Raw genomic sequence first — 112,513 nt, 5'->3', positions numbered from 1 at the left:
TGGGAAGGCCAGGCCGTTCTTCGTGGCCAGCGGCAGCTTCAGTTCAGTGATCTTGCGCAGCATGGGGAACGCCGGGTCGCCGCTGGTGAAGAAGGGGTCGGCGTCCCAGACCTTTTCCCAGGCGGGCATCACCAGGCCGGGCGCCTCCTTCGCCACCCCGAGCAGTGCGGGCGCGCTGACCAGGTACTGCGCCAGGAGCTTGGCGAGCGCCGGGTTCTTGGCGCCCTTGAAGACGACGAAGCCCTGCGACTGGCCGAGGAGCAGCGGATTGTCGGTCGCCGGGCCGATGCAGTCGGAGAAGACGTGGGTGTTCGCGTGTACCGGGTTCTTCTTGGTCCTGGAGTCCGCGTACACGCTGAACTGGTTGCGGGTGTAGCCGAGGATCCCGGCGAGCCAGTTCTCGTTGTTGCTGGTGTCGGTCCAACTGGCGATCCCCGGCGGCAACATCGGCTTGTACTTGGGATTGGTGTAGATGTCGCCGAGGAAGGTCACCGCCTGCACCGTCTCCGGGGTGTTGAAGGTGACCTTCCGGCCGTCGTTGGAGGCGATCGACCCGCCGTAGGCGTTGATCAGCGCCTCGATCATGCCGTTGCCGTCACCGGACCGGTTCACCGTCATGCCCCAGCCGAACCGGCGCTTGGTCGGATCGGAGATCTCCAGGCACAGGTCCCGCAGCTCTTCCCAGCTGTAGATGTCCTTGGGGGAGATGCCCTTGTCCTGCATCCAGTCCTTGCGCAGGAACGACCCGATCCCGATGAAGTGGTACGGGATGGCGAACCACTTGCCGTCGAAGACGCAGAAGTTCTTGGCCTCGGCGCAGGGTTCGCCGAACTTGGCGGTCAGCGCCTGGACGACGTCCGTCACGTCCTCCAGGTCGCCCAGCGCCTGGAACTGCGCGACGAACCGCGAGTCGGTCATGAACGCCAGGTCACGGGCCACCCCGCCCTTGACCTCGGCGTCGATCTTGGCCACCACGTCACCGGCATCGGCCTGGACCAGGCTGTTCTCGATCTTCGTCCCGGTGGTGTCGGCGAACTTCTTGATCGAGCTGTCCAGGGCTTCGTTCGCCGCTGTCGAATACAGCTTCTGCGACAGCATGCCCATCGAGGAGCCCTTCATCGCCGCCGCGGCGTCGATCAGCTCCTGCGGAACCTCCGGCTGCACCTTGCTGGGCGATTCGGAACTGCCCCCACACGCGGCCAGGCCGGCCGCGCCGAGCACCCCCACCCCCATCCCCAGAAAGCCGCGCCGGGACCACACCGGGTTGTCCTTCATGGACATTCGCCTCCTCTGTTTCCGCACACCAGCGCACGCCAAAGGCGTGCCTGTGCTCCAGGTGTCCCTATGACGGCGACCACGGACGCGTCGCCCGCATCGATCAGTGCGCTCGCGTACCCGTTGTTGCGGTTGGTGGGGTTGGCGCGGCAGCGACGGGCCTGCGCTTGCCGCCGCTCACCGGGTAGCGCGACGAGGTTGAGGCGATCGGCGACCGGGCCGACAAAGCGGCACTGACGTTGCAGTTCGGTCGGGCCACGCGACCACCACCGTTCGAGATTTCGAACTGAGTTCGAGATACCGTATCGAGTGGTCGCGACGCTAGAGCAGCGCTGCGAGAGATGTCAATGTTTCGATGTGGTTTCGAGCCGAAAACGGGAGGCGCGCTATCGGGGCTGGGCCCGGTAGCCCATGCGGGCGGACAGCGCCGCCGCGCCCTCGCGAATCAGCCCGGTCCACTCCACGTGCGCCTCGGGCGTCCAGCGGATGATCGGCGCGGACAGGCTCATCGCGGCGATTGTGGCGCCGGAATGGTCCCGGATCGCCGCGGCGACACAACGCATGGCGCTGTCAGACTCGCCGACGTCCACCGCGACACTCTCCACCCGGACCCGCTCGAGATGCTCGCGAAGACGGTCCGGGTCGGTGATGCTGTCCGGCGTCATGCCCGGCAGCTCGCCCTTCGTCAGGACGGCGTCCAGGCCCGCCTCATCGAGGCTCGACAGCAGCACCTTGCCGACCGCCGTGCAGTGCGCCGGCAGCCGCCGGCCCACCCCGGAGACCATCCGGACGGGGTGCGTGCTGTCGAACTTCACGAGATAGATGACATCCGCGCCGTCAAGCACCGCCACGTGGACCGCCTCGTGGCACGCGGCCGCCACGTCCCGCACCACGCACTGCGCCTCGCGTACCAGGTCGAGCCGGCCGGCGAACGCCGCGCCGAGCTGGAACAACGGCATGCCGAGCCGATACTGCACCGGCTGCCCCGGCACGGAGATCAGGTACGAGCGAGCCTCAAGCGTGACGAGCAGTTCGTGGACCGTGGTGCGGGGTAGGTCGAGCCGCTCCATCACCTGGCGGGCCGACAGTTGGGGGCAGTCCAGGAACAGCTCGAGGACGTCGAGTGCGCGGATGACCGCCGGTACCACACGGGGCATGTCGATAGTCCCTTCGCAGCGCCGGACCCATGTCAATGATCTCCACACGGGCCAGCACCTGAAGAGGATATCTACGTCGGCCTCCGGCGCCAGGTGCCGGACACCGCCGCACCCGGGCGATCACGGCCGCAGGCCGGCTGCCCTCCGAGGTCGTTCAGGATCCGGTTGTCTGGTACCTGCGCAGCGCCGCCTCGGCAACCTGAGTGAGGTACCTGTCGCCGCCAGGCTTGTTGCCCTCCGCCTGAACGACCACCAGAGTGGTTCCGATCCGGACGAGCATGCTGTCCCATTCCAGGGTGTCAAGGTCCGACGTCGTGGTGTGGCTGACGTGAACACTGTCATCGCCCAACTGCGGCCCTGGCGCCACCGCGAAGCGATAACTGCCGCCAACGTCCTCGCCGGACGGCGCAAGGGTCGGGCAACGGTCGATGAACGCTCGCAGGTCGGTCATCGCTCGCCGGGCACCGTCATCGGTGTAGGTCCTGAGGACTTCGGTCCCCACCCACAAGCCGCCGGGACCCGCGTCATAGCTGAGGGTGGCCGCGGCTATCGCCGACGGAGTCCCGGTCAGCCGGCGGGCCGACAGCAGCGGGATCATGCTGCGCGAACAGGATGCGTCGACGTCTGCACGCCGATCTCCAGCATCCGCCGCCATGCTGGTCGCGATCTCCACAGTGAAGCCGGGCGGTAGTGACTCCGTGGCCACCAAGCGCGCCGACAGCGTCGCGGAGTACCCGGACCCGCCGGTCGCCGGAACTGATGGGGAAGGTGGCTTCGTGGCGGTGGCCGAATCCGTCGCCTGCTTCGTTCCGTCCGCGTCCGCTGTTGGAGTCGTCGGAGAACCGCAGGCGGTCACCAGGCAGACGGCCGCCACCGCAACCGACCTGTGCAGCACCATCCTGAGCACCGGGCATACTCCGCTCTCGCCGAGAGGCGCAGAGTACCAGCGCGCGACTTCAGCCGTCGGCCAGCAAAGCGACCCCCGGCGTCGTCGTTACGCTCCAACCGACGATTGGCCTGCGGAGTCGCATTGCGAAGCGTGCTTGAACTTATCGTCTACTCTCCGCAGATGGCTGACCCGAACTTCGACTGTCGCGACGATAGCGGTTGTGAAGGCGTGTTACCCGGTTGGCAATGCCCTTACGATGGTGGCATAAAATGCTGAGCGAATCGGCGTAACGCTTTTTCCTGTGCAGCTTCTTCAGCTCGCCGTCGATTGCGCTCATGGGTTTGCCTTGAAAACGCAGTTCGCAAGTCGGGAAGCGGCGGACATGTTACGGCCCAAATGGGGGTCCCAATCATTGCCGCTCTGATCTGACCGTCTCCCTGAGGATATTCAAGCCAACTAAATGCCTGAAACAGTACGTCAAGCTCTGCTCGGCCCGCTATATGACCGCTTCCCAAGGTGGAAGATATCGTTAACGCAGTTCTTATAGCATCTCCCGGATCCGTACCGCCAGCCCAGGAAGCCGCCTCACTGACGTCTTCGCGGTCTCCGGAGAACGAAGAGACAAGCCTCGCCATGCCTACAGGGGCTGAGGGATACCACCCACGGGGCCTGTCATTTTCGCCCGCCGAGTAGCCCTCGAAATTGCCTAACGAACCGCAGAGTCCGGCAAACGCAGGCCCCTCCTCCGTGTCCGCGAAACAGCTAAGCCAGGCGACGCGATGGCCGCCTTCCAGGAATGGCACCTCGGCCCACGTTACTTCCATCCGGGCCCGTACGTACATTCCAGGATGAAGTAATGTTCCAGTGTTATCACTAATCATTTCTGTAACTTGCCGAGCTAGCCAGTAATCATTGTTTTCCCGCCGGCGGGCCGAAGCCTTTAAGTCAACACCCGGAATTTTCGCAGTGACATCCAAGCCCACGCCACGACTGTACGCTTCATGTTGATCGAATATGTTCCTTACGATCCGTCGTGAGATATAGATGTATGTTTGAGGGAAGTTGTCTGTGGTCATACTCCTAGCGTATAAGTCCTGTGCAACTGCATCGGCGGGTAGGCCGTCTCCGTCACGGCAGGGAGAGCGTTGCAATCGCGACGCATTCAGGTCGGCCCGACAAGCTTCTTGTGAATGCCGAGCAGAGTTTTTGCGGATAGTCGCAGTGATCACGACCCGCCTCCCAGAAGGAGGTCACCAACACTGCCCGTACGGGTTGAGCGACAAAGACGGCGAACCCCTTGGCGAACTCGATCACTGCTTCGGTCACGCCAGCGGCGGCGTGACACAGGCTGAGAGAGCCGAAGTCCACGCCCATCCATCCTCGGCTCTTACCGTCACTGCCAGAGTCGAGCGCTTCGAGGAACTGAGCCTTCTGAGCGAGCGGGACGACTCGTCCGCCGGGTCGCATCAGGAAGTTGGTGACGGGCGACTCGGACAACGCGTTCTGCCTGTGCTGTCGCAGCTTGTACGCCTGGGAGTGGGCTGTGATGACGAAGGCCCGATCCGTCCCATGCTCGTCGCGGGCACCCCACGTAGAGCTGGGGGTGGTAGAAGATGTCGCCGACCACCGCGATGGCGGGCTGGGCGGCGGCGCGGGAGTAGACCAAGGCTCTTCCGTACTGACGTCGATCGTCTTGCGGAGTCGGCTGACCTCCTGGCTGCCTCGCTGCCTGAGGCTCGCTCACAAGTCCAGTACAAATCGTCCGGTTGCTCACGCGCGTTAATGTGTCCCGTGATCGTATGGCTCAACGGCACCCACGGCGCGGGCAAGACGACGACCAGCTCGCTCGTGCAGCAACTGATCCCGGATTCCCGGGTGTTCGACGCCGAGAAGGTCGGCGAGACGCTCATGGACATCACGCCAGGCCTCCCCGAGACGGACAACTTCCAGCACTGGCCGCCGTGGCGGCAGCTCGTCGTCGAGACAGCCCGCCGCGTGCTCGACTACACCGGCGGCACTTTGGTAATACCCATGACCGTCCTGGTCGAGCAGTACTGGTGGGAAATTAGTACGGGCCTCGCCCAATACGCCATCCCGGTAAGGCACTTCGTCCTCCACGCTGATCAAGACACCCTTCGCCGGCGTATCGAGGGAGAACACCCGATTCTGTCGCCGTTCCGTCTCAAGTACCTCGAGCCCTACGCCGAGGCGGCCCGCACGTGGCTGCATGCCGAGGCCGAGGTCGTCGACACCACGCACCTGACTCCCGCCCAAGCCGCCATGCAGATCGTCCTACGAGCTACCGGGGGAAGCTCAGCGGCCTAACCTCAGCTTGGGAATCGTCTTGATTCGTACGGTGGGTAGTCACGTCACGCGAGACACAGCTGCAGGGCATCGATTGCAGGACCGGCTGGGTATCGGTGTGGCCCCGTGTTGACCGCTGCGACGGGCACGGATCGGGCACGCCAATCGCACGCACGTTTCTCGGCGGACGACGCTAGCCCTCCGCTGGCGGGGACATCATCATGGTGGGTATGAGGAGAAGCCTCCCGCTGGTCGGCCTGGTCCTGGGAGCGCTCGGTGGGGCGCTCTGGGGCTGGTTGGGCGGCGACGGGTACGAGGCAGGAGACTCGGCGCTGGGCACCGGCCTGATGGGAGCGATCGTCGGGCTGCTGATCGGGGCCGTGGCCTACGGCCTGGCAGGTCGCGGCAGCCGGAACAGCCCCGGCCGGAACCGCTGAGAGAGAGGAGCATCATCGACTGCATCCGCTTGGATAGGCTCTTGTCCGTGTTCACGCGGCGCTCCATCGGGTCGCTTGATCGAAGGTTTTTGGTCAGCGGTATCCCCGTCAAGTAGCTCGCCGCACTGTGCCGCTTCCCGGCGGTCTTCTGCGGCAACGCCGACCGCTTGTTCCGTCACAGCCACTCGATCGCACCGGCCGCGTGCCGGTTCTCCGAATCGGCTGAGCGGCCCAGCACTGCCTTTCCTGGCGCCCACGATGGCCGAACCAATGATAGAGGAGCCGCTGATCAGTCGGGCCGGCGTGACCAGGACAGGGGCCACGCCTCCAGGCGAAGGACGATCTGCTGGAGGCTTGCCTCAAAAGCCTCTTCGCCAAGACCGCGCTCTCGGCGACGGAACCACAGCTCGTTCAGATCGTCCTCGATGGCCCCTAGCTCCATGAGTCGATCGGCGGATGCAAGAGCGCTCTTAATCAGCTCGTCCCGGCTGCCGGACCTGATGGTCAGCTTGTCAGCGAGTACGGCGAGTGTGCAGCGCGCCTCGGCGGCGATGCCGCGCCTGGTGGCCTCAACGGCCCGCAGGGTCCCCTCCGGGCCGTGAACGATCTCGGTGAACAAGCCGAGTAGCCGTGAGTTGCGCACGAGCGACTCATCAGCCACCATCCGCCCTTTCGCTGTGTTGCTCACGCCGCTGCGACCCTGACCGGCCTACTGCTGTACTTCGCCGTATCGGCCGCGATCGCGGCTACATCGGCCACACAAGGGCCAATGAGCTGCGGAGAAGTGGGCCGCCAGGGACTCGAACCCTGAACCTATGGATTAAAAGTCCACAGCTCTGCCATTGAGCTAGCGGCCCGCGCGCTCAGGTTACCCGACCATCCGGGCCCCGGCTGATGTCCGCCCCCGGTATGGAGGAGCGATGTCGATCTACGCTCGCCACGGCAGGCGAGCGGTGGATGACCGCCGTTGATGTTGCAGGGTCGAATCGTCCGCCGAGACGGCCAACTGACGAAGTGTAGGGCCCGCTGATGCCTGACCGTCGGGTCCACCGCTGGACACCCGAGGGCTGACCGTGAGATGCGTCCGCGGCTGCCCTCATACGGCGAGATTCCTCACCGCTTTGCCACCGGTATAGCTTCGTCACCGATATATTGAGGTCATGGCCACACCCACGCCGCTTCGGGAACCGACTTTCCTGATCCTCACCGCGCTCGCGCGGGAGCCCATGCACGGCTACGGCATCATCAGCGACGTCGCTGCCCTCTCCGGTGGGCGGCTGGCGTTGCGGCCCGGCACCCTCTACGGCGCACTCGACCGCCTCACTGACGAGGGGCTGGTGGAGCGGGACCACGAGGAGGTCGTCGAGGGACGGCTGCGCCGCTACTACCGGCTCACCGAAGCAGGCCGGTCCGTGCTCACCGCCGAGACCGAACGGCTACGCCGTAACGTCGAGGCCGCCAGCCAGCGGCTACAGGGCGGGCCCGCCGGCATCCCAGCCGCCGGCGGCACCTCACGCACCCGGGTCGACCTCCCGGGGGTGGTCGCCCGCCCCGTCCTTCGACCGACCGGAGGCCTGGCATGAACCAGCCCAACCCCGCGTCGGAGCAGGCCGGGTCACCGCTGGAATCCCGCTACCGGCGGCTGCTGCGGGCCTACCCGCGTGACTACCAGGCCGAGCGGGGCGACGAGATCGTCGGGACGTACCTCGACACGGTCGAACCCGGGCGGCGCTGGCCCTCCCCACACGACTCCGTCGACCTGCTCGGCGCCGGAATTCGGGAGCGACTGCGCGGGTACGGCGCCCTCGGGTTGGCCGCCGCTTTCCCGCTGGCCGCGACCGCCGCGCTGAACACTCTGGTCGCGGTCGCGATCTTTTTGCTCCTGCAGGTCGAGTTCGAAGACCCCCGGTTCGCCCGGCTGGACTCGGTCGGCCCGTTCCAGACCCTTGGCGCTGTCATCTGGCTGGGCTGGTTGTTCGTCGGCCTCGCCGCTACTGTGAGGCCGGGGGCCTGGGCCCGCACGGCCGCAGCCGGTGCTCTCCTGCTGACTGTCGCCGTGCCGCCCGTGGCCGCCCTTCTCGGACAACCTGGGCCGCCGCTGTTCGTGCTGCTCCCCGCCGTCGCGCTTGGCCTGGCCACCCTCGCGTTGCCCTCCCATCCCGGCCGGGCCGCGCGTAGCCTGCCGCTGCTCACGGCCGGCTACATGACAGCCGCATCCGCAGCGCTGAGCGCAGCCGAGAGCGGCGGGGGCATGTTCGTCTCGTACAGCTCTACTCCCGAGCTGCTCGCGATGGCCGGTGGGCTGATGTTCGCACTGATCCTGCTGGTCGGGCTCGGCCGGGCGCTGCGGGCCGACGACGCCGGCCTCTGGGCGGCCCTGTTGCTCGCCACGCCGGCCAGCCTGTTTGGCGCCAACATGCTCAGCCAGGGGATCTGGGGAAGCCGTGGCGGCGGACCCACCCCGGCGGCCTTCGCCATCACCACCGGGTCGATTCTTCTCGCGGGCGCGGCGCTGCTGACAGTCGCCGTCACAGGTCAGGCGGTACGACACCGCACCGTTCGGCGACGCGCGCTCGACAGCGCCTGCCCGACCTGCGGGCACCGGCGGAAGGTGACAGCAGTGGCGTGATCCTGACGCGGCGGCGTCAATGCCTTCTCTTCGGCGGGCATGGCGGTCAGTTCGAAGACGGGCGTCAAGACGCAGGTGGCGAGGGGTCGGGGTGCAGCCGTCCGTCGTCCTTCTGCAGTTGTTTGATCCGGCGGAGGCGCCAGGCCAACTCGCCGGCTATCTCATCCAGGTCGGCACCGTCCGCGATCCGAGCCGCGACCGCCTCGCGGAGTTCGCCGCGCAGCAGATCCTGCAGATTCTCGGCCATGTCAACTCCCGTCAGCGACCGTGGTACGTCAGCGCAGCCCACAGGGCAGGCTGGGTCAGGTCGATTGTCGCGACGGTGTGTAGGTGCGCACCGGTGAGGAATGGCGGCAAGATCCGATCGGGGTCGAGCAGCCACTGTTGCACCGCGTTGACGGCCGCTGCGGGTGGCATCTGATGGTCCACCAGGTGCAGGTGAACCATGAACAGCGTGAGCGCGGCGGCTGGGGCGGGTACCGGCCATTGCCAGCCGACGACGCCGACGAAATCTGCGTCGAGTAGGAAGGGTGCCGAGCCTTCGGAGAGGAGCACCAGGCCGCCCGCACCACGCATCGCTGTCGTGTCCAGCACCTCGTCGCAGGCGAGCTGGAGCTCGGTCGCGTGCAGTCCGCATGCCAGGTGTAGGAGGGAGGCGTCGGGCAGGCGGCTGAGCAGGTCGTCCGCCGTGCCGGGCGCTTCAGCCGACTCGATCGCGCGGCCGAGGCAGGCCGACCGTGGATAGAACAGCCGCCGTACGACCATGACCTCGGCCATTAACGAGTCGCGATCGCCTCGTGGATTGACCACGAAGAGCGGGCTGGCGTTGACGGGCACGAAGGGTCGCGAGGCCAGCCGGACCAGTTGGGCCCCGGACGACACGTGCGAGATCGCGACGTCCTGGACCAGGCGACGATCAGTGCTCGTGCGTACTGCGGCCAGTGCCAGCCGGTCAAGGCCGCCGGTCGCGGCCACCAGAAGGCGTCCGGCGGTCCACCGTCCGAGGATGGCCGGCAAGCCGGGGTCGTCCGAGGTCAGGAGGTTGGTCACTGGCACGTTGCCGAGCAGGTCGAGCTGTTCGGTCGCCGAGTGGAGGCACAGCACCCCGGCGGTCCGTCCCGCATCGTCGGTGGGATGCAGATAGAGCAGGGCTGCCGCGCCCACCTCCCGGGCGGCGGCGGCGACCGATGCCGTGCTCGACACCTCCGGTGCCGCTCTGACCTGCTGCGAGACCCCGGTAATGACCGAGACGACGTCCTGGGCGAGCAGGTCGTGCGGTTGCTCGGGGGAGACAGCGGCGATCTCCAGGGCGGTGAACGCCTCCATGCCCCGTCCCTCGGCGAGCATCCATCCGGCGAATCGGGCCGCGCGGCGCCGATCCGGGTCCGGACCACGCAGCGCGTTCAGCCCGGCATCCCGGCTCAGCTCGGCGTCTCCGACGGCGGCGCGTTTCCGGTACGCCTCTGCGAGCCGCCACCAGCTACGGGTGCGTAAGCCATCGTCGTCGAGCGTACGAGTCGCACCGGACAGCAATGGGATCGCGGCGTCCACGTCGTGTAGCTCAAGTCGGACTGCGCCGAGGACCGCGGCCGTTCGCGGCGAGGTCCGTTCCGAGGCGGCGTCGAGCGCCGCGCGAAGGGCTGTCCGGTCGTCGCGGAGCAGGGCGTCGAGCAGCTCGACGCGATTGCCGAGGGCCGGGTCGACGGCGATGGGCTCGCCAGCGCGCACCGCTGCGGCAAGCCGGGCATGCCCGACGGCGGTGGACAGCGCGTGCTGCCAGGGATGGTCGGCCGGCACAGCGGCAGCGAAGGCGTCGGGGTCGATCGGGGCCTTGGTCCGAAGCGCGATCACCGTGCGGCACAGCTGCGCGAGCGCGATCACCGTGGGCGGCCGAGATGGAATCTTCTCGGCGTACGAGAAGAGGGTGTCAGCGATCTCGGTGATCGCGCCCGACAACGGCCGTGCGTCGTCGAGCAGACCGCCGAGCGCCTCGACGACCACGATCGCGGCCGGGTGGTCCGGCGGGACGGCCCCGGCGGCGGCCAGAAGCTGCGCGGCGGCGGCGAGGAGGGTGCCGTCGATCGCGTCCTCATCGTCGTCACCCCAGCCGCTGCCGTCGCGGCTCTGTCGCAGACAGAGCCCGGTCGCTGCCAGCAGCCGATCGAGGCCCTGCTCCACAGGCTCGCCGCCCTCTTCGGCGTCGACCGCATTGGCTGCCGCCCCGACGAACGCGTCCAGATCGCCGGCCGCCACCGCCGAAGGGCCGGCGATCAGCAGTGCACGGGCCTGCTCCCAGACGGGGATCCCCGGGTCGGCGACCAGTGAAGCGAGCCGGTCCCGCGCTGCCTCGCGCGCCGAGCTCGGATCGGTGGACACCGCCGGGGCGGGCGCGGGCCGACGGGGCGGAACCGTCGGTCGGAGGTGCGCGGCGCCCTGCATGACGGTGATCGGATAGTCGAGCGAGTCACCGAGCACCCAGGAGACCGACGGCATGCCGGTCTGCTGCAGCCGTTGCAGTATCGACAGGGCCTCCATGATCTTGCCGAGGTCGAAGCGAGCAAGGTCGCCGCCGAGCAGTGGTTGAATCGACTCCACGAGGGTGAGCAGGGTGCGGGCCGCAGCGCTGATCTCGGCGCTGAGCGGCGGCCCGTCGATGATCTCGCGGAACAGCCGAGCCGCCTCATCCGCGTCCTTGCGCGAATCTGGCGGCAACCCACCGAGGAACCCGGCCCGGGCAGCGGCTGGGTTGAGCGCTTCGGTCGCCCGGCCGAGGAACAGTTGGCCGAGGGAGAGGCGCGCCATCGCGGCCAGCGTCGGCGGGAGGTTGGTGAACGTGAGCGCCTCGCTGAGCACAAAGATGCCGGTGTCCCGGTCCTTTGGGCCACCCCCGTGCGCGCCATGCCGGGTGGACAGAAGCCAGCCGAGGAAGACGGCGATCTGACCACGCGCCGGGTCGTTGGCGTCGAGCAGGCGATAGGCCTTGTCCCACACCTCGATCGCGGAGGACAGGTCGCTGAGCGCTGCGGGCCGGCCCGGGCCGGCCCGCCAGTATTCCTTGGTCAGCTCCTGCCCGAGCCGCAGCAATGTCGGCAGCTGTGCTGGACCATCCGCCCCGGACAACTCACCTCGAAGTTTGGTGATTCTCTCATTCATGGTGCTGCCACCCTTCAAGCGCTCACTGTCCCCAGTGGACGAACCCGGCCCACGACACGACACGTGCCGGTTCGGTCTTCTCGAGCATCCGGCGGAGCGGAACGGGCATGTGCTGGGGTGCCCGCCGGTCGCCGTCGAGCATCCACATCTGCGCCCGGCGCAGCGCGTCCCACGGCGAGCAGTGCTCGATCACGAGGAAGTGGTGGAGCATGTACATGAGTAGGGAGGTGTCCTGGTCCGGGATGCTCCATTGGGTGGACAGCACCGATCGCGCGCCGGCCGCCAGGAACATCGTGCCAAGGCTGTACGCCTCGTCGTACCCGTGAATCGACCGGCCGGTATGGCAGGCCGCGAGCACCACGAGCCCGACCGGATGTCGGTCGGCCTTGGTCATGGCGTCGATCAGTTCGTCAGCGGTGAGGTCGCCGCCGGCCAGGCACAGACGCGACGACGCGGATACACGAGCCGTCTCCATCACGCCGTGCGATGCGAGGTGCAGCATCGTGCCCGCCTGCCCGCCGTCGGCGCGCAGCCAGGACCGTACGTCGTCGGCCGTGCCCGCCCCGGAACGACTGACGTTCCCGTCCGGCCTCCGGCCGACGTAGGTCGCGCCGGGGTAAAAGACCTGATGGATCGCATACGCCTCGAGCCGCGCCGAGTGCAGATCGACTGCCCGCCCACCGGTGTCCGGGTCGGCGAGCACCATTCCGCCCGAGGTCAATCGCACCGGCTCGGCCGCCGCTGTGGCACACAGCATCCGGGCTGACGCTGCCTGGGAGAGCGCGACACGCTCGACCGCGTAGGTGCCGTCGGGACTACGCGCTGCCTGCCACGGCACCCGGGCCAGATCGCCCATCGGGATGAGCACGAGACGCGGCACCCGTTCCGCACCCAGGTATGGCTTGAGCAGTGGCCCCATCGCGGCCTTCCACGCCCACCCACAGAGTGCGTCGATGCTCCCGGCGAATTGGTCCGAGTCGACAAGTTCCACCTCGCGTACGAGGCCTGCCCCTCGGGATGCCATCGCGGTGAGGTAGCGCTCGACGTCCGTGCCCTCTTCGATCGCGAGGTGCGGCAGGGCCAGGTACCGCGGCGGCCCCTCAGCAGGGGCGATCACCGCCCAGCCCGGTGCGGGCGGTTCGGCGGGCACCAGATAGACCAGTGCGTCCACCCCGAGTTGGCGCAGCGCGTCCTGCACCTCGTCGAGGTCGGGCGGATCGAGCAGACCGGTGTCCCCGACCAAGACTTCGAGGACCTGCTCACGCAGGAGGGGTGGCGGATGTTTCGTTGCGCTCCACTGGGCGGCCAGGTCGCGGTGCCCGGCCTCGGTGAGCCGGGTGTACGGGTCACGAAGCTCGGTCGCGGCGAACAACATCAGCCCGCGCCCGGCATCCAGTGCCCGCAGCGCGTCTGCGGGTTGATGGGCCACCAGACATCGGCGGGCCGACGCGATGGCCTCCTCGGCCGCGCCCCGGGCGACGGCCCGGGCGGAGGCCGGGTCAGGTTGCAGGAGCACCCGCCACGTGTATCCGCGCAGCCCTTCGAGTGCGGCGAGCCGGTGCGGTGCGGCCTCGCCGCGTCGCTGTCGGAGCTCAGCGAGCATCGTGTTGACGAACGACCAGTGCGGGTGTGCCGCGCCCCCGGCCAGCTTGCGGGCCTCCTCCAGCACCGTGATCGCCTCGTTGACATCGGCGAGCGAGCCGCCGACCTCGGCGCGGTGGGTCAGGCCCAGCGCGAGGGAGGCCAGTTGGAAGACGTGGTCCGGATGATCGTCGGGAGTCAGCGTCACGGCTGCACGGAGGTCTTTGATTCCCGCGTCAATCTTGGTCAGGTCCTTCTCGGCGCCCTGGCGCATTGCCATGCCGCCCCGGGCCACCAGGTGGAATGCGCGCATCGCGTCGGTCGAGCCGGGGCCGGCCACCGGCACCTTCGGATGCTCCTCGTCCGCCGCCGCCCGCATGGCAGCGAGCATCGGCGCGACCTCGGCCATTGCCTCCCGTAGCGGGTTTCCCGGCTGCAGGTCGCCGGCCTGCGCCAGCATGTCGGACAACATGGCGAGGGCGGTCTCGGTGTCGCCGTCCTGCTGAACCAGAAGGGCGTCGAGGTAGTTCGGCATCATCGCGAGCATCGGCGCGACATCGGGATCATCTGCCGCCAGTTCGCCGAGGTTCGCCAGCGCGGCGCGGATCGTGCTCGTGTCACCGATTGGGAGTCCGGCTGCCAGCCCCAGTCCGGACAGCGCGGCCTCAGCTAGCGTCCGAACCTGGGGGACGTCGGAGAACTCCGCGGCCAGCTCGTTCATTTCGGCCATGGCCGCGCGAGGATCGATGAGGTCCCGGTCGGCGGCCGCCCGCAGCACGTCCTGGATACGGGCGACGGCACCCGCCTGCCTGATGGTCTCGGACTCGTCCGGCTGCGTCATCGATCTCTTTCCCCTCTGCCTGCCTCCTACCGTTCTGACGGACGATCCCCGCAGCGGAGCAGCTCGACGACCGTCTCGACGATGCGATTCAGCCGATCCGAATCGCCGATCAGTGCCTCCACCTGTTCCGGGTCGGCCGGGCTGTCGCCGGGTCGGCGGTCCAGGCCGTGCGCGGCCGGAAGCGCGCCGAACACCGTGCCCAGCACCTCGGCGACCAGATCGTGCAGGTCGTCTCCGGAGTCCATTCGGTGCTTCATCAGGGCGATCGCCTGGGAGGCCAGCTCCAGCAGCAGCGCTTCGTCCTTCTCGTGCCGCTCGACCAAGGCCAGTAGCTCTGGCTCGGCATACCCGCCGGACGAGTCGCGGGACGGGAAGTGGACCGGTGCCCGCTTGTGGCCGAGCGGCCGTTCGACGTTCCTCTCGTACCAGCTGGGTCGCCGCCGCATCGCGGTCAGCACAACCTCGATCTCGTTGGCTACTACCGGGTCTCCAGCCTCGTGGTTGCCGGTGAGCGTGGCCCGCCGCTCGGCCCAGGCAGTCACCGGCCACAGCGATGTGCCGGCCGTTGCCTCGGTGCCGGCCCACTCGAGGATCGACTTGGCCAGTTCGACAAGCCACGCGTCCCGGTTCAGCCCGTCGGCCAACCACTTCGGCACCCGGGGCCGCTGCGGTGCGCCGCGCTGGCCCCGGCGGCGACGGTACCCGTCGATCGTGGCCCTTCGCATCCACGTGGTGAGCCAGCCCTCAAGGTTCTCGATCGGCATGTCCGCGCGGGCGAACAGGTCGTCGAGTACGGCTTCGACGTCGTCGTGGAAGTGGTCCAGGCAGTCGGGTGCGAGCCGTTCCACGCTCGTCGCGCACGTCTGGTGGCCACGCTTGCGCTCGACCGGCCGCGTCACCCGCAGGAAGACCAACGGCCAGGCGATCTCCGAGCCGCCGACACGGAGGCGTCGGCGCTCCTCGGCTGACGCCTCCCGGTAGTAGTGGGCGAGCAGCCCTTGGTGCGCCAGCTCTCGGACCATTTCCGCAGCGGTGGTCTGCTTTTCGGGATCGGCCACGACAACTCCTCCGTACCTAGACGCGTGCATCGATCGTCTTGGTTGGGGCAGTAGCCGGACGAGGCCCGGTGGGAGAGATACCGGAAAATACGTACGTGGCCCGTCGGATACGTACGGGCCACGTACAGGTCGTTCGGTCAGGACATTTCGCTCGGGCGCGGGCCCCAGTTGAAGTGGAGCACCGCAGTGGCGGTGGCCGCGCCGTTGAGGAACACGGTGACGGCCCGCCCGGCGGAGTCGTACAGCTTCAGCTCGACGGTCGTGCGGTTGGTCATCGCCTCCCTGACCAGGCGGCTGACGGCTTCCGCGTCGGCGTCGGCGATGAACCACTCGGCCTGGTCGATGATGAGCTTCTTGGTCATGTTCGTACTCCTTCGTAGTTGGACGGTTGGTGCAGGGTCACGCCACCTCGTCGATGGCGAACGTGAAGGAGAAGTCCTGCGGGTGCCGCTCGTGGCGGCCTACCCCGAACCGCTCCTGGCTCAGCAGCGAGGTGCGGTACAACCCGATGTTCGGACCCACCACGCGAGTCAGCAGCTCGTATGCCGTGTTGACGAGGACCGCGCCAGCGCCCACCACCGCGACCGCCACGGCGGCGTGCGGCGCGGTCAGGGCCAACTGAGCCATCTGGGTACCGGCCGCCTGCACCACCGGGCTGGTGAGCTTCTCCTCCAGCAGCGCGCTGAGCGCGAGGCTGTCGGCGGTGTCCCGGGAGACCCAGACCGCGATGTCGAGGAAGTCCACGGCCGGTCCGTGGTAAATCAGTACGTCGTCGAGCGGAAGCCGCTCGCCGTCGTGCACGTTGCTGAATCGCATGGTCGACGCGCGGTAGACCGGCTGCTCGCCGGAGCCGCCAGTGAGAACGACGGCGTCCACCCGGATGTCCGCGCTGCGTAGCGCGCGGTTGCGGTGCACGACCAGTTCCGCGATGCGGACCGCGACCTTGACCGGCAGCCCGCCGCGTGGCGACAGCAACCGGATCGACTGATCCGGTCGGTCGTCGATCAGGAACGTGGCCCGCTCGGCGGCCGGCGGGGGCATCGGGCTCAGCGTGAAATTGATCGGCTGGACTCCGTAGCGAACCTGCGCGATGGGCGCGTCGCCGACCTCACGGCTCCCGCCGGTGGCGATCTGGGCCAGCAGCCTCTCCAGCCCCGACCGGGCTGCGAGCCGGTCTGCCTCGACGCGAAGGCCGTGCTGCTGCAGCACGGAGGCGTCGACCGGGCCGTCGCTGATCAGCACCAGCACCGTCTCGGGTCGCGGAAACGCGGTATCGACGCCCGCGGGCCAGGTGATCTCTACGCCGGTCAGCCGCTGGCGGTCCTCGTTCCAGCCGTACGTGTAGGAGGTGCCCGGCGCGAGCCGGACGCCGCCCGGGTCGGACTGGGTGAGGACCGCGATTCGGGACGAGACGCCGATGTCGATCAGCGAGACGAACATCGGGCGGTCACCCTCGTTGCTCAACCGGAAGTAGATGCGGTCGCCGGCGTACGCGAAGAGCAGCGCGCCGGAGAGCGCCATCGGCTCCTCCTGGCCGTCCCGCACCCGCCCCCACTCGGTCCGGACCGCGTGCTCGAGGGGGCGGTCTGGGTCTCCGGCCAACCGTCGCAGCGCGGTCGCCTGGGCGAGCCGCTGCAGGTTCGTGATGATCGAGTTGATGCCCGCCGACGTCGCCGGGTACGGCGGGTGCAGCGGCCCCGCCTCGTCCCGCACCACCAGCCGGCTCTGCTCGTCCACCGTGACTTCGACGGTCGCGTGGAGGTCCGGGTCCGCCGGTCGCAGCATCGGGCGCGGCGCCATCGCGTGGATCAGGTCCGCGGTCACGGGATGGTCCGTCGGCAGGCGCACCGACATGGTGGGTGCGGCCGCGGTGGTGCGGTGCGCGCGGGCGTCGGCGGGCAACGCCTGTCGCGAGCGGACGAGCCCGAGCTGCGCGACCGCCGCCGTGGGCAGCAAACGCGTGACTGTGGCATGGCCGAGTGCCGGGCCGTCCTTCGGCCCGGTCGCAGCGCTCGGCATGAGCGCGAACTCGTCGCCCACCTCGACGCCGAGCAGCGGGGCGCCGAGCAGGTGGATTCGGTCCGTGCCGTCGAGAGCGACAGGCAGCGTGTCCAGTACGTCCAACTCGGTCGTCTCGAACGGCTGCCGGCCGGATGGCCCTTCCACCTCGGGTCGCTGCGTGGACACGAACGTCTGCACGTGCCGGCGGATCGTGTCCATCAGCGTGGACCAGTTGATCCGTACCGTGTCCGACTCGCGCAGCGCCCGGGTCAGCGCGTCGGTGAGCAACCCCATCTCGACGCCGTCCCGGTTGGCGCCCTCCAACGCTGACTCCGACGGCGAACAGGCGACCACCCGCACCGCGCGCGGGTTGCTGATCAGCGACCGTCGGTCGATCGGCAACCGGCCGGCGACGAGCCGCTGCACGTGCCTGTCGACGCTCGCGTACGTCGGATGCCACCGCCCCGGCGCCGGCCGCAGCAGCGCCTTCACCCGCCTGTCGGCATGCCGGGACATGTGCGCGGCGTGGCAGCAGTCAAGCACAACTGTGACGTTCGGGGTCTGGTCGGTCAGCCGGGAGAGCAGCACGGACAGCTCGACGTCGGTGATACCGCGGAAGTCGGCGTCGTCGGAGTCGGCGTAGTCGTCCGGCACGATGAACTGCAGGTCTCGCCCGTCCGGCGCCAGTAGGCGGCCGCCGTGGCCGCTGTAGTAGACGACGAACGCGTCGTCCGCGTTCGCGCCCGCGATGAGCTTTTCGTACGCGTCCAGGATCCCCGCCCGGGTGGCGTTCGGCGTCACCAGCGGCTGGACATCGAAACCGCGTAGTTCCAACACCTGAGTCATCGCCTTGACGTCGTTGAACACGCCGGTCAGGCCGTTGGTCTGCGCACCGATCAGGAGGGCTTTCCGCGTCATGCCCGTCTCTGACGGACAGGAGCGTTCGTGGTCAGTCGAACATGCCTTCGCGGCGGGCCAGCGCCACCGCCTCGACGGCGCTGTGCACGCCGAGCTTCAGGTACACCCGCCCGAGCTGTTTCTCGACGGTCCGGTGGGCCACACCCCGCGCGTTCGCGATCCGGGTGGTGTCGTTTCCGTCGTAACGGAGGCGGAGAGTCTGGAATTCGGCTGGCGTCAGGTTGTATGGCCGCTTGGCCGGCACCGGTCGCTCGGCCAGGTCCAGGCCGATCTTCGAGGCCAGCGCCCGCACCCGCTCGCGCAGCGGCCCGGCGCCGAGCGTCTTCGCCGCGAGGTAGGCATTTCGGGCTGGCTCGCGGGCGTCGGAACGGTCGCCGGCCGCCACCGCCGCGACTGCTTGCTGCCAGTGGGCGTACGCCGCCGGATACGGTCGGTCGAGCTCCGCCCAGCCGGAGGCGACCCGCTTCCAGCCGACCGCAGTGTCCGCGCCTCGGATGCGCTGTCGTTCCGCCTTGCACAGCTCAACGAGCTGGTCGATCTCTGTGGTCGACGGGCGTTGCCGGGCGTCCCAGGCCAGTCGGGCGAGCTGGTCGCCGACAGTCGCCGCGCCCTTCGGATCCGTGGACGCCCGGTCGGCTGCGCAGCGCAGACCCACCGCGCACAGCCGCAGCAGCTCCAGTGTGTTCTCGCCGTGCCGGACCGCTGCCACGCCCCGGGCCACCTCGTCGGCGGCGCGGGACAGATCACCCTCGCCGATCGCCAGCTCGGCCCGGATCGCGTGCAGCGGCCCAAGGAATCGGGGGTCCTTGCCGTGTTCCACGTTCTCGATCGAGGCGAGCAGCTCACGTGCCTGCGGAAAGGCGCCGCGCGCCACCTTGATGTCGGCGAGCGTGAGACGCGGGTAGAGGCTCTCCGCTGGGAGCCGGTCCCGCGTCACCTCGGTGATGATCCCCTCGGCGTCGTCCCACTCGCCCAGCAACACGAGCGCGGCGCTTGAGTTGTTGGCCAGGATGGTGCCCTGCCGGGTGCTCGCCAGGTCGAGTCGGCGCGCCTCGTCCAACCCGTCCATCGTCACCTCGGCGGACTCTCGCAAGCGTCCGGCGTGCTCCAAGACCAAGCCCAGGTTCCCGTACGCTCGGAACAGGTCCTCAATGTGGTTAACAGATCGGGCAATGTCGATTGAACGCCGCAGGCGGGCTTCGCCCTCGGGGTCGCCCAGCATCCCGAGCGCGAGCCCGGAGACGTTGAGCGCCCGGCCCACCTCAGCATCGGCCTCGACCTCAGTCGCCATGACCAACGCTTCCTCGGCGGTCCGGCGACCCTCCTGGTACTGGCCAGCCTGTAGGTGCGCCAGCGCGATCCCGGCCAGGACGCGCGCCTTGACCGCCGACGACGGGCTGTCGTCCAACAACATCGCCGCCTCGCGGAACACCCCGCCGGCCTCGGCCCGCCGACCGGCCTCCCCGAGATAGGTGGCGCGCCGCTCGTGCAGCTCGCCTAGCCGCCCCGGCCTGCCTCCGTGGTCCGGCGCGTCGATCGCCTCCTGGATGAGTTCGAGGGCCTGGTCGATGTGCCCAGACCAGCGGCCGGCCTCGGCGGTCTCGGCGAGCAGTTGCGAGCGGGTCATGCCGGCCTGCGCCTCGGGATCGTCGACCTGCTGCCACAGGCGCAACGCCCGGCCGAACTGCACCTCCGCGGACGGGAACGCCAAGGTGCGCGCCGCGATCTGGCCAGCCTGCACGGCGTACCGGAGCGCCTGCGGCCAACTGCCCGCTTGATACCAGTGGCTGGCCTGCTCTGCCACGATCGAGCTCTCGGTCAGGCACAGCCGAGGGTCGGCGGCCAGCGCCTCGGCCATCGCGACGTGTAGGTCGACCCGGGTGTCCCGGACCGTCTCGTGGTACACCGCCTCCCGTAACAGCGCGTGCCGGAAGCGGTACACGTCCTCATCCTGGCCGGCGACGAGCATCTGCTGGTCGAAACACTCCTGCAGGGCGTCGCGCAGCGTCTCGATGGGCAGCCCGCTGACCGTACGCAGCAGCCGGCGACTCATCGCTCGACCGGCCACAGCCGCCACCCGCAGCACCTTGAGTGCGTCCTCGCCCAACCCACTCAGCCGGGCGAGCATCACCGACCTGATGTTCGACGGCAGCTCGACGTCCTCGTCCCGGCCCGCCAGAGCACCGGTGGCCATCAACTGCTCGGCATAGAACGGAATTCCGTCAGACCACCGTAGGCAACGCTCGACGAGTCTCGGGTCGACCCGGCCGGGGCTCCCTGCAGCGACAAGGCTCCGCATCTCCTCCAGGTTGAACGCGGGCAGCTCGAAGCGTTCGGTGCGACGCAGGAACGTGGTGCCGGCGAACAGGTGCCACAGGGGGTCGCCGCGCCGAAGGTTGGCCCGGTAGGTGCCGACGAGCAGCAGCCGGCGGCCGTCCGGGTGCGCCTGCGCGAGGTGCCGGACCAGGTCGAGAGTGGAGGGGTCGGCCCAGTGCAGGTCCTCCACGATCAGCACTACCGTGGCGTTCTTCCCGATCTCATCAAGCATCCGGCGCACCGCGAGGAAGACCTGCTGGGGCGCCCTCATCGAGTCGCTCCCGAGATCGAAGAAGGCTTTCAGCTTCCCGTACGCCGGGCCACCGAGCTCCGCGGCACGCACCTCGCCGTGCTCCCGGCCGAATGTCTCAAGCGCCTCCAGCAGCGGCCCGTACGGCATCGGGTCGCCGAAGTGCTCCTCGCACGAGCCGGACAGCACATGGGCGCCGGAATCACGCGCCTGGAGCGCGAACTTGCCCAGCAGTCGGCTCTTGCCGACACCTGGCTCGCCGCCGACCAGCACCGTACGGGCCGTACCCTGCCCAACCTCGGACAGCCGACGCCGCAACTTGCCTAGCTCGTCCTCGCGACCGACGAACACCGACTCCTCGGGCACGTGCACCACCCTCACCCAGACTCATCGATTCTGCCCGATGCCGATGATCTCCAGAACCGCAGCCACGATCCGGTCCAATTCGCCGGCGTCGCACAGCACCCGCTCAAGGCGGTCGTCGTACGCCCGGCCGACGTGGCCGCCTTCGAGGTCCCTGCCGAACACCGTGTTGAGGACCTCGGCCACCACGATCCGGGCCGGCTCGCCACGGGTCAGGCGGGCCTGGATGAGCTGAACCGCGCCGTGTGCCAGCGCGGTGAGTTGGCGCTCCTGCAGGGTGCCGGCGTACGTCGAGGGATCACCTCGGTCGTCGAGCTGTGCGGTCGAGGCGACCGGGGGCTGCTTGTGGCCGAGCGGCACCTCGACGTACTGCTCGTACCACCGTGGTCGGCGGCTCATCGCGCGCAGCACGGCGCGTACGTCGGCGTGCACGTCGGCCTCGCCGTACGTCGACCAGCCGCCGTGCCGCTCGCAGCGCCGCACCACCCAGCTCTCGGTCGGCCACACTTCATAGCCTGCGGTGGCTGGCGTGCCTACCCAAACCAGCATCTGGGTCGCGAGGTCGATGAGCCACGGATCGCCGTCCAGCTCTCTGGCCAGCCAGTTCGGCACTCGAGGGCGCTGCAGCGCGCCATTCGCCCCACGGCGCCGGCGGTGCCCGTCGACCGTGGCCGGAAGCAGGCGGCTGGCGATCCAGCCCTCCAAGTTCTCGATCTGACTGTGTGCCTTGCGGATGACGTCGTCGACCACGGCCTCGACGTCGTTCTCGAATCGGTCCAAGCAATCGGCCGCCAGGTGTTTCACCGAGGCCGCGCAGTTCACGTGCCCCCGGCGGAGCTCGATTTTCTGGGTCAGCCGCCGGTAGACGATCGGCCAGGCGATGGAGTACGTCGCACCGGTCAGCCGCAGCCGGTGGGTTCCCGAGGCACTCGCGATCGTGGTGGCGAGCAGCCCGCGACGTGCCAGTTCCCGGACCTCGCCGATGCCGTCAGTGTGGGTCGATCCGAGCACGACGCCTCCTCAGAATGGGACCATCGACGGTGACTCACAATGACCCACGAAGTCACGGACGGTGATCGGTGAGACGAGTCGTTTCGGCCGCCAGTCAGACGAGGCAGTGAGCGGCTCGGGGCGCAAACATCACCAATTGGTCCACACAGGCGCTTCGAGAGGCCGATGGATCCCGATGAACGTCGTAGCTCCCGTGAGCGTGACGTCGCCATGTTCGGGAATGGCTGCCGTTCGGGCCGGCTTGCGGGCATGCTGGCGTGGAACTTGGCCTCGATCGGCCGACAGGAAGGCGACAATGGGTGAGGATCCGGCCTCGAAGGAACTACGCGATTACCTGGCGTCGGAGCTACGCGCGGCGGGATCGGCGGCCATCGGCGCCGGTGCCGACCCGGACGCGGTGACGGCCGACCTCGCGGAGCGGCTGCACCGCATCAACCTGATGCTGGCAGCCCTCGAAGAGCCTACGAATCCCGACTCGGCTGACTGACCGACTCGCTTATCGGGCCCACGTGCGGCCCTTGGTCGGTGGCGAAGCGGATCTGGTCGCCGGTGCGTACCGGCGACCGCTCATGGATCTCCCGGCCGTTGAGGAAGGTGCCATTCGGCGCCTCCAAGATCGGCGTGATCCAGGCGTTCCCCTCCTCGTCCACGCTCACCGTCGCGTGCGATCGTGAGACGTTGGGGTGGTGGGCGAACAGGTGCCCGTGCTCGCCCGTCCGGCCCAGGTGGGCCGACGTCCGGCGGGCCGACAGCACCACCGAGCCAGCCGGAAACGTGATCACCAGGGCCGGTGGCACGAGCGATCGGTGGCAGTTGGCGCAGGTGTCGTTGCGTGCGTCGGTCGCGCGGGTTCCGCACGACCAGCACGTCGGGCGGGGCTCCTCAGGCACCGGGTCCGCCGGTTCGGCGATGGCCGGGGTGGGGGCCGGGACCAACTCCACGCCCGGATGGCGGGGGCAGAAGAAGCTGTCGCTCGGGTAGCTCTCCCTGCACCGGGGGCACCAGAGCTCGGGGTCGTCGCTCATTGGTCGCGCCTCGCGTGGAGCGTGACCACCCCGTCCGCCACGGTGATGTCGTCGATCCGGACCTTGCCCCAGCGTACGTCCTCGTCGAACAGGTAGCGGGCGAGCGGGTTGACGAGCTTGCTCTCCACCTCGTTGCCGATGCCTCGGCCGCCGTTAGTCAGCGTCTCCGGTGCGGTGCACCACTCTTCCAGGCGTTGCCGGGCGGCGCCGCCCAGCTCCAGATGGATGTCATGGTCGCGGGTGAGCCGCTCCTCGACGTTGCGGAGCTGCCGGTCGAGGATGGTGCGGGCCGCCATGTCGTCGATGAAGTCAAATACCACGATGTTGTCGCCGAACCGGTTGAGCAACTCTGGGCGGCCCAGCTCGCGGGTGAAGTGGTCCTTGATCGCCTCTTTGACCGTCCGCTCCAAGACGTCGTGCGCGATCCCCGGATGGACCAGCTGGATCTTCTCGCCGGTCGCCGGGTCGTCCCGAAAGATGCCCAGGTTCGACGTGAAGATCAGCATGCACTCGGTGAAGTACGTGGTGATGCCCTGTCCGTCGGTGAGCCGGCCGTCGTCGAGAATCTGGAGGAACTTGTCGAAAATCTGCCGATTCGCCTTCTCGAATTCGTCGAAGAGCACCACCGAGAACGGCTTGCGCCGGATCGCGCCGGTCAGCTCACCGCCCGCCTCATAGCCGACGTAGCCGGGCGGCGCACCGGTCAGCCGGTCGGCTGAGTGGCTCGCCGAGAACTCCGACATGTCGAACCGCAGGTACGCGTCCGGGTCGCCGAACAGCGTGGTGGCCACCTGCTTGGCAAGCTCTGTCTTGCCGACGCCCGTCGGCCCGGCCAGGAACAGCACGCCTCGGGGCCGATTGGCCGAGCTGGTGGCCTGCGCGCCGGACAGCCCTAGCGCGGCGCGCTTGAGGATGTCGAACGCCTTCACCATGGCCGCCTGTTGGCCGAAGATCCGGTCCGGCACCTCGCGTTCGCCCAGCATGATCTGCTGGCGGACCGCCTCCTGTCGCCACGGGTTCTCGTCGACGCCGATGCGGTAGATCCGGATCACATCGTCGATGCGCGCGAACGGCATCCCGCGGTCCGCGCCGAGTCGGGCGACCTCCCGCATGGCATGCAGCGTCATGTCGTCGGTGCGCTGTGCGAACCGGGTCACGTCCAGGTCGCTCTGGGCGGGCGCGACTGGGCTGCCCGTGATGACCGGCGCGAAGTACTGGGCAGCCTTGATCCTTTCGGCCAAGCCGGGGTTGGGCACCGCGATGGTGCGTACCCGCTCCACGCCGACGGTCAGCCACGCCGGCAGGTCCCGCTCTCCCTCGGTCAGCCAGATGATCGGGTTGAACAGGTCTGTTGGTCGGTCGGGCGGGCCACCCAGGTGGGTCTCGGCGGTGACCGCGAGCTTCTGGGCGAACAGGAAGAAGTCGCGCTCGACACCTTCCAGACCGGTCTGGCTGCGCGGGATTCGGGCCGCGTAGTCGATGACGAGCGCGGCGCGGGCGCTCTGCGCGCCGGCGGTTGGCGCGTCGTCGGGCTGCGGGGCGGCCGGGATCGCGTCCGCGTCGATCGGTGGTGGCTCCGTCGCCCCGACCACCCGCGCCATGCAGGTACGCAACCGCTCCAGAGTCTGCTTCTTGCCAATCACGCGGCGGCCCAGGATCTGCTCTGCGGCCGTCCGCGCCCCCGGGTCGTCGGGCGGGTAGACGGTGATGCCGTCGACCTGGTCCGAGACGATCAGGCAGCGGTACCCGGACGGACGCAACGCCCGCCAGAGGGCCTCGAGGAGATGCACTGGGCGTACGCCGCCAGGCGTGCGCCGTATCTCCGGTACCAGGTGCAGGTCGCGCGTGTTGCCGTAGAGGACGTACTGCGAGTGCACGGCCAACGTGCCGGCCAACTCCTGGGTGAACGACGGAAAACCTGGCAGGAACTCGTGCTGGTTGGTGGTCATCGATTCTCCTCAGGGTGGTCCTGGGTGCGGGCGGAATGGGCGGAATCGTCGAATGACGACAACGTCGTCGAGCCGGTGCCAGGCGCGAACCGCATCAGCGCCGGGACCGGTTCGCTGGGTAGATGCACCTTTGCGCCGATGCCATGCCGGTTTAGCTCCGCGCCGACATGCCGCAGGCTGTCGTTCAGATCCGCGCAGCGGCCAGCCTCGCCGTCCGCTTCCGGAGCGAGTCGGATCAGCCGAGACCGCACCCTGCCCGCCTCATCGATCCAGACGTCCGCGGAGTGCCCGCCGCGCCAGGCCTGTCGAGACACCGACAGCGTGGCGCTGTGGTGCACCTGGAGACCTGCGGTGACCGAGTAACCCAACCCGCTGAACGCCTCGGCGACTCCGTCGAGCAGTCGACGTCGGTTGATCTCCACTTGCGCAAAGTTCAGTGCGCTGTGCGCGTCACGTCGATCGTCGTCGACCAGGTCGGCGTCGCCGCGCACCACGGCCCGCAGCCGCTCGATCGAGTCGAAGCACGGCGGTCGCGGCGGCGCGGCGTCGGTGATCACGTCGGCGACGAGCGGTTGTTCCAGCGCTGCCAACAGGTTCGCCGCTTCCCGGCGGCGGGCGATCCGCGGGTTGATGTCCTTCCGCACCGTGCGGGCAAGAGCATCCAGATACGTACGGCTCATCGACGTGCTCTTCTGCTGCTCGGCCCGCGCCGCTGCCGTCAACGCCTCGGCGCGGTCGTCCGCGCTGGCATCCTCGTGCAGTTGGCACAGGATCGCATCGATCTCGGCATGGACCCGGCGCTCGTCGACCTTGTGCGTCTTTGCCGAAACCGTGCCCCTGCTTTGATTTCGGCTGGCAAGCACTGTCTGATGGCGAGCGAGCACTTCGGCAGCGGACGGGGCGCTGTCAGCCAGGGCCGACAACTCCACGAGCAGAGTCCGCCGCTCCCGCACTGCCTCCGCTTGCTCAACTGCGGCCCGCAGGCCGGCGAGCGAAACTTGGGCCTGTGCCACCAGGTCTCGGGTGTCGGCGAGTTTCCGCCCGGTCAGGTCGATCGGCCGGGGCAGCGCGAGCCGTACGCCGGACTTCTCGGCGCGGGCGGCCAGCAAGCGCAGATCCTGGTTGGTCCGTGCCACCGAGCCCGCGGCCAGCTCCCACAATCGGGTACGAATTGCGAGGTCGTCCTGTGCGTTCGCCGAGCGTTCCATCTCGTCGGCGAACTGCTCAAGCGCACGACCGGTCGCCTCGGTGCCTGCCTGGGCGGCTCGAATCGCCATCGTCGCGGCCACCCCCGCCCCGACGGCGACCAGTGCGACCGGGGCGAGCAGGATGCCCATCGGTACGACCGCGATCTCTCCACCACTCATGAGTCCGCTCCTCCTGCCGCCCCGGCCGGGACAGCATCGGTTTCTGACGGTTGGCGTTGTGCCGCCTCGGCGATCTGCGCCTCCTCGACCGCGACCTGGTTGCGCCACCTCGCCCAGCGACGCATCACCCAGACCAGGTGGGCGATCGTCATGGCGATCACCAGGAACTGCGGAAACTCGATCGACACCAGGGTGATGCCGGCCAGCGCGGCGAGGATCGCCGCGGCGGCCTGCGCCCAGGAGCGCTGCATCCAGCGGCTCAGCGGTCGCAGGGCGAGCAAGCCGCTGCCGGGTATCGAGTACCGCACGTGGAACCGGCCACCGATGCTGGCGGCGAGCATGCACTCGGCGACCAGCGAGACGGCGAGGCAGATCGACGCGGCGACCCAGGCGATCCCGATCACAGAGTCGTCGACCCGGTTGGCGGCGTCGGCGGCAGTGACGAGGGCGATCCAGGCCACGGCGACCGGGCACACACCGGCAACTGCCCAACCCAGGGCGGCCGGGCGGTTCTGCCGGCGCGACCACTCCCGGAAGGCCGCGCTGATGAGCAACTCGTACTCGCCCGCCTCGCGGAGCCGGATCCGCTGCGCCTCGGTGCGCGCGCTGCTGATGGCGATCCCGGACAAGAGTTCCGCCGCCCAGACCGTCGTCTGTTGACGGACCATTGCCTCGAACCATGGGACCGACACGGGCAGTTCCGCGACCGCCCGCTCCAGCCGTTCCTGGACGGCAGCAAGGTCCTCCGGCTGGTGCAGCGCCATTCGCAGCCAGATCGCCAGTCTCTCCCGGTCGGTGGCCGTGTTACGCAGGTGTTCCCGAGCCCTCGGGTCGGTCACCCGGCTCACCAGCGTGCGCCACTCCCGAGACGCGCGGATCCAGGAACGATCCAGTTCGGCGAGCATCTGACCGCCGGTGTCGGCGTCGTCCGGCACGGCCGTGTCGAACTCGGGCAGCAGGCGATGGTTCCATAGGTCGGCGAGGACCCAGGCGTCGTCACCGTCGTTCGCTGTCGCCCGGTGGGCGATGGCCAGCAGGCCGCGCCGCGAGATCACGTGGTTGCGATAGACCGGAGGCCGGGTCGGGTCGAGGGCCCGGAGGACCCGGAGCAGCCGTACGTGAACGGACTCCCTCCGGTCCGTCGCGACCCCGTCCACCACCCGGCGGGCTTCGGTCGCGTCGTCATCGGTGAACTGGTCGAGCCAGGCCCGCAGCCCATCGAGCCCGCCGTCCCGTTCGACAAGCACCCGCACGGTGTAGTTCCAGGCGACTGTCATGGCCTGCGCAAGCTCGTCCCGGAGCCGGTAGGAGCCGCCCCGGAACTGGTAGGGCGTCTCTGCCGCGTTCGGGGTGTACGCCGCCGACGGCGCAGCTCTTGGCGGCTGCGGGGCACGACCGACCAGCCACAGCCCGACGTTCTCGGCGCCCCAGCGTTCGGCCGGATCCGTGACCAGCAGGCCCTGGCACAGATTGCGCAGCCGGTCGTCGGGCACACCGGAGACGTCCACCGGGCGCGTCCGACCGAAGTGACTGCGGATGTCCTCGTCGGCCAGCCACGCGAACGGGTGCTGACCCGCGGCCAACTCGAGGACGGTCATCCCCAGGCCCCACCAGTCGGTTGCCGCACCGACCTGCCCGAGGTTGCTCCACTCGGGCGGTTGGTAAGCCAGGTTGAGCTGCTCGGGCCAGTCGATGCCGTCCAGCGGTTTAGCAATGTCAAAGTCGATCAGAGTCGTGTCTTCACCCTGACGCACGATGTTGGCGGGCTTCACGTCCCGGTGCACGAAACCGGCACGATGCAGCTCGATCAGCGCGGACGAGACCTGCTGCACCACCCCGCGAAGCTCGGCCAGGCCAAAGCCACTCGGATTCGATTGCTGACGCTCTCGAAGGGTTCCACCCGCGGCGTACACCGTCACGCTGTGTCCAGCCTCGAACTCGAGATACCGGACGGTGTGCGCGTGCGTGCCGACGAGGTACTGCACGAGCCCGGAATCCGGTTCGCGGTCCACTCGGTGACGTTTGATCACTACCTCGGTGCCGTCCGCGCGCACCCGCGCCAGATACAGCGCAGGCCGCTCCAGACGGCGGATCAGCTGGTATCGCGCGGCCAGCAGCTCGGGCAGGCCGTTCTCGGGCCAGTCGCCAGTCCCCGCGCCCGGCCGCACCCGCCCCTCGTCCAGCAGCGTCTCGTCCAGATCGGCGTGGCCGACCGGCGGGCGCGGCGAGAGCCGCCGCGTCCGTCCCTCGTCCACCAGAGTCTCGTCGAGACCGGCTGGTTGCTCGGGCTGGCTCATCCGCTGCTGACACCTCCGTGCTCCGGTCCGCCAGAACTCTGGTGACCACCGATCCCTGCTACAGAGGAAGTGACGGACCGGTGAACTATCTCCAGATGTGGGGCCGGCGGTTCGGTCAGGCGCTCGCGGTTCTCCGCGACCCGGACGCCGGCCTGCTGGTGCCGTTGCCCAGGCCCGCCGTCGACCCGCGCGTCGACGCCGACCAACTCGTGGACCAGGCCCGAGACAAGGGCCTCACTGACGGCAAGCAGTACCTCTATGACGGTTGGTCGTTCGGGCACGAGGGTGACCCGCCGAACGCGGTGGGCGAGCCGAAGTACATCGAGATGCTGCGACACAGGTGCGAGACCGCGATACACGAGCACCGCGACCGGCAGCGGCTGACCGAGGCCCGGCTGGCCGACCTGCACCACACCGCACAGGAGGCGGACCGGCAGATGCGCGCCGCCCGGGACAGGATGGCCCGGATCGCCGCCCGGGATCAGCTCGACGAGGACAACTCACTGCGCGCGTTCCTGCACCGGCGCAGGATCGACGTCACTCAGCTCGAGCTACCCCCGATCGACCACCCGGTGTGGGAGGGCGAGGCACCGCCGATGCGCCTGATCTGGCGGGTGCTCATCGTGTTGTTTCTGGGTGCTGTCGTCTTCAAGATCGAGCACTACGTCGCTACGGCGTACCTGCCGCTCACCGACCTCGGGCAGGCCAGCGGGCTGCTGCTCACCGGGGCGATCGCCGGGCTGACAATTGTCGGCCCACTGGTCTCCGGTCAGCTGTTCCGCAGCCGCCACGCAACCGGCTACGACCGGCCGCTGGCCGTGCTGACGGTTCTGCTCCTGCTGCCCACACTGGCGATCATCCTGGGCTTCGGGCTGCTCGCCGCGGCGCTCTACGACCGCGGCGTCACCAGCGCTGCGTCGTTGAGCACGGCAGTCGCCCCATCAGGGGCTGCCGCGCTCGGGCTCACCCCGGCGACGCTGATCCTGGTCTTCGATGTGGTGCTGTTCCTGGCCTGCGCGATGGCATACATCTTGGGGCTTGCCCAGCGGCATCCGTTCCAGGAGGCATTCGTCCGCAGCCGGCAGGTACGCAACCGCACCATCAACGTGACCCAGCGGATGGGGACCCGGATCAACGGTGACTATCGGGTGGCGATGACCTCGATCGACGGTGCGGCGGGCGACCCCGAGGCAGTGCAGGCGCCCGACCGGGAGGCAGCCATCAGGTCCGCCTACCAGGCCGCGGAGGAGGCGTACTACCAGGGACTGATCGAGGCGGTGGCTGACCCGACCTTCACCGAGGCAGTGCTACGGCACCGGACCCGGGCGGCGGTGCCGACCGATGAGTGAGACGCTGCGGCTGGCCCGAGCGCACTTCCCGGTGACGGCGCTTGGCTACGGTCGGCGTCTGGGTCTCTGGGTGCAGGGCTGCCCGCTGGCCTGTCCCGGCTGCATCGCCAAGGACACCTGGGACCCCGCCGGCGGCGTCGAAGTCGACGCCGGGGACCTGCTTGATGACGTACGTCGCGCGGTCGCGGCCGGCGCTGACGGCCTGACTGTGAGCGGCGGAGAGCCGTTGCTTCAGGCCGCCGCGCTTGGGTCGCTGCTGCGCGGCGTACGCGAACTCAGCGAGTCCTTCGACGTTCTGCTCTACACCGGATTCGACTTCACCGAGCTGGATCGCGCGCAGCGCGCGACAGCCGAACTCGTGGACGTGCTGATCACCGGACGGTACGTCGCGACCGCGCCGACCAAGCGGATCTGGCGGGGCTCGGCCAACCAGGAGATGCTGCTGCGCACGCCGTTGGCCCAGGAGCGCTACACCGAGTTCCTGGAGTACGAGCCGGAGGCCCCACCCATTCAGATCGAGACCAGCGCCGATGGTCGCGCCTGGTGGGTGGGCGTGCCGAACCACCCGAACACCAAGCGCGAGTTGGATCGTACGCTGGCGGCGCTCGGCTACACAGTCGAATCGGTGAGCTGGCGCCGCCGCTAGGAGTTGCTTGGCTCGTCATCCTCCGGTCGGACCTGCTGTTCCTGGGGGGCCGCGATGGCGGCGAGCCGAGTAGCGCCCGGGAGCAGCCGCCGCCACCGGGGACGCTCCGCGGCGATGCGCTGCTGGACTGCGCGCATCGCGGCCTCGGCCCGTACCCGCCGGGCTGCCGACTTGCACCTGTCGACCTCGACGGCGTACTGCCGCTTGCGGCTGTTTCGTAGGTCATCAAGCTGCCTGCCGAGCGCCCTGGCCTCGGCGACGTCGCGCAGTAGCACGCCCTGCCGGGGGTTGGCTCGGCGCAGCCGCCGGCCGGCGCGGGTGAACTGTCCTACCTCGGGACGCGGTCGACGGTACCCGGCGGTGAACGCGATGGCCCCGGTGAGCACATAGAGCAGGAGCATCAGCCCCGCGCTCAGCAGCGGGTTGCCGTCGGTAGACGCGGTTGCCGACGTGCCCGCGTTCACATAGGCCCCTGTCGCATCGGCGCTGGGCAGGGCGGGGGCCAGCAGGCGGAAGACGAACGCTCCGAAGCCCATCGCCAGCCAAACCCCGAAGAGCGACCACCCGGCCACGGCTCGCCTAATGTTGCGGCGCTGCTCCTTGGCCTGCTTGAAACCCTCGCCCGCCCAGTGCGCGACGTAGGTCGTCGTCACGGTCAGCGCGAGCACGAGTGGAAACACCAGTGCGTCGTTAAGCATCCGCTCGACGACCTGCCGGAACGTAATGAGATCGGCCACCATCGCCAGCGCCAGCACGAGGTAGAGGACCAGCAGGCCCAGCAGGCTGCGGCCAGCCAGCTCACCGACCTTACCGACCTGATGGCCGGGCTCCTCGACTCCGTCGTAGCCGGCAGGGGTCGGAGTGTCCCGGTCCTCGACGTCGCGCAGCGCCATCCGCTGCTGGTAATCCAGCTGCTTGATCCGGCCGCCCCGGGCTTCGCCGTCGTAGTCGTACTGCACGATCAGACCGTCGATCGTGCCCTGCAGCTTGCCCAGCTCGACCTCCTCGGCCGTGTGCGAGCGGAGGATCTCTGCCTCCATCTCGATCACGTGTGACTCGATGACCTCGTCGATCGCCTTGATCACATCGGCGTCGATGCCGTAACGCGCCGACTCAGCCAGGTGTCGCCGGACCCGAGACCGCAGCTCCTTCTCACCGCTCATCACCGGAACGCGCCGCAGGCTCAGCTGCTTCAGCCGCTTGGAGGCCCCCCGTAGCTCGGCCCATCGTGTCCATTCCCTCGGCATCCTCACGTCAGGCTCCTGGTGTCGTGATGGTGGGGCGATGACTCGGTGACCCAGCCAGGCAGCGGGATCGAGGGGAGGGTGAGCAGTGGATAGAGGGTTCCGCCCTCCGGGTGGTTCTGGGCCAGCGCGGCCAGGTACACGGCGATACGCCGCTGGTACAACTCCACCGTCCGTTGGGCCTGGATGCCCGGGCCCGAGGCAGCTTCCTGGTGCTGACGAACGGCAGCGGCGCGCTCGGCCTGTCGGCGCTCGACGCGGTCGCGGGCGTGGTCCACGTTCTCCCGCGCGCGTAAGACCCGCCGCGAGCGCGCCACTTCACGGCGGTGCCGCAGCACCTCCTCCGCCCAGAGCACCTCCTCGGAGTTGCGAGGCCGTAGCTCCTCGGGCGTCAGTGGGACGCTCGCGTCCCGCAGACCCTCCTGCATCCGCCGCAGGTCCTCTTGAGCTCGCTCGATCCGCTCGTCGCACCGGCTCAGTTCGAGTGCCAGGGCCTGGCCCATGCGCAGGTACGCGACGTGCAGCTCGTTCAACTTCTGGCTCAGCTCGGCGAGGAGTACGACCTGATATCCGACGGTCAGCTGTCCACCGGTCTCGGCCAACTCCTGCTCTCGGCGCCGAACCTCGGCCAGGGACGGTATGCGCTGCTCACCGTCGAGCCGTCCGCGGAGCCGGTCGTCGCGTTGCAGGGGAGCGGGGTAGGACATGTCGGGGGTGGCCACCATGCCCAGTGCTGACGGACGGCCTGCGGTCCGTCAGCACTGGGCATGAAACCTCACAGGTCTGTGCGACTCGCCGTCCTGGCGATGTGCCTCCAGTTGGCAGCCGTAACCACCGGCTGCGCCTTGGTGTTCGGTGAAGAGTTCGAGTTCCACTGCCCGCAGCCTGCGGCTCCGGGCCTGGCCATCGCGGTTGGTGCCCGGGCCAACAGCCCGACGCCGACGCCTCCGACCGAAATCCGTCAGATGATCGTGGACACCATGATGGGCTGCGGCAAGATCACGGCCATCCGGGTGGACGGCCGTCCCGGCCTAGCGGGTGAGCTGGTGTTCAGTACCGGCGCCAAGACCAAGTCAAACTTCGCCATCGACCAGACGAGCTTCCTCAAGAATGTGGACTCGATCCTTGCCAGGTCGCATGCTGGGGCGCCGGAGGCGAACGTCCTGCAGGCGCTGAGCGTGGCATCGGACGCCGCCGGTCAGGGCGGCAGCGTGGTGCTGATCGACTCCGGAGTGCAGACGACCGCCCCTCTGGATTTCCGTAAGAACAACCTGGTGTCGCGGCGTCCGGCGCTCATCGCCAAGGCGCTGAAGCAGCAGGGCCTACTGCCCGACCTCAGTGAACGTAAGGTCATCATGGCGGGGCTCGGTTACACAGCCGCGCCGCAGGAGCCGCTCGACGAGAAGAACCAGGCGTTCCTCGTTGACCTGTGGCGCGAGATCGTTACGGCCTCCGGTGCCAAGGACGTGGTCGTGGCCGAAGAGCCGAACACGAGCCGGTCGGCGGTCACCAGCCCGCCCGTGAGCGTGGTCAAGTTCCCCGTCGCAGAGATCTACCTGGGCTGCGACACGCTCTCGGTACTGCCGGACAACGGCGGAGTCGGCTTCGTCGCCGACGAGGCCGAGTTCCGCGACCCGGCGGCGGCGAGGAAGATCCTGGGCAGATTCGCCGGCTTCCTCCGTGAGAACCCGAGCGTCGAGGTCCTGATCAAGGGATACGTGGCCCACCACGGCAACGGCGACCTCTCCCAGCGCCGTGCCGACCGGGTGAAGCAGGAACTGTCATCGCAGGGCGTTTCGAACACGATCACCGCGAAGGGCATGGGCTGGGGCCCGTACCCGAGCGTGAGCGCACCCCCGGACCCCCGTTACGACCAGAAGAACCGCCAGGTCACGATCGAGGTCAATTGTGCGCGGACGTAAAGCGGATGTTGTGCGGGCCGGGACGCGCAAGGCTCGTCGGGTGGGTGGTTGAGCTGGTGCTGGGCGGGTACGGGGTCGGGCATGCGGATCGTGGTGGTGGGGGCGAGCGGCAACGTCGGTACGGCGCTGCTGCGGAGGCTGCGCCGAGAGCGGGGCGTGGAGTTGGCCGGGGTCGTTCGACGGTTGCCCGGCCCGGATGCTGGCGAGCCGTACGACCAGGTGGAGTGGCACTCCTGCGACATCGGCGCGCCGGGCGCGGTCGGGCAGCTCGCCGAGGTGTTCGCGGGTGCGGACGCGGTGGTGCACCTGGCCTGGCAGATCCAGCCCAGTCACGACCAGCGGGTGCTGCGCCGGACCAACGTCGACGGCAGCCGGGCGGTGATCAACGCGGTGGTCCAGGCCGGTGTGCCGGCCCTGGTGTACGCCTCGTCGGTGGGCACCTACGCGCCCGGCCCGAAGGACCACCCGATCAGCGAGCGGTGGCCGGCCACAGGTGTGCCCGGCTCGTCGTACAGCGAGCACAAGGCCGAGGTGGAGGCGCTGCTGGACGGGGTCGAACGGGATCATCCGACGCTGCGGGTGGTACGGATGCGACCCGGGTTGACCTTCCAGCGGGCCGCCGGTGCGGAGATCACGCGGTACTTCCTCGGCCCGCTGGCGCCGGTGCGGCTGCTGCGCTTCGGCCGGATCCCGCTGGTGCCGGCGAACCGCCGGTTGCGGATGCAGGCGGTGCACGCCGATGACGTGGCTGACGCGTACACCCGGGCGGTGTTGGGTGATGCGCGCGGCGCCTTCAACATCGCCGCGGACCCGGTGCTCACTCCGGAGCTGGTGGCCCGGCACTTCCACGGTTGGACGGTGCCGGTCGCCGCGCCGGTGCTGCGGGTGGCGGCGGTGCTGACCTGGCGGGCGCGGCTGCAACCGGTCGACGCGGGCTGGGTGGAGCTGGGTCTGAACGCCCCGCTGATGTCCAGCGAGCGCGCGGAGACCGAGCTGGGCTGGCATCCCAAGATCAGTGCGCTGACGGCGCTCAAGGAACTCTTCGCCGGAATGGCCGACGGCGACCACACGGCAAGCCCGCCGATGTCCGGCGCACGGGACCTACCCGGCCGCCCCGCCGCCCTCCTCCACGCCCGCCCCCCAGGTCAGGGAAACCCCTACTGACCCCATCCCAGCTCGTTGATCAAGAGCTCCCAGTCAAAAAACCGAGTCCTGGTGACCGAAACCTCTTGATCATCGGCGGGGGTGCGGGAATGCCGGGCGCACCCAGCGCGGGCGCGGGTGGGCTAGGAGAGCTTGGAGTTGGTTACCGTGGGGTTGCGGGCGCCTAGGAAGAAGATGCCGGGGAAGCCGCGGGTCTCGAACTTGGCGCTGGGGTTGCGGCGCAGGGTCGAGTTTTCGATCCTCATCGTGCCGGTGCGGTTGTTGCTCACGAAGAAGACCGCGCCGCCGCCCTCGTTCGCCTTGTTGTTCTCGATGATCGTGCCGGCGAGCCGTACGGTGAACTCGTTGCCGTCGCAGTAGATCGCGCCGCCGCTGCCGCCACCCGGCGTGCCGGACTTGGCCGGGTTGGCGCCGCTGCCGATCGCCTCGTTGTCCCTGAGCAGGCTGTTCAGCACCACCCAGGAGACGCCGATGCTGCTCAACGCCCCTCCGTTGGAGCAGGAACCGCCGTCGAAGGTGCTGCTCACCACGTACACCGGCTTGTTCTCGTACTGGCTCAGCACCCGGACGGCCGCCCCACCCAGGTCGGGTCCGGTGCGGTCGCAGCGGTTGCGGACGAAGCGCGAGTTGACCACCTTCAGCCGCCCGCCGCGTACGAAGATCGCCCCACCGCCGCCGCCCTCGACCTTCTCGCCTGTGGAGTTGCCGTCGGCGAAGGTGAGGTTCTGCACGGTGAGCTGTGGGTGGTCCTGGTTCTGGCAGTGCGAGGTGGTGAAGCCCTGGGCCTCGTCGCAGGTGTTCATGTAGAGGATGCGGCGCTGCCCCTGGCCGCTCAGCGTGACCTTGCCGCCGCCGTCCAGCACGATCTTCGGCCCGTTGGCGTTGCGGACCTTCGCGGTGGCGGCCATCTTGATGGTCACCGGGGCCGGTCCACAGTTGAACGTGATGACGCCGCCGGCCGTGACGGCCTTCACGACCGCCGCGGAGGTGCAGCTCGCCGGGGTACCGGTGCCGATGGTCCGGGTCGGCTTGGCGGTGTCCACCGCCCGCGCCTCGGCCGGCACGGTGGCCCTGCCGTTCGGGTTGCCGGCGGCGAGCACCTTGTTGGCGGGCTTCGGGCTGGCGCTGGCGCCCGGGCCGCCGAGGCCGTCGCGGGCCCCCGGCGCGTCGCCCTGACCGCCGGTCGGCAGGGCCGTCGGCGAGGCGGACGAGCCGGCCTCGAAGGCGGGGGCCGGGTCGTTGGGCGCGCAGGCGGGCAGGGTCGCGGTGGCGACACCGAGGACGAGGAGAGCGGCAAGCGACGTCATGCGCACCCCGTGATGCTAGTGGGAGAGGGCGAAGGCGGTGAGGAAGCCGGCGACCGTGATCAGACCGACCAGGAGGTGCGCGTTCTCGAACGCCTCCGGGACCATGGTGTCGGTGATCATGGCGAGGATCGCCCCGGCGGCGAGCGCGGTGATGGCGGCCAGCACCTCCGGCGGCGCGCCACCCAGCAGCGTGTTGCCGACCAGTGCGGCGACGCCACTGATCAGCGCGATCCCGCTCCAGAGCAGGAACACGTACCGTCGGGTGCGGCCGGCCTGGCGCATCCCGGCCGCGCTGGACAGCCCTTCCGGAACGTTGCTGAGGAACACCGCCGCCACCGTGACCAGGCTGACCGCGCCGCCGCCGAGCAGGCTGGCGCCGATCACCACCGATTCGGGTACGCCGTCGAGCAGCGCGCCGACGGCGAGCGCCGACCCGGAGCCAGGCTGCTCGCTCTCCGAGGGTTGCTGGTCGCCGGACCGCTTCCGGTGCCGAGCGCCGTGCCGGGCGAGGGCCAGGTTGGCCAGGGTGTAGGCCAGCGCACCGACGGCAGCGCCGATAGCGGTGGGCAGCAGCCCGCCCTGCGCGTGCGCCTCGGCGATCAACTCGAACGACACGGCGGAGAGCAGCACCCCCGCGCCGAACGCCATGATCGACGCGATGACGCGCTGCGGCACCCGGGCGAACCAGCCGACCGCCGCCCCGACCAGCAGGGCCGACCCGGCCAGCAGCCCCCACCCACCCGCCTGTAACCACTCCGGCATTTGCGGGAGCGTACCCACGGTCGCCCAGGCGACAAACCCGATTGTGAGGAGGGCTCAGAAGTCGGCGAAGAGATACGGCACCCGGCGGGGGAAGAGGCCGCGCAGCTCCGTGGCGGCGTCCACCGGCACCTCACCCAGACCGCGCAGCGGCAGCTCGACCGGGTCCAGCACCCCGTACGCGAGGGCGGAGAGCCCGGCGGCGGTGAGCGTGGCGGTCGGCGCGCGGCCGGTGCTGTCGTCGACCAGTTCCAGCGCGCCGGTCGTGCCGTCGAGCAGGTGGGTGCCGGTCAGCCAGCGGTCCCCGGTCAGCTCGATCCGCACCCGGCCCGGGCCGGCGGGCAGCCCGCTCAACGCGTCAAGCGACAGCAGCCGGGCCATCGGCGCGGACGAACCCGGCACGGCCGTGCGGGCCTCGACGTGCACGTCCAGGTCGGTCAGCCACAGCTCGGGCAACTCGTCGGGCGGAACCTGGACGGTGACCCGCTCGATCTGGTCGACGTGCCGGGCGAAGAACTGCAACAGCAGCGACCGCGCGAGCGGGTCGGTGACCAGCAGTTCGTTGCCGTGCAGCGTGCCGCCGTGTTCGTCGATCCGGTACGTCACCGCGCCGGTGACCTCGCCGTCCACCCGGGCGGTGAGCAGCCAGTGCTCGTCGCGGTCGCGCATTCCGATCGCCCGGTAGTCGGGAAAGATCGCGAAACCGTGTCGTTCCTGGAGGTTGCGCTCGGTGAACGCCCGCCACGCCGGATAGCCGGCGGCGATGCGTTCCCAGCTCACCTCGCCGGCCAGGTCCACCCGCAGCAGCGAGCCCAGGTTGGCCGGAGTGAAGGTGACCCGGCGTGGCTTGGGCAGCCCTGCGTAGCCGAACCGGGCGTAGAAGCTGGGCCGGAACGGATAGAGCGCGCTGATGAGGTGCCCCTCGTCGCGCATCTCGTCGAGGAGTTGGTGCAGCAACGTCCGGACGTGCCCCTGCCGGCGGGCCAGCGGATGTGTTGCCACCCCGGCGACACCGGCCATCGGCAGCACCACTCCGCGCAGGTTCTGTCGCATCGGAATGGCCGAGACGGCGGCCAACGTGGTGCCGTCCTCCTCGGCGATCAGCGTCCGGTTGCCCTGGTTGTAGGGCAGGTAGTCGCGGAAGTCCGCGGTCCGGGCAGCGCTCAGCGGCGAGGACTCGAAGGCGTACGCGGCCAGCGGGAAGCTGGTGGTGAGACGGTCGTCGTCGGTCACCCGGCGGATGGTCATTCGCCCATCTCAACCCGCCGCGGGGGTCGCAGCAACCGGATTGGCCCGATCCGCGGTGCCCGCGGCGGTCAGCCGACCGGCAGGTGCCGCAGGTGCCGGCGGCGGCGCAGGCGGACGCTGGCCACCGCGGCCACGCCCAGGGCCAGCAGGGCGGTGACGACGAGGCCGTGCAGCAGGCCACGGGCGAGGTAGCCCTGGTCGGTGTTGTCGACCGTCCAGGTGGCGATCTCCCGGCTCGACCAGAACGGCGTCAGCCTCGCCCCGGAGCCGGCCGGGTCGATCAGCATCTGCACCGTCACCACGGTGAGCAGCAGCAGCGTGCCCTCCAACTCGCGGGGCAGCAGCGCACCGATCAGCATCCCGAACGGCGCCGCCACCGCGACGGAACAGAGCAGCGCCGCCGCCAGGCCGCCGTACCGCAGGTCCGCGCCGTCGATCATCGGCAGCAGGAAGAACGGTACGGAGATGACCAGCCCCACCGTCCACAGGCCGAGCATCCGACCGAGGTAGAGGTGGTGTGGGCGGTAACCGGCCAGCCGCAGCCTCGGCTCCAACTCGCGTGCCGCGGTCGTGGCGAACAGCGCGGCGGTGCTCACCGCCCAGCCCACGCCGAGCAGCAGCGATCGAACCGACTGCCCGAGGTAGGCGTCCCGCCGGATCAGGTAGAAGGTCAACGGCATCAACAACAACAGCAGGAGTACGCCCCGACGCCGCAGCAGCTCCCGCAGGGTCATCTCGGCGACGGTGACGAGCCGGTTCACGGGTGACCTCCCTGGATGCCGGGCGCGTGCCACCCGGTCTCTCGTGCCGGGGTCAGGTCGAGCACGATGTCCACCCGGTCGAGTTGGTTGAGCAGGTGGGTCACCACGACGATGGCTGTGCCGGCGTCGCGCAACCTGCTGAGCTGGTCCCAGAAGTTGACGTAGGTGCCCTGGTCGAAGCCCTGGTACGGCTCGTCGAGCAGCAGCACGTCGGGGGCGCTGAGAGTGGACATGGTCAGGTTGAGCTTCTGTCGGGTGCCGCCGGACAGGTGGCGGGCCTGCACGTCCCCGCCCGCCTCCCAACCGAGCTGACGGGCCGCCGCCCGACCGGCGCGGCGGGCCGGCCCCCGGGCCACGCCCTGACCGGCGCCGACCAGCACGAAGTGCTCGTCGGCGAGCAGGAAGTCGGCGGTGCCGCCGGACTGCGGGCAGTAGCCGAGCCGCCCGGAGACGGTCACCTCACCGGCGTCCGGTGACATGAGTCCGGCGCAGATCCGGAGGAAGGTGCTCTTGCCACAGCCGTTCGCGCCCACCACCGCGGCGATCTGTCCGGCCCGGACGGTAAGCGTGGCGTCGCGCAGCACGGTTCGCCGTCCGTACCTCTTGGTGATGCCCGCCGCGTGCAGCCGGACCGGCCCGGGGCGCGGTCCGGGCGCGGTGCCGATGCTCTCCACGACCGCGCCCGCGTACTGCTGGGGTGGACCGAAGACGACCCAGGGGTCGCCGCCTCCCTCGCGCAGGTGCGTGGCGGCCTCGGCGACCACGTGCCGTGCGGCGTCCGCCGCGACCCGGCGCTGGTGCAGCTCGGCCGTGAGCGTACGCAGCCAATCGTCGGCGTTCACCGGGTGACCCCCTTCGTGACGATGTCGTTCACCGGCCGGACGAAGGTGAGCCAGGCGCTGCCGCCGGCGCGCAGCGCCGCGTACCCGTCGTCGGTGAGCCGGTAGTACTTGCGGGCCGGCCCGGCGCTGCCCTCCCGCCACTGCGCGGTCACCAGGCCGGTCTTCTGCAGGCGCAGCAGCACGGGATAGAGCGTGCCGCCCTGGATCGGCCCGACGCCCGCCGCGTCGAGCGCCTGGGCCAGTTGGTAGCCGTAGGACTCGCCTTCGGACAGCAGGGCCAGGACGCAGATATCGAGCACCCCCCGCAGCCACTGCCCGCGCCGGTCGGAATCCACGCGTCGGACAGTAGCGGCGCAAGCTAGATGGCACAACCACCTACTGTGGCGGCAGCACCCGAACCGGCCGGTTCGGGTGAGCTGCCGAGTGCGCCGTACGGGTCAGCGGGCGACGACGTCGGAGACCACGACTGTGACGTTGTCCGGGGCGCCGGCGTGGTGGGCCAGCTTCACCAACTGCTCACCGCACTGCTGGCGGTCGGCGTACATGCCCAGGGCCGTCGCGATGGCCTCGTCCTCGACGTAGTCGGAGAGCCCGTCGCTGCACAGCAGCAGCCGGTCGCCGGGGACGACGGTGAGCACACCGATCGCGGGTGGGGTGTCGGCGCCCTGCACGGCCCGGGTCACCAGGGACCGCTGCGGGTGGTGGCGGGCCTGCTCGGGAGAGAGGGTGCCCTGGTCGACAAGCGACTGCACGAACGTGTCGTCCCGGGTGAGCTGGGTCAGCTCCCCGTCGCGCAGCAGGTAGCAGCGGGAGTCGCCCACCTGGGCCAGCACCAGCGTCTCCCCGGCCAGCAGCGCCGCGGTGAGTGTCGTCCCCATGCCGTCCCGGCTCGGGTCGACGGTGATCGCGGCGTGGATGCGCTGGTTGGCGGTGCTGACTACGGCACGCAGCGCGTCGGCGGCACCGTCGGGGTCGGTGGGCGGAGCCAGCTCGTCCAGGATCCGGATCACGATCTCGCTCGCCACCTCGCCCGCAGGCAGCCCACCCATGCCGTCGGCGACGGCGATCAGGCGGTCACCGGCGAGGGCGGAGTCCTCGTTGTTGGTGCGCACCAAGCCGATGTCGTTGAGGATGACCGAGCGGAGGATCAGCGTCATGGGGACAAGCTTGCCAAGAACAACCCGCATTCGTCTCTACGCCTCCTACCTAGGTCGAGAAATGATTGCGATTTTCGTCGCCGGCCCGACGGTGCGTGACCGATCGGCCGGGCCTCAGTGGCGCGGATAGCGCAGTAGCAGGCTGGCGGCGACCTCCTCGTCACCCACCGCCGCGTAGCTGTGTGGCACGTCCGACACCCAGCGGAGGTGACCGCCGGCCGGGGCGGTCAGCGGTGCGTCGGCCGGCCCGGCGCGCAGCACCCCGGCGAAGACGGTGACGTGTTCGGTGACTCCCGGCGCGTGGGCGGGGGAGAGCTGCACGACGCCGGGTGCGACCCGCATCCGGTACAGCTCGTAGGTCGCGTCGGTGTCGGTGAACACCTCCAGCAGGGTGGCGGTGACCGCGGTGCCGTGCACGGTGGGTTCGGCCGTTGGTTCAGCCAGCAGGGCGGTGAACGGTACGCCGAGCTGCGCGGTGACGGCCCAGAGCGTCTCCAGGGTCGGGTTGCGGGTGCCGTGCTCCAGGCCGGAGAGGGTGGCCTTTCCGACGCCGGCGAGCCGGGCGAGTGTGGACAGCGAGATTCCCCGCTCCTCGCGTAGGGCACGGACCCGGCGCCCGACGACGGCGGGATCCACGTCGAGGCCCGGGCGCGGGGCTGGTGGTGGGTGCGGCACCCGGCTATCGTGCTACACGCTTCCGTTCCGTAAACGGAACAGTCGGGAGGGTGGCGTGGCCGGACGCGTGCAACCGGTGCTGGCGGGGGTGGTGACCGCGCTGGTCGGCTTCGCCAGCTCGTTCACCGTCGTGCTGGCCGGGCTCCGGGCGGCGGGCGCGTCGGACGCACAGGCCGCGTCCGGCCTGCTCGCTCTCTGCGTGGCGAGCGGGCTCGTCGCCGCCTGGCTGGGCTTGCAATACCGGATACCGATGAGCGCGGCCTGGTCCACACCGGGCGCGGCGCTGCTGGTCGCGACCGGGCCGCCGCCGGGCGGATGGCCGGTGGCGGTGGGCGCCTTCCTCGTCTCCGGGGTGCTGATCGTCGCGGCCGGGCTGTTCCCGCCACTCGGCCGGGCGGTGGCCGCCATCCCCAAGCCGGTGGCCGGCGCGATGCTCGCCGGGGTGCTGCTGCCGCTGTGCACCGCCCCGGTCCGCGCACTTGTCGAGCTGCCGGTGGTGGCCGGCCCGGTGGTGGTCGGCTGGCTGCTGCTGCACCGGTTCGCCCGCCGCTGGGCGGTACCCGGTGCGCTGGTGGTGGCGGTGGCGGCGATCGCCATGACGGCACCGCCGGCCGGCCTGACCGGCGCCGCGCTGATCCCGTCGGTCACGCTGACCGCGCCGGCCTGGAACGCGTCCGCCCTGGTCGGGGTGGCCCTGCCGCTGTTCCTGGTCACCATGGCCGCGCAGAACGTACCCGGCATGGCGGTGCTGGTCGGCTACGGCTACCGGCCGCCGTTCGGCGCCGCGCTGCGGACCACCGGCCTGGCCAGTCTGCTCGCCGCCCCGGCCGGCGGGCACGCGGTGAACCTCGCGGCGATCACCGCCGCCCTGGCCGCCGGTCCCGACGCGCACCCGGACCCGGAGCGCCGGTGGATCGCCTCGGTCACCGCGGGCGCTGGGCTGGCCGTGCTCGGCCTGGGCGCCGGCGTGGCCACCACACTGGTAGCGGTCGCCCCACCGATCCTCATCGAGGCGGTCGCCGGGCTGGCGCTACTCGGCGCCCTCGCCACCGCGCTCGCCTCGGCGGTGACCGACCCGGCGACCCGCGAGGCTGCCGTGGTCACCTTCGTGGTGACCGCGTCCGGGGTGACGCTGATCGGCGTGGGCGGCGCGTTCTGGGGCCTGGTCGCGGGCTGCCTGATGCTGCTGCTCTTCCGCAGCCGCCAACCCGCCCCCGCCGCGCCGGACCAGCCCGCCCCCACCGCGCCCGACCAGCCCGCCCCGGCCGCGCCGGACCGGCCCGCCGCCGCGGGGCCGGGAAGATCCACTCGGGTTTCATGAAGTCGGGCTGTCCCGAGGCCCGGGACGCCCCGATTTCCGTGAACCCGAGTCGATCAAATCGGTGGGGTCACTCCTCGGGCGGCAGGTCGGCCACACCGACGGCCAGGAGGACCCGGCCGTCGGCCACCGACCCGATCCGGTCGGCCGGTACGTAGACCGCACCGGTACGGGTCAGGTCGGTCGAGACCTTCAGGTAGCCGCTGTGCAGCAGTCGCGCCGCCAGATCGGCCGGGACGTCCGGCTCCTCGACCGCGGTCGCCTCGATCAGCTCGTCCAGGCTGCTGCCCGGGTCGGCGGTCGGTGTCTGGACGGTCACCGCGTTCGGGTCGCCCCGCTGGACGAGGTCCACGGTGCCGACCTCGGTGCCGGCTGAGTCGATCACCGTCATCCCGGTGGTGATCCGCGAGATGGTCGCCTGCTGCTCGTCCTGCTGGTCCATCCCGCTGCGGTTCCCAGGGCGGCGCGCCGCTAAACGCCGCCATCCACCCGCCCGGTGTTCAGCAACCGCGGCAGCGACTTGGAAGCGACTGGAGGCGACAGTCCCGGAGGCAGCGGGTCCGGAGGTGACAGGTCCTGAGGCGGCAGGTCCGCAGGCGATGGGCCGAGAGGCGATGGGCCGGGAGGCGATGGGCCTGAAGAGCGCGATGACTCTGAGGCATATTTATGCCTCAGAGTCATCACCGTCGAAAGCAACACCGCCTCCACGGCCGCGCGAGGTGGCGGACAAACGGACCGCGACGCCAGCGCACGCGGCACACGGCACGCAGCACGCGGCGCCCAGCACGCGGCACGCAGCTCAGCACACGGCACCGTTGCGCCCGTGCACGGTGTTCCGCCGACTCAGCTGTTCGGGAGGGTCCAGCCGCCGGGCGGGCGGGGGGACAGTTCCCGCCAGGTGTCCGGGCCGTCGAGCAGCGCCCGGACGGTGTCCTCGGCCTCGTCCGCACTGCCGTACTCGTAGAAACGGGAGATGCCCTCGGCGCCGCCTGCTCGCTGCTCGACGTGCCACCGGTCGGCGTCCACCCGCAGGAAGACGTCCCGCCGGGCCAGCCGCCCCCACTTCCCGTTCCACCAGTGCTTTCGCTGCTCCATGGCGGGACTCTATCGAACACACGTACGAGAAGGTGCGGCCCCTGCGGGAATCCCACAGGGGCCGATGTGCATCCGTTCCGGTCAGCGCTGCGTCGGCGGCTCGGGACGGCGGCCCAGCACGTCGTCCAGCGCCCCGCGCTGCTGGCCGGGGGTGGTGTGGCCGGCGGAGACCAGGGCGTCCCGGATCTCGGTGAGCAGCTTGACCTCCTCGCTCGGCGCCGAGGGCGGCGGCTCCTCGCCCCGCTTGCGCCGCTCGGCCAACCGGTTCATCGGGTAGACGACCAGGAAGTAGAGCGCCATCGCGGTCAGCAGGAAGGTGATGGCCGCGTTGACGAACGCCACCCAGTCGAACGGGATATCCCGGAACTTGGGCGTCGATCCGCTGAGGCCGTTCTTGTTCCCGGTGATCAGCACGATCATCACCCGGACCAGCGGTTCGAGGAACGACTTGGTGAGCTGGGTGACCACGCCCGTGAACGCGGCGCCGATGACGACACCGACCGCCAGGTCGACGACGTTGCCGCGCATGATGAAGTCTTTGAAGCCCTTGAGCATTCGTACTCCCGAGGTGTCCGCTTTTCTGTCCGGCACAACCTATGCCCGTTCGGCGGGTTCCAGAAAAGCGCCGGCTTCGAGCGCCGCCCGGCCGGGATCGCCGGCCCGGATCGCCTCGACCAACCGGGTGTGGTCGACGTAGCGCTCGGGAGTGAGTGCCCCGCCCATGGCCTGGGCGACAGTGCTGCGCAGGGCGGTGCCCACCGAGGCGTACAGCTCGGCGAGCATGGCGTTGTGTGCGGCGGCGACCACCGCCGTGTGCAGTGCCGCGTCGGCCTCGACGAACGCGTCGACCCGGCCGCCGTGCCAGGCGGCCTCGCGCTGGGCGAGCGCGCCGTCGAGCGCCGCCAGGTCCTCCGGTGTACGCCTCAGCGCGGCGAGCCGGGCGGCCTCCACCTCGAAGGCGCGGCGTACCTCGATGACCTCGGTCATCCGGTCGTCGCCGAGCCGGCGGGCGACCACCGGTGCCAGTTCGTCGGTGGACACCACGTAGGTGCCGGAGCCCTGCCGGCACTCCAGCACCCCGGCGTGCACCAGGGCGCGGACCGCCTCGCGGACCGTGTTGCGCCCGACGCCCAGCGCGGCGACCAGTTGTGGCTCGGTGGGGATGCGCCCGCCGACAGGCCACTCGCCGCCCAGGATCCGGGCGCGGAGTTGCTCGGTGGTCTGCCGGACCCGGTGACCGCGGGGCGGCACGGCGGGCTGGCCGGAGGGCGGCACCGGCGGGGCGGAGGGGAAATCAACCGACGGTGGCACTGGTTACATCACCGGTCCCAAATTCATCCCATGATTGTAGGTTAGAGGTCATGACCCCGCCACCAACCGCCGCTCCGGCGCTGCCCGCCCCCGTCGCCGTCGACCCTCGCCCGACGCGGGACCCCGGTGCCGGCCGGCGGACCCACCCGGCGACCGGCGGCGCGCTGGTGCTGGTCGGGATGCTGCTGGTCGCGCTCAACCTGCGTGCCGTGGTGACGAGCCTCGGCGCACTGCTCGACGAGGTCCGCGACGGGCTGGGCCTCTCCGGCGTCACCGCCGGCCTGGTCACCACCCTGCCGACCATCGCCTTCGCCGGTCTCGGCGCGCTCACCCCGTGGCTGGTCCGCCGGGTGGCACCGGCCCGGGTGCTGGTGGTCGCCATGTTCGTCCTCGCCGTCGGCCAGGTGCTCCGGGTCGCCACCGATTCGGCCTGGATCTTCGTGCTCACCAGCGCGCTGGCGCTGTCCGGCATCGCGGTAGCCAACATCCTGCTGCCGATGCTCGTCAAGCAGCACTTCCCGCACCGCACCGGCCTGGTCACCGGGGCGTACACGATGGCGTTGACCGTGGGCACGACGGTGGCCGCCGCCTCCGCGGTGCCGATCGCGCACGCCTTCGGGTCGTGGCGGGCCGGGCTCGGCGTCTGGGCCGCGATGGCCGCGGTGGCCGTACTCCCGTGGGTGCCGCTGGCGCTGCGGACCCGCGCCGCGGCGCGGCGGGCGACCCCGACGGCGGCCGTCGCCACGCCGACGCGGGTCCGGCCGGCGCGGACCCGGCTCGGCTGGGCGATGGCCGTTTACTTCGGGGCGCAGTCACTCAGCGGGTACGCGATCATGGGTTGGCTGGCTCAGCTGTTCCGCGACGCCGGTTACCACCCGGAGTCGGCCGGGCTGCTGCTCGCCGGGGTCACCGCGCTCGGCGTGCCGATCGCGCTGCTGATGCCCACCCTGGCCGGTCGGCTGGGCAGCCTGCGGCCGCTGGTGCTCGGGCTGACCACCGCGTCGGCACTGGCCTACCTGGGGTTGGCGCTCGCACCGCACGGCGCCGCGCTGCTCTGGGTCGCCCTATTGGCGATCGGCCAGGGCGCGTTCCCGATGATCCTGACCGCCATCGGACTGCGCGCCCGCACCGCCGAGGGAACGGTCGCGCTCTCCGCGTTCGCGCAGAGCACCGGGTACGTGATCGCCGCCCTCGGCCCGCTGATGGTTGGCATCCTCTACGAGGCCACCGGCGGCTGGACCGCGCCGATCGGGTTCCTGCTGGGCGCCCTCGCCGTGCAGACGGCGGCGGGCATGGCGATCGCTCGTCCCCGTTACGTCGAGGACGAGTGACGCGCGCGGACGGTCAGGAGGAGGCCGGCGTCGATTCGCCGGCGACTGCCTCGTCCACCGTCGGGTAGGTGTGCAGCACCTCGACCAGCCCGCTCACCTCAAGGATGCGCAGCACACCGCGCTGCGGGGCGGCCAGTCGGACCACGCCGCCAGCCTCGTCGCAGCTGTTCTTGGCGCGGACGAAGACCGACAGACCGGTCGAGTCGCAGAACGAGACGTCCGCCAGGTCGAACACCAGCCGATTGCGGCCCTTGTCGAGCAGGTCGGTGATCTGGTCCTGCAGCTGCGGTGCAGTGGCCATGTCCAGCTCGCCCGCGACCGCCACGACGACCACGTCGCCGCGTTGTTCCGTGTGCACCGTCAACGACATTCGCCAGACCTCCTGTTATCGGGGGAACGGTATCCCACGACCATGGCCGAACGCAGAACGGGAGCCGTGATCCGGTGGCCATCGTCATTCAGTTGCTACGGGGCAAGTAGTTGGTCAGACCCCGGTGATAGAGTCCGCCCGGTCCAGGTCAAGGGGGTTCGAAATGGCGTTGAGCACCGAAGAGAGTGCTCGGCTCGCCGCGCTGCTCGGCGGGCAGGCCGACCGGGTCACGGCTCGGTGGACCGAGATCGTCACCAGTTCGTTGCGAGGCCGACTGAGCCAGGCGGAGCTGCGCCGACAGGTCCAGGATCTGCACCGCGCCATCGTCGCCACCGGCGAGCAGGGCACCATCGACCTGTCCGTCGACAGCGCCGCCGAACTGCGCGCCGCGCTCTCCGAACTGTCCCGTGGCCGGGCCCGGCAGGGCTTCTCCGCCACCGAGACCACGATCAGCATCTTCGCGCTCAAGGACGTGCTGGCTGAGCTGGTACAGGAGACCGGCGGCCCGAACGCGCTGCAGGACTACGTCGCCTTCTCGAAGCTGGTCGACGAGATGGGCCTGTTCACCTTCGAGAGCTTCGTCCGCACCCGGGAGAGCCTGATCGCCGACCAGGCCGAGCAGCTGCTTGAGCTCTCCACGCCGGTGGTCAAGCTCTGGGAGGGCGTCGTCGCCGTGCCGCTGGTCGGCACCCTGGACTCGGCCCGGGCCCAGGTGGTCATGGAGCGGCTGCTGCAGACCCTGGTCGACACCAGCTCGCCGTACGCGATCATTGACATCACCGGTGTCCCGGCGGTGGACACCCAGGTCGCCCAGCACATCCTGAAGACCGTGGTGGCCGCCCGGCTGATGGGCGCCGACTGCATCATCTCCGGCATCCGTCCGCAGATCGCGCAGACCATCGTGGCGCTCGGCATCGAGTTCGGCGACATCGCCACCAAGGCGAGCCTCGCCGACGCGCTGCGCCACGTGCTGCGACTCAACGGGGTGGAGACCGCCCGCCGCCAGCCGCGCCGGGACGCCTGATGGAAAGGGTGCCGATCCTCAAGATCGGGGACATCCTGCTCGTCTCCATCCAGCTCGACATGTCCGACCAGACGGCGGTCCAGCTCCAGGAGGACCTGGCCGAGCGGATCGTCGCCACCGGTTGCCACGGCGTCATCATCGACATCACGGCACTTGACATCGTCGACTCCTTCGTCGGGCGGATGCTCTCCACCATCGCGTCGATCTCCAAGGTGCTCGACGCGGAGACGGTGGTGGTCGGGATGCGTCCGGCCGTCGCCATCACCCTTGTCGAACTCGGGTTGTCGCTGAACGGCATCCGTACCGCGCTGAACGTCGAGCGCGGCATGGAGCTGATCGCGGCGGCCCACGCCGACGAGCTCGACTACCAGCTCGACGACGATCCGGACGCCGAGACGGCCACGCCGTGACCGCGGGCGTCGACCTGGGCCAGCCACAGGCGCAGTCGGTCCGCAGCGATGAGGACGTGGTGCGCGTCCGGCAACTGGTCCGGGCCGTGGCGGTTGCCGTCAAGCTGTCTCTCGTCGACCAGACCAAGGTGGTCACGGCGGCGAGCGAGCTGGCCCGCAACACCCTGGTGTACGGCGGCGGCGGTTCGGTCGAGGTGACGGTCGTGGACAACGGCCGACGCAAGGGCGTGCAGATCGTGTTCGCCGACTCCGGTCCGGGCATCGCCGACCTCGACCTGGCCATGACCGACGGCTACACCAGCGGCGGCGGCCTCGGCCTCGGCCTCAGCGGGTCGCGACGCCTGGTCGACGAGTTCCAGATCGAGACGTCGGCGGAGACAGGTACGCGGATCACGGTCACCAAGTGGTCCAGGTGAACGCCGACGCGGTCACCGACAGTGGCATCTGGTTTCGGGTGGAGGCCAGCAGCGCGGCGAGCGCCGTCCGGCGGGCCGCCGAACGCCTCGGCGCCCAGGTGGAGATGGGCGAGGCGCGCATCGCCGACCTCGCCATCGTCGCGGCCGAGCTGACCAGCAACCTGGTCAAGCACGCCGACGACGGTGTCCTGCTGCTCCGGCCGGTACGCCGCGCCGGGCAGGCCGGTGTGGAGCTGGTGGCCATCGACTCCGGGCCTGGCATGGCCGACCTGACCGTCTCGTCCCGGGACGGGCACTCCACCACCGGCACGCTCGGCATCGGCCTGGGTGCCATCGTCCGGCAGGCCAGCTGGTTCGACGGATACTCGCTGCCCGGCCGGGGCACCGTCCTCGCCGTGCAGGTCTGGCCGGCCGAGGCGGCCCGGCCGTCCTGGGCCGGTGCTCTCACCCGACCGCTGACCGGCGAGACGATCTGCGGTGACGGCTACGCCGTGCGGGTCGTCGACGGGCGGCACCAGGTGCTGGTGAGTGACGGGTTGGGGCACGGCCCGCTGGCCGGTGCCGCCACCGACGCGGCGCTGGCCGCGTTCCGCGACGCCCCCGCCGGCCCGCCGGCGATGGTGGTCGGCCACCTGCACCGGAGCATGTCGCACACCCGGGGTGCCGCGCTCGCCGTCGGCGAGCTGATGCCGGAGGCCGGCGTGCTGCACTACGCCGGCCTGGGCAACATCGCCGGCGTGGTCGTCGAGGGAGACGGCCGCCGTCGAGGGCTGGTGTCGCTGCCCGGCATCGCCGGCCACCAACGGCCGACGATCCGGGAGTACGACTACCCGTTCGGTCCCGGTGCCCGGCTGGTGATGCACAGCGACGGGGTGGTGGACCGGTGGCGGATGACCGACTACCCGGGCCTGGCGGAGAGGTCCCCGCTGATCATGGCGGCGACCCTCCTGCGTGACGCCGGTGTGCGACGCGACGACGCCTGCGTTCTGGTCGCGAGGTCCTGGGCATGATCGGGGAGCCGGCCGGGCTGCCGCTGCTCCAGATGGCGTTACGGGTCGAGCAGGACATCTTCGTGATCCGTCAGCGGGGGCGCGAGGTGGCCGCGGTGGTCGGTCTGGAACACCAGGACCAGGTCCGCGTCGCCACCGCGCTCAGCGAGGTCGCCCGGGACCTGCTGCGAACGGCCGGCGGCGCCGACGTCTCGTTCCACGTCGACGCGGGTGCCGACGGCCGGTTCCACCTGCGCGCCGACCTGGCCCCGGTGTCCCCGATCCCGGACGGCCGCTACCAACCGCAGTCCGGCGCGGTGTCCCGACTGGTCGACACACTGAGCGTGTTGACCGTCGAGGGGGTTACGGTCGTACGGATGTCCCGACGAGTCCCGGCCAACGCGCCGACGCCGACCCCGGAGCGGCTCGCCGAGTTCCGTACCGAACTCGGCCGCACCGCGCCGGGCAGTGCGCTGGACGAGCTGACCGTGCAGAACGGGCAGCTCATCGCCGCACTCGACGAGGTGCGCAGTCAACGCGACGAGCTGGCCGTGCTGAACGAGGAGCTGGCCGAGACCAACAGTGGCGTGCTGGCGCTCTACAACCAGCTCACCGAGGAGCTGGAGGAGACCAACCGCGGCGTCGTCGCCCTCTACGCCGAGCTGGACGAGAAGTCGGCCCAGCTCCGTGCGGCGAGTGAGTCGAAGAGCCGGTTCCTGGCCAACGTGAGCCACGAGCTGCGTGCCCCGGTCACCGCGATCATCGGCCTCGGGCGGCTGCTCACCGACTCCGCCTCCGACCCGCTCACCGACGAACAGGGCCGCCAGATCGATCTGATCCGCTCGTCGGCGATGGACCTGCTCAACCTGGTCAACGAACTCCTCGACCTGGCCAAGGCGGAGTCCGGCCGGATCGAGCCGGACCTGACCGACGTCGACCTGCGGCCGGTCTTCGGTCAACTGCGCGGCACCCTGCGTGCGCTGGCCATCCGACCGAACGTGGAACTGGTCGTGGAGGAGCCGGCCGCGCCTGCCCTGCTGCGCACCGACGAGGTGCTGCTCGGCCAGGTGCTGCGCAACCTGCTGCACAACGGGTTGAAGTTCACCGAGCGCGGCGAGGTGCGACTGCGGGCCAGCCAACACGGCGACCGTTGGCAGTTCGAGGTCAGCGACACCGGGCCGGGCATCGCTCCCGAGCTGCACGACCGGATCTTCGAGGAGTTCTACCAGGTGCCCGGCGCCACCCGGGTCGGCGGCACCGGCCTCGGTCTGCCGTACGCCCGGCGGTTGGTGACCCTGCTGGGCGGGACGCTGGCGTTGACCAGCGCGCCGGGCGAAGGCAGCACATTCACCCTCTCCCTGCCCACAGGCGGGGCGTGACCGCGTGGACGGCATGCCGACAACCATCCTGGTGGTCGACGACAGTCGTACCAAGCGTTACCTGCTGGTCAGCTGGCTGACCCGGGCCGGGTTCACGGTGCTGGAGGCCGAGAACGGCGCCGAGGCGTTGGCTCGGGTCGAGGTGGACCGGATCGACCTGGTGGTCCTCGACGTCCGGCTGCCCGACCTGAGCGGCTACGAGGTCTGCGAGCAGATCAAGGCGCGGCACCCGGCGATGCCGGTCATCCACGTGTCGGCGCACGCCGTGGACGTGGCCGACCGTGCCCAGGGGCTGACCCGGGGCGCGGACGCGTACCTGACCGAGCCGATCGAGCCCGAGGAGCTGATCGCCACCACCCGGGCCGTGCTGCGCTACTACCAGGCCCGGCAGCGCGCCGAACTGCTCGCCGAGCGGCTGCTCGGTCTGGCCGACACGACCGTGGCCGTGCACGCCGCGCCGACCTTCGCGCGCCTGCTGGAGGCCGCCGCCGAGGGGGCCGCCCAGATCTTCAAGAGCCCGGCGGCGGTGATCGCCGAAACCTTCGACGGCGACTGCCTCGCCGGCATCTGCGCCGGTCCCGGCGCGGTGGCCGCCGTGGTGCCCTGGGTCGTCGACGACACCGGAGTGCCGACCGGCGCCACGGTCCGGGTGGAGACCCCGGCGAACTGGGCGCTCGTCGAATGGCCGACGGACGACACGGTGACCGTCGCCGCCGCCCGGCTGCGCGAGGACCGGGCCCCGCTGTACGTGGTGGTCCCGACCGCCACCCAGACCGCGCGGACCCCTGTGCTCAAGCAGTTGGCGCAGGCGGTGGCGGCGGCCGTGGAGGCACAACGCTCGTTCGACGAGGAGCACCGGATCGCGGTCACCCTCCAACGCAGCCTGCTCCCGCGCGGGCTGCCCACCGTGGCCGGCCTGGACCTCGCGGTGCGCTACGAGCCGGCCAGCGCGCAGACCGAGGTGGGCGGCGACTTCTACGAACTGGTGATGCTCGACGGGCACCTACTGCTGGCGATCGGGGACGTCGCCGGCCACTCGCTGCACGCGGCGACCGTGATGGCCGAACTGCGGCACGCGGTGCGGGCGTACGCGGTCGAGGGCCACCAGCCCGGTGAGATCCTGCACCGGGTCAACGAGCTGATGCGGACGCTGCTGCCTAACGAGTTGGCGACGCTATGCGTACTGCTGCTGCACCCGCCGACCGGACACGTCCGGCTGGCCAGTGCCGGGCACCTTCCACCACTGCTGATCTTGGACGGCAAGGTCGAGTTCGTGCAGCACTCCGCTCCGCTGCTCGGCGTCCGCGCCCCGCGCCCGGCCGACCTGGAGTTCGTGGTGCCGGCCGGGGCCACGCTGGTCTTCTACACCGACGGGCTGATCGAGCGACGGGACGCCACCATCGACGAGGGGTTGGCCGCGCTGGCCGCGGTCGCCGCGACAGTCGACGGTGACCTGGACCAGTTCTGCGCCCGACTGCTTGTGGAGCTGGCCCCACCGGAGATCCAGGACGACGTCGCCGTGGTCGTCCTGCGCCGCCGCTGACCTTTCTAACGCACCGAGCGGGCGTACGCGGCGGGGGAAACCCCGGCCACGGCGGTGAAGTCACGGACCAGGTGGGCCTGGTCGCTGTAGCCGAGGTCGGCGGCGAGGTCGGCCCAGCTGAGCGGCCCACCGGCGGCCTGCTCGACCGCCTCCTGGAGCCGGTAGCGGCGGATCACCCACTTCGGCCCGACCCCCACGTACTCCAGGAAGAGCCGCTGCAACCGGCGGACCGGGACGTCGTGCCGCGCGGCGAAGTCGTCGACGCGCAGCACCGTCCGGTCGGTGCGGATCGTCTCCGCCAGCAGGACGGCCTCCTCGGCCAGCGGGTCCGGCTCCGGCCGCCAGGCGGTGAGGAGAGCGTCCAGCGCCCGGCAGCGCTCGTCGTCGCTCGCCGCCGAGGTGGGTGGTCCCGAGGGCCCGCTCCCACACACCGGGCTGTCCGGGCAGGTCAGCCGGCCGGTGGGCAGCGGCACCCGGCGCCCGGTCAGCTCACTGACCGGGCGGTGCCAGAACGGGTGGAAGCCGCCCGGGCGGAACTGCACCCCGGACACCCGGCCGGTGCCGCTCAGCGTGATCCGGAACAGGTCGCGGCCCACCCCGGCCACCTCGCCGGACTCGGGCCCGTCGCGGTCGCGGTCGCCGTGGCCGTGGTCGCGGTCGTGGTCGCGTCGGAACACCACGTTCACCGCCGGGTGCGGCACGACCCGTTGCTCGAACGGCGTGCTCAGCGCCCAGTCGATCAACCAGTAGTGCTCGACCCACGGCCGCAGCGACTCCGCCGGCAGGTGTCGGCGGAAGCGCACCTCGCGCAGCAGACGCCCGGGATCGAGGATTCCCCGGCTGTCGCCACGCGGTCGCTGTCGCATTTGTTCAAGACCACCCTCATACGCTGGCCCTATGTCCACTCAGACTAGCGATCTGCTGGCGGCCGCGGCGCCGCGAACCGTCGAGGTGGTGCGGGGTATCTCCGACGACCAGCTGGACCTGCCCACACCGTGCAGCGACTACGTGGTCCGTGATCTGCTCAATCATCTCTTTCAGGTAGTGGTCAACTTTCAGGATCTGGCCCAGAAGCGGCAGGTGGACTGGGCCGAGAAGCCCGACTACCTGGGCGACGGTTGGCGGGACCGCTTCGAGGCGGAGACCGGCCGGTTGGTCGCCGCCTGGTCGGATCCGTCCAGCGTGGAGGGCATGTCACCGCGTATGCCCATGCCGCAGACCGCCATCGGCGGCATGGCCCTGCTGGATTTGACCGTGCACGGCTGGGACCTCGCGGTCGCCACCGGCCAGCCGTACCACCCAGCCCCGCAGGTGGTGACCGAACTGCGCGGGCTGGTGGAGCAGTTGGGCCCCACCGCTCGCAAGATGGGCGTCTTCGCCGACCCACTGCCCACCCCAACCCCCACCCCCGACCTGATTCCCAACCTGACCCCCGACCTGACCCACCTCCTGACCCAAACCGGCCGCACCCCCACCTGGCCCCAAACCCCCTAACCCACCCACCCCGCCCCCGCCCCAGCCCACCCAGTCCGCACCCTCTCGCCCCGCCCTCCCGCCCCCGTCCTCGGTGATCAAGAGGTTTGCGTCAGATTTCGGCGCCCAGGTGACGCAAATCGCTTGATCAACCAGGCGGGCCGGGAGGCCGGGAAGGCCGGGAAGGCCGGGAAGGCCGGGTGGGCGGGAGGCCGGGTGGGCGGGAGGCCGGGTGGCGGGAGGACGGGTGGGCCGGATGGGTGGGTTCTGGGCTGGGTGGAGGGGTCGGGGTGGGGTGTTGACTTGGGTATTCGCTGGGTGAATAGTGGGCGGGGTGTCCACGCCGCATGTTCTGCTTGGGTTGCTCGCTGGGGGCAGCCGGCACGGGTATGAGCTGAAGCGTGCACACGACGAGCGGCTGCCGCGGGCTCGGCCGCTGGCGTTCGGTCAGGTCTACGCCACTCTCGGCCGCCTCGAACGCGACGGGCTGGTGGTGGCCGCCGGGCAGGACCGGGTGGCCGGGCCGGATCGCACGGCGTACGCGCTGACCGACCAGGGGCGGGACACGCTGGACCAGTGGCTGTCCACGGTGGAACCGCCCATGCCGTACGTGGCCAGCACGCTCTTCGCCAAGGTCGTGGTGGCGCTGCTGGTCGCCGACGTCGATCGGGCCAAGTCGTACCTGATCGCCCAGCGAGCCGCGCACACCGCACGGCTGCGTGAGCTGACCGCGGTCAAGGCCGACCCGGCCGCCACCCTCAGCGATGTGGTCGCGGCCGATTTCGCGATCGCCCACCTCGACGCCGATCTGCGGTGGCTGCACGCCACCCTGGGCCGGGTCGCCGACTGGCACCGGGAGGTGCATCCGTGACGCAACTCCAGGCTCGCGGCGTGGTTCGGGCGTACGGCCCGACGCCGGCGCTGCGCGGCGTGACGCTCGACGTGGCCGAGGGTGAGATCGTGGCCGTCACCGGGCCGAGTGGCTGCGGCAAGTCGACCCTGCTGCACTGCCTGGCCGGGATCCTCCGACCGGACGCCGGCGAGGTCACCTGGCGCGGGCACCGCATCGACACCTGGTCGGAGGCGGCCCGGTCCCGGCTGCGGCGCACCGAGTTCGGGGTGCTGTTCCAGTTCGGTCAACTGGTGGCCGAGTTGACCGCGGCCGAGAACGTCGCCCTGCCCCTGCTCCTCGCCGGCACGGGGCGGCGAGAAGCACGGACGGCGGCGCTCACCTGGCTGGAACGGTTCGGGGTGGCCGAGGTGGCCGACGTCCGGCCGGGTGAGATGTCCGGGGGGCAGCAGCAACGCTGCGCCACGGCGCGGGCGCTGGTGACCGAGCCTCGGGTGCTCTTCGCCGACGAGCCGACCGGCGCACTGGACACGCTCACCGGCGAACAGGTCCTCACCCAGCTGGTCCGGCTCGCCCGTGAGCAGCGCACCGCCGTCGTGCTGGTCACCCACGAGCCGCGGATCGCCGCGTACGCCGATCGGGAGATCGTGCTGCGGGACGGCCTGGTGGACCACACCGGCCTGGGGCTCGACGTGCCGCTGGCCGGCGGTGCCCGGTGAGACCGACGACGCTGGTCCGCCTCGCGCTCGCCGGCACCCGCACGGACACCGCCCGGGTGGTGCTCACCGCGCTCAGTGCCCTGCTGGCGACCCTGGCCGGGCTCGCGGCGCTCACCGTGTTGGCCATCCCCACGCCCCTGGCGACGGATGAGAACCGGAACAGGTGGTCGGAGCAGTACCACAACGCGCTGCTGGTGGAGCCCGGGTTGCGCGGCGGCACGGCGTTCACGTTGCTGATGCTGATGGTCCCGGTGCTGGCGCTGGCCGGTCAGTGCGCCCGGCTCGGCGCGCCGGCACGGGACCGCCGGCTGGCCGCGCTCCGGTTGGCCGGCGCCACTCCCGGGCAGGTCACCCGGCTGGTGGTGCTGGAGACCGGCGTGGCCGCTCTGCTCGGCACGCTCGTCGGGCTGGGTGTCTATCTGGTTGGCCGCGATCTGCTGCACCGGCCGGACGCGCGAGGTCAACTGGCCCTGCCCACCGACGTGCTGCCGTCGACCGGCGTGCTGGTGGGTGTGGTGCTCGGTCTGCCGGTCGTCGCGGCGCTGGCCACGGCGCTGATGCTGCGTACGGTCACCACCAGCCCGCTGGGAGTGAGCCGCAAGGCCGCCCGCGAGCGTGGTCCGGGCCCGTGGGCCGGGCTCCTGATCGGGGCCGGCGTGGTCTCGTTCGCGGTGATCCGCCCGGTGGTCTATCGGTTCGACGACAGCGAAGAGCTGGCCTGGCTGGTGCCACTGTTGTTCGCGGTGGGGGCGCTCGCGGCGATGATCGGGGTGGTGATCGGCACCGGCTGGATCTCGTACCACTGCGGGCGTTTGCTGCGTCGGCACGCCCGCCGGGCACCGGCCCTGCTCGCGGCGGGCCGGCTGATGGCCGACCCGTGGGCGGGCAGCCGCACCTTCGCGGCGCTGCTCGCCGCCCTGATCTTCGGCGGGGGCGCAGCCGCCCAGCGTGCCTACTTCGCCACCAAGGACCAGCTCGAACGGGAGCAGAGCCGGCTCGTCGGGGTGGACGGTGGCGCCAACCCCTTCTATCTGTCGACGATGGATCTTGTCGACGGCGCGGTCGCCGTGGCCATCCTGATCGCAACGGGTGGGCTGATCGTCGCGCTGGTCGAGGGGATCGTCGCTCGTCGACTCGCCTACGCCGCGTTGGTCGCCACCGGGGTGCCCCGCGCCACGCTGAGCCGTTCGGTGGCCTGGCAGGCGTTGGCACCGGCCGTGCCGGCGATCCTGCTCGCGCTCACCGTGGGCACGCTGCTCGGCCAAGGGCTACAGGCGGAGGTGTCAGCAGGCGGCGGGTCGACGACGATCTGCGAGGCCTCGGCAGCGCTGTGTGCCGACCCCGCCACCAGCGGGCAGTACACCCGGATCGTGCAGATTCCCGAGGTGCAGCGAGCCGTTCCCGTACCCCTGGAGCACCTGGCCTGGCTCGGTGCCGGCGCCCTGGCGGCGGTGCTGGTGACGATCGGCGTCGGCCTGCTCTTCCTGCGCGTCAGCACGGCGCTGGACGAGCTGCGCGCGGCCTGAGCCGATGTAACACCGCTGGTGGCGGTGCCGCTGTGTGCACCGGAGGCCCGGACGATCGGGTTTCCGGTGTCGGACCGGACGGTCCCGGCACGGTGACCATGGGAGTTCGCCAGATGCACAACCAACCGGGCTCCGCCCCGCCGGTGTTCGTCGACGGCACCGGGCGTCGTCGACGGCTGACCGTCATCGCGGGCACCGCCATGGGCCTTGGCCTGCTCACCAGCCTCGCCCTGATCGCCGCAGGGCTCTTCCTGGACACCTCGGTGCCGCTGCCCGGCTGGTCGGAGGACTCCCGGGGGACACGCCCGGTGGAGGCCGGCGTGGACGGGATCAACCAGCCCCGGGTGGCCACGTCGCCGTCGCCGTCGCCAGCGACCCGCACGTCGGCGCCGCTGCCGCGCACCTCTCCGACCGCCGGCGACCGATCCCCCACCACGGCCGGTACGACCGGCACGGGCACCGGGGCGCCGTCCGCCACCGACCGACCGGGTCGTGGCGACGAGCACCGCAATACCGCCAAGCCGAGCAGGTCCCCCGGTAAGCCGCAGTGACGATGGCGAGACACGTGGCCCGCCGTGACCCTCGGGCGCACTGGCTGCTGCTCCTGCTCGGGCTGCTCCTGCTGCTCGCGGCGCTCACCGTCAACGGCCTGGTGAGTGGCCTCGCCGGTGGTTCGGGAAACGCCACGGCGCGGCCCGCGCCGGACGTCCCGGCCGCTGTGGGCTCGGGCGGCCCGGTGCTGCGGCTGGACCGCGCCGAACCGGTCAGCCGGGCGCTACCGGACCGCACCATCGCGCTGACCTTCGACGACGGGCCGGACCCGCGCTGGACGCCGCAGGTCCTCGACGTGCTGCGCCGGCACGGCGCGCACGCCACCTTCTTCGTGGTGGGCGCCCGGGTCAACGAGCATCCCGAACTGGTCCGGCGAATCCTCGCCGAGGGGCACGAGATCGGGTCGCACACGTTCACCCACGCCAACCTCGCCGACGTGTCGCCATGGCGTCGTGACCTCGAACTGTCGCTGACCCGCAAGGCGGTCGCGTCGGCCACCGGCCGGGAGGTGACCCTGTTCCGGCCGCCGTTCTCCTCGGTGCCGTCGGCGCTGACCGGGCCCGAGTACGCCGCGTTGCGCGCCGCCGCCGGTGCCGGACACGTCGCGGTGCTCACCGACCTGGACACCAAGGACTGGCAGCGCCCCGGGGCCGACCAGATCGTCCGGGCGGCCACCCCGAAGCGGGGTCGGGGAGCGGTGGTGCTGATGCACGACGGCGGCGGTGACCGGGCGCAGACCCTTGCCGCGCTGGACCGGTTGCTGCCCGCGCTGAGCGATCAGGGCTACCGGTTCACCACCGTCTCCGCCGGCATCGACGCCTCGCCGTCGATGGTCCCGGCCGGTGTCGGTGCCCGGCTGAGCGGCACCGCCCTGCGCTGGACCCAGACCGGTGCCCGCTGGTCGGCCCACGTGATGAACGTGCTGCTCGCCACCGCGCTCGTGCTCGGGGTCGTACGTCTCGCGGTGCAGGTGTTCTGCGCCCAGCGGCACGTGCGCCGGGTCCGCCGTCCCCGCCGGAACCGGCCGGAGGTACGGGCACCCGTCTCGGTGATCGTGCCCGCGTACAACGAGGCGGCGAACATCGCCGCCACGGTCCGGTCCCTGCTGGCCAGCGCGTACCCGGCGCTGGAGGTGATCGTGGTCGACGACGGGTCGGACGACGGCACCGCCGACATCGTCGAGCGGATGCGACTGCGCGGGGTACGGGTGATCCGGCAGGCCAACGCCGGCAAGCCGGCGGCGTTGAACACCGGCATCCGGGCCGCCCGGGCGAATCTGCTGGTCCTGGTGGACGGGGACACCGTCTTCCAACCGGACACGGTGCACCGGCTGGTCCAGGGCTTCGCCGACCCGTCGGTGGGCGCGATCAGCGGCAACACCAAGGTCGCCAACCGGCGTCGGCTGCTCGGCCGGTGGCAGCACCTGGAGTACGTGATCGGCTTCAACCTGGACCGACGGATGTACGACGTGCTGGAGTGCATGCCGACCATTCCCGGTGCCATCGGTGCGTTCCGCCGCGAGGTGCTGCTGCGGGTGGGTGGGGTGCCGTCGGACACGCTGGCCGAGGACACCGACCTGACCATGAAGGTGCTCCGGGCCGGCTGGCGGGTCGTCTACGAGGAGTCGGCCATCGCCTGGACCGAGGCCCCGTCGTCGTTGCGCCAGCTCTGGCGCCAGCGCTACCGCTGGTGCTACGGCACCATGCAGGCGATGTGGAAGCACCGGCACGCGCTGCGCGAGTCGGGTGCCGGCGGCAAGTTGGGCCGGCGCGGCCTGCCGTACCTCACGGTGTTCCAGATCGTGTTGCCGCTCACCGCGCCGGCGGTCGACGTCTTCGCCGTGTACGGCCTGCTCTTCCTGCCCTGGTCGACCCTCGCCCTGGCCTGGGCGGGGCTGCTGCTGCTCCAGGCGGCCACCGCCGCGTACGCGCTGCGCCTGGACCGGGAACGGTACGGGCCGCTGTGGGCGTTGCCGTTCCAGCAACTGGTCTACCGGCAGCTCATGTACCTGGTGGTGGTGCAGTCGGTGGTCACCGCGCTGATCGGCAACCGGCTGCGCTGGCAGCGGATGGTGCGCACCGGCGAGGCGGCGGCGCTGGTCGGCGCCAACCGCGGCTGAAGCCTCGTCAGCGTCAGCCCGGCCGGTCAGGTCGGGTTGTGGAAGAGCCCGGCCGACCAGGAGATCAGCAGGCCCACTGCGGCGGAGCAACAGCAGACGAGCAGGGCGGCGGCGACCACGGCGAGGATCACCCACGCGGAGGCACGCCGGGGCGCCGACCCCTGCTCGTCCTCGCCGGTCATCGCCGCCGCCCCGTCGTCAGGCGCGGCCGATGCGGTCCAGGATCCAGGCGTTGATGAAGGCCTCCTCGCGCCACGAGTCGTAGCGTCCGCTCGGGCCGCCGTGCCCGGCGCCCATCTCGGTCTTCAGCAGGTAGTCGCCGCTCGGGGCGACAGCCCGCAGCCGGGCGATCCACTTCGCCGGCTCGGAGTAGAGCACCCGGGTGTCGTTGAGGCTGGTCACCGCGAGGATCGCGGGATAGTCCACGGCGGCCACGTTTTCGTACGGCGTGTAGGACTTCATGTACGCGTACACCTCGGGGTCGTCGAGGGGGTTGCCCCACTCCTCCCACTCGGTGACGGTCAGCGGCAGCGACGGGTCGAGGATCGACGTGAGCGCGTCCACGAACGGCACCTGCGCCACGATCCCGGTGAACGCGTCCGGCGCGAGGTTGGCCACCGCGCCCATCAGCAGACCACCGGCCGAGGCGCCCCGGGCGACCAAGCGGTCGCTGGCCGTCCAGCCGGCCTTGACGAGGTGCCGGGCGCACGCCACGAAGTCGGTGAAGGTGTTCTTCTTGGCCAGCAGCTTGCCCTGGTCGTACCACCGTCGGCCCAGCTCACCGCCGCCCCGGATGTGCGCCACCGCGAAGACCACACCCCGGTCCAACAGGGACAGGCGGGCCACCGAGAACCACGGGTCCATGCTGGCCTCGTACGAGCCGTAGCCGTACAGCTCGCAGGGCGCCGACCCGTCCCGGGGGGTGCCGACACGGCAGACCAGCGAGATCGGCACCCGGGTGCCGTCGTCGGCGAGCGCCCAGTCGCGGTGCTGCTCGTACTCGGCCGGGTCGTACGGTCGCCCGTCCGGCCCGGGCAGCACCGGCTTCTGCTTGAGCAGCACCATCTGCCGGGTGACCAGGTCGTAGTCGTACACCGAGTCGGGGGTGATCAGCGAGGAGTAGCGCAGCCGGACCTGGCCGGTGCGGTACTCCGGGTTGGCGTCCAACCCGACGCTGTACAGCGGCTCGGGGAAGTCGATGTCGTACCCGTCGTCACTGCCCACCGGCAGCACCCGCAGCCCGGTGAGCCCGTCGGTGCGCAGCGACACCACCAGGTGGTTGGCGAAGGCGTCGACGGCCTCCAGCCGGGTGCCGGGGGTGTGCTCGATCAGCGGCACCCAGTCGCCCGGTACGTCCGCCGAGGTGAACGCCAGCGCGAAGTCCTCGGCGCCGTCGTTGTGCAGGATCAGGAAACGGTGGCCGTGGTGCTCCACCGTGTACTCGACGCCCTGTCGGCGGGGAGCGATCACGGCCGGCGCGCCGGTCGGGTTGCCGGCGGGGATCACCAGCACCTCGCTGGTGACCTTGCTGTGGATGTCGATGAGGATGAACTTCTCTGACCGGGTCAGCTCCACCCCCACCCAGAACCGCTCGTCGTCCTCCTGGTGGACCACCACGTCGTCGGCGGCGGCGGAGCCGATGGTGTGCCGCCAGACCCGGTTCGGCCGCCAGGCGTCGTCCACGGTCACGTAGAACAGCACCGAGGCGTCGGTCGACCAGGCGGTGCCGTAGAACGTGTCCGGCACCTCGTCCGGCAGCAGCTCGCCGGTGGTCAGGTCCTTCACCCGCAGGGTGAACCGCTCGTCGCCGGAGAAGTCGGTGGAGTAGGCCAGCCAGCGACCGTCCGGACTGACGTCGAACGCGCCGAGCGAGAAGAAGTCGTGCCCCTCGGCCAGCAGGTTGCCGTCGAGCAGCACCTCCTCGCCGTCGAGTGGGGCGCCGTCCGCGCTGACCGGCGGGTCGGTCTCACCGTCGCGGACCGCCCGGCGGCACTGCACTCCGTACTGTTGCCCCTCGACCGTGCGGGTGTAGTACCAGTGCCCACCCTTGCGGGTCGGCACGGACAGGTCGGTCTCCTGGGTCCGTCGGCGAGTCTCCTCGAACAGGTCGGCGCGCAGGTCGGCCAGGTGTGCCGTACGCGCGTCGGTGTACTCGTTCTCCGCGGTCAGGTAGGCGATCGTCTCCGGGTCGTCCTTGGCGGCGAGCCAGGCGTACTCGTCGACGACTGTGTCGCCGTGGTGGGTGCGCTCGCTGGGCACCCGCTTCGCCGCGGGCGGGGCAGTCTCGGTGGTCACGGCGGCCACGTTACCGGCCAGCAGCCGCAGCGCGCCGGACCAGCGGCATCCCGATACTCGCCACCACGACTTTCGAACACATGTACGATGGCCGGCATGGCGGCAGCAGCGAGTTCCCTCGGCCGGTCCGGAGCCCTTGAGATCACCCGGCGGTTGGCGGCGATCTGCGGCCCACCGTTCTCCCGGTTGGCCGGGCCCGCCGACGAGGTGGCGGGGCGACCGGCGCGTTGGGTGGCCGTTCCGGGCGGTCCGCACGCCGCCGCCGAGGTGCTGCGGCTGGCCGCCAAACACGACCTGACGGTGGTGCCCCGGGGCGCGGGCACGAAGATCGACTGGGGTGCCACTCCGGTTCAGGTCGACATCCTGCTCGACACCGGCCGGCTGGCCGGCATCGGTCACGAGCCGGCCGACTCACTGGTGACCGACGTGGGGGCCGGCACTCCACTTCGGGCGGTGCAGGCCACCCTGGAGCGCACCGGGCAGCGGCTCGCGATGGACGCCCCGTCACCCGGCGCGACCCTGGGTGGCGTCCTCGCCGCCGGCGAGGCCGGTCCGCTGCGCCACCGCCACGGCAGCCCCTGCGACCAGTTGCTCGGTGTGCGCTACCTCGCCGCCGACGGCGAGCTGATCAGCGTCGGTGGCGGTGCGCCCGGGCTCGACCTGGCCCGCCTGCTCTGCGGCTCCCAGGGCGCGCTCGGTGTGCTGGTCTCGGCGAGCCTGAGGGTGCAGCCGGTGCCGGCGAGCAGGCTCTGGGTGTCCCGCCCGGTGTGGACGCCCTTGGAGGTGCACGATCTGGTCCGGACGATCCTCGCCGCTCGGCTGGAGCCGTCTGCCATCGAGCTGGACCTGCCCGGCGGCACCCCCCGCCCCCGTACGCCGTACCCGCCCGGTCACCCGTCGGCCACCGCAAGGGAGCGCCATCCGTCGATGTCCGGCCGGGCCGGAGCCCCGTCCCGGGCCGGCAGCCTGGTGGTGCTGTTGGAGGGCGGCCCCGCCGACGTCACCGAGCGGGCCGAGCGGCTGGTCGGCCTGCTGCACGGGGAGGCGACGATTGCCCACTCCGCGCCGACGTGGTGGCGCCGCTACCCGTTCGCGCCCGGTGACACGGCGCTGCGCCTGGAAGTGCCGATCGGTGACCTGCACGCCGCCGTCTATGCGCTCCGCGACGCGGCCGGCGCGCCGGTGCCGGTGCGCGGGTCCGCCGGGCTGGGCGTGGTGCACGCGGCACTGCCCGGGGCGCTGGCAGCCGACCGGGTGGCGTCCATCCTGGCCGCCGTCCGAGGGGTGCTGCTGGCCCGGCAGGGCCGCTGCGTGGTGGTGTCGGCTCCGGCGGCGGTCCGCCAGGCGGTCGACCTCTGGGGTGAGCTGGCCGGCCTGGCCCAGTTGCGGGCCGCGAAGCGGCACCTGGATCCGGAGCACCGGCTCGCGCCCGGCCGGCTCCCCGGCGGCCTGTGAGGCCGCCCGGCCGTCTGCCCGTCGGCCGGTGCAGCCCGGCGGTCTGAGCCCATCGGCCGGTGCGGCCCGGCCGGTTGAGCCCGCTGGCCGGTGCGGCCCGGCCGAGGTCAGTCCAGCCACCACCGGTGCATGTCCAGCAACGGCGGGGTGAACCGGGCCACCAGCACCAGGAGGCCGCCTACCGCGCCGGCCAGCAGCAGCGATCGGGTCGCCCGGGGCAGGGTCTCGCGCTCCCGGGCGGCCAGCGCCCCCGCGACGATCGCCAACGGCAGCCCGAGCACCGCACCCACCACGTAGAGCATCCCGACCACGGCGTAGAGCCAGAGGAACGGGTTCAGCCCGCCCATCCCGAACGGGATCACGTCCTTCGGGTCGTACGCGCCGGTCAGCATCTCGGCCGGGCCGACGCCGGCGGTCGCCATCCGACCGACGTAGAGCAGTAGCACGGCGAGGAACGCGCCGATGGTCGCGAGCTGCGCGACGATCAGGGCCCGGACCGCCGGCCGGGAGCACGACGTGACCTGCGCGGCACTCGTCATGACCGTCAATTTACCGAGCGGACCCGAAAACCGGGGCCCGCGCGGCGGTCAGGTCGCGTCGTTGCGCAGCACCAGGATGGCGATGTCGTCCCGGGGTGGTTCGACCGAGAAGTTGATCGCCGCGGCGCGCAGCCGGGCGGCCACCACGTCGGCCGAGTATCCGGCCAGGGGCGCGGCGGCGTCCCGCAGCCGGTCGGTGCCGAACAACTCCCGGCCACGCCGCCGCTCGGTGACGCCGTCGGTGTAGAAGATCAGCGAGTCGCCCGGCGCGAGCGTGATCTTCGCCGTCGGCGAGGTGATCGTGTCGAGCAGGCCGAGCGCGGTGCCGCCGGTGCCGACGAACTCGGCGCCGCCCGCCCCGGCCAGCAGCACCGGCCGGTCGTGCCCGGCGAGGTGCAGCGACACGTCCAACTGGTCGCCCTTGCCCGGCCCGACCGCCGCCAGCGCCAGCGTGCAGTACCGGCCGCCACCCCGCTCGACGAGTGTCTCGTTGAGCCGCGCCAGCGCCTCCGGCAACGGTTTGCCGTCGCCGACCAGCACCCGGATCACGTCCCGGACCAGCCCGGTCACCGCGGCGGCCTGGACACCCTTGCCGGAGACGTCACCGATGACCACGAGCCAGCGCCCGTCGGGCAGCGGCACCACGTCGTAGAAGTCGCCCCCCACCTCGGCGTCGTCGCCGGTCGGGACGTACTCGGCGGCGAAACCGATCCCGTCCACAAGCGGCAGGACCGGCGGCAGCAGCGACTGTTGGAGGGTCTGCGCCACGCGGCGGCGCTCGGCGTGGATCCGGGCGTTCTCGATGGCCAGCGCGGCCCGCCGGGCCACGTCCTCCAACACGGCCACCTCGTCCGGGTCATGCCGGTGTCGCTGGTGCCGCCCCACGGCGAGGGTCCCGAGCCGCTGCCCGCGGGCGATCAGCGGGACCGCGAAACCCTCCATCGGCCCGCCCAGGGGGATCTGCGCCGCGCTGCGGGACGCCTCGCGGAGGCGGGCCTGGATCGAGTCCGGTCCGGTCTCCGCCAGCACCTTGTGCAGTTGCGGAAGCATCGACTCGTCGGCGTGGCTGGCCGCCGCCAACCGGAGCCGGCCCCACTCGTCGGTGGTGTGCACGGCGCACCACTGCCCGAGTCGCGGCACCACCAACTGCGGCACCAGCGCCATGGTCAGGTCGACGTCCAACGACTGGGCCAGCAGCTCGCTCGCCTCGGCCAGAAACGTCAGCCACACCTGCCGGCGGACGTCGGCCCGGCGCAGCCGGTCGTTCTCCAGGTGCAGCGACAGCCGCTCGGCGGTGAGCACCGCCAGCGGTTGGGCGTACGCCGACGGCGCGGCGTCCAACTCCAACTCCCCGGCGTACGGGCGGTGCACCGTCAGCGGCACCCGGAGCAGCTCGCTGCCGGGGCGGGGCGGCCGACCGAAGCGGGCCAGCACCTGGCGGCCCTGCCCGTCGCCCCGGTCCAGGCGGATCGTGCCGCCGGCGGCGCCCACCATTTCGGCGACCCGGCTGAGCAGGCTGGTGGCGAAGTCGGGCAACGGGTCGTCCCCGTACAGGTCGGGGGTGGTCTGCATGAGTTCGCTCATCGCGCTGGCGCTCGGCGCGGACCCGTCGGTGCTCGTCCGCGGGCCGGCGTTGGCCGGTGTCGACTCGCCGACGGTGCCGGCGGCGGGCGGGTCGGCGCCGGGGCGGTCCAGCCGGAACCAGACGCCCTTTCCGGTGGGCAGGTACGTGGTGCCCCAGCGGCTGGCGAAGTGGTCGACCAGCAGCAGGCCCCGGCCTCGCACGGAGACCTCGTTGATCTCGGTGGAGTCGTTGCGGTCGCCGACGGTCAGCTCGTCGCCGGAACCGGGGGCGAAGTCGGAGACGGTGACGGTCAGCCCGATCTCGTCCGCGACGACCTCGATGTCCAGCTCGGTACGGGCGTGCTCGACGGCGTTGGTGGTCAGCTCGGTGGTGAGCAGCAGCGCCTCGTTGGCCAGCTCGTCCAGGTGTGACTCGGTCAACACTGAGCGGACCACGGCGCGGGCGGCGGCCGGCGTGCGGCGGTCGGCGGGCAGCCGGACACGCCGGACGGTCCCGTCCCGGGCCCCGGTCGTCGCGGCCCCCGCCTCGGCTGACACCCCCGTATCCTCCACCGTCCCCCTGCCGGGTGCCAAGCCGATCACGGATCGCAAGCTGTCGCGTCGGTCAGTGGCGCACCGGCTGCCACGTCGAATCGACCGCTGCGGGAGCCGGGTGAGGTTTGCGGCGCGCCGTGCCCGCTTGGCGCCGATCGGGCGGGTCGACTGGCGATCGATGTCGCCTGGCGGGTCGCGCACCCTGGCACTGCGGCGCGCGCGGGCACAATATGGGGTGCCGGTGTGTCCGCACGGACCGGCGCCCCCCGAGTTGAGCGAGGAATGATGACCACGGCGAAGCAGTCGGTGGCGGATCCGTCCGCGTCCGACCACGAGGCGCTCCTCGGTGAGTTGGCCGAGGCCCTGCGACGGATCGGTCGCGGCGACCTGAAGGTCCGGCTTCCGCGCCGCGCCGGCCCGGCCGGTGAGGTGGCGGACGCCTTCAACGAGGTGGTCTCACTCCAGGAGCGGCAGTACCTGGACCTGCGGCGGATCAGCCGGATCGTCGGCCGCGACGGCCGGCTCACCGAGCGGCTCGACGACGAGGGGCTGGACGGCTCCTGGGCGGAGGGGCAGCGGGCGATCAACTCGCTGATCGACGACCTGGGCCGACCGACCACCGAGATCGCCCGGGTGATCGTGGCGGTCGCCGACGGTGACCTGTCCCAGCACATGGCGTTGGAGATCGACGGTAGGCCGCTGCGTGGTGAGTACCTGCGCATCGGACGGACGGTGAACACGATGGTGGACCAGCTGTCGTCGTTTTCCAACGAGGTGACCCGGGTGGCCCGTGAGGTGGGCACCGAGGGCAAGTTGGGCGGCCAGGCCGACGTGCGGGGCGTCGCCGGCACCTGGAAGGACCTCACCGACTCGGTGAACACCATGGCGTCGAACCTGACCGGCCAGGTGCGGTCGATCTCGCAGGTGGCGACGGCGGTGGCCAAGGGCGACCTGTCGCAGAAGATCACCGTCGGCGCGCGGGGTGAGGTCGCCGAGCTGGCGGCAACGATGAACTACCTCACCGACACGCTGCGGCTCTTCGCCGAGCAGGTGACCCGGGTGGCCCGCGAGGTGGGCACCGAGGGCAAGTTGGGCGGCCAGGCCGAGGTGCCGAACGTGGCCGGCACCTGGAAGGACCTGACCGACAGCGTCAACTCGATGGCGTCGAACCTGACCGCCCAGGTCCGTAACATCGCCCAGGTCTCCACGGCGGTGGCGCGCGGCGACCTGTCGCAGAAGATCACGGTGGCGGCGCAGGGCGAGATCCTGGAGCTGAAGGACACCGTCAACACGATGGTGGACCAGCTGTCGTCGTTCGCCGACGAGGTGACCCGGGTGGCCCGTGAGGTGGGCATCGAGGGCAAGTTGGGCGGTCAGGCCCAGGTGCGCGGCGTCTCCGGCACCTGGCGGGACCTCACCGAGAACGTCAACCAGCTGGCCGGCAACCTGACCAGCCAGGTCCGCAACATCTCCCAGGTCTCCACCGCCGTGGCGAAGGGCGACCTGTCGCAGAAGATCACGGTCGACGCCCAGGGCGAGATCCTGGAGCTGAAGAACACCGTCAACACCATGGTCGATCAGCTGTCGTCGTTCGCCGACGAGGTGACCCGGGTGGCCCGTGAGGTGGGCACCGAGGGCAACCTGGGCGGTCAGGCGCAGGTGAAGGGCGTTTCCGGCACGTGGCGGGACCTGACCGACAACGTGAACTCGATGGCGTCGAACCTGACCAGTCAGGTCCGCAATATCGCCTCGGTGACCACGGCGGTGGCGAAGGGTGACCTGTCGCAGAAGATCACGGTGGACGCGCGGGGCGAGATCCTGGAGCTGAAGTCGACTGTCAACACGATGGTGGACCAGCTGTCGTCGTTCGCCGACGAGGTGACCCGGGTCGCGCGTGAGGTGGGCACCGAGGGCAAGTTGGGCGGCCAGGCGCAGGTGCGCGGGGTCGCGGGCACCTGGCGGGACCTGACCGACAACGTCAACTCGATGGCCTCCAACCTGACCGCCCAGGTGCGCAACATCGCCCAGGTCTCCACGGCGGTGGCGAAGGGTGACCTGTCGCAGAAGATCACGGTGGACGCGCGGGGCGAGATCCTGGAGCTGAAGTCGACTGTCAACACGATGGTGGACCAGCTGTCGTCGTTCGCCGACGAGGTGACCCGGGTGGCCCGTGAGGTGGGCACCGAGGGCAAGCTCGGTGGTCAGGCGCAGGTGAAGGGCGTTTCCGGCACCTGGCGGGACCTGACCGACAACGTGAACTCGATGGCCTCGAACCTGACCAGCCAGGTCCGCAATATCGCCTCGGTGACCACCGCCGTGGCGAAGGGCGACCTGTCGCAGAAGATCACGGTGGACGCCCAGGGCGAGATTCTGGAGCTGAAGTCGACTGTCAACACGATGGTGGACCAGCTGTCGTCGTTCGCCGACGAGGTGACCCGGGTGGCCCGCGAGGTGGGTATCGAGGGCAAGCTCGGTGGTCAGGCGCAGGTGAAGGGTGTCTCCGGCACCTGGCGCGACCTCACCGAGAACGTCAACCAGCTCGCCTCGACGCTGACCACCCAGTTGCGGGCCATCGCCCAGGTGTCCACCTCGGTGACCCGCGGCGACCTGACCCAGCGGATCGCGGTCAAGGCGCAGGGCGAGGTCGCCGAGCTGAAGGACAACATCAACCAGATGATCGTCACCCTTCGGGAGACGACCAAGAAGAACGCCGAGCAGGGCTGGCTGGACTCCAACCTTGCCCGGATCGGTGGCCTGTTGCAGGGCCAGCGCGACCTCGGCGAGGTCTGCCGCATGATCATGACGGAGGTGACTCCGCTTGTCGACGCCCAGCTCGGCGCCTTCTTCCTGGCCGACGACGCCGACGGCAGCATGCGGCTGCGGCTGACCTCCTCGTACGGGTACGTGGCGCGGGGGCACGACGTCACCTTCGGGCCGGGTGAGGGGCTGGTCGGGCAGACCGCGCTCTCCCGTCGCACGATTCGGGTCAGCGCCTCCCCGAACAGCCGCCTCACCCTGCGGTCCGGTCTGGCCGAGACACCCCCGTCCGACCTGGTGGTGCTCCCCGTCCTGTTCGAGGGTGAGCTGCTCGGGGTGATCGAGTTCGCCAGCGTGTCGGCCTTCTCCGAGCTGCACCTGTCGTTCCTGGAGCGGCTGGTGCTCACCATCGGCATCGCGGTCAACACCATCCAGGCCAACCGGCGTACGGAGGAGTTGCTGGCCCAGTCGCAGCGGCTGGCGCACGAGATGCAGGAGCAGTCGGCCGAGTTGCAGCGCACCAACGCCGAGCTGGAGGAGAAGGCCACCCTGCTGTCCGAGCAGAAGGGCAACATCGAGACGAAGAACCGGGAGATCGAGCTGGCGCGGCTGGGCCTGGAGGAGAAGGCGCAGCAGCTGACCCGGGCGTCTGCGTACAAGTCGGAGTTCCTGGCCAACATGAGCCACGAGCTGCGGACCCCGCTGAACTCGTTGCTACTGCTGGCCCGACTGCTGGCCGAGAACTCGGAGCAGAACCTCAGCCCGAAGCAGATCGAGTTCGCCCGGACCATCCACGGGTCCGGCTCCGACCTGCTGCGTCTGATCGACGACATCCTCGACCTGTCCAAGATCGAGGCGGGTCGGATGGACGTCGAGCCGACCGAGATCCGCTTCACCGAGCTGCGCGGCTACGTCGAGCAGGCGTTCGCGCCGCAGGCCGAGGAGAAGAACCTGGACTTCCAGGTACGGGTGAGCAAGGATCTGCCGCCCGCGTTGGTGACCGACGCGCAGCGGTTGCAGCAGATCCTGCGCAACCTGCTCTCCAACGCGGTGAAGTTCACCGACAACGGTGCCGTGACGCTGCGGATCGCCCCGGCCGCGGAGAACGCGGTCTTCGACGTCCCGGCGTTGACGAACGCCCAGCAGGTGATCGCGTTCACCGTGATCGACACCGGGATCGGCATCTCCGACGACAAGCTGTCGATCATCTTCGAGGCGTTCCAGCAGGCCGATGGCACGACCAGTCGCCGCTACGGCGGCACCGGCCTGGGCCTGTCGATCAGCCGCGATCTGGCCCGACTGATCGGTGGCACCATCACCGTCTCGTCCGCGCCCGGTCAGGGCTCGACCTTCACCCTGTTCGTGCCGCAGGTGCTGGCCCCGGACGCCGTGGTCGCGCCGCAGACGCCGTCGCCGCAGCGCGCCGGCCTGCCGTCGTCGCTGCTGATGCCGCCGCTGGAACTGCTGCCGGAACGGCCGGAGGCACCGGCCACCCGTCAACTGGACGGTGCCACGGTGCTGATCGTGGACGACGACGTCCGCAACGTCTTCGCGTTGACCAGCGCGTTGGAGCTGCACGGGATGACCGTGCTGTACTCGGACAACGGGGCGGACGGTGTCCGCCTGCTGGCCGAGCATCCGGAGGTGGACATCGTGCTGATGGACGCCATGATGCCCGACCAGGACGGTTACGAGACCACACGCCAGATTCGTCGCAACCACCGGTTCGCCGACCTTCCGGTGGTCTTCCTCACCGCGAAGGCGATGCCGGGCGACCGTGAGTCGGCGCTCGCTGCCGGGGGCAGCGACTACATCACCAAGCCGGTCGACCTGGACGACCTGATCGAGTTGATGTCGTCCTGGATCAACGGCAGCCGGACCGAGGAGACTTCGTGACCCAGATGGCCAAGGCGCTGCTCGTGGACGACCGGCGGCAGAATCTGACGGCCCTGGAGGCGATCCTCCAGGGCCTGCCGGTCCAGTCCGTGGCGGTGGAGAGCGGCGAGGCGGCTCTCAAGCAGCTGCTGGTGGACGACTTCGCGGTGATCCTGTTGGACGCGCAGATGCCGGACATGGACGGCTTCGAGACGGCGAGCCACATCAAGCGCCGCGAACGGACCCGGCACGTGCCGATCATCTTCCTCACCGCCGCGGACCGGGACGCCCAGCTCGCCCTGCGGGGCTACCAGGTGGGTGCGGTGGACTACCTCACCAAGCCGTTCGACCCGTGGGTGCTCCGAGCGAAGGTGTCGGTCTTCGTCGAGCTGTGGGTGAAGACCCGGCAGTTGGCCGCCCAGTCGGACCTGGTCCGGGAGCGCGACACCCAGTGGCGGCGGCTCACCGAAGCGGTCGACGAGGCGACCGCCCAGCTCCGCTCGGACGACCCGGAGGTCCGCGACCGGGCGGTACGGCTGCTCGAACAGGCCCGCTGGGGAAACACCGCCTGACGCGGCGGGCGGCTCAGCCGGTGGGCTGGTCGTTGCGGATCATCAGGGCGCTGCGCAGGCCCGTGATGTCCAGTACGCGGATCAGGAAGTCGCCCACGTGCGTCAGCATCAGCAGGCTCTGCGCGTGGCTGGCCTTGCGGCTGAGCACGACAAGGGTGCCCAGGCCCTGCGAGTCGCAGAAGGTGACGCCGCCGAGGTCGAGCACGATCCGTGGGGGTGGGTCGGCCAGCACCTCGTTGACGACGGTGGAGAGCTGCGCCGCCGTGAGCATGTCGATCTCACCGGCCAGGCGCAAGACTGCTTCGTCGCCCGTCCGGTGTAGCGTGATGGACAGTTCGGCACGATCCACTGGGTCAGCCTAGCGCGATCCGACCGACCTGGCCTGTCGAGGCCGCGACCCGTCGCCGTCCAGGCCACGAGGCCCCTCGTGTCGGCGCTGCCGAGGGGTGCAGGTCTCGGGTGAGCCGGGTAACCCGACCACGGGGTGGCTGCTGGTTGACCGTCCGGCGCTGTCACAATGGCGGCATCGTGACCGACATCTTTCCTGCCGGGTCCGGCCGCTACCCAGCCGACGCGCCGGCCTCCGAGGCCCTGTTCGACCGCGCCCGCGCCATCGTGCCGGGCGGGGTGAACTCCCCTGTGCGCGCCTTCCAGGCGGTCGGCGGCACCCCGCGTTTCATGGTCCGTGGTGAGGGCCCGTGGCTGTACGACGCCGACGGTCGCCGCTACGTCGACCTGGTCTGCTCCTGGGGTCCGCTGATCCTCGGGCACGCCCACCCGGAGGTGGTGGAGGCCGTCCAGGCCGCCGCCGCCCGGGGCACCAGCTTCGGCACGCCCACCCCAGGTGAGGTGGAGTTGGCCACCGAGATCGTCGCGCGGACCCCGGTCGAGCAGGTCCGCCTGGTCAACTCGGGCACCGAGGCGACCATGTCGGCGATCCGGCTGGCCCGTGGCTTCACCGGCCGTTCGAAGATCGTCAAGTTCGCCGGCTGCTACCACGGCCACGTCGACGCTCTGCTCGCCGCCGCCGGCTCCGGCGTGGCCACCCTGGGCCTGCCCGACTCGCCCGGCGTGACCGGCGCGGCGGCCAGCGAGACGATCGTTCTTCCGTACAACGACATCCGGGCCGTCGAGGAGGCGTTCGCCGCCGAGGGCCCGCACATCGCCGCGGTGATCACCGAGGCCGCCGCCGGCAATATGGGCGTGGTGGCCCCCCGCGACGGCTTCAACCAGCAGCTCGCCCGGATCGCGCACGCACACGGCGCCCTGCTCGTGGTGGACGAGGTGATGACCGGGTTCCGGGTCTCCCGCGCCGGGTGGCACGGCCTCGACGCCTCCGACGCCGACCTGTGGACGTACGGCAAGGTCATGGGTGGTGGCCTGCCCGCCGCGGCGTTCGGCGGGCGCGCGGACATCATGGCGCGGCTCGCGCCGGCCGGCCCGGTCTACCAGGCCGGCACCCTCTCCGGTAACCCGCTCGCCTGCGCCGCCGGTCTGGCGACCCTGCGGCTCGCCGACGACGCGCTGTACCAGCGCCTCGACGAGACGGCCGCCGTCGTGGGCAAGCTGGCGTCCGACGCGTTGGCCGCCGCCGGGGTCCCGCACCGACTGTCGTACGCGGGCAGCATGTTCTCGGTCTTCTTCACCGACGCCGACGTGGTCGACTACGACAGCGCGCGCACCCAGCAGGTGCCGGCGTTCAAGGCGTTCTTCCACGCGATGCTCGCCGCCGGCGTCTACCTGCCGCCGAGCGCGTTCGAGTCGTGGTTCGTGTCGGCGGCGCTCGACGACGCCGCACTGGAACACATCGCGGACGCGCTGCCGACGGCGGCGAACGCGGCGGCAGCGGCTGGTCACGGGGGGTAACGAGCCTTGAGCAAGACTGTGGTTCACGTGCTTCGGCACGGCGAGGTGTACAACCCCGACCAGATCCTCTACGGCCGGCTGCCCGGTTTCCGCCTCTCCGAGCTGGGCGTGCAGATGGCCAAGGCCGCCGCGCAAGGGCTGGCCGAGCGGGAGATCGTGCACGTGGTGGCCAGCCCGCTGGAGCGCGCCCAGCAGACCGCCGAGCCGATCGCCGCCCAGTTCGGGCTGCCGGTCGGGGTGGACGAGCGGCTGATCGAGAGCGCCAACTGGTTCGAGGGCAAGAAGGTCTCCCCGGGTGACGGGTCGTTCCGCGACCCGCGCAACTGGTGGGTGCTGCGCGACCCGGTGACCCCGTCCTGGGGCGAGGCGTACCGGGTGATCGCCGAGCGGATGTTCGCCGCCGTGCACGCCGCCCGGGTCGCCGCCGAGGGCCGCGAGGCGGTGCTGGTGTCGCACCAGCTCCCGATCTGGACGCTGCGCCGCTACGTCGAGCGCAAGCGGCTCTGGCACGACCCGCGCAAGCGGCAGTGCGGGCTGGCCAGCCTCACCTCGTTCCACTTCGACGGCGCGAAGGTGGCGGGCATCGGCTACAGCGAGCCGGCCGCGCACCTGATCGCTCTCTCCGCGACCGCCCGGACGGCCAAGGGGGCCTGATGAACGCCCGGAGGTGGACCGCGGGTCTGCTCGCCACCGTCGCCGCGGTGGCGCTGGTCGGCTGCACGTCCTCGAAGGCGCAGGAGAAGACCTGCACGACCACCACCGACGGGATCTTCGAGTGCGCACCGGACCAGCGCTCCGCACCTCCGAAGGTCGCCGGTGAGCTGCTGCTCGGCGGCACCTACGACGTCAGCGAGGCGCGCGGTCAGGTAGTGGTAATCAACTTCTGGGGTTCCTGGTGCGCGCCGTGCCGCGCCGAGGCGGACGACCTGGAAGCCGTCTACCAGGCCACCAAGGGTTCCGGGGTGAACTTCCTCGGCATCAACGTCCAGGATTCGCGGGACAAGGCCAAGGCGTTCGAGAAGGGCCGGGTCACCTATCCGAGCCTCTTCGACCCGTCCAGCAAGACGGCGCTCGCGCTGGACATCCCGCCGAACAGCGTGCCCGCGACGGTGGTGCTCGACCGGGACGGCCGGATCGCGGCGGTGATCCGGGCCGCCGTCAAGCAGGAGGGCCTGCAACCGATCGTCGAACGGATCGCCGCCGAGAAGCCGGCGCCGAACTGATGGGCGAGACCTTCCGGGAGTTGGCCCTCAGCGGGCCGCTGCTGCTCGCCATCGGCGCGGCGGCGCTCGCCGGCCTGGTCAGCTTCCTCTCCCCGTGCGTGCTCCCGCTCGTCCCCGGCTACCTGTCGTACGTGACCGGCCTGGCCGGCGCCGACCTGGAGGGCCGCCGACCGGCGGCCGACCCCGCGCCGACCACCGGGGGTGTCGCGGTCAAGGAGCGGGTCGCGCGGGCGGGCGCGGTCAAGGGTCGGGTGCTCGCCGGGACGCTGCTCTTCATCGGCGGCTTCACAGTCGTCTTCGTGGCCACCGCGATCCTCTTCGCCAGCCTCGGCCGGGTGTTCTTCGACTACAAGCGCGAGTTGCAGTTCGGCGTCGGCGTGCTGATCATCGTGGCGGGGTTGAGCTACCTCGGGATGATCCCCGCCCTGCAACGGGAGTTCCGGATCTCCCGGCTGCCGTCGGCCGGGCTGCTCGGCGCACCGGTCTTCGGTGCGGTCTTCGCGCTGAGCTGGGTGCCCTGCACCGGCCCCACGCTCGGCGCGGTGATGGGCATGGCCACCGCCAGCGGCCAGAGCGACCGCGCGGTGGTGCTCGCCGTGGCGTACTGCCTCGGGTTGGGGATACCGTTCATCGTCTTCGGGCTGGGCTTCGAACGCCTGCTCGGGGTCTTCCGCGCCGTCCGGCGCAACAGCCGCTGGGTCACCCGGGTCGGCGGTGCCCTGCTCATCCTGATCGGCCTGGCCCTGGTCACCGGCGGATGGCAGAGCTTCGTGATCTGGTTGCAGACCACCGTCGGGGTGGGCGAGGTGAGCATCTGATGACGGTCGTCGACGACCGACCGGAGACCGTGGCGCCCGCGCCACGCCGCCGGCCCAACCGGCTGCTGGCCCTGCTGCGTAACTCGTGGCGGCAGCTCACCAGCATGCGTACGGCGCTGATCCTGCTCTTCCTGCTCGCGATCGCCGCCATCCCCGGCTCGGTGCTGCCGCAGCGCGGGATCAGCCCGGAGAAGGTCAACGAGTACTTCGTCGACCACCCGGACTGGGCCCCCCGACTGGACCGGATCGGCGCGTTCGAGGTCTTCGGGTCGGTCTGGTTCTCCGCGATCTACCTGCTGCTGTTCACCTCCCTGATCGGCTGCATCACGCCCCGGCTGCGCGACCACGTCCGCACGCTGCGGTCCCGGCCGCCGGCCGCGCCGAAGCGGATGGCCCGGCTGCCGCAGCACACCGTGCTGCCCGCCCCGCCCGGTGGGGCGGCGGCGATCGCCGAGGCGTTGCGCAAGCGCCGCTGGCGCGTCGAGGTGCGCGGCGACGAGGTCTCCGCCGAGAAGGGCTACCTCAAGGAGACCGGCAACCTGCTGTTCCACACCTCGCTGATCGCGGTGCTGATCGGCGTGGCGCTCGGCTCCTGGTACGGCTGGAGCGGCAACCGGCTGCTGGTGGCCGGCGCGGACAACGCGTTCTGCAACACCCGCCAGCAGTACGCCGAGGCGAAGCTCGGCCCCCAGGTGGACAGCGCCGACCTGCCCCGCTTCTGCCTGCGGCTGGACGACTTCGAGGCCCGGTTCCTGCCGTCCGGCCAGCCGGAGTTCTTCAACGCCACGGTCACCGTCGACGGCCCGGACGAGCCGACCCGCAGCGCGGACTTCTCGGTGAACTCACCGCTGCGCCTGAACGACGCGAGCGTCTACCTGCTCGGCCACGGGTACGCCCCGGTGATCCGCTACACCGACCGGTTCGGCAACAGCCAGATCAGTGACGAGCCGTTCCTGACCACCGGCGACATGGGCCTGACCAGCGAGGGGCTGGCGGCCTTCCCGGACGCGAACGTCGACCCGGCGACCGGCCAGCGCGCACCGGACCAGCAGGTGGCGTTCACCGGCATCTACCTGCCCACGGCGCCCGAGCAGGCGCCGTTCGTCCGCTCGCAGTATCCGACCGAGCGCAACCCGGCGCTGAACCTGGTCGCCTACCGGGGCAACCTCGGCCTGGACGCCGGCATCCCCGGTTCGGTCTACCAACTCGACCAGCGGCAGGTGCGGACCGGCAAGGTCAAGGAGGTCGGCACCAAGCTGCTCCGCAAGGGCGAGACCTGGAAGCTGGACGACGGCACGACAGTCGAGTTCCTGGGCACTGAGCGGTACGTCACCCTCTCCATCCGGCACGATCCCGGCTCGACGATGCTGCTGGTCAGCTGCGGCGTCCTGCTGGTCGGGCTGATGGGTTCGCTGTTCGGGAAGCGCCGCCGGGTCTTCTTCCGGGTGGTCCCGGGCGACCCCGGGGAAGGATCTCCGACGAGCGGTAGTAGCTTGATGGAGGTCGGTGGGCTGCCGCGTACCGACTATCCAGGGTTCGCCGACGAGTTCACCCAGCTCGTCGCCGCTGTCAGCGGTGCCGAACGGCCTGACGCTGACTCCACTGAGCGGGCCGGCGTGCGAGAAGGAGCCGAGTGATGTCCGCACTCTCCGACAATCTGGTGACCTTCGCGATCCTGGCGTACCTGATCGCGATGATCGGTCACGCCGTGGAGTACGCGCTGGGCAACGTGCGTACCCGGGTCGCCGCGGCGGCGCCGGTGCGCGAGTTGGTCGGTGCCGGCGGTCCCGTCCCGACGCCGCCCGCGCCGGTCCCGTCGCCGTCCCCGGCCGACCGCTCCGCCGGGCGGGCCCGGCTGGCGGGACTGATCGGGGTGGGCGCCACCGCGGTCGCCGCCGGGCTGCACCTGGCGGCGCTGGTCACCCGTGGGCTCGCCGCGGACCGGATGCCGTGGGGCAACATGTACGAGTTCGTGCTCACGGTGACGTTCATCGGGGTGGCTGCCTGGCTGGTGGTGCTCTGGAATCGACCGTCCCTGCGCAAGCTCGGGCTCTTCCTCACCCTGGTGATGGTGCTGTTGGTCGCCACCGCCGAACTGGTGCTGTACGTGCCGATCGTGCCGCTGGTGCCGGCGCTGAACTCGTACTGGTTCGTCATCCACGTCTCGACGATCGTCTTCGCGTCCGGCATCTTTCTGCTCGGCGTGGTGCCGGCGGTCGGCTTCCTGATGCGCAACGGGTACGAGCAGGGCAAGCGGAGCTTCCCGTACACCCTGGCCAAGCGGCTGCCCGGCGCGGTCGGCCTGGAGCGGCTGACCTTCGCGCTGCACGCCTTCGCGTTCCCGATCTTCACCTTCGCGGTGATCGCCGGTGCCATCTGGGCCGAGGCGGCCTGGGGTCGGCCGTGGGGCTGGGACCCGAAGGAGACCTGGGCGTTCATCTCCTGGGTGGTGTACGCCGGCTACCTGCACGCCCGCGCGACGCCCAGCGTCAAGCGCAACGTGGCCACCTGGATCGCTGTGCTCGGCTTCCTCACCATGCTGATGAACCTGTTCGGTGTGAACATCTTCTTCACCGGCCTGCACTCGTACGGCGGGCTGGACTGATCCTGGCAACGCGGTGCGGGCCGGTCACGGATTCGTCCGTGACCGGCCCGCGTTGTTCAGGTGGCCTGGGTCAGCTCACCGTGACCGGCGCGATGTCGTTGCCCGGGTTGTCGTCCACCCGGGGGTAGCGGCTCGCCGGCTGGACCTCCCCGGCGGACCCGCCGAGGCTGTCGATCCGTAGGTCGAAGGTTGCCGTCTTGCTGACCCCGGCGGGGAACACGCCTCCCGGGCCACTGCAGCGCCAGAACTTCGGGGTCGTTGCGCCGTCCTCCTCCTCCCCGCCGTACGACCCGCAACCCGGCGGGTCGGCCAGCACGGTGACCCCGGCGGGCGGGGTGAAGAGGAAGTCGCCGACCGTGTCGCCCGAGTTCGTGCCATCCGGCACACCCGGCCCGTCGTTACGGATGCCCACGGTGACCTGGACGGTGTCGCCGACGGCACCGGTCACGGTCGCGCCCTGGGCGACGATGTCGAAGGCGCTCCGGACCTCCCACAGGTAGGTCTGACCGCCGGCGCCGTTCACGTCGACCGGGATCACGCCGAGCGGCGTACCGACCGCCCGCAGCCGCAGCGCCTGGTCGGCGTCGCGGCTCCTGAGCCTCACCCCGCTCGGGAGTGGGCCGGCGCTGGCCAGCGGCTCCACGACCTGGGTGATCCGCTTGTCGCCGAGCGTCGCCGGGCCGACCGTGGTGGCGAGCCCGCCCCGCAGCTCGTGCCGCTGACCGGGCGCGAACGTGCCCCGCACGGTGCAGACGACAACGGTGGCGAGCACCTGGTCGGTGCCGTACCGGCAGTTGCGGTAGCTGGCCGGCACGAGGCCCACCGGGAAGCGCATGGTGAGCCGCAGGTCCACGGCCGGCTGGTCGCCGGCATTGACCACGGCCACCGCGAGGGGGAGCGTGTCGCCCACCTCGACGCCTGTCACGTATTCGTCGACCATGTCGAGCAGGTCGGGCCCGGACCGCACGGTGACCGTCGCCTGCTGGGCGTACGCCTCGGTCTGTTCGCCGAACGCCGTGTAGTCGAGGGTGCCGGACGCGCCGTCGACGGCACCCGGCGCGGGCCGGAACACCACCGGCACAGTGCCGGTGAGCGTGCCGAACTCCTCGATGGCCGTCGGCGGCATCGGGCAGGTCACCGAGGTGCCCGCGGTGACGCAGAAGTCGGGGAAGCTGGCGGTGGCCACGCCCGCCAGGCCGGTCAGGTCGATGGTCACCCGGGGTTGGCTGGCCCCGGTGCTGCTCAGGGTCAGCGGCACCGTCCGGCTGGGAGCGCCGGCCGCGCCGAGCGACACATCGCCCAGCGAACCACTGACCCAACCCGGGTCGTCCTCGGCCGCGGCCGGGCCAGCCGCCACACCGACTCCTGCGGTGCCCACGACCAGCGCGGTCAGACCGCGCAAGAGCCTGCCACGCGCAACGTGCACAGATCTCATCGATCTCCTTGCTGAGGGATGAACCGATCGGAAGAAGCCGGGTCTGCAACACCCCGACCCGACCGGCATCCATGATCTTAGAGATCGCCTGTGACAGTTTTCGTTCGGTCGGACGCGTCGCGATCTCGGTCGAAAGAGGACTCGGCCGGTGCCCGCCGGCCCGGTCGCCAGGCCCGCAACGCCCGCTCGACCTGGACGGTGACCTGGTAGGACACCTCCGGTAGATCGGCAAGCTCGATCCGCTCGCCACGCATCGCCAGTTGGGCGTGCAGCTCCCGGGCGACGGCGTCGCGAAGCTCGACCAGCAGGGGCGACAACCCGTCGGGGTCGCCGACGACGTACGCGTCCGACATGGATTCACTCTGCTCCCGCGTCCCGCCGTTCGGCCAGGCACGGTGAGATGTGCCTGCCGGCCTTGACCCGGCCGTTGATCGGTTTCCGGCGCGCCCGCGATCAGCCGCCGAACCAGCCGGGTACGTCGAGCCGGAACCAGTTGGCCGAGGCCATGGTGCGCAGGTCGTCCTCCAGGGCGGTGACCCGTTGCGGGCCGAGGGTGTCGGCCCACTGTGCGCGCAGCCGGTCGAAGATCTCGGCCGAGCGGCGTAGCCCGTCGGCGCCGCGCGGGGTCACCCGGACCAGCCGGCGTCGCGCGTCGGAGGGGTCGTCGACCCGCTCCAGGTAGCCGACGGCGACCAACCGGTCGACGGTCTTGCCCGCGGCCTGTTTGGAGATGCCCAGCCGCTGGCCCAGCTCGGTGGCGGTGGTGCCGTCCGCGCCGACGGCCTGGAGCACGAACCCGTGCAGTGGCCGCAGCTCCGGATGCCCCTCCCGAGCCAGTTCGGCGTGCAGATCGTCGATCAGCGTGCGGAAGCCGGCCAACAGCAGCAGCGGTAGCTGGAAGCCGGGCCGGGCGGGTTCAGGGGTTGCCATGTTCGTCAACCGCGTTTACTATTTCGTCAACCACGTTGACTATCTTACGTGATGCGGCCCGCTTCTCCGCGCCGCCGTCCCTCGTCACCGCCGCCCCTTCCGGCCGCCGCCTTGGAAAGCAGGTCACCATGCCCGTCTTCACCGCCCACACCGCCGAGACCGCGCCCACTCCCGCCCGACGGGCCATCGAGGGAGTACGCCGCCAGTTCGGCTGGCTGCCGACACCGGTGGCGCTGATGGCCGAATCACCGCAGTTGCTCGCCGGGTTTCTCACCGCCAACGCGGGCTTCGAGCAGACCGACCTCACGCCGCTGGAGCGGGAGGTGGTCGTCCTCGCCGTCGCCACGACCAACGAGTGCCACGTCTGCGTCGCCCTGCACACCGGCACGCTCAACCGACTCGGTGCGACCGCCGAGCTGATCACCGCGCTACGTGCCGGCTCGGTGCTACCCGAGCCGCGACTGGAGGCGCTGCGCCGGTTCACGCTGGCCGTGCTCCAGCACCGGGGTGCGGTGCCGGACGACGAACTGGACGACTTCCTGACCGCAGGCTTTCAGCCCCGGCACGCGCTGGACGTGGTGCTCGGCGTCGGCGCGTACACGATCTCCACCTTCGCCAACCGGCTCACCCGGGCACCGCTCGACCCGCCGCTCGCCGCCCACGCCTGGACGCCCGCCGATCAGGCCGCCTGAAGGAAGTCACGCAGCAGGGCGAGCATCTCGTCCGGACGCTCCTCGTACAGCCAGTGCCCGCAGTCCTCGATCACCTCGCCGCGGACCGTGTCGGCGTACCGGCGAACCTGCTCGGCGATCTGCCCACCGAGGCTGGCCGCCGCGCCGACGGCCAGCACCGGCATCGTCAGCTTCGTGGCCCGGTACGCCGCGTTGTCGGCGACGTCCTGCTCGAACGCCCGGAAGTAGGCGAAGCTGGCCCGCAGGTGCGCCGGGTCGCGCAGATGGCTGGCGAACTCCTCGATGTCGGGCGCGGCGATGCTGCCCTTGCGCACCATCAGCGCGTCGGTGAACTTGTCCACCCAGAGCGACTCCCGCCCGTCGACCAATGCCTCCGGAAGCCCGTTGCCGAGGGAGAAGTAGCCGAAGTTCCACACCCCGGGCCCGGCCGAGGTGAGCGCGGGGAACGTGTAGATGCTCTCGTCGGGGATCGGCGCCTCGGTGAGCACCAGCCGACTCACCCGCTGCGGATGGGCGGCGGCGTACGCGTACGCCACCATGGTTCCCAGGTCGTGCCCGACCAGCCGGAGGTCGCTGACCAGGCCGAGCTGGTCGAGTAGTCCGTGCAGGTCGGCGGCGACGGTCTTCTTGTCGTACCCGCCGTCCGGGGCGTCGCTGCCGCCGAAGCCGCGCAGGTCGGGCGCGACCACGTCGAAGGAGCGCCCCAACTCGGGTAGCAGGTGCCGCCACATGTACCAACACTGCGGGTACCCGTGCAGCAGCACCAGTGGCGGGCCGGCACCGCCACGGACGTAGTTCATGCTGATCTGGCCGACCCGCGCCCGTTGCTCGGTGAACCCCGCCGGGACCCGCTCCCCGCCCATTCGCCGCCTCCGTCCGCCGGCCGCCCGGCTACCCGCTCAACCGCCCGCCATGCCCGCAGGGTGCGGCCGTCACGGCAGGGCCGGGGTCAGGCTGCCGCTGTCGTCGACGGCGGCCAGGACGGAATCCAGTAGTCCAGGAAACCGGGCGTCGAGGTCCTCCCGGCGCAGCGTGTGCAGGATGATCCGCCCTTCCCGGCGAGCCCAGAGCACACCGCCCTCGCGCAGTACCCGCCAGTGGTGGCTGGCGGTCGAGGGGGAGACGTCCGGCAACGTGGTGGAGCAGGTGAGCTCCTCGCCGCCGGCCAGCCTCTTCACGATCCGCAGGCGGATCGGGTTGGCCAGCGCCTCCAGCACCGAGTCGATGCGCAGGTCCTCTCGACCCGGGTGAACAAAGCCCTTCATAGTTCGACTATACGTGAACCAATCAACAGTCGAATGATCGTGCCCCAGGTCATCGTCCGACCCGTTGCCGCCCCCACAAGGTGGCTTCTAATGTTCACGTACATACGAACAATCGTGGGGAGAGTTGAACGATGAGCGCTTACATGATCATCAGTGTCACGCCGGAGGACGCCGAGAGGATGACGGCCTACGAGGCGCAGACGCTGGAGGTGGTGGCCCGGTTCGGCGGTCGCCCGGTAGCCCGGGACACCAACCCGCTGGTGCTGGAGAGCGACCATAAGCCCGCCATCGCGGTGGTCCTCGAATTCCCCGACAAGCAGGCGATCCTGGACTTCTACCACTCCCCGGAGTACGCGCCGCTCAAGGAGTTCCGGCACACCTTCGCCAGGGCGAGCGCCCTCGTCATGGACGCGGACATCGCCTGAGGCCCCGGCCTGGTGTGAGCGGGGGCGTCACCGCGGATGCCCCGGTTCACACCACCCGGCCTGGTCGGCCGCAGACGCGGTGCGGGAGACTGGGCGACATGGCGGCTCGTGGCTTCCCGTACACCGATCTCAAGGACTTCATCGCGGCGCTGGAGCGCGCGGGGGAGTTGCGCCGGATCGACGTCCCGGTCGATCCGACCCTGGAGATCAGCGAGGTGGTCACCCGCACGGTGCGGGCTGGCGGCCCTGCGCTGCTCTTCGAGCGGCCAACCCGGGGTGAGATGCCGGTGGCGATCAACCTGTTCGGCACCGAGAAGCGGATGGCGATGGCCCTCGGCGTCGACTCGCTGGACGAGGTCGGTGCCCGGATCGGCGCGCTGATCAAGCCGGAGTTGCCGGTCGGCTGGTCGGGCATCCGGGAGGGTCTCGGCAAGGTCATGCAGCTCAAGTCGGTGCCGCCGCGCAAGGTCAAGACCGCCCCCTGTCAGGAGGTCGTCTACCGGGGTGAGGACGTCGACCTCAACCGGCTGCCGGGGTTGCAGGTCTGGCCCGACGACGGCGGGATCTTCCACAACTACGGGCTGACCCACACCAAGCACCCGGAGACCGGCAAGCGCAACCTGGGCCTGTACCGCCTCCAGCAGCACGGCCGCAACACCCTGGGCATGCACTGGCAGATCCACAAGGACTCCACGGCCCACCACGCGGTCGCCGAGCGGCTCGGGCAGCGCCTGCCGGTCGCGGTCGCGATCGGCTGCGACCCGGTCGTGTCGTACGCGGCCAGCGCGCCCCTGCCCAGTGACATCGACGAGTACCTGTTCGCCGGGTTCCTGCGTGGCGAGCGGGTGGAGATGGTCGACTGCCTCACCGTGCCGTTGCAGGTGCCGGCGCACGCGCAGATCGTGCTGGAGGGCTATCTGGAGCCGGGTGAACGGCTGCCCGAGGGGCCGTTCGGCGACCACACCGGTTTCTACACGCCGGTCGAGCCGTTCCCCGTGCTGCACATCGAGGCGATGACCATGCAGCGCAAGCCGGTCTACCACTCGATCGTCACCTCGAAGCCGCCGCAGGAGGACCACGGCCTCGGCAAGGCCACCGAGCGGATCTTCCAGCCGCTGCTCAAGTTGATGATCCCGGACATCGTCGACTACGACCTGCCGGCCGCTGGCGTCTTCCACAACTGCGCGATCGTCTCGATCCGCAAGCGCTACCCGAAGCACGCGCAGAAGGTGATGAACGCGATCTGGGGCGCGCACCTGATGTCGCTGACCAAGCTGATCGTGATCGTCGACGAGGACTGCGACGTGCACGACTACAACGAGGTCGCCTTCCGGGCCTTCGGCAACGTCGACTACGCCCGCGACCTGCTGCTCACCGAGGGTCCGGTGGACCACCTCGACCACTCGTCGTACCAGCAGTTCTGGGGCGGCAAGGCCGGCGTCGACGCGACCCGCAAGCTGCCCACCGAGGGCTACACCCGTGGGTGGCCGGAGGAGATGACCATGGCACCCGAGGTCACGGCCCTGGTCGACAAGCGCTGGAAGGAGTACGGAATCTGATGGCCGTCCTCGACGCACCGACGGCGAAGCCGGGCCGGACCAAGTCCTTCCTGAAGCTCGTCGCCGTCGAGCACTCCGTGTTCGCGCTGCCGTTCGCGTTCCTCTCGGCGCTGGCCGCGATGCAGGTCAACGGTGGGCGGGTCCGGTGGCTCGACCTGCTGCTGATCACCGTGGCGATGGTCGGGGCGCGGACGTTCGCGATGGCCGCCAACCGGATTCTCGACCGCCAGATCGACGCGCGGAACCCGCGTACCGCCGGTCGGGAACTGGTCACCGGAGCGGTGAGCGTGCGGACGGCCTGGACCGGCGCGGCCGTCGCGCTGGTGGTCTTCCTCGTCGTCGCCGCCCTGCTCAACCCGCTCTGTCTGGTGCTCGCGCCGCTCGCCGTGGTGCCGCTGGTCGTCTACCCGTACGCCAAGCGGTTCACCAACTGGCCGCACGCCATCCTCGGGGTCGCCCAGGCGGTCGGCCCGGTCGGCGCCTGGCTGGCGGTCACCGGCACCCTGGACGGCTCCGGGCCGGCCTGGCTGCTCGGGGCGGCCGTGGGGCTGTGGATCGGCGGCTTCGACCTGATCTACGCCTGCCAGGACTCCGAGATCGACCGGGAGATCGGCGTGCACAGCGTGCCCGCCCGGTACGGTCGGCGCTTCGCGCTGCACGCCTCAACGGTCGCGCACGTGGTGACCTTCGCGCTGTTCATCTGGTTCGGTGCGTTGATCGGTCTCGGCTGGCTCTGGTGGATCGGGCTGGCGCTGACCGCTGTGGCGTTCGGCTACCAGCACCTGGTGGTCACCCCGACCGACCTCAGCAAGGTCAACCGGGCGTTCTTCACCGCCAACGGCTTCGTCGGCATCGCACTGTTCCTCTTCGCCCTGCTCGATCTGGTGATCCGGCTCGGCCTCCAGCCCTGAGGCTGAGCCGGCCCCCCGGCCCTGAGGCTGAGCCGGCCCTAGGGCCCGGAGGCCGGCGGTGCGGTGCTGACCGGGTAGCGGGCGCTCTCGAAGGTCCAGTCGATGGTCCCGCGCACGGCGTACGCGACACCGTCGAGGTGGTCGGCGACCGCCTCGTCCAACGTCGGGCCGAACGACGGCACGGCGGCTCGCAGCGCGACGAAACGTCCCATCGCCTCCCGCCAGTGCTCGGCCGCCCGTTCGACCGCCTCCGCCTCCGGTACGGCCAGGTCGCCCTCGATGGCGAGGACGAGGTTGTGCCCGCCGGCGGTCACCCGGTCCCGTTCCAGCGAGGCCAGGTCGTTGTACCAGGAGAGCAGGTCGTTGCCGGTGCGGGCGATCTGACGCAGCAACGGGTGGTGGTAGACCGGGTCGGGCAACGGTCGGCCACTGACGAACTCCACCAGCGGGTACGACACCTCCGCCGCCGAGGTCGACCGACGCAGCTCGACGTACTCGTCCACGCTGGGACGGCGGCCGGCCTCCTTGTTGACCGCCTCCTGCCAGGTGCCGTCGAGGTGTCGGGCCACCGCGTCGGCGAAGCGCTGCCGCCACCGGGCCGGCATCCGGCGGCGCGGCTCCCGCCAGGCCAGCACCAGCAGTCGCCGCAGCGGGCCGGTCAGCCCGGGGTGCCGCAGCCGGGTGCCGTCGTGCAGCAGCGCCAGGGTGCCGTTGCGCAGCGCCCGGATCTGCTCCGGGGTCAACCGATTCGGCCCGTCGCAGGCGTCGTCGACCAGGAAGAACCAGGTGAACAGCGCGGCCAGCACCCGCAGGTCGGCTTCGGTCGCCTCCGGGTAGAGCCGTCCGGCGTACCGGGCGAAGGCTCCCCGGGACAGCCGGTGCAGCGCGGCGTCGTCCAGTGAGAAACCAAGCTCGGGCAGCAGACCGAGCAGCCAGTCCTGCACGCGATCGGCGTGTGGTGGGGGAAGCCGGGGCGGAATCGGACATTCGGCACGCAGCGCCCGGAGGATCTCGCCGGTCGTCACCGATGCCTCCTCTTCGAGATGGTTCCGGTGCGAATCGCCAGCGGCAGCATGTCAGGTCGGCGGGATACGCAGGTACCCCGTCCGACATGTCGGACCGGACCAACCCCGGGGGTGCCCACCAGCGGACCAGCCGGACCAGGCAGGCTGGGGGCATGCGGGAACCATGGGTGGTCGGGGTCTCCGGTGCCTCCGGTACGCCGTACGCGGCGGCCGTCATCGGCGGCCTACTCGACGCGGGCGAGCCGGTGGACCTGATCGTGTCCCGGGCGGCGCGACTCACCGTGCTCGACGAGACCGGCCGACCCTTCCGGGACGGGCACTGGGCCGAGGACCTCGCGGCCTGGCTCGACCGGGACCTGACCACGGCGGATGTGCGGCACTGGCCGGCCGGCGACCTGGCCGCCGGGCCGAGCAGCGGCTCCTACCGGGTACGCGGGATGACTGTGGTCCCGGCCAGCACGGCAGCCTGCGCGGGCATCGCGATCGGGCTCTCCAAGGACCTGTTGCAGCGTGCCGCCGAGGTCAACCTCAAGGAGCGCCGTCCCGTGGTGCTGGTCCCCCGGGAGACACCGGTGACCCGCAGCCACCTGGAGCACCTCATCGCGCTGCACGACGCGGGTGCGGTGGTGCTGCCGGCCAGCCCCGGCTTCTACGGCGCCGGCGCGGCGGCCAGCGCGCAGCAACTGGTCGACTTCGTGGCCGGCAAGGTGCTGGACGCGCTCGGCGTCCCGCACACCCTGTTCCGGCGGTGGTCCGGCCAACTCGGCGCAACACGAAGCTGAGCCGTCCCGTTCGTGTCGGTAGTCGGCCGAAGCGGGACGCGGACCGGACTGGTGTCCGGTCCGCGTGGCGTTGTCCGCACCAGTTCAGTACATGCCGGCGTTGGCCGGACCCGGCCCCGTGGATGCCGCCGGCCCCACATTGCGTGGCTTACCGACCTCATCCACCTCGTCCAGCATGCCCTCCCCCTCAAGCAGGGCTCGCACCTCGGATTCCCGAAACCGGCGATGCCCGCCTGGAGTCCGGATGCTTCCTATCCGGCCGGCCGCCGCCCATCTCGTCACAGTTTTCGGGTCTACCCGAAACAGCGCGGCGACCTCACCCGGTGTCAGCAGGCGATCTCCAGTGTCCACAGCCCCCTCCTCGCGTCGACGAAGCCCCCGGCTGAACACACTGCCCCCGGCTGGTGCGTAGCCCAGAGCCGTCATGAGGGACGTATGGCAATTACAGCACCAGGGACATGGCCTGTCCGCCCAAACGCGAAAAATGCACTGAGTGGGGAGTTAGTAATGTTACTGGTGCTACCGATGCCCTGACCGGCGGTTTATGAACAGTGACTCGCCGCTCAGTCCAACGGGTGCCGAAGGCCGCGCGTTACGCGTGAACGGTTAGGGTCACTCTCTGTGGATGCCATCGACCTGAGCCTCGTCGACCTGCTGCGTGGCAACGCCCGCCTCTCGTACGCCGAGCTGGCCCGACAGGTGGGCCTCTCGGCCCCGGCCGTACACGAGCGGGTCGGCAAGCTGGAGAGCAGCGGGGTGGTCCGGGGCTACCGCGCGGACGTGGCCCCGGAGTCGATCGGGCTCGGTGTCACCGCGCTGATCGGCATCGTCGAGGACTCCGGCGCCGACAGCGACGACATGCTCGAGTCGCTGCGGGTGCTGCCCGAGATCGAGTCCTGCTACTTCATGGCCGGCGTGGAGTCGTTCCTCCTCAAGGCGCGGGTCGGCACGATCGCCGAGCTGGAGCAGTTGATCGTGCGGTTGAACCGGACGCCGGGGGTCGCCTCCACCCGTACCGCCATCGCGCTCTCCACCAAGTGGGAGAACCGCCCGCAGCCGGTGGGCCCGCCCGCGGCCTGACCGCCCTCGTACCCCTGGTGTCACCCGGTCGGCCGGCGGTAGCGTGCGCCGATGACCCCTCCGGCCCGTCCCGTGGCGGTGGTGACCGGCGCGGCCGGGGGCCTGGGCCGTGCCATCGCCACCGCGCTGCACGCCGACGGCTGGTCGGTGCTGCTCACCGACCTCGACCCGGCGGCGGTGCAGAGCGCCGCGGCGCCGCTCGGCGGCTGGTCGACGGCCCTGGACGTCCGGGACGAGGACGCCTGCGCCGCCGTCGCCGGGATCGCGGCGAGCCGGGGCGACCTCGCCCTCTGGGTCAACAACGCCGGCATCCTCGTCACCGGGGCGTCGTGGGAGCACGACGCCGCGACCCGCCGTCGGGTGCTCGACGTGAACGCCCACGGCGCCATGAACGGCACCCTCGCCGCGCTGACCGTGATGCGCGAGCAGGGCCACGGCCACGTGCTCAACGTCGTCTCGTTGGCCGGGCTGGTCGCCGCGCCCGGCGAGACGGTGTACGCGGCCAGCAAGCACGCCCTGCTGGCGTTCAGCCTCGGCACCCTGTCCGACCTGCGGATGGCCGGGTACCGGCGGGTGCACGTCTCCTGTCTCTGCCCGGACGGCATCTGGACCCCGATGCTGCACGACCGGCTGGACGACCCGGGGGCGGTGGCCTCGTTCACCGGGTCGATGCTGACCGCGCAGCGGGTGGCGGCCCGGGCGGTCCGGCTGGCCCGCCGGCCACGTCCGGTGGTCACCCTGCCCCGCTGGCGGGGAGTACAGGTGCGCCTGTTGGACGCACTGCCCAGGTTGGCCGTCGCACTGACCCCGCTCGTCCGGGCCGCCGGCCGCGCCGGTCAGCGCCGCCAACGCCGCAGGTCAGCGCCGTCGGACCGACGCTGACCACCGCTGGCCCGCTTGCTAGGTTTCCGAGCGTGACTCATCTCGACCGGTGCGACGAATCCAGCCGAACCTGGGTGACCGAGGCGATCGCCGCCGTCGAGGCGGACGCGAACCGCTCGGCCGACACCCACCTGCTGCCGTTCCCGCTGCCCCGGGAGTGGGGGATCGACCTCTACCTCAAGGACGAGTCGTCACACCCCACCGGCTCGCTGAAGCACCGGCTGGCCCGCTCGCTGTTCCTCTACGGGCTCTGCAACGGCTGGATCGGGCCGCGCACCACGATCGTCGAGGCGTCGTCGGGTTCCACGGCGGTCTCCGAGGCGTACTTCGCCCGGATGCTGGGCCTGCCGTTCATCGCGGTGATGCCCGCCTCCACCTCGCCGGAGAAGATCGCGCAGATCGAGTTCCAGGGCGGCCGGTGCCACCTGGTGGACGACCCGGCGAGCGTGGTGGTCGAGGCCCGGTGGCTCGCCGAGGACTCCGGCGGGCACTTCATGGACCAGTTCACCTACGCGGAGCGGGCGACCGACTGGCGGGGCAACAACAACATCGCCGAGTCGATCTACGCGCAGTTGGAGCTGGAGCGACACCCGATCCCCGCCTGGGTCGTGGTGGGCGCTGGCACCGGGGGCACAAGCGCGACCATCGGCCGCTACGCCCGGTACCGCCGGCTCGCCACCAAGCTCTGCGTGGTCGACCCGGAGAACTCGGCGTTCTACCCGGCCTGGCTGGCCGCCGACTGGTCGGTGCGCACCGGGAAGGGCTCCCGCATCGAGGGGATCGGCCGGCCCACCGTGGAGGCGTCGTTCCTGCCCTCGGTGGTGGACCGGATGGTCCAGGTGCCGGACGCGGCGTCACTGGCCGCCATGCGCGCCGGATCGGCGCTGCTCGGTCGCCGGGTGGGCGGGTCCACCGGCACCAACCTGTGGGGCGCGTTCGGCCTGATCGCCGCGATGCTCGCCGAGCGTCGGACCGGCTCGGTGGTCACCCTGATCTGCGACCCGGGCGACCGGTACGCCGACACCTACTACGCCGACGACTGGGTGGCCGCCCAGGGCCTCGACCTGACCCCGCACCTGGCCACCATCGACCGCTTCCTGGCCAGCGGGGCCTGGCCGGCCTGAGCTGCTCAGCGGGGCCTGGCCGGCCTGAACCATTCAGCGGGGCCTGGCCCGCCGGTGCGCGGGTCAGCGCGGGTCGATCCGTTCGGCCAGCCCGGGGTAGCGCACCACGTAGCCGCTGTCGTCCAGGTCGATGTCGGCCGTGAAGGTGCCACTGGCGAAGCGCACCCGACCCGGCCCGAGCCCGGTGTAGATCTGCTCGGCCGGCACCACCTCCAGGCCGGGCAGCAGCACCCAGGCGACGGTGATCCGGTGTGCCACATCGGCCGCCTCGGCCGCCATCCGGAGCCGGTGGACCGGCAGGGTGTTGAACAGCGGCGAACCGCTCAGGTCGACGTCGAGCGCGTCGGCCAGTCGGTCCGGGTCATCCGTGCCGGGCAGACCGGCCCGGGGGTGACCGGCCGCGACCAGGGCCGCGTCCAGGTTGCCCTGCTCGGCGGTGGTCACCCGCCACCGGCCCGTGGCCCGCTCCAGGGTCACCCGGCGCAGCCAGCCGAGCCCTTCGGCCTCGACCTCGACCCGGCTGGTGGCCCAGTCCGGCGTGGTGGTCAGCTGGTAGCGGGCGGTCCACGGGATCGGGTCCACGGCGAGCAGGGTGCCCCGGGCCGCCAACCCGTGGCCGTCGTCGAGCAGAACCTGCTCGCTGCCGGCGGTGTCCGTCCGGGACCAGAAGATCGACTTCGGCATGGTCGGCATGAGCCGGACGTTACGCGACCGGATCGGCATCGGCAGGGCATGCGCGAACGCCGCCGCGAAGCCTGAGCTTCGCGACGGCGTTCGGTGGATCAATCAGTGGGTACGCGCCGCCGGTCGCCCGCCGAAACCGCGCCGATCGTCACGCGGCCGATCGTCACGCGGCCGGTCGTCGCGGGGCCGGTCGTCGCGCGGCCGGTCGTCCCGGACCCGGCTCTCCGGGCGGAAACCACCCCGAGCGTCCCGGTCGCCGAAGCGCCGCTCACCCTGCGGTCGGTCGCCGAAGCGCCGCTCGCCGGTGGGCCGGTCGCCCCGACCGTCCCGGTCACCGCCCTGCGGCCGGTCGCCGAACCGACGCTCGCCCTGCGGGCGGTCGCCCTGCTGCCGGTCGCCGTAACGGCGCTCGCCCTGCGGTCGGTCGCCGTAGCCCCGGTCGCCCTGCGGGCGGTCGCCGAAGCGCCGCTCGCCGGTGGGCCGGTCGCCGTAGCCCCGGTCGCCCTGTGGGCGGTCGCCGTAGCCGCGGTCGCTCTGCGGGCGGTCGCCGAAGCGCCGCTCGCCGGTGGGCCGGTCGCCGTAACGGCGCTCGCCCTGCGGGCGGTCGCCGTAGCCCCGGTCACCTTGCGGCCGGTCGCCGTACTGGCGGTCACCCTGCGGGCGGTCGCCGAACCGACGCTCGCCGGTCGGCCGGTCACCGAAGCGCCGGTCGCCCTGCGGGCGGTCGCCGTAGCGGCGCTCGCCTCCGGTGCGGTCACCGAACCGACGCGGGCCCCCGGCCCGGTCGTCGAACCGGCGCGACCCGCCGGAGCGGTCGCCGTAGCCCCGGGGCTCCGCCTCGACGCGGACCGGAACGCCACTGGGCTCGCGGGCGCCGACCAGCTCGGCCAACGCCGCGTCGCCGACCCGGACCCGGGTCTCGGCCGGCGCGACGCCGGCCTTCTCCATCATCGCCAGGGTGGTGCGGCGCTGCTTGGGCAGCACCAGCGTGGCGACCGCGCCCGACTCGCCGGCCCGGGCGGTACGCCCCGCGCGGTGCAGGTAGTCCTTGGGGTCCTTCGGCGGGTCGACGTGCAGCACCAGGGTGACCCCGTCGACGTGGATGCCCCGGGCCGCCACGTCCGTGGCGACCAGCACGTTCATCCGGCCCTCACGGAACTCGGCAAGCGTCTTGGTGCGCATCCGCTGGGTCTTGCCGCCGTGCAGCCCACCGGCGCGTACGCCGACGGCCGCGAGCTGCTCGACCAGCCGGTCCACCCCGAGCTGGGTACGGGCGAAGACCATGGTCCGGCCATCCCGGGCGGCGATCGAGGCCGCCACCGGGAACTTCTCGTGCGGCGGGATCAACAGCATGTGGTGGTCCATGGTGGACACCGAGGCGGTGGACGGCGCGGTGGAGTGGGTGACCGGGTCGGTCATGAACCGCTTGACCAACGCGTCGACGTCACCGTCCAGCGTGGCCGAGAAGAGCAGCCGCTGACCGTTCGCCGGCGTCTTCGCCAGCAGGTCGGTCACCTCGGGCAGGAAGCCCATGTCGGCCATCTGGTCGGCCTCGTCGAGCACCGTGACCTCGACGTCGTCGAGCTGGCAGATGCCCCGCTCGATGAGGTCGCCGAGCCGGCCCGGGGTGGCCACGATGATCTCCACGCCGCGGCGCAGCGCGTCGATCTGACGGTCGTACGGAACGCCGCCGACGGCGGTCTTGAGGAAGATGCCGACGGACTTGCCCAGCGGCACCAGGGCGTCGTTGACCTGCATGGCCAGCTCGCGGGTGGGCACCAGGACCAGGGCGCGCGGACGCATCGGCCGGGCCCGGTTGCGGGTGGCCAGCCGGGCGATCATCGGCAGACCGAAGGCGAGCGTCTTGCCCGAACCGGTCTGCCCGCGGCCCAGCACGTCACGGCCGGCGAGCGCGTCCGGAACGGTGGCCCGCTGGATCTCGAACGGGCTGGTGATGCCCTGCTGCGCCAGTGCGCGGACCAGCGGGTCGGGCAGGCCGAGAGCGGCGAAGCTGATCGGCTCGGTGGTCTCGGTCGGCTCGGCCTGCGCCGTGGCCACCGGCGCGGTGCCGGCCTCGCTCGGAGCGACGTCGAGCTGCTCCCGAGCGGTGTCGACCGCCGGGACTGAGTTGAAAACGGACGTAACGGTGCTGGGGTCAGCAGAGGTGGTCAACAAAAACCTTTCGAGCGGGGCGCATCTTCGCGATGGCCTGCCGCGGCTGTACCGCCGGATCGCCCGCAAGATCGCCCAGGGGCGCACACCACGCGCGCCGGGTCAGTGATCTCGCCCAGTGTACGGCGGTCTGGCGAAGCCGCCAGCCGGTTGACCGACGGTAGTGGGCGGACTCACCATCGCCGACGCTCGCTCGCTCACCCGTTGAGCACGCTGCCCACCAGACCGTCCAGAGCGTCACCGGCCAGCAGAACGACCATGACACTGATCGCCACCAGCAGCCCCAGAGCGGCGGCCAGGACGATCATCACCCGGGTGTTACGGGACCGTTCGGCCGGCGTGTCCGCCCAGCCCTGGGCCAGGATGTGCCCGGTCAGCGAGCCGGACGTCTCCACCGCGTTGGCGGGTATCGCGATGGTGGTGAAGCCGGCCCCCTCGCCGTTGCCGTAGACCGTGCCGGCCAGGTCGGAGCCGCCGTCGTGCCGCCCACCACGGGCGCCGGCCGCGTCCCGTCCGGCGGAACCAGCCGGTGGGCTGCTCGGCGGCGCGGACATTCGGGAGTTTCCGGTGCTGTTCCGGGTCGAGGAAGACGCCCCGGCGGTGGACGGTGGCCAGCTCGGCAGCGCCGGCGCGGGCACCACCGGCGGCGCGGCTGCCCCGGTCCAACCGGCACCGGACGTCGGGCGAGTCGCACCGGAGGTGGACGGCCACCCGGCCGGCGGTGCGGAGACCGACGCGCTGGCGCGTACGCCGGGCGTGTCGGTCATCGCCGGCGGCGGCGGAAACGGCGGTGCCGGCATCGGGCCGGGCGGGGCCGGTGGTGCCGGAACCGGCGGACCGGGTGGCGGCAGCGGCGGGCTCGGGACGGGCGGCGACGGCGGGCCGGGCATGGGCGGCACCGGCGAGGGCGGTGGGGTGGGTGGGCCCGGTACGGGCGGAACCGGACCGGGCGGCGGCGTGGGCCCGGGGCCCGGCGTCGGCACCGGACCGGGCGGGTACGGACCCGGGGCGGGTGCGGGCTCCGGTTCCGGTGGCGACGGCTGGGTCGGCCCGGGACCGGGTGGCGCGGGCTCCGGCTCCGGGGTCGACGGCGTCGAGGGCTGGGCCGGCTCCGGCTCGGCGCCCACCGGCGCGGCTCGGTAGACGGCGGGCGTGCGCTCGCGGAGGTCCGGGGTGCCCAGGGCGTCGGCCGTGCCCCGGCTGCTGCTCGGAACGGTGGCGCTGGCCCGGGCCGGCGCGGGGGAGTCGTTCCGCTGTGCCGGCAACGACACGTCGGCTGGGCTGGCCGAGCCGGTGGCACGGTAGGTGGTCGCGGTGGCCGGAGCGCTTGCCGGCAGGTCACCGCGGGAAGCCCCGGCGGTCACGACGCTGGCGCGTGCGCGTACCGGTGCGGCGGCCGGGCTCTGGCGCTCGTCGTCGCCGGCGGGTACGTCGTCATCGGCGTCGGTCGAGGCCTCCGCGACGTCCGCTGCCGTGCCGCTGTCAGCGGAGCTGGTGTCGCCGGCGGCCGGGCTGGCGTCGGCCGGGCTGGTGTCGCTGGCGGCCACCGGGTCGGGGGTTTCCGGCCCTGGTGGGCCGGCCTGGTCGACCACGGGGTCGACAGTCTCCGCCGGATCGTTCTGCTCGGCCATTTCCGCCCTCCGCGCCATGCTCGCACCCGAACCCGTGACGTCGAGTCGGATGTGCCTGGTTGTCACGGTGCCACAGATCTTGCCGAGCGGACAGCCGGAGCCGGTCGTGGCGGATCAGCCCGCGGTGCTGGGGCTGCCCGTCGCGCTGCCACTGCCCGTCGCGCTCGTGCTGGCCTTCGGCGTGGTCGTCGGAGACGCGCTGGTCGGCGCGCTGCTCGGTGCCGAGGGCAGGGTCGTCGGGGTGTTGCCCGGGGTGCTGCTCGGGGTGATCGACGGCTTGGGCGTCGGGCTGGTCGTCAGCGTCGGCGTTGGCTTCGTCGGCGGCGTTGGCTTCGTCGGCGTGGGCGTCGGCTTGGTGGTCTTCGTGGGCGTCGGCGTGGGCGTCGGCTTGGTGGTCTTCGTGGGCGACGGCGTGGGCTTCGGGGGCGAGACGGGCGGGGTCGGGTTGGTCACTACCGGTGCCGGCACCGCGCCGATCACCCGGGTGGCGGCGTACAGCCGGGACCAGCCGACCACCGAGATCTTGACGACGTCGCCGGTGGTGGGCGCCTGCACCATCTTGCCGTTGCCGATGTACATGCCGACGTGGTGGATCGTCGTCCAGCTGCTGCCCGAGGCGAAGAAGAGCAGGTCGCCGGGGAGCAGTGCGCTCTGCGAAACGGTGCGGGAACGGGTGGCGGCGTACTGGTCCCGGGAGACCCGGGGCAGGTCGAAGTAGTCGGCGCCGGGGGACCGGTACGCCGCCCACATCAGGCCGGAGCAGTCGAACTGGTCCGGCCCCTCCTCGGACCACTTGTACGGGTCGCCGAGCTGGGCGAGCGCGTACCGGACCGCGGCCAGTGCCCGCGGGTGCGCGGCCATGCCGCTGATGCTCTGGTTGGAGACGTAGCCGGCGCCGATCTGCTGCTCGGCGGCTTCCTGCTGGCGTTCGATCTCGATCAGCGCGGCGGCGTTGTCCCGGCGCAGCTTGAGCAGGCTCGCCTCGGCGGTACGGAGCGCCCTCTCACCCGAGGCGAACTCCGCCTCGGCGGCGGCGAGCAGCGCCTTGGCCTCGGTGTGCTTCTGGTACGCGGCCTGCTCACCGGCGCGGGCCCGGGACAGCTCCCCGGCCACCCCGGTGGTGCCGCCGTCGACCTTCTCGCCACGGGTGATCGCCTGGAGGCGGCTCAGCCCGCGGATGTCCTCGGCGAATTCGCCCGGCGGCAGCGCGGCGGCTGCCTTGACGGCCTCGGCGGCGGCGGTGTCAGCGGTCTGCTGGGCGCGGAGCAGGGCGTCCTGTGCGGTCGCCAGCGCCTTGCCGGCCGCGTCGAGCTGCGCCTGCGCGTCGACGCGTTTCTGCCGGCTCACCAGCAACGCCTCGCCGAGCGCGCCGACCTGGACCTCGCCGGCGGAGATCGCGGCGGCCAGTGGACCGTTGCCGACGTTGACCACCGGCGGGGCGGGCACACCGGCGACCGGTGCGCCGCCAGGCAGCTGAAGCGAGCCGGTGACCGCCGGGCGCGAGCCGGTGTCCGGCACCGTGGTCGGCACGCCGGGCTCCGCGTACGCGGGGGTGGCCAGTACGGCTGCGGCGATCGCGCCGAGCAGGGCGGCCCAGAGCTTCGGACGCAGAACCGGCGAGATCACCGGGCTCCGTCGTCGCTGCCGTCGCCCAAGCCCGCTGTAGACCATGCCGCTCCCCGTCCAACCGCTCGTCGCCGCGCTCGGTGGGCGCGACCGTCGGGACGGTACCAGTGTGTGTGTTCCGCCCCACCTTGTTACTACCGCACCTCGCCACTCATGTCGATGCGTTGCCGGGTTACGGGAGGCTGAGAGTCTGGTGAAGTGGGTCGCTGCCGCCGACCGTGCCGCCGGGCCGGTCGGCGCCGCGACGTACGCTCGATCCGGACCGCAGGTGGAAGGGACGTGCCATGGACGCCGGACTCAAGCGTGAGCTCGAAGCGAAGGTGTACGCCGGTGAGCGGCTGACCCGGGAGGACGGGGTCGCCCTCTACGAGAGCGACGACCTGACCTGGCTGGGGCGGCTGGCGCACCACAAGCGCACCGAGTTGAACGGTGAGCGGGTGATGTTCAACGTCAACCGGCACCTCAACCTGACCAACGTCTGTTCGGCGTCCTGTGCGTACTGCTCGTTCCAGCGCAAGCCGGGCGAGAAGGACGCGTACACGATGCGCATCGACGAGGCGGTCCGCAAGGCCAAGGAGATGGAGGACGAGCAGCTCACCGAGTTGCACATCGTCAACGGCCTGCACCCCACGCTGCCCTGGCGTTACTACCCGAAGGTGCTGCGTGAGCTGAAGGCGGCGCTGCCGAACGTCAAGCTCAAGTGCTTCACGGCGACCGAGGTGCAGTGGTTCGAGAAGATCAGCGGCCTGAGCGCCGACGAGATCCTCGACGAGCTGATGGACGCCGGCCTGGAGTCGCTGACCGGCGGTGGCGCGGAGATCTTCGACTGGGAGGTCCGGCAGCACATCGTCGACCACGCCTGCCACTGGGAGGACTGGTCGCGCATCCACGCCCTGGCCCACAGCAAGGGCATGAAGACCCCGGCGACCATGCTGTACGGCCACATCGAGGAACCCCGGCACCGCGTCGACCACGTGCTGCGGCTGCGCGAGTTGCAGGACGAGACCGGTGGCTTCGCGGTCTTCATCCCGCTGCGCTACCAGCACGACTTCGTCGACTCGGCGGACGGCAAGATCCGTAACCGGATCCAGGCGCGTACCACGATGGCCTCGCCGGCCGAGTCGCTGAAGACGTTCGCCGTCTCCCGGCTGCTCTTCGACAACGTGCCGCACCTGAAGAACTTCTGGGTGATGCACGGGCTGTCGGTGGCTCAGCTCTCGCTGAACTTCGGCGTGGACGACCTGGACGGCTCCGTCGTCGAATACAAGATCACGCACGACGCCGACTCGTACGGCACCCCGAACACCATGCACCGCGACGACCTGCTGCACCTGATCTGGGACGCCGGCTTCCAGCCGGTCGAGCGGGACACCCGCTACAACGTGGTCCGGGAGTACGACAAGGCCCCGTCGCTGGCCGAGCGGCGCGCCGAGCCGCAGCAGGTCTGGGCCTGAGCCACCACGTACCCTCGCAGTCGATGACCGAGCAACGAGGATCTGAGCAGCAGAGCGGGTTTCCCCGCCGGGACGCCGAGGGCCGCATCCGTACCCTGGGCGACCTGCTCGGGGTGTGCCTGGCCGGCCTGGTCATCGGCGTGCTCGCGTTGGTGCTGTTCGACTGGGCGTTCGCCTCGATCGGCGCCGGCGACTTCGGGCACACCAACGGCTGGCTGGCGGTGATCCTGCCGGCCTGGCTGTTCTGGGACGACTTCCGGGCCTGGGAGTTCGGCGCGGCTCGGGTGGTGGCGGCGGTGGTCGCTGCCGCCGTCGGGGTGTTCGCGGGGTTGCTGATCGCCGGTCTGGGCGCGGGGTTGCCTCCGCTGCTCTCCGGCGCGTTGGCGGCGGGGGCGTTCACCGTGGCGTACGCGGCCCTCTGGTTCCCGGGCGTCCGCTGGCTGGCCCGCCGGACCGGCTGACCACGACCGCCCGCCGGGCGGCTCGACCCTTCCGCCGGCAGTGGCGGGCGACGGAGAGAACGGAGTGGTGCAGGTGAGCGCCGCGCTCAAGTACACGCTGGGCCGGATCGGGCTGTTCGTCGCCGTGCTGGCGGGTCTCTGGCTGATCGACATGAACGTGTTCCTGAAGCTGATGCTGGCGTTGGTGTTCTCCGCCGCGCTCTCCTTCTTCCTGCTGCGTGGTTGGCGCGACGAGATGGCCGGGGAGATCGCCGAGGCGGCCGAGCGCCGCCGCACCGAGAAGGAACGCCTCCGCTCCGCCCTGGCCGGCGAAGACCAAACCCCCACCGACCCCACCCCAAACCCCACCCCCGACCCCCCCACCCAGGCCCCCGACACCGAGCGTTGATCAAGAAGTTTGCGTCACCAGGACGGCTCCCGGTGACGCAAACCTCTTGATCAACCCGTGCTCACGCAGGTGGGTGGGCGTTACCAGTTGGTGGAGCCGGGGACCTTGGGCCAGGGCTTTGTGGTGGGCTTGATCAGGTACGCGATGCCGCCGGAGCCGCCGGACACACCGCCGCTGGCGTTGGTGCGCTTGGTCCGCAGCCAGATCTGCTCGAACTGCGCACGCTTGTAGACGTTGCGCACCACGTCGTTGCTGGACGAGGCCGGGTCGTTGACGATCACGTCGCCGTCGGCGGTGAAGCCGACCACCACGAAGAGGTGCCCGGAGGTGCCGTAGTTCGCCCCGTCCAGCTCACTGGCGAGGAAGGACTGGCTGGTCACGACGGGGATGCCGGCGGCGATGAAACGCTCCAGCTCGTCGAGCGAGTGCAACCGGGTCACCCGACCCTCCAGCCCGGGGAAGCTGGCCGCGTACGCGGTGTTGAACGGCCAGTTGCCCGCGCCGTCGTACGCGTAGTCGTAGGTCATCCGGGCGGCGTGGTTGACCGTCGGGTCGGGGTAGGTCGGGTCCACCCAGGAGGTGTCGGCCGCCGACGGTTTGCGACCCCAGTACTCGACCACCATCTCGGTGGAGGTGGGCGAGCACCACGCCTCGCCGCCGCCGTCGTACTCCGGGTAGTGCCCGGCGTGCACGTTCTGCGAGTAGCGCGGCACCGGTAGCTCCCGCCCCCAGGCGATGTGCCCGGCGCTCGGCGTGACGGTGAACCGGTCCGGCACGGTGGAGCTCATCGCGCCCAGCATGCGGACCACCGGGGCGGCGCTCTGCCCGGGTGCGCGGTACAGGGTCAGTTTGAGCTGGTACGACCGCAGCAGCACCCCGGCGGTGGCGTCGTCGATGCTGAAGGTGTCGGTCCAGATCGTCGACCAGGGGTCGCCCTGCCGATTGACGCTGGTCCGCTTGATGTCGGCGTCGCCGGACGCCCAGCGACCCAGGACGTACCACGGGGTCTGGTCGCCGCTGGTGTAGCTGCCCTGCATCTCCACCTGGATCCAGGTGCCGGCGGGGGTCTCCGCGTTCCAGGAGGCGATCAGCTCGGTGGCGTCGAATCCGACCTGAGTCACCGGCGAGGTCCAGGTGCCGTACTCCCAGGTGCGGGTGGCGCCGGTGTGCGGGTCGGCGTACTCGGTGGTGCCGGCCGGGCGGGCCAGGGTGATGCCCGCGCGGGCGCCGGGCACGACGCGGGTGCCGGCCCGGCTGCCCCGGTGCCAGTCGGCGGGCCCGGCCCAGTCCTGAAAGGTGATCTGCTCGTCGTGGGCGGGGGCGGGCGGGTGGGCCGCCAGCGCGGGCGCGGCGGTGCTGAGCAGGGTGAGCGTGGTGACGCCGGCGAGGGCGGCCGCGCGCAGGCGGGATCTGGCCATGGGGGCTCCGCGGTGTCGAGGGGGCATCGTCGCTGGTCAGTTTTCCGCTTGGAGGGAAGTTTCGCCAGATGTTGATGGATGGAAAATCATTGCCGCCGTGATGATCCGCCTGGGATGGCGAAGGCAGCGATCGATATTGATATGACCATGTGACAGGTGGTGAAGTGTCCTTCACCGAGCGGGATCTCCCGCCCATCGAGGAGGTAGTCCATGGCCCTCCGCACGCCCAACCCCCTCCGCCGTGTCCTGGTGCTCGCTGTCGTCACCGGGCTGGGCATCGTCACCGTCGCCGCCGGTCCGGTCTCCGCCCGACCGGCACCGGACCGCACCGCCGAGCCGGCCGCCGCCGGCTACCGGGTGCTCGGGCCCCGGACCCTCGCCGACCGCAACGCGGTGGCCCGCACCGGAGCCGCCATCGACTACTCCGAGCACGGCGTGCTGCACATCTCGGCCACCGCGGCCGAGGCCGCAGCGATCGGCAAGCTCGGTTTCCGGCTGGAACCGCTGGCCCCGCCGCCCAACGCCGAGCGTGGCGCCGACGAGTTCGGCGCGCTGGCCTTCCCGCCGGCCGACTCCAACTACCACGACTACGCGGAACTGACCGCCGTCGTGAACCAGGTCGTCGCCGACCATCCGGCGATCGCCCGCAAGATCAGCATCGGTTCGTCGTACGAGGGCCGCGACCTGATGGCGGTGAAGATCTCCGACAACGTCGGCACCGACGAGAACGAGCCGGAGATCCTGTTCAACTCCCAACAGCACGCCCGCGAGCACCTGACCGTCGAGATGGCGATCTACCTGCTCAACCTCTTCACCGACAACTACGGCAGTGACTCCCGGATCACCAACATCGTCAACGGCCGGGAGCTCTGGATCGTGCCGACGGTCAACCCGGACGGCAGCGAGTACGACATCGCCACCGGCTCGTACCGGTCCTGGCGCAAGAACCGGCAGCCCAACAGCGGCTCGTCCAACGTCGGCACCGACCTGAACCGCAACTGGTCATACAACTGGGGATGCTGCGGCGGCTCGTCGGGCACCACCTCGTCGGAGACCTACCGGGGGCCGTCGGCGTTCTCCGCGCCCGAGACGCAGGCGCTGCGTAACTTCGTCAACGGCCGGGTGGTCGGCGGTGTGCAGCAGATCAAGGCCAACATCGACTTCCACACGTACTCGGAGCTGGTGCTCTGGCCGTACGGCTACACCACGGCGAACACCGCGACCGGGATGAACGCGGACCAGTACAACACCTTCGCCATCATCGGTCAGCAGATGGCGGCCACCAACAACTACACGCCGGAACAGTCCAGCGACCTCTACATCACCGACGGGGACAGCCTCGACTGGATGTGGGCCACCCACAACATCTGGGCGTACACCTTCGAGATGTACCCGGGCTCGTCCGGTGGCGGCGGTTTCTACCCGCCCGACGAGGTGATTCCGGCGCAGACCTCGCGCAACCGGGAGGCGGTGCTGATTCTCAGCGAGTACGCCGACTGCCCGTACCGGGCCATCGGCAAGCAGGCGCAGTACTGCGGCGGCGGTGGCGGCACCACGGTCTGGTCGGACACCTTCGAGACCGCCACCGGCTGGACCATCAACCCGGCCGGCACCGACACCGCCACCCTCGGCGCGTTCGAGCGGGGTGCCGCCCAGGCGACCACCTCCTCCGGAGCCAAGCAGCTCACCCCGTACGCCGGATCCAACGACCTGGTCACCGGCCGGCTGGCCGGCTCGGCGGCCGGTGACTACGACCTCGACGGCGGCGTGACCAGCGCCCGGTCCCCGGCGGTGACCCTGCCGTCGTCCGGCACGCTGACCCTCTCGCTCGCCTGGTACCTGGCGCACGGCTCGAACGCCTCGTCGGCGGACTACCTGCGGGTCAGCGTGGTGCACAACGGCGGCACCACGGCGCTGCTCACCCAGGCCGGCGCGGCCAGCAACCGCAACGGAAGTTGGGCGGTCGCGAACCTCAACCTCTCGCCGTACGCCGGCCAGTCGGTCCGCATCCTCGTCGAAGCGGCCGACGCCTCCGGAGCCAGTCTGGTAGAGGCGGCTGTGGACAACGTCACCATCACGTCCTCCTGATCGGGTGGGGCCCCGTCCCGCCCGGCGGGGCCCCGCCACCCGCTCCGAAACCCCAGGATCTCGGACATATGCCTCCCCGCCCCGCATTGTGCGGGTGTCCGAGGAATCGACGTCTGCCGACCGGCCCTTGATCGATCCGGCACGTCCTGGCGGTGCGCTACCGTCTTACCGACCAGTCCGCAGCGAAGCCGGTACGAAACCCGGCGCTGTCCCGCAACTGTGATGCCCCACCGGTCGGTGGGGACGAGCCAGGTCGCCTACGGATCGGTCGCGATACGCGCTCTCGAGGAAGGGCGCCTCGTGGGCGGGCGTACGAAAGTCCCTGTCGGCGAAGCACCACACTCCTCGACCGACAGGAGGCCCCCATGTTCAGACGTACCCCTCGGCTCTTCGCGGCGACCCTCGCGGTCACCGCGCTCGCCCTCGGCGCCTGCGCCGAGAAGACCGACGACCAGCCGAGCGCCGGTACCGCGGCCGCCGCCTACCCGGTCACCGTCGGCGCGCTCACCCTCGACAAGCGTCCCGAGAAGATCGTCGTGCTGTCGCCGACCGCCACCGAGATGCTCTTCGCGATCGGTGCCGGCCCGCAGGTGACCGCCGTCGACGACCAGTCGAACTACCCGGCGGACGCGCCCAAGACCGACCTCTCCGCCTTCCAGCCGAACGCCGAGGCGATCGCCGGTAAGAACCCGGACCTCGTGGTGCTCTCCGACGACCGCAACAAGATCGTCGAACAGCTCGGCAAGCTGAAGATCCCGGTGTACCAGACCCCGGCGGCCACCACGCTCGACGACTCGTACCGGCAGATCACCGAGCTGGGCACGCTGACCGGCCACGCCGACCAGGCCACCGACGTCGCCACCCGGATGAAGGACGACATCGCCAAGCTGGTCAAGGACCTGCCGCAGCGCGCCGAGAAGCTCACCTACTTCCACGAGCTGGGCCCGGAGCTGTACAGCGCCACCAGCAAGACCTTCATCGGCTCGCTCTACAGCCAGGTCGGCCTGACCAACATCGCCGACCCGGCCGACGCGGACGGCAAGAACTTCGGCTACCCGCAGTTGTCCCAGGAGTTCATCGTCAAGGCCGACCCGGACTTCGTCTTCCTGGCCGACGCCAAGTGCTGCCAGCAGAGCGCCGACACGGTCAAGGCGCGCAGTGGCTGGGCCGGACTAACCGCGGTGAAGAACAACCAGGTCGTCGCCCTCGACGACGACATCGCCTCCCGCTGGGGCCCACGGGTCGTCGACCTGCTCCGGGTCATCATCGACGCGGTCGCCAAGGTGCCCGCGTGACCGTCGTCCGTCGGTGACCGGGCCGCTGTCCGCGGCCCGGCCCGCCGGGCTGCGCAAGCGGTGGCTGGTCGCGGGGTTGTTCGCGGTGCTCGTCGCGCTTGTGGTCGGGGTGTCGCTCGGCCCGGTGAGCCTGCCGCCGGGCAGCGTCGCCGCCGAGCTGCTCAACCTGTTTCCCGGGGTGCACCTCGACAGCGGGCTGACCGAGCGCGAGATCGCCATCGTCACCGAGTTGCGCCTGCCCCGCGTGGTGCTGGGCCTGCTCGTCGGTGGGCTGCTCGCCCTCGCCGGTGGTTGCTACCAGGGCGTGTTCCGCAACCCGCTGGCCGACCCGTACCTGCTCGGGGTGGCCGCCGGCGCCGGCCTCGCGGTCACCGCGGCGATCGCCCTCGGCGGCGCCGGCCGGCACGGCACGCTCTCCGGGCTGCCGATGACCATTCCGCTGGCCGCGTTCGCCGGTTCCCTGCTCGCCGTGACGATGACCTACGTGCTCGGCGCGGCCGGCGGGCGACGCGGGTCACCGGCGATGCTGATCCTGGCCGGGGTGGCGGTCTCCGCGTTCCTCTCCGCCGGGCAGACGTACCTCCTGCAACGACACGCCGACAGCATCCAGCCGGTCTACTCCTGGCTGCTCGGCCGGCTGGCCACCGCCGGTTGGCACGACGTCCTGCTGGTACTGCCGTACGCCGTGCTCACCACAGTGGTGGTGCTGCTGCACCGCCGTGAGCTGGACGTCCTCGCGGTCGGCGACGACGAGGCGAGAAGTCTGGGCCTGCACCCGCAGCGCACCCGCTACCTGTTGATCGCCGCCGCCTCCCTGGGCACCGCGGCGGCGGTCTCCGCGACCGGGCTGATCGGCTTCGTCGGCATCATCGTGCCGCACACCGTCCGGCTGCTCGCCGGATCCAGCTACCGGGTGATCCTGCCGATGTCACTGCTGTTCGGCGGCGCGTTCCTGGCGCTGACCGACGTGGTGGCCCGGACCGTCGCCGCCCCCTCCGAGCTGCCGATCGGAGTGGTGACCGCCCTGCTGGGTGGCCCGTTCTTCGTCCTCGTGCTGCGGACCGCCCGGCGGGTGCTCACGTGAGCCGCGAGCCGGCCGTCGTTGCGCCCGCCGCCGGTGCGCCGGCCGTCGAGGTGCGCGGGCTGCACGTCGCCCTCGGTGGCACGCCGATCCTGACCGGCGTCGACCTCACCGTCGCCGTCGGCGAGTGGGTCACCGTGATCGGCCCGAACGGCGCCGGCAAATCGACCCTGTTGCGCGCCGTCGGCGGCCTGCTGCCCGCGCCGAAGGCGATCACCCTCTTCGGTACGCCGAGTGCCGCACTGCGTCGCCGGGACCGCGCCCGGGTGGTGGCCACGGTGGCACAGTCCCCGGTGGTGCCGCCCGGCATGTCGGTGCTGGACTACGTGCTGCTCGGTCGCACCCCGTACATCCCCGCGCTGGGCCGGGAGTCGACCGCCGACGTGGACGCCGTGCACGAGGTGCTGGGACGGTTGGACCTCACCGGCTTCCACCGTCGCGAGCTGGCCACCCTCTCCGGCGGCGAACGGCAGCGGGTGTTCCTCGCCCGCGCCCTCGCCCAGGGCGCGACGCTGCTGCTGCTCGACGAGCCGACCAGCGCGCTCGACATCGGGCACCAGCAGGACGTGCTCGAACTCGTCGACCAGCTACGCCGCGAGCACGGCCTGACCGTCCTCGCCACGATGCACGACCTCTCCCTGGCCGGTGAGTACGCCGACCGGATGGTGATGCTCGCCGGCGGTCAGGTGGTGGCCGCCGGAACTCCGCCGGAGGTGCTGACCGAGGAGCTGCTCGCCACCCACTACCGGGCCAGCGTCCGGGTGGTTCCCGGTGCCCACGGCCCCCTGGTGGTCCCCGTCCGCCCCACCCGCCCCTGAGCCCGAGTGGCGCTGGGTCAGGGGCCCAGGTCGATGACGGAGAAGAGGGCGCCCTGGGGGTCGCGGAGGGCCGCGAAGCGGCCCGCCGGGATGTCGCGGGGCGGGACCAGGATCGTTCCGCCCAGCTCGGAGGCGCGGGCCGCGGCGGCGTCCGCGTCGGTCACCGCGAAGTACACCGTCCAGTACGCGGGCAGGTCGGCAGGGAAGTCGTCGGCCAGCGGCGGCATCATCCCGGCGACGATCTGCGTCCCGAGCCGCCACCCGGTGTACGTCATCGCGCCCACCGCCTGGTCGTCGGGCTGCCAACCGAACACCAGCTCGTAGAAGACCTTCGCGCCCTCGGGGTCCGGGGTGACCAGCTCGTTCCAGCTCATCGCGCCCGGCACGTTGAACACCTCGGCACCGGCCATGGCCAGTGGCTGCCAGACGCTGAAGGTGGCGCCGGCCGGGTCGGCGAAGACCGCCATCCAGCCCCGGTCGAAGACCTCGAACGGTGGTACGACGACCTGCCCGCCGGCCCGCTCGACCCGGCCGGCGACCAGTTCGGCGTCGTCGGTGGCGAGGTACGTCGACCAGATCGGCACCTGGTCCGGGATCGCGGGCGGGCCGGCGCCGGCCACCGGCTTACCGTCGAGCAGGAAGACCGTGTAGCCGCCCGCCTCGGGTTCCGGGGTGACCTGGCCGGTCCAACCAAACAGCTCCGGGTAGAAGCGCCGCGCGTCGGTCAGGTCCGGGGTGGCCAGGTCGGCCCAGCAGGGCGTACCCGGCGGGACGGTGCTCACGTCAAGACCCCTCTCGGCCCGGGCGGCCACGGCGGCCCCTGCCGGAATCCTGGCACCGTCCCGCCGCGGCCCGGGGCGGAAACGGACGAATCGTCAGCTGAACCGGCGACCCTCGTCCCGCCGGTACGCCCAGCCGGCGAGCGCGGCGAGCAGCACCACCCAGACGCCGAGCATGATCAGCGCCAGCGGCTCCACGGCGTAGTCGCCCACCGCCGCCCAGATCAGTTCGGCCGCGCCCCGGGTGGGCAGGTACGGCGCGATCGTCTCGATGAACCCGGGCGCGTCGCCGGGCGCGGAGAGCAGGCCGCCGCCGAAGGCCAGCGGCAGGAAGACCACCTGTGCCACCACGATCGCCGCCTTGCTCGGCAGCGAGTAGCCGATGGCGAGCCCCAACAGCGTGAACGGCACCGAGATGACGGCCACCGTGCCGAGAGCCAGCAGGAACGCCGCCGGGGTGAGCTGGGCCGCGGTCAGCGTCGCGCCGATCACCACGACCGGGATCAGCGAGAGGTAGGTCAGCGCCAGGCCGGCCAGCACCCGGCCGGCGAACCGCGGTGCCGGCCCGGCCGGCAGGGTCCGGGTGTACGGGTTCCAGGGCTGGTCGCGGTCCTCGGCGACACCGACGCCGTACTGGAAGATGTTGGCGCTCATCACCGAGAAGGTGACCATCGACGCGGTGGCGTAGGTGGCGCCGACCGCATCGTCACCGGCGAACGGCACCACGAAGAAGATCATGGCCGCGGCCGGGAAGAAGGCGCTGCCGAAGACGGCCACCGGAATCCGGATGATCTCCAGGAGTTGGTAGCGGGCGTGGACCAGGGCGAGCTGCACGGTCGCCTCCTCAGACGGTGGTGGGTCGGCCGCCGGCAGCGGCGGTGGGTCGGCCGGTGCCGGCGGGCGCATCCCCGCTGGCCGTGTCGCCGCCAGACGCCTCTCCGCTGGTGATGGCGAGGAACGCCTCTTCCAGGGACGTCGGCCGTACCTCCAGGTCGGTGAACGGGGTCTGGGTCGTGACCAGCGCTCGGACCAGCTCGTCGGCGTCGGTGGTGAGCAGGTGCAGCCGACCGTCGACCCGTTCGGTGCGCACCACCCCGGGCAGGTCGGGCAGGTGGTCGGCGACGAGGCTGACCCGGCGTACGCCCACGATGCCGCGCACCGCGTCCACGGTGTCGTCGGCGAGCACCCGGCCCTGCCCGATGACCACCACCCGGTGGGCGAGCGCCTCCACCTCCTCCAGGTAGTGACTGCTCAACAGCACGGTGCCACCGTCGTCGTGGAACGCCCGGATCGCGTCCCACAGGGTGTGCCGGGCGGCCACGTCCAGGCCCGTGGTCGGTTCGTCGAGCAGCACCAACCGGGGCCGGCCGACGAACGCCAACGCCACCGCCAACCGGCGGCGCTGCCCGCCGGAGAGCCCACCGGTCTGCCGTCGGGCGAGGTCGGCGAGACCGAAGCGGTCGAGCAGTTCCGCCCGGGGCACCGGGTCGGGGTAGTGCGCGGAGACGAAGTCGACGACCTCGCCGACGCGCAGCGTGCCGGGGAGGCCGGTCTCCTGTGGAGTGACCCCGATCTGCCGTCGGCTCGCCGGGTCGCGGGGGTCGCCGCCGTTCAGCTCCACCCGCCCCGAACTGGGACGGCGCAGGCCCACCAGCAGGTTCATCAGCGTGCTCTTGCCGGCGCCGTTCGGCCCGAGCAGGCCGACCAGCTCACCGGCCCGGACTTCCAGGTCGACGCGGTCGAGGGCGAGGACGTCGCCGTACCGGCGGCTTGCCTGGACGGCGCGGGCGAGGATCATGGCTGCTCCTTCGACGGGGTGGGGTCGAGCAGGGCGCGGATAACTTCGGTGTACTCCTCGAACGCCAGCCGGCCTCGCCGGCTGAGCCGGACCAGGGTCGCGGGGGTGCGTCCACGATGGGTCTTGCTGATCTCCACGTAGCCGGCGTCCTCGAGTTTGCGCAGGTGCACCGAGAGGTTGCCGGCGGTCATCGCGAGCAGTTCCTGCAGGCGGGGGAACGCGATCTTGTCGCCGTCGCCGAGCGCGGAGAGGCTGGCGACCACCCGCAGCCGGGCCTGCGCGTGGATGACCGGATCCAGCTCGGTCACGGCTGCTGCTGCTGCCGCTGTCGTCGCCGGGCGAGCGCGCCGGCCACCAGGATCCCGCCACTGCCGGCCACCGCCACGACCAGTGCGTGCCAGCCTGGCCCGGCGAACGCGCCGACCAGGTTGATCACGCTGATCCACACGCCCAGGCGGAACAGGTCCCGGTTCAGCCAGATCGCCCCGCCGGCCATCTGCAGCGCGCCGATAAGCCCGACGGAGGTGGTCGACCAGAGCAGCGCGGCCAGGTCGTGCGGCAGGTGCCCGCTGATCCGGCCGAGCCCGGCGTAGACGCTCAGCGATCCCAGGCCCCAGGCGTACCCGTACCAGCGGCCACGTCGGGCGGAGTCACCGGTCACCTGGTCGTAGGCCCGCTCCCTGGCCGTCGCCTGCACCGCGGCGGCGGCCAGCAGCAGTACGAAGAGGACGGTCAGCGGCAGCCAGCTCGGCAGTTGAACCAGCGGCTGCTCACCGGGGGTGAACCGGAGGAAGAACAGCCCGAAGCCGACCAGCCAGGCGACACCCCACGGCCAGTAGAGCAGGCGGGCATCGGGATCGAGTTGCCGTGCCGTCGCCGAGCGCTGAGCCTGGATCATCCGGAGCGCCGCCGCCGCGTCGGTGGGCGGTGAATCATCGTCGGGGTCCACGCAAACTACTTTACAGCGCAAAGTCGAGATGGGTGACCCCGTCGTCACCGGCGGACCCCCCGATCGCGGCGAGCAGTGCCTATGGTGGTCAGTCGTGGCGACCGAACCGCCGCACAGGCCACAGGGGAGGGTCCGTGTCCGCCGACCACGAGGGGCGCTGGTGACCGTCGACGGACGTCAGGCACGGTACGTCGAGGGGATCACCCGACTGCTGCCGGTCGGGGAGCAGATGCGCGCGGTGGCCCGGGTGCGAGCGGGTGGAGGCCTCACCCCGGCGCCGCCCTCGCAGCCGTCGGCCCCGCCCGCCACGGGCCGGCCGAGCTTCCTGGGTGTCCTGCTCAACGTGCTGTCACCGAACATCACCTTCGGCCGGGCGGACGACGCCGTCGACTGGCTCGTCTTCGGCGTCGGAGGCCGAGGCCGACCGGATTCCCAGGCGTCCGTGCTGCACCACGCCCTGACCGTGGCGGCGAAGGGCACCGGCCTTCGGGACCTCGTGCTCGCGGTCACCGACCAGCGGCTGCTGCTCGGCGCGACCGCACCCGTCGGGCTGCTCTGCAGCTCGGCGGCGGACGAACGGGCGCAGGCCGACATCGAACTGCTCGGGTCGGTCCCGCGCACGGCCGTCGCCGCCCGGTTCGGCAGGTACCGGTTGAACTGGAAGCGGCTGCGACTCGACTTCGCCGACGGGTCGTGGCTGTCCTTCCACGTGCCGCTGGCCGATCCCGGCCGCCCGCTGCGGGAGATCGCGGCGGCCCTGTCAGCCGGCTGACCCGTCGACGAGCGGGGCGGGCAGCGGCGCGACGTGCAGCACCGCCAACCGGGACACCGCCCGCGTGAGCACCACGTACAGCCGGTGCAGCCCGCGTGGCTCGGCCGCGACGATCGCGGCCGGCTCGACCACCACCACATGGTCGTACTCAAGGCCCTTGACCATCGTCGCCGGCACCACGGTGACCCGCTCCGCGGCCGCCACGTCGTCGGCGGTCGCGGTCTCGACACCGGCCTCGGCCAGCGCCGCGCGCAGGCCGTCGACCGCGTCGTCCGCGGCGATCACACCAACCGAGCCGTCGTGCGCGAGCGCCGCGTGCACCTCGGCCACCGTCGCCGAGGTCAGGTCGGTCACCGTACGCACGTCCAGGCCGCCGTCGTGACGGAGCGACTCGGCCGGCGGTACGTCCACCGCGAGGGCCGGCAGCAGCAGGTTCGCGAACGCGACAACCGCGGCGGGCACCCGGAAACCGATCGTCAACGGCACCACCACCGCGTCCGGCTTGCCCAGGTGGGCAAGGGACTCCCTCCAGTCCGTCGCCGCCCACGGCGCGGTGCCCTGGGCGAGGTCACCCAGGAGCGTGACCGAGCCGTGCTCGCTGCGCCGGGCGATGGCCCGACACTGCATCGGGGAGAGGTCCTGCGCCTCGTCCACCACCACGTGCCCGAACCCGGAGAGCCGTTCCAACAGCCCGGTCGCCTCGTCGATCAGCACCGCGTCGGCGGCGGTCCAGCGGGTCGCCTTCGGGGTACGGGCCGGCTTCGCCCACACCAACTGCGCCTGCTCGGCGTCGCTGAGCAGCCCGTCCGCCACCGCGGCGAGCCGGGCCGGATCGGAGAACAAGCCGTGCACCAGCCCTTCCGGGGTGAGCGCCGGCCAGACCGCGTCCAGGAAGTCGAGCACCGGCCGGCAGCGGCTCATCCGACGCAGCCAGGCATCGCTTGGCGACTCCGCACGCCGCGCCTCGGCCTGCCGTTGCAGCAGGCTCACCACCCGCGCCTGGACGCGTTCCCGACCCGTGCCGTACGGCAGGCCCTCCCGGCGGGTCTCCTCGACGATCCGGTGCAACGGCTCCAGCCCGATCCGCCACCGGAACGAACCGTCCGACACGGTGATCGACTCGGTCGGGGTGCCGATCTGCGCCTGCACCGCACGCCGCAGCACGCTCGCCATCCGTACGTCGTGTTTGAGTGCGGCCACCGCCGGCGCCTCGACCGCCCGGACGGGCACTCGGGAGATCAACTCCTCGACCGTGGCCTGCTCGACCTCGACCTCACCGAGCGCCGGCAGCACCGCCGCGATGTACGACAGGAACGCCCGGTTCGGCCCGACGATCAGCACACCCGCCCGCCGCAACCGCTCCCGGTGCAGGTAGAGCAGGTACGCGGCCCGGTGCAGACCCACCGCCGTCTTCCCGGTACCCGGCGCGCCCTGCACACAGATCGAGTCGGCGAGGTCAGCCCGGACCAGCTCGTCCTGCTCCGGCTGAATCGTGGCGACGATGTCCCGCATCGGACCGACGCGCGGACGCTCGATCTCGGCCGTGAGGATCCGACTGGTCGTACCAAGCTCTTCGCCCCGATCCAGCCGCTCATCCTCGAAGCTGGTCAGCACACCATTGCTGAACCCGAACCGCCGCCGAACCGCCACCCCCTGCGGATCCCGCACGCTGGCCCGGTAGAACGAGCGGGAGACCGGCGCCCGCCAGTCCAGCACCAACGGCTCGCCACGCTCGTCGGTGACATGCCGCCGCCCCACGTGATACCGCCGCCCGTAATGATCACCGCTGGTGTCGGGCGCGGTCGCGTCGTTCGTGGCCCTGCTGGCTGCGGTCCCGCTGCTGGCCCTGCTGTTCGTGGTTCCGCTGTCGGTGGTTCCGTTGTCCGTGGCCGCCAGGTCGGTGGTGCGGTTGGTCGGGGCGTCGGCGAAGTCGAGGCGGCCGAAAAAGAGCGGTGTGGTCGGGTCGTCGGCCAGCTCGGCGACCCGACGGGCCAGGGTGCGCCCGAGCGTCTCGGCCGCGTACGCGTCGCCGGCTACCTGGTCACCGGTGGCGAAGAGGGCCTGGGCCCGCTCCCGCATCCGACCCAGCGCCGCCCGCGAGGTGGTGAGGTGTGCACGTTCGGCGGCCAGGTCCGCGTCGAGGTTGGTGTCGAGCTGGGTGGCGAGGTCAAGTGCGGGCATGCTGACGTCCCATCGTTCACATCTGCTGCGCGCTCGCGTGTCCGGGGGCGGATGGCCGGCCGCCCGGCGCGAAGACGTCCGTTCCGGTGCAGCTCACCTCGGCCGTCAAGCGGCCTGCAACCCTACGCCCCCCAACCCGCCGGATCCAGCGAATTACCGACGCGACCACTCAGCCGAGACGGCGTGTTGCCCGGTCGGGAGCCGGTGAGTGGCGTGTTGAAGGGTGGCGCGGCGTCGAGATGGGCGCGGCGCCGAGGTCGGGTGCCGTTCCGCGTCCGCGCACCGCGTCCGCGCACCGCGTCCGCGCACCGCGTCCGCGCACCGCGTCCGCGCACCGCGTCCGCGCACCGCGTCCGCGCACCGCG

At 71.0% G+C, this 112,513-nt stretch carries 105 protein-coding genes and 1 tRNA gene (1 of these 106 cut by a window edge); 48 read left to right on the top strand and 58 right to left on the bottom strand.

Features of this window, described 5'->3' with window-relative positions; translation table 11 throughout:
• From ACIBD9_RS04140 to ACIBD9_RS04120, 5 genes are all read right to left on the bottom strand, one after another.
• Positions 1-1,281, bottom strand: partial view of an extracellular solute-binding protein gene (locus tag ACIBD9_RS04140; RefSeq protein WP_396714340.1) — the 5' portion only. The gene continues 156 nt to the left of window position 1, outside the view; only the first 1,281 of its 1,437 coding nucleotides appear in the window; it begins with the start codon at positions 1,279-1,281; the stop codon falls past the left edge of the window.
• 380 nt (positions 1,282-1,661) lie between these two features.
• Entirely contained in the window at positions 1,662-2,432 is a 771-nt protein-coding gene (locus ACIBD9_RS04135) for an IclR family transcriptional regulator (RefSeq protein WP_396714338.1), read from the bottom strand.
• A gap of 154 nt (positions 2,433-2,586) precedes the next feature.
• Positions 2,587-3,105, bottom strand: coding sequence for a hypothetical protein (locus ACIBD9_RS04130; RefSeq protein WP_396714336.1), 519 nt, complete (start codon positions 3,103-3,105; stop codon positions 2,587-2,589).
• Between the two features lie 467 nt (positions 3,106-3,572).
• Complete coding sequence (locus ACIBD9_RS04125; RefSeq protein WP_396714334.1) at positions 3,573-4,397, bottom strand: DUF7019 family protein; 825 nt, start codon at positions 4,395-4,397, stop codon at positions 3,573-3,575.
• 52 nt (positions 4,398-4,449) lie between these two features.
• Positions 4,450-4,818 carry a hypothetical protein gene (locus ACIBD9_RS04120; protein ID WP_396714332.1) on the bottom strand — a complete coding sequence of 123 codons (369 nt, stop codon included), beginning with the start codon at positions 4,816-4,818 and terminating at the stop codon, positions 4,450-4,452.
• A gap of 294 nt (positions 4,819-5,112) precedes the next feature.
• Here ACIBD9_RS04120 and ACIBD9_RS04115 point away from each other — a divergent pair, with 294 nt between their 5' ends.
• Together ACIBD9_RS04115 and ACIBD9_RS04110 are read left to right on the top strand one after the other, a co-directional pair.
• Positions 5,113-5,646 (top strand): AAA family ATPase, encoded by a 534-nt coding sequence (locus ACIBD9_RS04115; RefSeq protein ID WP_396714331.1) that lies wholly within the window; start codon positions 5,113-5,115, stop codon positions 5,644-5,646.
• A gap of 209 nt (positions 5,647-5,855) precedes the next feature.
• Positions 5,856-6,062: a hypothetical protein gene (locus ACIBD9_RS04110; protein ID WP_396714329.1), complete on the top strand. Its 207-nt coding sequence runs from the start codon at positions 5,856-5,858 to the stop codon at positions 6,060-6,062.
• A gap of 289 nt (positions 6,063-6,351) precedes the next feature.
• Here the strand turns inward: ACIBD9_RS04110 and ACIBD9_RS04105 are convergent, their stop codons facing one another.
• The gene (locus ACIBD9_RS04105; RefSeq protein WP_396714327.1) at positions 6,352-6,750 is read right to left on the bottom strand and encodes a hypothetical protein; all 399 of its coding nucleotides are present in this window, start codon (positions 6,748-6,750) and stop codon (positions 6,352-6,354) included.
• A 97-nt stretch (positions 6,751-6,847) separates the two neighbouring features.
• Positions 6,848-6,919, bottom strand: a tRNA-Lys gene (locus tag ACIBD9_RS04100).
• A 303-nt stretch (positions 6,920-7,222) separates the two neighbouring features.
• Between ACIBD9_RS04100 and ACIBD9_RS04095 the strand changes: the two genes are divergently transcribed.
• Positions 7,223-7,645, top strand: coding sequence for a PadR family transcriptional regulator (locus tag ACIBD9_RS04095; RefSeq protein ID WP_396714325.1), 423 nt, complete (start codon positions 7,223-7,225; stop codon positions 7,643-7,645).
• Positions 7,642-8,691, top strand: coding sequence for a GlsB/YeaQ/YmgE family stress response membrane protein (locus tag ACIBD9_RS04090; protein WP_396714323.1), 1,050 nt, complete (start codon positions 7,642-7,644; stop codon positions 8,689-8,691). Before ACIBD9_RS04095 ends, ACIBD9_RS04090 begins: the two co-directional genes overlap by 4 nt.
• Before the next feature lie 64 nt (positions 8,692-8,755).
• Here ACIBD9_RS04090 and ACIBD9_RS04085 read toward each other — a convergent pair whose 3' ends face one another.
• The 8 genes from ACIBD9_RS04085 to ACIBD9_RS04050 form a co-directional block, all read right to left on the bottom strand.
• A complete protein-coding gene (locus ACIBD9_RS04085; protein ID WP_396714321.1) occupies positions 8,756-8,938 on the bottom strand; it encodes a hypothetical protein in 183 nt (60 codons plus the stop codon).
• Positions 8,939-8,949: 11 nt separating this feature from the next.
• Positions 8,950-11,844 (bottom strand): hypothetical protein, encoded by a 2,895-nt coding sequence (locus ACIBD9_RS04080; RefSeq protein WP_396714319.1) that lies wholly within the window; start codon positions 11,842-11,844, stop codon positions 8,950-8,952.
• Positions 11,845-11,866: 22 nt separating this feature from the next.
• Positions 11,867-14,266 (bottom strand): CHAT domain-containing protein, encoded by a 2,400-nt coding sequence (locus ACIBD9_RS04075; RefSeq protein WP_396714317.1) that lies wholly within the window; start codon positions 14,264-14,266, stop codon positions 11,867-11,869.
• Between the two features lie 26 nt (positions 14,267-14,292).
• Positions 14,293-15,324: a hypothetical protein gene (locus ACIBD9_RS04070; RefSeq protein WP_396714315.1), complete on the bottom strand. Its 1,032-nt coding sequence runs from the start codon at positions 15,322-15,324 to the stop codon at positions 14,293-14,295.
• Between the two features lie 137 nt (positions 15,325-15,461).
• A complete protein-coding gene (locus ACIBD9_RS04065; RefSeq protein ID WP_396714313.1) occupies positions 15,462-15,686 on the bottom strand; it encodes a hypothetical protein in 225 nt (74 codons plus the stop codon).
• Positions 15,687-15,723: 37 nt separating this feature from the next.
• Positions 15,724-18,243: a caspase family protein gene (locus tag ACIBD9_RS04060; RefSeq protein ID WP_396714311.1), complete on the bottom strand. Its 2,520-nt coding sequence runs from the start codon at positions 18,241-18,243 to the stop codon at positions 15,724-15,726.
• Between the two features lie 31 nt (positions 18,244-18,274).
• Positions 18,275-21,190 (bottom strand): helix-turn-helix transcriptional regulator, encoded by a 2,916-nt coding sequence (locus ACIBD9_RS04055; protein ID WP_396714309.1) that lies wholly within the window; start codon positions 21,188-21,190, stop codon positions 18,275-18,277.
• Positions 21,191-21,196: 6 nt separating this feature from the next.
• Positions 21,197-22,183: a hypothetical protein gene (locus tag ACIBD9_RS04050; RefSeq protein WP_396714307.1), complete on the bottom strand. Its 987-nt coding sequence runs from the start codon at positions 22,181-22,183 to the stop codon at positions 21,197-21,199.
• Positions 22,184-22,478: 295 nt separating this feature from the next.
• Between ACIBD9_RS04050 and ACIBD9_RS04045 the strand changes: the two genes are divergently transcribed.
• A complete protein-coding gene (locus ACIBD9_RS04045; protein ID WP_396714305.1) occupies positions 22,479-22,670 on the top strand; it encodes a hypothetical protein in 192 nt (63 codons plus the stop codon).
• On the opposite strand, the gene ACIBD9_RS04040 is transcribed toward ACIBD9_RS04045, so the two are convergent.
• From ACIBD9_RS04040 to ACIBD9_RS04025, 4 genes are read right to left on the bottom strand one after another with little or no spacing between them, the layout of a single operon-like run.
• Entirely contained in the window at positions 22,645-23,208 is a 564-nt protein-coding gene (locus ACIBD9_RS04040) for an FHA domain-containing protein (protein WP_396714303.1), read from the bottom strand. The genes ACIBD9_RS04045 and ACIBD9_RS04040 overlap by 26 nt on opposite strands.
• Entirely contained in the window at positions 23,205-25,157 is a 1,953-nt protein-coding gene (locus tag ACIBD9_RS04035; RefSeq protein ID WP_396714301.1) for an AAA family ATPase, read from the bottom strand. The genes ACIBD9_RS04040 and ACIBD9_RS04035 overlap by 4 nt, the downstream gene beginning before the upstream one ends.
• Positions 25,154-26,524 (bottom strand): hypothetical protein, encoded by a 1,371-nt coding sequence (locus ACIBD9_RS04030; RefSeq protein ID WP_396714299.1) that lies wholly within the window; start codon positions 26,522-26,524, stop codon positions 25,154-25,156. The genes ACIBD9_RS04035 and ACIBD9_RS04030 overlap by 4 nt, the downstream gene beginning before the upstream one ends.
• Positions 26,521-28,821: a serine/threonine protein kinase gene (locus tag ACIBD9_RS04025; RefSeq protein ID WP_396714297.1), complete on the bottom strand. Its 2,301-nt coding sequence runs from the start codon at positions 28,819-28,821 to the stop codon at positions 26,521-26,523. The genes ACIBD9_RS04030 and ACIBD9_RS04025 overlap by 4 nt, the downstream gene beginning before the upstream one ends.
• A gap of 80 nt (positions 28,822-28,901) precedes the next feature.
• On the opposite strand from ACIBD9_RS04025, the gene ACIBD9_RS04020 reads away from it, so the two are divergent.
• Positions 28,902-30,170: a hypothetical protein gene (locus ACIBD9_RS04020; RefSeq protein ID WP_396714295.1), complete on the top strand. Its 1,269-nt coding sequence runs from the start codon at positions 28,902-28,904 to the stop codon at positions 30,168-30,170.
• On the top strand, positions 30,163-30,816 hold the full coding sequence (locus tag ACIBD9_RS04015; RefSeq protein WP_396714293.1) for a 4Fe-4S single cluster domain-containing protein: 654 nt from the start codon (positions 30,163-30,165) through the stop codon (positions 30,814-30,816). The genes ACIBD9_RS04020 and ACIBD9_RS04015 overlap by 8 nt, the downstream gene beginning before the upstream one ends.
• Here ACIBD9_RS04015 and ACIBD9_RS04010 read toward each other — a convergent pair.
• Both ACIBD9_RS04010 and ACIBD9_RS04005 read right to left on the bottom strand, forming a co-directional pair.
• Positions 30,813-32,069 carry a hypothetical protein gene (locus tag ACIBD9_RS04010; protein WP_396714291.1) on the bottom strand — a complete coding sequence of 419 codons (1,257 nt, stop codon included), beginning with the start codon at positions 32,067-32,069 and terminating at the stop codon, positions 30,813-30,815. The two genes, ACIBD9_RS04015 and ACIBD9_RS04010, sit on opposite strands and share 4 nt — an antisense overlap.
• Positions 32,066-32,785 (bottom strand): hypothetical protein, encoded by a 720-nt coding sequence (locus tag ACIBD9_RS04005; protein WP_396714289.1) that lies wholly within the window; start codon positions 32,783-32,785, stop codon positions 32,066-32,068. The genes ACIBD9_RS04010 and ACIBD9_RS04005 overlap by 4 nt, the downstream gene beginning before the upstream one ends.
• A 60-nt stretch (positions 32,786-32,845) precedes the next feature.
• On the opposite strand from ACIBD9_RS04005, the gene ACIBD9_RS04000 reads away from it, so the two are divergent.
• Both ACIBD9_RS04000 and ACIBD9_RS03995 read left to right on the top strand, forming a co-directional pair.
• Positions 32,846-33,982 (top strand): OmpA family protein, encoded by a 1,137-nt coding sequence (locus ACIBD9_RS04000; protein ID WP_396714287.1) that lies wholly within the window; start codon positions 32,846-32,848, stop codon positions 33,980-33,982.
• Positions 33,983-34,063: 81 nt separating this feature from the next.
• Entirely contained in the window at positions 34,064-35,146 is a 1,083-nt protein-coding gene (locus tag ACIBD9_RS03995) for an NAD-dependent epimerase/dehydratase family protein (protein WP_396714285.1), read from the top strand.
• 122 nt (positions 35,147-35,268) lie between these two features.
• Here the strand turns inward: ACIBD9_RS03995 and ACIBD9_RS03990 are convergent, their stop codons facing one another.
• The 8 genes from ACIBD9_RS03990 to ACIBD9_RS03955 form a co-directional block, all read right to left on the bottom strand.
• Complete coding sequence (locus ACIBD9_RS03990) at positions 35,269-36,453, bottom strand: hypothetical protein (protein WP_396714436.1); 1,185 nt, start codon at positions 36,451-36,453, stop codon at positions 35,269-35,271.
• A gap of 15 nt (positions 36,454-36,468) precedes the next feature.
• On the bottom strand, positions 36,469-37,215 hold the full coding sequence (locus tag ACIBD9_RS03985; protein WP_396714283.1) for a ZIP family metal transporter: 747 nt from the start codon (positions 37,213-37,215) through the stop codon (positions 36,469-36,471).
• 54 nt (positions 37,216-37,269) lie between these two features.
• Entirely contained in the window at positions 37,270-38,460 is a 1,191-nt protein-coding gene (gene eis / locus ACIBD9_RS03980; protein ID WP_396714281.1) for an enhanced intracellular survival protein Eis, read from the bottom strand.
• 68 nt (positions 38,461-38,528) lie between these two features.
• Positions 38,529-39,221, bottom strand: coding sequence for a hypothetical protein (locus tag ACIBD9_RS03975; protein WP_396714279.1), 693 nt, complete (start codon positions 39,219-39,221; stop codon positions 38,529-38,531).
• Entirely contained in the window at positions 39,218-40,063 is an 846-nt protein-coding gene (locus tag ACIBD9_RS03970; RefSeq protein WP_396714277.1) for an ATP-binding cassette domain-containing protein, read from the bottom strand. The genes ACIBD9_RS03975 and ACIBD9_RS03970 overlap by 4 nt, the downstream gene beginning before the upstream one ends.
• Complete coding sequence (locus tag ACIBD9_RS03965) at positions 40,060-40,398, bottom strand: PadR family transcriptional regulator (RefSeq protein ID WP_387170680.1); 339 nt, start codon at positions 40,396-40,398, stop codon at positions 40,060-40,062. Before ACIBD9_RS03965 ends, ACIBD9_RS03970 begins: the two co-directional genes overlap by 4 nt.
• A gap of 102 nt (positions 40,399-40,500) precedes the next feature.
• The gene (locus tag ACIBD9_RS03960; protein ID WP_238661850.1) at positions 40,501-41,220 is read right to left on the bottom strand and encodes a PP2C family serine/threonine-protein phosphatase; all 720 of its coding nucleotides are present in this window, start codon (positions 41,218-41,220) and stop codon (positions 40,501-40,503) included.
• 114 nt (positions 41,221-41,334) lie between these two features.
• Positions 41,335-41,895, bottom strand: coding sequence for a helix-turn-helix domain-containing protein (locus ACIBD9_RS03955; protein WP_396714274.1), 561 nt, complete (start codon positions 41,893-41,895; stop codon positions 41,335-41,337).
• A gap of 55 nt (positions 41,896-41,950) precedes the next feature.
• Here ACIBD9_RS03955 and ACIBD9_RS03950 point away from each other — a divergent pair, with 55 nt between their 5' ends.
• Positions 41,951-43,216 (top strand): benzoate/H(+) symporter BenE family transporter, encoded by a 1,266-nt coding sequence (locus ACIBD9_RS03950; protein WP_396714272.1) that lies wholly within the window; start codon positions 41,951-41,953, stop codon positions 43,214-43,216.
• A gap of 67 nt (positions 43,217-43,283) precedes the next feature.
• On the opposite strand, the gene ACIBD9_RS03945 is transcribed toward ACIBD9_RS03950, so the two are convergent.
• The 4 genes from ACIBD9_RS03945 to ACIBD9_RS03930 all read right to left on the bottom strand — a co-directional run bounded on the left by ACIBD9_RS03945 (position 43,284) and on the right by ACIBD9_RS03930 (position 45,619).
• A complete protein-coding gene (locus ACIBD9_RS03945) occupies positions 43,284-43,655 on the bottom strand; it encodes a hypothetical protein (RefSeq protein ID WP_387170686.1) in 372 nt (123 codons plus the stop codon).
• Between the two features lie 401 nt (positions 43,656-44,056).
• Positions 44,057-44,308, bottom strand: a complete 252-nt coding sequence (locus ACIBD9_RS03940; RefSeq protein WP_030486188.1) for a hypothetical protein — start codon at positions 44,306-44,308, stop codon at positions 44,057-44,059.
• An 81-nt stretch (positions 44,309-44,389) separates the two neighbouring features.
• Positions 44,390-44,863, bottom strand: a complete 474-nt coding sequence (gene mscL / locus ACIBD9_RS03935; protein ID WP_396714270.1) for a large conductance mechanosensitive channel protein MscL — start codon at positions 44,861-44,863, stop codon at positions 44,390-44,392.
• 39 nt (positions 44,864-44,902) lie between these two features.
• Positions 44,903-45,619 (bottom strand): FadR/GntR family transcriptional regulator, encoded by a 717-nt coding sequence (locus ACIBD9_RS03930; RefSeq protein ID WP_396714268.1) that lies wholly within the window; start codon positions 45,617-45,619, stop codon positions 44,903-44,905.
• Between the two features lie 50 nt (positions 45,620-45,669).
• Between ACIBD9_RS03930 and ACIBD9_RS03925 the strand changes: the two genes are divergently transcribed.
• Positions 45,670-46,950, top strand: a complete 1,281-nt coding sequence (locus ACIBD9_RS03925) for an MFS transporter (RefSeq protein WP_396714266.1) — start codon at positions 45,670-45,672, stop codon at positions 46,948-46,950.
• Between the two features lie 13 nt (positions 46,951-46,963).
• Here the strand turns inward: ACIBD9_RS03925 and ACIBD9_RS03920 are convergent, their stop codons facing one another.
• Positions 46,964-47,320 (bottom strand): STAS domain-containing protein, encoded by a 357-nt coding sequence (locus tag ACIBD9_RS03920; protein ID WP_091395791.1) that lies wholly within the window; start codon positions 47,318-47,320, stop codon positions 46,964-46,966.
• Positions 47,321-47,483: 163 nt separating this feature from the next.
• Here ACIBD9_RS03920 and ACIBD9_RS03915 point away from each other — a divergent pair, with 163 nt between their 5' ends.
• From ACIBD9_RS03915 to ACIBD9_RS03890, 6 genes are read left to right on the top strand one after another with little or no spacing between them, the layout of a single operon-like run.
• Positions 47,484-48,344: an STAS domain-containing protein gene (locus ACIBD9_RS03915; RefSeq protein WP_396714264.1), complete on the top strand. Its 861-nt coding sequence runs from the start codon at positions 47,484-47,486 to the stop codon at positions 48,342-48,344.
• The gene (locus ACIBD9_RS03910) at positions 48,344-48,754 is read left to right on the top strand and encodes an STAS domain-containing protein (protein WP_112586344.1); all 411 of its coding nucleotides are present in this window, start codon (positions 48,344-48,346) and stop codon (positions 48,752-48,754) included. Before ACIBD9_RS03915 ends, ACIBD9_RS03910 begins: the two co-directional genes overlap by 1 nt.
• Positions 48,751-49,170 carry an anti-sigma regulatory factor gene (locus ACIBD9_RS03905; RefSeq protein WP_396714262.1) on the top strand — a complete coding sequence of 140 codons (420 nt, stop codon included), beginning with the start codon at positions 48,751-48,753 and terminating at the stop codon, positions 49,168-49,170. The genes ACIBD9_RS03910 and ACIBD9_RS03905 overlap by 4 nt, the downstream gene beginning before the upstream one ends.
• On the top strand, positions 49,167-50,180 hold the full coding sequence (locus ACIBD9_RS03900; protein WP_396714434.1) for a SpoIIE family protein phosphatase: 1,014 nt from the start codon (positions 49,167-49,169) through the stop codon (positions 50,178-50,180). The genes ACIBD9_RS03905 and ACIBD9_RS03900 overlap by 4 nt, the downstream gene beginning before the upstream one ends.
• Complete coding sequence (locus ACIBD9_RS03895; protein ID WP_396714260.1) at positions 50,177-51,538, top strand: sensor histidine kinase; 1,362 nt, start codon at positions 50,177-50,179, stop codon at positions 51,536-51,538. The genes ACIBD9_RS03900 and ACIBD9_RS03895 overlap by 4 nt, the downstream gene beginning before the upstream one ends.
• Before the next feature lie 13 nt (positions 51,539-51,551).
• Positions 51,552-53,081, top strand: coding sequence for a SpoIIE family protein phosphatase (locus tag ACIBD9_RS03890; protein WP_396714258.1), 1,530 nt, complete (start codon positions 51,552-51,554; stop codon positions 53,079-53,081).
• 5 nt (positions 53,082-53,086) lie between these two features.
• Here the strand turns inward: ACIBD9_RS03890 and ACIBD9_RS03885 are convergent, their stop codons facing one another.
• On the bottom strand, positions 53,087-53,947 hold the full coding sequence (locus ACIBD9_RS03885; protein ID WP_396714256.1) for a DUF6597 domain-containing transcriptional factor: 861 nt from the start codon (positions 53,945-53,947) through the stop codon (positions 53,087-53,089).
• Between the two features lie 31 nt (positions 53,948-53,978).
• On the opposite strand from ACIBD9_RS03885, the gene ACIBD9_RS03880 reads away from it, so the two are divergent.
• From ACIBD9_RS03880 to ACIBD9_RS03855, 6 genes are all read left to right on the top strand, one after another.
• The gene (locus ACIBD9_RS03880) at positions 53,979-54,575 is read left to right on the top strand and encodes a TIGR03086 family metal-binding protein (protein WP_396714254.1); all 597 of its coding nucleotides are present in this window, start codon (positions 53,979-53,981) and stop codon (positions 54,573-54,575) included.
• Between the two features lie 313 nt (positions 54,576-54,888).
• Positions 54,889-55,425 (top strand): PadR family transcriptional regulator, encoded by a 537-nt coding sequence (locus ACIBD9_RS03875; protein WP_396714252.1) that lies wholly within the window; start codon positions 54,889-54,891, stop codon positions 55,423-55,425.
• Positions 55,422-56,123 (top strand): ABC transporter ATP-binding protein, encoded by a 702-nt coding sequence (locus tag ACIBD9_RS03870; RefSeq protein ID WP_387170706.1) that lies wholly within the window; start codon positions 55,422-55,424, stop codon positions 56,121-56,123. Before ACIBD9_RS03875 ends, ACIBD9_RS03870 begins: the two co-directional genes overlap by 4 nt.
• Positions 56,120-57,649, top strand: a complete 1,530-nt coding sequence (locus ACIBD9_RS03865) for an FtsX-like permease family protein (protein WP_396714250.1) — start codon at positions 56,120-56,122, stop codon at positions 57,647-57,649. Before ACIBD9_RS03870 ends, ACIBD9_RS03865 begins: the two co-directional genes overlap by 4 nt.
• Before the next feature lie 113 nt (positions 57,650-57,762).
• Positions 57,763-58,200, top strand: a complete 438-nt coding sequence (locus tag ACIBD9_RS03860) for a hypothetical protein (RefSeq protein ID WP_396714248.1) — start codon at positions 57,763-57,765, stop codon at positions 58,198-58,200.
• 2 nt (positions 58,201-58,202) lie between these two features.
• Positions 58,203-60,320: a bifunctional polysaccharide deacetylase/glycosyltransferase family 2 protein gene (locus tag ACIBD9_RS03855; RefSeq protein WP_396714246.1), complete on the top strand. Its 2,118-nt coding sequence runs from the start codon at positions 58,203-58,205 to the stop codon at positions 60,318-60,320.
• A gap of 26 nt (positions 60,321-60,346) precedes the next feature.
• Here the strand turns inward: ACIBD9_RS03855 and ACIBD9_RS03850 are convergent, their stop codons facing one another.
• Both ACIBD9_RS03850 and ACIBD9_RS03845 read right to left on the bottom strand, forming a co-directional pair.
• On the bottom strand, positions 60,347-60,502 hold the full coding sequence (locus ACIBD9_RS03850) for a hypothetical protein (protein ID WP_396714244.1): 156 nt from the start codon (positions 60,500-60,502) through the stop codon (positions 60,347-60,349).
• Positions 60,503-60,518: 16 nt separating this feature from the next.
• Positions 60,519-62,615, bottom strand: a complete 2,097-nt coding sequence (locus ACIBD9_RS03845) for a S9 family peptidase (protein ID WP_396714242.1) — start codon at positions 62,613-62,615, stop codon at positions 60,519-60,521.
• A gap of 96 nt (positions 62,616-62,711) precedes the next feature.
• On the opposite strand from ACIBD9_RS03845, the gene ACIBD9_RS03840 reads away from it, so the two are divergent.
• Positions 62,712-64,070: an FAD-binding oxidoreductase gene (locus tag ACIBD9_RS03840; RefSeq protein ID WP_396714240.1), complete on the top strand. Its 1,359-nt coding sequence runs from the start codon at positions 62,712-62,714 to the stop codon at positions 64,068-64,070.
• Between the two features lie 107 nt (positions 64,071-64,177).
• Here the strand turns inward: ACIBD9_RS03840 and ACIBD9_RS03835 are convergent, their stop codons facing one another.
• A complete protein-coding gene (locus tag ACIBD9_RS03835) occupies positions 64,178-64,609 on the bottom strand; it encodes a hypothetical protein (RefSeq protein WP_396714238.1) in 432 nt (143 codons plus the stop codon).
• 48 nt (positions 64,610-64,657) lie between these two features.
• Complete coding sequence (locus ACIBD9_RS03830; RefSeq protein ID WP_396714236.1) at positions 64,658-66,730, bottom strand: SpoIIE family protein phosphatase; 2,073 nt, start codon at positions 66,728-66,730, stop codon at positions 64,658-64,660.
• Between the two features lie 282 nt (positions 66,731-67,012).
• On the opposite strand from ACIBD9_RS03830, the gene ACIBD9_RS03825 reads away from it, so the two are divergent.
• Both ACIBD9_RS03825 and ACIBD9_RS03820 read left to right on the top strand, forming a co-directional pair.
• Positions 67,013-71,380, top strand: coding sequence for a HAMP domain-containing protein (locus tag ACIBD9_RS03825; protein ID WP_396714234.1), 4,368 nt, complete (start codon positions 67,013-67,015; stop codon positions 71,378-71,380).
• Positions 71,377-71,931, top strand: coding sequence for a response regulator (locus ACIBD9_RS03820; RefSeq protein ID WP_357197877.1), 555 nt, complete (start codon positions 71,377-71,379; stop codon positions 71,929-71,931). Before ACIBD9_RS03825 ends, ACIBD9_RS03820 begins: the two co-directional genes overlap by 4 nt.
• Positions 71,932-71,944: 13 nt before the next feature.
• Here the strand turns inward: ACIBD9_RS03820 and ACIBD9_RS03815 are convergent, their stop codons facing one another.
• On the bottom strand, positions 71,945-72,280 hold the full coding sequence (locus tag ACIBD9_RS03815) for an STAS domain-containing protein (RefSeq protein WP_007454492.1): 336 nt from the start codon (positions 72,278-72,280) through the stop codon (positions 71,945-71,947).
• A 179-nt stretch (positions 72,281-72,459) separates the two neighbouring features.
• On the opposite strand from ACIBD9_RS03815, the gene hemL reads away from it, so the two are divergent.
• The 6 genes from hemL to ccsB are packed head-to-tail and all read left to right on the top strand — an operon-like array spanning position 72,460 to position 78,443.
• A complete protein-coding gene (gene hemL, locus ACIBD9_RS03810) occupies positions 72,460-73,797 on the top strand; it encodes a glutamate-1-semialdehyde 2,1-aminomutase (RefSeq protein WP_396714231.1) in 1,338 nt (445 codons plus the stop codon).
• A gap of 6 nt (positions 73,798-73,803) precedes the next feature.
• Entirely contained in the window at positions 73,804-74,451 is a 648-nt protein-coding gene (locus ACIBD9_RS03805; RefSeq protein WP_091395739.1) for a histidine phosphatase family protein, read from the top strand.
• A complete protein-coding gene (locus ACIBD9_RS03800) occupies positions 74,451-75,020 on the top strand; it encodes a TlpA family protein disulfide reductase (protein WP_396714229.1) in 570 nt (189 codons plus the stop codon). Before ACIBD9_RS03805 ends, ACIBD9_RS03800 begins: the two co-directional genes overlap by 1 nt.
• Positions 75,020-75,838: a cytochrome c biogenesis CcdA family protein gene (locus ACIBD9_RS03795; protein WP_396714227.1), complete on the top strand. Its 819-nt coding sequence runs from the start codon at positions 75,020-75,022 to the stop codon at positions 75,836-75,838. Before ACIBD9_RS03800 ends, ACIBD9_RS03795 begins: the two co-directional genes overlap by 1 nt.
• Positions 75,838-77,475, top strand: a complete 1,638-nt coding sequence (locus tag ACIBD9_RS03790; protein WP_396714225.1) for a cytochrome c biogenesis protein ResB — start codon at positions 75,838-75,840, stop codon at positions 77,473-77,475. Before ACIBD9_RS03795 ends, ACIBD9_RS03790 begins: the two co-directional genes overlap by 1 nt.
• The gene (gene ccsB, locus ACIBD9_RS03785) at positions 77,475-78,443 is read left to right on the top strand and encodes a c-type cytochrome biogenesis protein CcsB (protein ID WP_396714223.1); all 969 of its coding nucleotides are present in this window, start codon (positions 77,475-77,477) and stop codon (positions 78,441-78,443) included. Before ACIBD9_RS03790 ends, ccsB begins: the two co-directional genes overlap by 1 nt.
• Positions 78,444-78,513: 70 nt before the next feature.
• Here the strand turns inward: ccsB and ACIBD9_RS03780 are convergent, their stop codons facing one another.
• The 3 genes from ACIBD9_RS03780 to ACIBD9_RS03770 all read right to left on the bottom strand — a co-directional run bounded on the left by ACIBD9_RS03780 (position 78,514) and on the right by ACIBD9_RS03770 (position 80,808).
• Complete coding sequence (locus ACIBD9_RS03780) at positions 78,514-79,878, bottom strand: hypothetical protein (protein ID WP_396714221.1); 1,365 nt, start codon at positions 79,876-79,878, stop codon at positions 78,514-78,516.
• Positions 79,879-79,955: 77 nt separating this feature from the next.
• Entirely contained in the window at positions 79,956-80,231 is a 276-nt protein-coding gene (locus ACIBD9_RS03775) for a hypothetical protein (protein WP_396714219.1), read from the bottom strand.
• 100 nt (positions 80,232-80,331) lie between these two features.
• Positions 80,332-80,808 carry a MarR family winged helix-turn-helix transcriptional regulator gene (locus tag ACIBD9_RS03770; protein ID WP_396714217.1) on the bottom strand — a complete coding sequence of 159 codons (477 nt, stop codon included), beginning with the start codon at positions 80,806-80,808 and terminating at the stop codon, positions 80,332-80,334.
• 128 nt (positions 80,809-80,936) lie between these two features.
• Between ACIBD9_RS03770 and ACIBD9_RS03765 the strand changes: the two genes are divergently transcribed.
• On the top strand, positions 80,937-81,500 hold the full coding sequence (locus tag ACIBD9_RS03765; RefSeq protein WP_396714215.1) for a carboxymuconolactone decarboxylase family protein: 564 nt from the start codon (positions 80,937-80,939) through the stop codon (positions 81,498-81,500).
• On the opposite strand, the gene ACIBD9_RS03760 is transcribed toward ACIBD9_RS03765, so the two are convergent.
• The gene (locus tag ACIBD9_RS03760) at positions 81,488-82,363 is read right to left on the bottom strand and encodes an alpha/beta fold hydrolase (protein WP_396714213.1); all 876 of its coding nucleotides are present in this window, start codon (positions 82,361-82,363) and stop codon (positions 81,488-81,490) included. The genes ACIBD9_RS03765 and ACIBD9_RS03760 overlap by 13 nt on opposite strands.
• 69 nt (positions 82,364-82,432) lie before the next feature.
• A complete protein-coding gene (locus ACIBD9_RS03755) occupies positions 82,433-82,765 on the bottom strand; it encodes an ArsR/SmtB family transcription factor (protein WP_396714211.1) in 333 nt (110 codons plus the stop codon).
• Between the two features lie 131 nt (positions 82,766-82,896).
• Between ACIBD9_RS03755 and ACIBD9_RS03750 the strand changes: the two genes are divergently transcribed.
• From ACIBD9_RS03750 to mqnP, 3 genes are all read left to right on the top strand, one after another.
• Positions 82,897-83,190, top strand: coding sequence for a DUF1330 domain-containing protein (locus tag ACIBD9_RS03750; protein WP_396714209.1), 294 nt, complete (start codon positions 82,897-82,899; stop codon positions 83,188-83,190).
• 98 nt (positions 83,191-83,288) lie between these two features.
• On the top strand, positions 83,289-84,749 hold the full coding sequence (locus ACIBD9_RS03745) for a menaquinone biosynthesis decarboxylase (protein WP_396714207.1): 1,461 nt from the start codon (positions 83,289-83,291) through the stop codon (positions 84,747-84,749).
• On the top strand, positions 84,749-85,660 hold the full coding sequence (gene mqnP, locus ACIBD9_RS03740; RefSeq protein WP_396714204.1) for a menaquinone biosynthesis prenyltransferase MqnP: 912 nt from the start codon (positions 84,749-84,751) through the stop codon (positions 85,658-85,660). The genes ACIBD9_RS03745 and mqnP overlap by 1 nt, the downstream gene beginning before the upstream one ends.
• A gap of 38 nt (positions 85,661-85,698) precedes the next feature.
• Here mqnP and ACIBD9_RS03735 read toward each other — a convergent pair whose 3' ends face one another.
• On the bottom strand, positions 85,699-86,685 hold the full coding sequence (locus ACIBD9_RS03735) for a terpene synthase family protein (RefSeq protein ID WP_396714202.1): 987 nt from the start codon (positions 86,683-86,685) through the stop codon (positions 85,699-85,701).
• Between the two features lie 152 nt (positions 86,686-86,837).
• Here ACIBD9_RS03735 and ACIBD9_RS03730 point away from each other — a divergent pair, with 152 nt between their 5' ends.
• Complete coding sequence (locus tag ACIBD9_RS03730) at positions 86,838-87,467, top strand: UbiX family flavin prenyltransferase (RefSeq protein WP_396714200.1); 630 nt, start codon at positions 86,838-86,840, stop codon at positions 87,465-87,467.
• Between the two features lie 84 nt (positions 87,468-87,551).
• On the opposite strand, the gene ACIBD9_RS03725 is transcribed toward ACIBD9_RS03730, so the two are convergent.
• On the bottom strand, positions 87,552-87,818 hold the full coding sequence (locus tag ACIBD9_RS03725; protein WP_007454516.1) for a BldC family transcriptional regulator: 267 nt from the start codon (positions 87,816-87,818) through the stop codon (positions 87,552-87,554).
• Between the two features lie 270 nt (positions 87,819-88,088).
• On the opposite strand from ACIBD9_RS03725, the gene ACIBD9_RS03720 reads away from it, so the two are divergent.
• From ACIBD9_RS03720 to ACIBD9_RS03710, 3 genes are read left to right on the top strand one after another with little or no spacing between them, the layout of a single operon-like run.
• Positions 88,089-88,547 (top strand): Lrp/AsnC family transcriptional regulator, encoded by a 459-nt coding sequence (locus tag ACIBD9_RS03720; protein ID WP_091395696.1) that lies wholly within the window; start codon positions 88,089-88,091, stop codon positions 88,545-88,547.
• Between the two features lie 51 nt (positions 88,548-88,598).
• Complete coding sequence (locus tag ACIBD9_RS03715; RefSeq protein ID WP_396714198.1) at positions 88,599-89,429, top strand: SDR family NAD(P)-dependent oxidoreductase; 831 nt, start codon at positions 88,599-88,601, stop codon at positions 89,427-89,429.
• A gap of 32 nt (positions 89,430-89,461) precedes the next feature.
• Positions 89,462-90,553, top strand: coding sequence for a PLP-dependent cysteine synthase family protein (locus ACIBD9_RS03710; protein ID WP_396714196.1), 1,092 nt, complete (start codon positions 89,462-89,464; stop codon positions 90,551-90,553).
• A gap of 63 nt (positions 90,554-90,616) precedes the next feature.
• On the opposite strand, the gene ACIBD9_RS03705 is transcribed toward ACIBD9_RS03710, so the two are convergent.
• The 4 genes from ACIBD9_RS03705 to ACIBD9_RS03690 form a co-directional block, all read right to left on the bottom strand.
• Complete coding sequence (locus ACIBD9_RS03705; protein WP_387170753.1) at positions 90,617-91,246, bottom strand: putative glycolipid-binding domain-containing protein; 630 nt, start codon at positions 91,244-91,246, stop codon at positions 90,617-90,619.
• A 93-nt stretch (positions 91,247-91,339) separates the two neighbouring features.
• Positions 91,340-93,409, bottom strand: coding sequence for a DEAD/DEAH box helicase (locus tag ACIBD9_RS03700; RefSeq protein ID WP_396714194.1), 2,070 nt, complete (start codon positions 93,407-93,409; stop codon positions 91,340-91,342).
• A gap of 197 nt (positions 93,410-93,606) precedes the next feature.
• Complete coding sequence (locus ACIBD9_RS03695; RefSeq protein WP_396714192.1) at positions 93,607-95,040, bottom strand: hypothetical protein; 1,434 nt, start codon at positions 95,038-95,040, stop codon at positions 93,607-93,609.
• A gap of 114 nt (positions 95,041-95,154) precedes the next feature.
• The gene (locus ACIBD9_RS03690) at positions 95,155-96,711 is read right to left on the bottom strand and encodes an NlpC/P60 family protein (protein WP_396714190.1); all 1,557 of its coding nucleotides are present in this window, start codon (positions 96,709-96,711) and stop codon (positions 95,155-95,157) included.
• 239 nt (positions 96,712-96,950) lie between these two features.
• Here ACIBD9_RS03690 and mqnE point away from each other — a divergent pair, with 239 nt between their 5' ends.
• The 3 genes from mqnE (at position 96,951) to ACIBD9_RS03675 (ending at position 98,969) form a co-directional block, all read left to right on the top strand.
• Positions 96,951-98,120, top strand: coding sequence for an aminofutalosine synthase MqnE (gene mqnE / locus ACIBD9_RS03685; RefSeq protein ID WP_091395685.1), 1,170 nt, complete (start codon positions 96,951-96,953; stop codon positions 98,118-98,120).
• A gap of 23 nt (positions 98,121-98,143) precedes the next feature.
• Positions 98,144-98,581 (top strand): hypothetical protein, encoded by a 438-nt coding sequence (locus ACIBD9_RS03680; protein WP_357188765.1) that lies wholly within the window; start codon positions 98,144-98,146, stop codon positions 98,579-98,581.
• Between the two features lie 73 nt (positions 98,582-98,654).
• Positions 98,655-98,969 carry a DUF4229 domain-containing protein gene (locus ACIBD9_RS03675; RefSeq protein WP_396714432.1) on the top strand — a complete coding sequence of 105 codons (315 nt, stop codon included), beginning with the start codon at positions 98,655-98,657 and terminating at the stop codon, positions 98,967-98,969.
• 80 nt (positions 98,970-99,049) lie between these two features.
• Here the strand turns inward: ACIBD9_RS03675 and ACIBD9_RS03670 are convergent, their stop codons facing one another.
• The gene (locus ACIBD9_RS03670) at positions 99,050-100,387 is read right to left on the bottom strand and encodes a C39 family peptidase (RefSeq protein WP_396714188.1); all 1,338 of its coding nucleotides are present in this window, start codon (positions 100,385-100,387) and stop codon (positions 99,050-99,052) included.
• Positions 100,388-100,597: 210 nt separating this feature from the next.
• Here ACIBD9_RS03670 and ACIBD9_RS03665 point away from each other — a divergent pair, with 210 nt between their 5' ends.
• The 4 genes from ACIBD9_RS03665 (at position 100,598) to ACIBD9_RS03650 (ending at position 105,669) form a co-directional block, all read left to right on the top strand.
• Positions 100,598-102,475 carry a M14 family metallopeptidase gene (locus ACIBD9_RS03665; RefSeq protein WP_396714186.1) on the top strand — a complete coding sequence of 626 codons (1,878 nt, stop codon included), beginning with the start codon at positions 100,598-100,600 and terminating at the stop codon, positions 102,473-102,475.
• Between the two features lie 365 nt (positions 102,476-102,840).
• Complete coding sequence (locus ACIBD9_RS03660; RefSeq protein ID WP_396714184.1) at positions 102,841-103,770, top strand: ABC transporter substrate-binding protein; 930 nt, start codon at positions 102,841-102,843, stop codon at positions 103,768-103,770.
• 13 nt (positions 103,771-103,783) lie between these two features.
• Positions 103,784-104,854, top strand: coding sequence for a FecCD family ABC transporter permease (locus ACIBD9_RS03655; RefSeq protein ID WP_396714180.1), 1,071 nt, complete (start codon positions 103,784-103,786; stop codon positions 104,852-104,854).
• Positions 104,851-105,669 carry an ABC transporter ATP-binding protein gene (locus tag ACIBD9_RS03650; protein ID WP_396714178.1) on the top strand — a complete coding sequence of 273 codons (819 nt, stop codon included), beginning with the start codon at positions 104,851-104,853 and terminating at the stop codon, positions 105,667-105,669. The genes ACIBD9_RS03655 and ACIBD9_RS03650 overlap by 4 nt, the downstream gene beginning before the upstream one ends.
• A gap of 17 nt (positions 105,670-105,686) precedes the next feature.
• Here the strand turns inward: ACIBD9_RS03650 and ACIBD9_RS03645 are convergent, their stop codons facing one another.
• From ACIBD9_RS03645 to ACIBD9_RS03625, 5 genes are all read right to left on the bottom strand, one after another.
• Positions 105,687-106,451 (bottom strand): VOC family protein, encoded by a 765-nt coding sequence (locus ACIBD9_RS03645; RefSeq protein ID WP_238660791.1) that lies wholly within the window; start codon positions 106,449-106,451, stop codon positions 105,687-105,689.
• Positions 106,452-106,544: 93 nt separating this feature from the next.
• A complete protein-coding gene (locus tag ACIBD9_RS03640) occupies positions 106,545-107,282 on the bottom strand; it encodes an ABC transporter permease (protein WP_387170774.1) in 738 nt (245 codons plus the stop codon).
• A gap of 10 nt (positions 107,283-107,292) precedes the next feature.
• A complete protein-coding gene (locus ACIBD9_RS03635; protein ID WP_396714176.1) occupies positions 107,293-108,246 on the bottom strand; it encodes an ABC transporter ATP-binding protein in 954 nt (317 codons plus the stop codon).
• A complete protein-coding gene (locus tag ACIBD9_RS03630) occupies positions 108,243-108,554 on the bottom strand; it encodes a transcriptional regulator (RefSeq protein ID WP_396714174.1) in 312 nt (103 codons plus the stop codon). The genes ACIBD9_RS03635 and ACIBD9_RS03630 overlap by 4 nt, the downstream gene beginning before the upstream one ends.
• Positions 108,551-109,195, bottom strand: a complete 645-nt coding sequence (locus tag ACIBD9_RS03625) for a transporter (RefSeq protein ID WP_396714172.1) — start codon at positions 109,193-109,195, stop codon at positions 108,551-108,553. The genes ACIBD9_RS03630 and ACIBD9_RS03625 overlap by 4 nt, the downstream gene beginning before the upstream one ends.
• A gap of 160 nt (positions 109,196-109,355) precedes the next feature.
• Between ACIBD9_RS03625 and ACIBD9_RS03620 the strand changes: the two genes are divergently transcribed.
• On the top strand, positions 109,356-109,967 hold the full coding sequence (locus tag ACIBD9_RS03620; protein WP_396714170.1) for a hypothetical protein: 612 nt from the start codon (positions 109,356-109,358) through the stop codon (positions 109,965-109,967).
• Here the strand turns inward: ACIBD9_RS03620 and ACIBD9_RS03615 are convergent.
• The gene (locus ACIBD9_RS03615; RefSeq protein ID WP_396714168.1) at positions 109,956-112,148 is read right to left on the bottom strand and encodes a HelD family protein; all 2,193 of its coding nucleotides are present in this window, start codon (positions 112,146-112,148) and stop codon (positions 109,956-109,958) included. The two genes, ACIBD9_RS03620 and ACIBD9_RS03615, sit on opposite strands and share 12 nt — an antisense overlap.
• Positions 112,149-112,513 lie beyond the last annotated feature (365 nt).

Source organism: Micromonospora sp. NPDC050784, from assembly GCF_044456765.1.
Classification (GTDB): domain Bacteria; phylum Actinomycetota; class Actinomycetes; order Mycobacteriales; family Micromonosporaceae; genus Micromonospora; species Micromonospora foliorum.
This window is presented reverse-complemented; position numbering and strand designations above follow the sequence as displayed.

What these genes read in the sequence shown, in the direction of transcription:
- ACIBD9_RS04030 (WP_396714299.1), bottom strand. Translation starts at nt 26,524, where the DNA reads ATGAGTGGTGGAGAGATCGCGGTCGTACCGATGGGCATCCTGCTCGCC.
- ACIBD9_RS03850 (WP_396714244.1), bottom strand. Translation starts at nt 60,502, where the DNA reads ATGACCGGCGAGGACGAGCAGGGGTCGGCGCCCCGGCGTGCCTCCGCG.
- ACIBD9_RS03770 (WP_396714217.1), bottom strand. Translation starts at nt 80,808, where the DNA reads ATGGCAACCCCTGAACCCGCCCGGCCCGGCTTCCAGCTACCGCTGCTG.
- ACIBD9_RS04135 (WP_396714338.1), bottom strand. Translation starts at nt 2,432, where the DNA reads ATGCCCCGTGTGGTACCGGCGGTCATCCGCGCACTCGACGTCCTCGAG.
- ACIBD9_RS03840 (WP_396714240.1), top strand. Translation starts at nt 62,712, where the DNA reads ATGGCGGCAGCAGCGAGTTCCCTCGGCCGGTCCGGAGCCCTTGAGATC.
- ACIBD9_RS03885 (WP_396714256.1), bottom strand. Translation starts at nt 53,947, where the DNA reads ATGCGACAGCGACCGCGTGGCGACAGCCGGGGAATCCTCGATCCCGGG.
- ACIBD9_RS03690 (WP_396714190.1), bottom strand. Translation starts at nt 96,711, where the DNA reads ATGGTCTACAGCGGGCTTGGGCGACGGCAGCGACGACGGAGCCCGGTG.
- ACIBD9_RS03910 (WP_112586344.1), top strand. Translation starts at nt 48,344, where the DNA reads ATGGAAAGGGTGCCGATCCTCAAGATCGGGGACATCCTGCTCGTCTCC.
- mqnE (WP_091395685.1), top strand. Translation starts at nt 96,951, where the DNA reads ATGGACGCCGGACTCAAGCGTGAGCTCGAAGCGAAGGTGTACGCCGGT.
- ACIBD9_RS03775 (WP_396714219.1), bottom strand. Translation starts at nt 80,231, where the DNA reads ATGTCGGACGCGTACGTCGTCGGCGACCCCGACGGGTTGTCGCCCCTG.
- ACIBD9_RS03730 (WP_396714200.1), top strand. Translation starts at nt 86,838, where the DNA reads ATGCGGGAACCATGGGTGGTCGGGGTCTCCGGTGCCTCCGGTACGCCG.
- ACIBD9_RS03790 (WP_396714225.1), top strand. Translation starts at nt 75,838, where the DNA reads ATGACGGTCGTCGACGACCGACCGGAGACCGTGGCGCCCGCGCCACGC.
- ACIBD9_RS04045 (WP_396714305.1), top strand. Translation starts at nt 22,479, where the DNA reads ATGGGTGAGGATCCGGCCTCGAAGGAACTACGCGATTACCTGGCGTCG.
- ACIBD9_RS04060 (WP_396714311.1), bottom strand. Translation starts at nt 18,243, where the DNA reads ATGACGCGGAAAGCCCTCCTGATCGGTGCGCAGACCAACGGCCTGACC.
- ACIBD9_RS03800 (WP_396714229.1), top strand. Translation starts at nt 74,451, where the DNA reads ATGAACGCCCGGAGGTGGACCGCGGGTCTGCTCGCCACCGTCGCCGCG.
- ACIBD9_RS03795 (WP_396714227.1), top strand. Translation starts at nt 75,020, where the DNA reads ATGGGCGAGACCTTCCGGGAGTTGGCCCTCAGCGGGCCGCTGCTGCTC.
- ACIBD9_RS04110 (WP_396714329.1), top strand. Translation starts at nt 5,856, where the DNA reads ATGAGGAGAAGCCTCCCGCTGGTCGGCCTGGTCCTGGGAGCGCTCGGT.
- ACIBD9_RS03940 (WP_030486188.1), bottom strand. Translation starts at nt 44,308, where the DNA reads ATGGAGCAGCGAAAGCACTGGTGGAACGGGAAGTGGGGGCGGCTGGCC.
- ACIBD9_RS03990 (WP_396714436.1), bottom strand. Translation starts at nt 36,453, where the DNA reads ATGACGTCGCTTGCCGCTCTCCTCGTCCTCGGTGTCGCCACCGCGACC.
- ACIBD9_RS03765 (WP_396714215.1), top strand. Translation starts at nt 80,937, where the DNA reads ATGCCCGTCTTCACCGCCCACACCGCCGAGACCGCGCCCACTCCCGCC.
- ACIBD9_RS03985 (WP_396714283.1), bottom strand. Translation starts at nt 37,215, where the DNA reads ATGCCGGAGTGGTTACAGGCGGGTGGGTGGGGGCTGCTGGCCGGGTCG.
- ACIBD9_RS03660 (WP_396714184.1), top strand. Translation starts at nt 102,841, where the DNA reads ATGTTCAGACGTACCCCTCGGCTCTTCGCGGCGACCCTCGCGGTCACC.
- ACIBD9_RS03680 (WP_357188765.1), top strand. Translation starts at nt 98,144, where the DNA reads ATGACCGAGCAACGAGGATCTGAGCAGCAGAGCGGGTTTCCCCGCCGG.
- ACIBD9_RS04090 (WP_396714323.1), top strand. Translation starts at nt 7,642, where the DNA reads ATGAACCAGCCCAACCCCGCGTCGGAGCAGGCCGGGTCACCGCTGGAA.
- ACIBD9_RS04005 (WP_396714289.1), bottom strand. Translation starts at nt 32,785, where the DNA reads ATGGTGGCCACCCCCGACATGTCCTACCCCGCTCCCCTGCAACGCGAC.
- ACIBD9_RS03945 (WP_387170686.1), bottom strand. Translation starts at nt 43,655, where the DNA reads ATGGACCAGCAGGACGAGCAGCAGGCGACCATCTCGCGGATCACCACC.
- ACIBD9_RS04125 (WP_396714334.1), bottom strand. Translation starts at nt 4,397, where the DNA reads ATGACCACAGACAACTTCCCTCAAACATACATCTATATCTCACGACGG.
- eis (WP_396714281.1), bottom strand. Translation starts at nt 38,460, where the DNA reads ATGACCATCCGCCGGGTGACCGACGACGACCGTCTCACCACCAGCTTC.
- ACIBD9_RS04035 (WP_396714301.1), bottom strand. Translation starts at nt 25,157, where the DNA reads ATGACCACCAACCAGCACGAGTTCCTGCCAGGTTTTCCGTCGTTCACC.
- ACIBD9_RS04040 (WP_396714303.1), bottom strand. Translation starts at nt 23,208, where the DNA reads ATGAGCGACGACCCCGAGCTCTGGTGCCCCCGGTGCAGGGAGAGCTAC.
- ACIBD9_RS03995 (WP_396714285.1), top strand. Translation starts at nt 34,064, where the DNA reads ATGCGGATCGTGGTGGTGGGGGCGAGCGGCAACGTCGGTACGGCGCTG.
- ACIBD9_RS03825 (WP_396714234.1), top strand. Translation starts at nt 67,013, where the DNA reads ATGACCACGGCGAAGCAGTCGGTGGCGGATCCGTCCGCGTCCGACCAC.
- ACIBD9_RS03635 (WP_396714176.1), bottom strand. Translation starts at nt 108,246, where the DNA reads ATGATCCTCGCCCGCGCCGTCCAGGCAAGCCGCCGGTACGGCGACGTC.
- ACIBD9_RS03920 (WP_091395791.1), bottom strand. Translation starts at nt 47,320, where the DNA reads ATGTCGTTGACGGTGCACACGGAACAACGCGGCGACGTGGTCGTCGTG.
- ccsB (WP_396714223.1), top strand. Translation starts at nt 77,475, where the DNA reads ATGTCCGCACTCTCCGACAATCTGGTGACCTTCGCGATCCTGGCGTAC.
- ACIBD9_RS04015 (WP_396714293.1), top strand. Translation starts at nt 30,163, where the DNA reads ATGAGTGAGACGCTGCGGCTGGCCCGAGCGCACTTCCCGGTGACGGCG.
- ACIBD9_RS03835 (WP_396714238.1), bottom strand. Translation starts at nt 64,609, where the DNA reads ATGACGAGTGCCGCGCAGGTCACGTCGTGCTCCCGGCCGGCGGTCCGG.
- ACIBD9_RS04095 (WP_396714325.1), top strand. Translation starts at nt 7,223, where the DNA reads ATGGCCACACCCACGCCGCTTCGGGAACCGACTTTCCTGATCCTCACC.
- ACIBD9_RS03960 (WP_238661850.1), bottom strand. Translation starts at nt 41,220, where the DNA reads ATGACGCTGATCCTCCGCTCGGTCATCCTCAACGACATCGGCTTGGTG.
- ACIBD9_RS03705 (WP_387170753.1), bottom strand. Translation starts at nt 91,246, where the DNA reads ATGCCGACCATGCCGAAGTCGATCTTCTGGTCCCGGACGGACACCGCC.
- ACIBD9_RS03670 (WP_396714188.1), bottom strand. Translation starts at nt 100,387, where the DNA reads ATGGCCAGATCCCGCCTGCGCGCGGCCGCCCTCGCCGGCGTCACCACG.
- mqnP (WP_396714204.1), top strand. Translation starts at nt 84,749, where the DNA reads ATGGCCGTCCTCGACGCACCGACGGCGAAGCCGGGCCGGACCAAGTCC.
- ACIBD9_RS03695 (WP_396714192.1), bottom strand. Translation starts at nt 95,040, where the DNA reads ATGGCCGAGCAGAACGATCCGGCGGAGACTGTCGACCCCGTGGTCGAC.
- mscL (WP_396714270.1), bottom strand. Translation starts at nt 44,863, where the DNA reads ATGCTCAAGGGCTTCAAAGACTTCATCATGCGCGGCAACGTCGTCGAC.
- ACIBD9_RS03855 (WP_396714246.1), top strand. Translation starts at nt 58,203, where the DNA reads ATGGCGAGACACGTGGCCCGCCGTGACCCTCGGGCGCACTGGCTGCTG.
- ACIBD9_RS03760 (WP_396714213.1), bottom strand. Translation starts at nt 82,363, where the DNA reads ATGGGCGGGGAGCGGGTCCCGGCGGGGTTCACCGAGCAACGGGCGCGG.
- ACIBD9_RS04085 (WP_396714321.1), bottom strand. Translation starts at nt 8,938, where the DNA reads ATGGCCGAGAATCTGCAGGATCTGCTGCGCGGCGAACTCCGCGAGGCG.
- ACIBD9_RS04065 (WP_396714313.1), bottom strand. Translation starts at nt 15,686, where the DNA reads ATGACCAAGAAGCTCATCATCGACCAGGCCGAGTGGTTCATCGCCGAC.
- ACIBD9_RS03780 (WP_396714221.1), bottom strand. Translation starts at nt 79,878, where the DNA reads ATGAGATCTGTGCACGTTGCGCGTGGCAGGCTCTTGCGCGGTCTGACC.
- ACIBD9_RS03915 (WP_396714264.1), top strand. Translation starts at nt 47,484, where the DNA reads ATGGCGTTGAGCACCGAAGAGAGTGCTCGGCTCGCCGCGCTGCTCGGC.
- ACIBD9_RS03665 (WP_396714186.1), top strand. Translation starts at nt 100,598, where the DNA reads ATGGCCCTCCGCACGCCCAACCCCCTCCGCCGTGTCCTGGTGCTCGCT.
- ACIBD9_RS03925 (WP_396714266.1), top strand. Translation starts at nt 45,670, where the DNA reads ATGACCCCGCCACCAACCGCCGCTCCGGCGCTGCCCGCCCCCGTCGCC.
- ACIBD9_RS03750 (WP_396714209.1), top strand. Translation starts at nt 82,897, where the DNA reads ATGAGCGCTTACATGATCATCAGTGTCACGCCGGAGGACGCCGAGAGG.
- ACIBD9_RS03860 (WP_396714248.1), top strand. Translation starts at nt 57,763, where the DNA reads ATGCACAACCAACCGGGCTCCGCCCCGCCGGTGTTCGTCGACGGCACC.
- ACIBD9_RS03615 (WP_396714168.1), bottom strand. Translation starts at nt 112,148, where the DNA reads ATGCCCGCACTTGACCTCGCCACCCAGCTCGACACCAACCTCGACGCG.
- ACIBD9_RS03880 (WP_396714254.1), top strand. Translation starts at nt 53,979, where the DNA reads ATGTCCACTCAGACTAGCGATCTGCTGGCGGCCGCGGCGCCGCGAACC.
- ACIBD9_RS03745 (WP_396714207.1), top strand. Translation starts at nt 83,289, where the DNA reads ATGGCGGCTCGTGGCTTCCCGTACACCGATCTCAAGGACTTCATCGCG.
- ACIBD9_RS03715 (WP_396714198.1), top strand. Translation starts at nt 88,599, where the DNA reads ATGACCCCTCCGGCCCGTCCCGTGGCGGTGGTGACCGGCGCGGCCGGG.
- ACIBD9_RS04075 (WP_396714317.1), bottom strand. Translation starts at nt 14,266, where the DNA reads ATGACGCAGCCGGACGAGTCCGAGACCATCAGGCAGGCGGGTGCCGTC.
- ACIBD9_RS04080 (WP_396714319.1), bottom strand. Translation starts at nt 11,844, where the DNA reads ATGAATGAGAGAATCACCAAACTTCGAGGTGAGTTGTCCGGGGCGGAT.
- ACIBD9_RS03890 (WP_396714258.1), top strand. Translation starts at nt 51,552, where the DNA reads ATGCCGACAACCATCCTGGTGGTCGACGACAGTCGTACCAAGCGTTAC.
- ACIBD9_RS04025 (WP_396714297.1), bottom strand. Translation starts at nt 28,821, where the DNA reads ATGAGCCAGCCCGAGCAACCAGCCGGTCTCGACGAGACTCTGGTGGAC.
- ACIBD9_RS03895 (WP_396714260.1), top strand. Translation starts at nt 50,177, where the DNA reads ATGATCGGGGAGCCGGCCGGGCTGCCGCTGCTCCAGATGGCGTTACGG.
- ACIBD9_RS03755 (WP_396714211.1), bottom strand. Translation starts at nt 82,765, where the DNA reads ATGAAGGGCTTTGTTCACCCGGGTCGAGAGGACCTGCGCATCGACTCG.